The organism is Rosistilla ulvae (assembly GCF_007741475.1).
Lineage (GTDB): Bacteria > Planctomycetota > Planctomycetia > Pirellulales > Pirellulaceae > Rosistilla > Rosistilla ulvae.
The window spans coordinates 5,248,630-5,363,972 of record NZ_CP036261.1 but is presented as its reverse complement, the minus strand read 5'-3'; the positions used below and the strand labels follow the sequence as shown (position 1 = coordinate 5,363,972).

Genomic DNA, 115,343 nt, shown 5'->3' with positions numbered 1-115,343 from the left:
CCATTCGTAGGGACGCTGGTGGTGCAGCCCGCCGACGATGTGCATTTCGGTGCAGCCGTTGTCGGTAGCTTCCTGCCCGCGAGCGATGACTTGTTCATCATCCATCGCGTAGCCTTTGGGATCGCGGAGATCGGCGCGGAAGGCACAGAAACGGCAGCGGTAGACGCAGACATTGGTCGGATTCAGATGCGTGTTGATGTTGTAATACGCAACGTTCCCGTTCATCCGCTGGCGAACCAGATCGGCCAATTCGCCGACTTCATGCAGTGGCACGTCGGGTTGATACAAGAACAATCCATCATCCATCGTCAATCGCTCTTGCGATTCAACCTTGTCGCGGATCGTTCGAAGCCGGGCGTTGATTTCCGTTGCAATCATCTGATTTGTGTTGGGGTTAACTTTGAATGTTATTGACTTGCGACCGTGCGATGGCGGCTCGTTCGTGTTGAGCACCGATTCCATCGACGGCAATCACAGGCCAGCGAGGATTGTACTTCGACTTCGCAATTGCGTGAACCTGAAGCAAACGCGGTTCGCCCGCCAGTTCATGTCCCACGGTAAGGCCAATCCTTCGGCCCTCTTCCTTCCCTCATCCCATCCAGCAATCGATCCCCGCGGCGACTAATAGGCCTACGCTGACGATCGAGTTGACTTGGAAGAAGGCTTGGTTGATTCGGTCCAGGTCGTCGGGACGGACCAAACAGTGTTCGTAAATCAGCAGCGCGGCGATGCTTCCGATCGCGGCGTAATAGATCCAGCCAAGCCCTAGCGCGGGCGCGACGCTTGGCAGCACCAACAACACCAAAACCATACCGGCATGGCAAGCGGCGGCGATCCGAAACGCTCCCTTGGCACCAAATCGAGCGGGCACGCTCTGCAGCCCCTCGCTGCGATCAAAGGCTTCATCTTGGCAGGCATAAATAATGTCGAACCCCGTCACCCACAGCGCTACCGCGGCGGCCAGAATCACTGCCGGCAGCAGGTCGCTCGGATCGGCCAGGACCGCCGAACCGCGGAGTGCCGCCCAAACGCAGATCGGCGCCAGGCTGAGCGCTACGCCCAGCCACAGATGGGCCGCAGCTGTAAATCGTTTTGCCAAGCTGTAGCCGCACAGGAACATCAGCACCGGAATCGACGCCGCCAGCGGCAGCCAATTGGGCAGGAATAATGCACAGCCGACAAGGAAGCCGACGGCGCAGAGGATCGCAAAAATCGTCACCTCATGCCGGCCCAGCAGGCCCGCCGGCAGATGCCGCCCGGCGGTTCGCGGGTTCCCCGCATCGATCGCTTGATCAGCCAAGCGGTTGAATGCCATCGCAACGCTGCGGGCGGCGACCATGCAGATCAAGATCGCGACCAAATCGAGTGGGCGGACGCGTGCGGCGGTCCCATCCGGCAGCGGCAACTTGATCGCCATCACCGTCGCCAAAGCGGCGAACGGCAGCGCGAAGATCGTGTGGCTGAAGCGAATCATCTCCAGCATCATGCGCAGCTTGCTCGGCTGCACCATGGTGTCGCTCATGCTTCACCCCAACGTTGCATCAAGTGGTTTTCGACTCCCAATTGGTCCAGGATCCGGGCGACGATAAAGTCGACGAGATCGTCCAGGCCACGCACGCCGTGGTACCAACCCGGCATTGCGGGCAACAGCGTCGCCCCCGCTTTTGCGGCCAGCGTCATGTTCTCCAGTGCGATCACCGACAGCGGAGTCTCTCGCGTCACAAGGACCAACGATCGGCGTTCTTTCAGATGCACCTCGGCCGCGCGATGGACCAGATTACTGCTCGCCGCCCGAGCGATGCTGCTCAACGTGCTGCCACTGCAAGGACAAACGACCATCCCGTCGGTTAAGAACGACCCGCTGGCGATGGGCGAAAAATAATCGTCGATCGCGGCGTACGTCAAACGCTCGCGCCAGTCGTCGGGCAACTCGGGAACCGATTCGCTCCACGGCGATCGATACGTCACCAACGGCTCGGCATCGAAGCCGGCGGCCGAGAGATTTAATTCAAGGTTCAATTCTTGCCGGATCACATCGGCACCGCTGCGGCTGAGCATCAGAAAGACCTCGCGTCCGCCGGCCAGCAATACTTGCAGCAACCGAACCGCGTAGACCGCTCCGCTGCCACCGGTAATCGCAACCACCAAGGGACGCGTCATTTGATCCCCTCGTAGATCGTGGCAACGCCAAACGTCAGCGGAGTGAACTTCACATCGTGCAGCCCGTTTTGCTTCATCCGATCAGCCAACGCTTGGCCACAGGGGAAGCTGCCGACCGATTCGGGCAGGTATTGGTAGGCACTCTTATCGTTGCGAGCCAGCATCTGGCCGATCCGCGGCAACGCATGTTTGAAATAAAACTGATAGGCCTGTTTCAGTCCCGGCGCGGTTGGCTGCGAGAACTCCAGCACAACAACTTGTCCTCCCGGACGGCAAACACGAACCATCTCCTGCAGACCGCGATCCGTATCGGCGACATTCCGCAACCCGAAAGCGACCGTGACAACTTGGAACTGGTTGTCGTCGAAGGGGAGATGCTGCGCGTCGGCTTCCAAAAAATTGACGTTTGCCTCGGGCTGTTGTTGGCGTTTCTGATCGCCAATCGCCAGCATCGCGTGGCAGAAATCGGAACCGACGACGGGCGTGTCCGATCCGGCGCGGCGGCTGATCGCCAACGCCAGGTCTCCCGTTCCGGTGCAGACATCCAAAATCGGCGTATTTCCTTCGATCCGCAGCCGGCTCACCGTCTGGTTGCGCCAACGCTTGTCGATGTTCAACGACAGCAGATGGTTCATCAGATCGTAGCGGGGCGCAATCTGGCGAAACATCTCCCGCACCCGCGCGTTCGATTTGTCCAATTCCTTCGTGTTGGTTGCGTCCACAGTCGCCATCAGAGTTGTTTCACATAAAATAAAGGCATGAATCTCGTACCTTTATGACCGCAAGGGAGCCCCCTGCACAACCGGGCTGTGAATAACCGGCGTATGGTATGTTACAAGCAGCCTCGAATTTGCGGTTTGAATGCCGTCACGCCCTCGTTTTTACTGAGTTTTTCCTGTGTTTAAGTCGCCCGATCTCGCCGATCCCGATTCGCGACCCGATGCCGATGTCGTCATCTTCGATGGCCACTGCAATTTTTGCCGCGGCGGGGTGGAGCGGTTGAACTGGCTGGATCGGCGAAACCGCTTGGCGTTCATCTCCCTGCACGACGAACGAGTTGCCGAGCGCTATCCCGATCTGTCGCACGACGACCTGATGCAGGAGATGTTTGTTGTCGACAGTCAGGGGAAACGGCATGGCGGCAGCGACGCGGTCCGTTATCTCAGCCGACGGTTGCCCCTACTTTGGCCGATCATGCCGGTGCTGCACCTGCCCGGATCGGCGGGGCTGTGGCGATGGATGTACAAGCAAGTCGCTAAGCGTCGCTATCGCCTGGCAGGAAAAAACTGCGATTCGGGCAGCTGCAAGATCCATCTGAATTCCTAGATCCCCGTCTGCCGCGTGCCGGCGGCTATCCACTCGCCGAAGGTAGGGCCCAATTCCGCCAGCTGCCTGTTCAGGGGGAATGCGAGTTCTGGGCAAACAATCGGCGGTCAAGAGTTCCTATAAAGAAACTGTCGGCGTACTTGACAAGCACAAGGTTGGCATATTAAGGATTTTGCCGAGGGTCTTATGCCATCAATCTTCCGATCGCAGACATTATTGCTGCCTGTCGCTTAGGTTGGGTCATATATAACGTAGACCGTTCGTAAACTCCGCCCCCGTCGAGATGTGACGAAACCGCATGGCTAAACGCTCCGCTAAGAAATACGCATTTGATCCGAAAGAGGTCACCGGGAAACACCTGGTGATTGTCGAATCGCCGACCAAGGCGAAGACGATCAATAAATACTTGGGCAACGATTATTTCGTGATGGCCTCGGTGGGCCATGTCCGCGATCTGCCCAAGAGTGCTCCCAAGGGAGCCAAGCGGAAGGACCATCCCGTTCCAGGGGTCGATCTGCAGAACAACTTCTCGCCGACCTACGAGGTGATGCCCGATAAGAAGCCGACGGTCACCAATCTGCAAAAAGCTGCCAAACAGGCCCAAGACGTCTGGTTCGCGACCGACCTCGACCGCGAGGGAGAGGCGATCGCTTGGCATCTTGCCGAAGCGTTAGGCGTCCCCACCGCGCAAGCTAAACGCGTTGTCTTCAACGCGATCACCAAGGGCGATATCGCCCGAGCGTTCCAGAACCCGCGAACGATCGCGACCAACGTCGTCAATGCGCAACAAGCCCGCCGGATCGTCGATCGGATCGTCGGCTACCAAGTCTCGCCGCTGCTGTGGCGGAAGGTCGCGGGCGGGCTGAGCGCCGGCCGCGTCCAATCGGTCGCCGTCCGTTTGGTCGTCGAACGCGAACGGGAGATCGAAGCCTTCATTCCCGACGAGTTCTGGAAGATCAACGCGCTGTTTGCCACCGACCTGGCGAAAACCGGGGAGATCGCTGGCAAATGGAGCAGCTGGAGCGGCGAGGAAGAGCGAACGCTGAAGCAGCAAAACGAATGGCTCAGCCAACAGAAGTGTCTCCGCGCCGAACTGGTCCGTTTCGGCGGCTCCAAGTTTGAACCAAGCGACCGCGCCGTCGCACTCGATGCAGCCCAACAGCTTGGTTTCTCGCTCGACGAAGCGATCGAAACCGAAGATCCCAAAGGCAAGGGCCCGGCGAAGAACCGCGTCACTTTTGTCGGCCAAGTCGGCGATGCCCCCGAATACAAGATCACGTCGATCGAAACGCGGCGAACGACCAGCCGCCCCTCGCCGCCGTTTATCACTTCGACGATGCAGCAGGCTGCGGCCAACCGGCTCGGTTTCCAACTGCAGCGAACGATGCGGACGGCGCAACAGCTGTATGAAGGTATCGATCTGAAGGGGACTCGCGGTCAGACCGGTCTGATCACCTACATGCGTACCGATTCGACTCACTTGTCGGGCGAAGCGCTCGACATGTCGCGGACGTTCATCGAGCAGAACTACGGCAAGGACTACCTGCCCGAAAAACCGAACTTCTACAAATCGTCGAACAAAGACGCGCAGGAAGCTCACGAAGCGATCCGGCCGACCGACGCCACGTTGACTCCCGCGATCGTCAAATCGCACGTCAGCGACGAGCAGTACAAACTGTACAAACTGATTTGGGAACGGTTCATCTCGTGCCAGATGTTGCCAGCTCAATGGGATTCGACATCGATCGAGATCCAGCCAACCGGCGTCGATGCGACTCTTAAGGCGAGCGGCCGAACGCTTGTCTTCGACGGCTTCTACCGCGCGTCGGGCGTTCCAACCAGCGACGACATTGTGTTGCCAAAGTTGAACGAAGGGGAACAACTGGGGCCGATGGAAATCGATCCACAACAGAAGTTCACCAGCCCACCGCCACGCTTCACCGAAGCCAGCTTGCAGAAGCGGCTCGAGGAAGAAGGGATCGGCCGGCCGTCGACTTACGCGGCGATCATCAGCACGATTCAGGACCGCAAATACGTCGAACCTGTCGCCCAACGCGATCGCCGTCTGAAGGCGACCGATATCGGCAAAGTCGTCACCGACAAGCTTGTCGAAGCGTTCCCCGAGATCATGGATGTCGGTTACACGCGGCGGATGGAAGCCGGACTCGACGAGATCGAAACTGGCCAGGAAGAGTGGCAGAAATTGCTGCACCGCTTCTACGATCCGTTCAAAGACGCCTTGGAACAGGCGATGGAGAACACCAGCCACGCGAAGGCGGAGTTCGAACCGGCACCGGATCATCTGAAGTGCCCCAAATGCGGCGCCCCAACCTGCTACCGATTTGGCCGCAACGGACGCTTCCTCGGCTGCACCAAGTTCATGGTCGAACCGGTCGAAGTGCAAGCCGAAGGGCACGACGGAACCTATCTGTTGCAGAAGGCCCGCGGAAAAGCGCGGCCACAATTGCTGCACAAGGAAACGTCGGCCAAGTTGGGTTGGATGAAGTTGACCAAAGACGACAAGGCGAAGTTCCAAAAGATCTCCGACGAGATGCCCGAGCGATGCGATTACGCCGCGCCGATCGACAGCGAAGGCAACCCGATGCTGCCCGAGGAGACCGACGTGTTGTGCCCCGAAGATGGCACGCCGTTGATCAAACGGACCGGTCGTTTTGGGCCCTTCCTGGCTAGCCAAAACTACCCCGAGGTGAAGTTCATCTTGAAGCTGGATCCGAAGAAGGGAACCGTCGTCCTGCCGAAGACCGAACCGATGGTCAGCGAATTGACGTGCCCCAAATGCGAAGAGCATCCGCTGTACATCCGCGACAGCAAACGTGGGCTGTGGCTCTCCTGTTCCAGTTTTCCCAAGTGCCGTGGCCGCGTCGCCTATTCGTCGCTGGAAGAGGAACAACAGAAGAAGATCGAAGCCGATTGGGCCGCGTGGGTCGAAGCCCATCCGCTGCCAGTGATCAAGACGATCGAAGGCCAAGTCGTCGAAGATGGCTACGAGCCGAAGCTGCACACGATCGCACCAGCCTAAGCGAACTGGGCGAACCAGAATTTGAGGCACCAGCCGGCACGTGCTAGGCCGGATATTGCATCCACCCATCGCTAAATAAGTCTTTTTGATTGGCTATGGGCGAGCGAGCAGAAGAGTTGCTCTTTTGATCGGTCGGGTTTGCGTGAGCACGTAGGGTCCTTCTTTCCCTGGTCAGACTGCTGTCGCTGGGAACGATGCTGGCCGGTGCGATTGGGGAAGGCCAGTCGCTGCGGCACAGCCGGATCATGCCTTAGGCGGTCGTGATCGTTGGCATCTTCGTAGCCAGCGGCGATCCCGATGATGCGACTGGTGAGGTTTTCAGTTTGCGGATGGACCGTGTAGACGGGATCTCGAGGATCTGGGATCGCCTGGTCGATTCGACGAATCAAATCCAGCCGCTGGTCGGCCTCACGCAGAAGTAACAAGCCGCCATCGGAAGTCCAAGCACCGCCATCAAAATCGACTTCTACGGCTTGGCGACGGAGGCGTTTCAGAGCGGGGGGCGTCTACTCTTTGCCACAGCGAAGCCTTGGCCTGTGTGGACTTTGAAGTGTGGTAACTCCAATGCCTCCCAGGACTAAGGCTTTCGCACTAGGGACGCAAACCAATCAGCGGGTGCAGTCTCCGGGGTAGCGCGTGCCAGCGGATACCTCAAATTGAAGCCGTGATTTGCCTTGCCTCCACGCTCGACTGAATTGACAAATCAGGCGCGACAGGGAATTATGAGTCGCACTGGATTGGGACGCTGCAGTGGCGACTCGGCCACTCGCCCTGCAAAGCAAACGACGCGATCGTGAACCGAAACATCATGAGGAAGAGGATGGGAATTGCGATCGGAGCGATTGTCCTGCTGGTCACCGGGTGGGTCTTTTGGCAAGTCGACGACTGGAGCCGCGATTTCACGACGAATCACGCACAGCTCGATCCGGCGGCGGACGATCCGCTATTGCGGCCGGTTTTGGCAGCCGAATCGGTGGGCCAGCTGGCCGCCCGCGTTCTGTCGTTTGTAGAAACGACACCCCACTGGCAAGTGGAACGACAGCGTGGCGGCCCCGACGGAACCGAACTGCACCTGACGCGCACGACCTCGCTGTTCCGCTACGTCGATGACATTCAGGTCCGCATTTCGCCGGTCGACGGCGGGGCGCAGCTGGATGCCGAGAGCCAATCGCGGCTGGGCAAAGGGGATCTCGGCCAGAACCCGCGGAACCTGAAAGAGCTGGTTCGGGGCATCGACGGCTTTCCAAGTCTGCAGGAGCCGCGATAATCGGGGGATCATCAAACCGCACCAATGATTGAAAAGGATGTTCCATTGTCCCGCCTCGACCAACTCAATCCCGCTGCCGACGCTTTTCTGAAATCCGCCATCGAGACCCCCAGCCCCTCGGGTTACGAAGAACGGATCCAAGCCCTGGTCCGCGAATACATTCAGCCCGCTGCCGATGAAGTGCGCACCGACGTCCACGGCAACGTGATGGCGATCGTCAACCCCGACGCCGACACGCGACTGATGTTTGCCGGGCACTGCGACCAGATCGGGATGCTTGTCACGTATATTGATGAGTTAGGTTTTCTGTACGCCCAGACGATTGGCGGCTGGGATCCGCAACAATTGATCGGCCAGCGGATGATCGTCTGGACGAAAACCGGCCCGATCCCCGGATCGATCGCCCGGAAACCGATCCATCTGCTGAACGATGCCGAGCGGAAGAAGGTTGTGAATCTGAACGAGCTGTGGATCGATATCGGTGCCAAGGACCAACAATCGGCGTCGGAATTGGTTCGCATCGGCGATCCGGTCACGCTCAAACTGGAAATGACTCAACTGCAGGAAGGCTTGATCTCGGGTCCCGGAATGGACAATAAGACCGGCATGTGGGTCGTCATCGAAGCGCTCCGCCGCGCCGCTGGAATGGCTCCCACCTGCGGCATCTACAGTGTCTCGACCGTTCAAGAAGAGATCGGTTTGCGTGGTGCCACGACAGCCGCCGCTAGCATCAAGCCGCACGTCGGGATCGCCGTCGACGTCACTCACGCGACCGATTGCCCCACGATCGACAAGACCCAGCAGGGAGACATCAAGCTTGGTGGCGGACCGGTAATTTTCCGCGGCCCCAACATGAATCCGAAAGTCGTGCAGCGGTTGGTGCAGATCGCCGACGAACTGCGGATCCCGTATCAGATGGCTGCGGCGGGGCGAGCGACGCCCAACGATGCCAACGCGTTGCAGATCAGCAGCGGTGGCGTGGCGACCGGCTTGGTCGCGATTCCTAACCGCTACATGCACAGCGCCGTCGAAACGGTTTCGATGAACGACCTCGACAGCGCGGCCGAACTGTTGGCCAACTTCGCAGCTCGACTGACCGCCGAAGACGACTTCACCCCCAGCGTTTGATCTTTTCGCTTTTCATAAGACTGCCGGTCCAAGCGATCCCTTGGGCCGGCCCACCGCCTCCATCACAAACGCTCAACATGTCACAACAACACACGCTCACGATCCGCGTCAACTATCACGAAACCGATGGCCAGGGACGCGTTCATCACGCCAACTATCTCAATTATTTCGAGCGTGGCCGCGTCGAATTGCTCCGCAGTTTGGGCTCCAGCTACAAACAGTTCGAAGCCGACGGGCGGATGCTGGTCGTCGCCGAGATGAACGTCAAATACCACCAGATGGCGGAATTCGACGACGAGCTGACGCTGACGACAACGGTCTTGGAAGCTCACGGTGCGAGGATCCGCCATCGGTACGAGATCTTCCGTGACGACCAGTTGCTGGTATTCGCCGAATCGGTGATCGCATGCGTTCGCTCCGATGGAAGAGCCACTCGACTGCCGGCGGAACTTCAGCAGGGGCGACGCCGATCCTAGCCTCTCTCCTATAATGAAAGCAGGCCGTCGAGCAGGCTCAGCCGGTCGGCTCCTATCGTCTGCCCGCCCCAGTCAATAAACTGACAGTGGTGGGAACGATCTCTCGCCGACCGCCCTTTGACCCCGCGGATCACTCGCCTAACCGAACCTCTACAGCCGCCACCATGTCGAATTCTTATGGAGCGATCGATCAGACGTTGATCGATCATTTTGAGGATCCCTACCACCGTGGCGATTGCGAAGCGGCGACGCACGTGGCCGAGGGAGAAAATTCGTTGTGCGGCGACACGATGCAGGTGCAACTGAGAATCAGCCCCAGCGATGGCCAGATCGAAGAGGCGTGGTTCGACGGCGACGGGTGTGTGGTCAGCCAAGCCGCTGCATCGATGTTGATGGAGACGATCGAAGCGATGACGCCCGACGCGATCCGCGACTTCGACACCCGGGCGATGTTGGAACTGTTAGGTCCTTCGATCGCGGTCAGCCAACAAAAGTGTGGCCTGTTGGCCTGGCGGGTGCTGCAATTGGCGCTGCAATCGCCGCTGGATGAATTCGGCGACGGACCGACCTTTGGCGGCCCACATCTCGGCGAGGAAAACTGACAACCATCATTGGAACCAAATTGAATACGACAGAACGCTCTCCGCTGGCGATCGATGCTGCGGCCTATCGCCAAGACTTTCCTATCCTCTCGCGCCAGCTGCGCGAGGGCGTGCCGTTGGTCTATCTCGACAACGCCGCCAGCACCCAGCGGCCGCAAGCGGTCATCGATGCGATGGATGCCTGTTACGAGGGCTATTATGCAAACGTCCATCGCGGCATCCATACGCTCAGCGAAGAATCGACGCAGCAATACGAAGACGCTCGGCTGCGAGTCGCCCGGTTCCTATCGGTTGTAAACGAGTGCGAACTGATCTTCACACCTGGCACAACCGCCGCGATCAATCTCGTCGCTCGCAGCTGGGGCGATGCAAACATCAAATCGGGCGATGTGATCCTAACGACGATGATGGAACATCACGCCAACATCGTCCCCTGGCAACAGCTTGCCCAGCGGACCGGTTGCCGCGTCGAATTCGCTCCGCTGACCGAAGACGGCCGGCTGTGCATCGAATCGTTCGACAGGCGGCTGGCCGACCTGCAACCGAAGTTGGTCGCCGTAACCGCCGCCAGCAACGTGTTGGGGACGATCAATCCTGTCGCCGAATTGGTCGCCAAAGCCCGCGATGCCGGAGCGGTGACGCTGGTCGATGCGGCCCAAGCGGTCCCGCACGCGAAGGTCGATGTGAATCGATGGAACGCCGATTTCGTGACCTTCAGTGGACACAAGGTCTGTGGGCCAACAGGGATCGGCGTCTTGCATGGCAAGCAACAACTGCTCGACGCGATGCCTCCGTTCCTCGGCGGCGGAGCGATGATCCACCGCGTGACCACATCCGGTTTTGAACCGGCCGGTTTGCCCGAGAAGTTCGAAGCCGGAACGCCAGCGATTGCCGAAGCAATCGGCCTGGCCGCGGCGATCGATTACGTCGATGCCGTCGGTCTCGATCGGATTCACGCCTACGAGCTGCAACTGTGCACCATCGCACACGAAGCACTCCAAGAAATCGAAGGGGTGCACATCCTGGGTCCCGCCCCAAAACACAAAGCGGGGATCGTCAGTTTTGCGATCGACGGAGTTCATCCGCACGACATCTCGCAATGGCTCGATCGACGCGGAATCGCCGTCCGCGCGGGGCACCACTGTGCCATGCCACTACACGAATTGCTGCAGATCTCGGCTTCGACTCGGGCCAGTTTCTACTTCTATAACACTCCCGAAGAAGTGCTCCAGTTTGCCGACGCGGTGCGCAGTGCGCGGGACAAATTCAACCGTCCGCGGAAACGGACGTAGGCTCACGACGGGGATTGCCGCACGCCGTTGCCTCCACCACCGGCGCGCTACGCAGTGGAAACACTGCGTTTTGCGCCAGGTAGAAGATCGACGCCGATCAATACTTCAGCGTCGCCGCCATCTTCGCTCGGACCGGCATATCGCTAGCCGGTGCTGCGTGGATCCGGCCGCCATGGATGATCGTCTGCACCATCGCCGACTCGATCAAATCGCGACACTCCTCGCTCGGCCGCCCCTGCGGTGGTTGACCACTTTCCTGCAACACATTTCGCTCCCGGTGGAAGCTTCCGTAGAGCGTCGCGTCGCGATCGAAGAATAGTGTGTCAATTCGTCCCACCTGTGCGGCACACAATATCTCCCGTGCATCAAGCGTGACTGGGCGTTTCCGCTCACGGAACTCGCGGGCGTCGGAATCACGCTGCAGTTGCAGTTGATCGACGGCCAACGGCAACGCTTCGCGAAGCAGCTTTTCGGGGGAATATTGATCGATATTGCCCGTCATCACCTTCCCAACACGTTGCGAACAGACACTGTGTTCGCGATAGAGTGCTGTGTCCGCTTCGGATCCGGCAAGGATCAAGAAACCGGAACGATCGTGCAGATATGCACACACCGCTTCATCGACTTGTTGGATATATTCGATAAACGCAGGGGCAAGAGGGTCGACTTGGTCCTCGAGTTCATCGAAAGCCGCCTCCGGCGAACGTTGCAAAGCTTCCATTCCGGTGTGCACTAACATCGGTTCGCCTACAACCGTGCGAAGCGCAGCCTCGAAATTGACCGGGAGTCCAGCAGTATGGATCTGGGTAATCTCGGACAACGTGGCGCGATAAAATGCTAATTGTTGTTTGCTGATCGTCAGCAGATAAAAGTCGGCGAATTGGTTCTCCGCCAACAGCATCGGGCGGAGACAAAACGTGCCGGCAACGACGGCTCGAGAGTCGGGTTGGTCGTAGCCTGGAACAACTTCAAAAGTGTCGCCCGACAAGTAAATTGCAACACCTCCGCTCTGCGCCTCCCGGAAAGTAGGGTCCTCTTGAAGATCGCACAGCGGCCGCAAGAAATCGTGGGCATCTGTCGCCGACATCCAAAACTGGGCCAACTGTTGATGCGACTTTTCGATCAATTGACTCAAACCGATGTTGCCATCGGATGCCAACGCGCTGTCGGGGGATGCAGGCAAAAAGAGTGTGACGTGGGGCGTGCCTTGCAATCCGGCAAGACGCTTCACTTGGTCGCGATTGATTGAGTGAATCATTTATTCCTCCATGAGTAAAAGATATTCCGCAGACTGGACATCGAAGGTGCTCCGCAAAGTTTGTTCCGAACGTCAGTAAATGTTCAAAAATCGAACGAATTCGTTTAATGCCAGCATCCGATGCGTTATGCTTCTTGTGCTCGCGTCCTACCGCGCCACTGCAGCATCTCTCCTTTACTCGTGCCGGATCGCGGTGAGCAGTCCACCGCTGAAATCCAAACGCTAAAATTGCGTCTTACGGCAACGCGAATTTAGGCAATTTGGCCCGCACACAACATCTGGATTAACAAGTACCCAAGTTCGCGCGCTTGCTCCGTTCACAGGCACTTCGATCAGGTCCACACCCGATGGCGACTCCCAAACCAATCGCTCCCGAACAGCTTTGCCGCTGGCGTTTGATCCTCGGAGCAAGCTCGCAGGATCTGCTGAACCAGTACGGCGGCGGCGACCTTTCCCTCGACGCCGATCAGCAATTGATGGACGAAGCCTTGGCGGCGATCTACGACCAGACGCAGGAAGGTTCCGAATCGGGCGGCAAGCGTTCAGCCGGTTCGGGCGGATCCTCACCTCGGTTGGCAAAATGGCTCGGCGACATCCGCACCTACTTTTCCGAAGACGTCGTCGCCGTGATCCAACAGGATGCGATCGACCGCAAAGGGATGCGGGGTTTGTTGCTGGAACCGGAACTACTCAAAAACGTTCAGCCCAACGTGCAACTGGTCGGGACGCTGTTGAGTCTTGGTGGTCAGATTCCCGAGCGAACCAAAGAGACGGCGCGGATGGTCGTCCGAGCGGTCGCCGACAAGATCAAACTCACGCTGGAACAACGGATCCGGCAAGCGGTCCAAGGGGCGCTCAATCGGAACGAACACTCTCCGATCCCGCACGCCAACAGCATCGATTGGAAGTGGACGATCGGGCGGAATCTGAAAAACTACAACGCCCAATTGGGACGCTTGATTCCCGAACGGGTCTATTTCTATTCGCGGGCCCAACGGACGAACAACTGGACCGTGATCGTCGATATGGATCAGAGCGGTTCGATGGCCGATTCGGTTGTCTACGGCGCGGTCACCGGTTCGATCTTCGCCAGCCTCCCCGCCCTGAAGACACACGTCGTCGCCTTTGACACCGAAGTCGTCGACCTAACCGAGACCTGCGGCGACGATCCGGTCGACATGCTTTTTGGCGTTCAATTGGGCGGCGGCACCGACATCAACAAATCGGTCGCCTACTGTGAACAATTTATCACCGAACCGAGCGAGACGCTGTTCATCCTGCTGACCGATCTGTTCGAAGGGGGCAACCAATCGCAATTGGTCCGTCGATTGGGCGAGATGGTCGAATCGGGAGTCCGCGTTCTGTGCCTGTTGGCCCTCTCCGACAGCGGCACGCCCTGTTTTGACGAAGCCCTCGCCCGGCGACTGTCCGCTCTGGGCATCCCCTGTTTCGCCTGCACTCCCGATCGTTTACCCGAATTGGTCGAAGGGGCACTTCGCGGTCAAGACTTGCAATCGCTGGCAACTCGAATTAAGTCTGGGGACTCGCATTAACATGCCAGTCGACATCACCAAGCTTCGCGACTGGCACCGGCAATCATATTCAGGGCAGGTTTATCATGCAGGTCTTCATTGGTGAATACACAATCGGCGGTGGTCTCGTTTCAACTCCCTTGGCCTCGCTTCCGCAGAGCTTGCTGGCCGAAGGAACCGCCATGCATCACGCGATCTGCGACGACGCAAACCGATGTGCCCGCGTGGTCACGACGATCGACTCCCGTTTGCCCCATCGCATCGACGAGTCGATCCAAACGATCCCGGTCGATAGCTCCGCCGACCTGATCTCGCAATGGTTGGCCGCGTCGGCCGACTGCGACGCCGCGATCCTGATCGCACCGGAATCCGATCGGCTGCTCTATAAATTAGTCGCCGCGTTTCGAGGCTTCGGCCGCAACGTGATCGCAGGGAATGCCAACTTCCTCGCTTCGGCAACCGACAAATTACAACTGAGCCAACGTTTACGGGAAGCGAAGATTCCTCATCCGATCTCCTTTGGCCCACGGCAAGCTCCGCAGAAGACAAGGGACAAGGGATGGATCATGAAACCAAACGACGGCTGCGGAGCGATCGAGATTCAGCGTTTTGGCTCCTTCACCCACGCCGACAACCAACGCCGACGCCGCACCGGTGACTGGATTATCCAAGCCTATCACCCTGGGCAAGCGGTCAGCATCGCCGCGATCGTGACTCCCGTCGGGATCCATTGGTTGCCAGCCTGTTTGCAGAAAATCGAGTCCCCCTGTTTCACTTATCACGGTGGCAAATGCCCGCTCCCCGCCGCGATCGTCGACCGTGCCGAATCGTTAGCAGCCGCTGCGCTCGATGCCCTGATCGACCGATCGTCGCTCTGCGCCGATGCCGCCAGCCCGGTCGGCTACGTTGGCGTCGATCTAGTTCTCGCCGACGACCCGCGCAACGATGTCGTGATCGAGATCAATCCTCGATTGACGACCTCTTATGTTGGCGTTCGCCATTTGATGAAAAGCAATCTTGCTGCAACAATGTTCGGCCTCGACGCGGCACCGCCGGTTCTTGATGGCTCGGTTTCCGCAGTCCGTTGGGACGGGGCGGGGCGTGTCGACATATCGCCGACCGGCTCCGGCCCCTGCCGCCGCAACCCATCCAAAATTCCGCAATCGCAATGAACGACGCCATGTTGGCCCAAGCAGCCGCCTCGAAATCCGAACCGCCCGACATGCGTTGGATCGGAATCGACGTCGGCGGTGCCAACATCAAAGCCGCCGATACCTCGGGCTGGACGTCCGCCGAATCCTTTGCGTTGTGGAAGTATCCCGAACGTCTAGCGGATCAACTGAGACAGTTGCTGCCAACTCCAACCGCAGCAACGCGATACGCCCTGACGATGACCGGCGAACTGGCCGACTGTTTCCTCGATCGCTCGCAAGGTGTTCGCCAGATCGTCGACGCCGTCGTTGAAGCCACGCAATTGAAAGCGTCCGCCGGCGTCGATCCACTGTGCATCTACAGCTTGGATGGCCAATGGCTGCGAGCCGATGAGGCGAAGTCGTCACCAGACGACGTCGCGGCGGCGAACTGGCACGCGACGGCCAGCTACGCCGCACGATATCTCGGTGACAATGAAACCGGATTGATGATCGACATCGGGTCGACGACAACCGATCTGATCGCAATCGATTCCCGCGGCGTGCAAACGCGTTCGCGGACCGACGTCGACCGTCTGGAACGTTCCGAATTACTCTACCTTGGCGTCGGGCGAACTCCACTGTGCGGTCTGACTTCGTCCCTGCCGTTTCGGGGACGCGACATTCCTGTGATGGCGGAGTTCTTCGCAACGACCGACGATTGTTTTTTGGTCCTGGGTCGAACCGCAGCGATGCCCGAGAATTGTGATTCGGCCGATGGAAAGCCGCGAACTGTCGAGAACAGCGTCAATCGGATCGCCCGCATGTTTGGCCTGGATCACCGCAGCTTCACTTTTGACGACGCGGTCCTCGCATCCAATCAGATTGAAGCGATTTTGAAAGATCGCATCGCCACGGGAATCGCCAAAGTTGCAAGCGATTCATCCGCGTGGGTCATCGCCGGGCATGGCGAATGGTTGTTGCCCAAGTCGGTGGCGCGGCAGATTTCGCTGACTCAAGAGCTAGGGGCCGAGCGGTCCCGTGTCGGTCCGGCTTACGCGCTCGCCTGCCTCGCCGAGGCGACTTTCGCATGACCGACAAAAAGCCTCCCATCCGAGTCGTCAAGCTCGGCGGCAGTCTATTGATCAACGCCGACCTCGAGGTGGCGGTTCGGCGATGGTTGACGGCTCAGACACAGCGGAAGACAGCGATCATCGTAGGCGGCGGAGAACTGATCGACGTGATGCGAGCGATGGATCGACGCTTTGAACTCGATCTCGCCGCGATGCATTGGCGTTGCATTCGGCTGTTGCGACACACCTTCGAGATCGTGGCGGAGCTGATGCCCGAGCTTGTCCCGATCGGCGACGCGACAACCCTGAATCGATGGAGCCACGATTCCAGAGACCGATCTGCGGCGTTGGTCGCTGTCGATGCGTTTTACGGTCCAAACTCGCGCGGTCCGATCAGTCTGCCAACGAACTGGGCGACGACCACCGATTCGATCGCAGCCCTGCTGGCTCAACAGTTAGAAGCGACGGATCTAGTGCTTTTAAAGAGCTGCTCCGTCGCAAAGGAGATCGATTGGCCGGAGGCCGCGCGACGCGAGATCGTCGACGCCGCCTTTCCGCAATTCATCGAAGGCATCCCCGAGGTGCGAATGGTGAATCTAAAGGATCACCTGCCAGGGACGACTCTGCAACGAGAGGACTAACCCATCGTCATCGCCGATTGGCCAGCGTAAGCCTCGTAATTGCATTCGCTGACCTGTGCGTTAAGTGTCCACATGTCGTATAGATATCCAAACATGAATAGTCCGCCGGTACAGAGCCACAACAGGCCGGTCAGCCACTTGCCCATGTAGAAGCGGTGGATTCCAAACACCCCAAGAAACGTCAGCAGAATCCAAGCGACGTTGAAGTCAAACGGACCGCTGTTGTAACGTAGGTTCGCCGTGCGGCTCATGCTTGGGATCAGGAACAGATCGATGATCCAACCGATCAAGAAGAAGCCGAGGGTAAACGCCCAGATCGTGCCACTGATCGGGCGACCGAAGTAGAATCGGTGGGCTCCAAAAAATCCGAAGATCCAACAGATGTAGCCGATCGTGGTCGAGTGCGTTTGCGGTTGATAGGTATTCATATTGGTTCACCTTGGCAGCTTGCGAGCGTTGATTCGGAAAGGAATTCGTTCCAGGTTGTCGATCTTGGCGTAATTCGCCGCGTTGTTTTGCATTGTCGCAAAACTCATGCCAAGAATCGACGGACGTTTTGGGTGTACGCGGACTCGGTTCCCATCGATAATAGCCGCTGGAGTGGAGGCTTTAGCCGATCGATGCTCCGATTCATCGCAGAAGAGTTCGCCTGAAGGCTCGACTCCAACGGCCAATCCGTCTTCAAATTCTCTCCGTCCTTTAGCCCCATTTTTTCAAAGTAACCGATGTCGCACGCAGGCTCGCAAACCGCAGTTTTCCGAGCTGTCGACGTCGCGAAGATCTATCGCATGGGAGAAGTCCAGGTGCACGCGCTGCGAGGCGTTTCGTTGGACCTGTTCGACGGCGAGTTCATCGTTTTGCTGGGCGCCTCGGGCAGCGGCAAGTCGACGTTATTAAACATCCTCGGCGGGCTCGATACGCCGACCTCCGGAACGGTTCATTATTTGGACCGCGAGCTGACAGCAAGCGACGATGCCGAACTCACCCAATACCGGCGGCAGAGCGTCGGATTTGTCTTCCAGTTCTACAATCTGATCCCCAGCCTGACAGCTCGAGAAAATGTCGAACTGATCACCGAGATCGCCAGTTCGCCGATGGATCCGTTGGAAGCCTTGGAACTGGTGCAATTGCGTGACCGAGCAAATCACTTTCCCGCTCAATTGTCCGGCGGCGAACAACAGCGAGTGGCGATCGCGCGGGCGATCGCTAAGAAACCGAAGGTCTTGTTGTGCGATGAACCAACCGGCGCGTTAGACGTTCACACCGGGATCGTCGTCTTGGAAGCGATCGCCAGGATCAATCGCGAACTGGGAACCACGACTGCCGTGATCACGCACAATGCCGTGATCGCGCAGATGGCCGATCGCGTGATCTCGCTGTCCGATGGGCAGATCGCGGGCGTGCAGACCAACACCGACAAACGATCGGCTCAGGCGTTGCAATGGTGATCCCAAGCGACGCCCGTCGGCGTGAGCTACCCGATACGAATCGGCGGCCTGAATGTTAAAGCTCGATCGCAAATTGATTCGCGACCTGATGCAGATGAAAGGCCAAGTGGTCGCGATCGTGCTGGTGATCGCTGCCGGAGTGGCGACGTTTGTGATGTCGATGTGTTCCTACGCATCGCTGGCGACGAGCAAAGATTCGTTTTATCGCGAGTTCCGATTTGCGGATGTTTTTTCGTCGGCCCGCCGCGTCCCCGACACGATGCTGCCGCGGATCGCACAGATCTCGGGCGTCGCGTCGGTCGAAGCTCGGATCGTCGACGACGTGCTGCTGGACGTTCCGGAGATGGCCGATCCCGCAACCGCTCGGCTGATCTCGGTCCCAGAATACGGCGACGCGGTGCTGAATAAGCTGTACATCGCTCGCGGCCGCATGCTCGAAGCGGGCCGAACCGGAGAGGTCGTCGTTTCCGAAGTTTTTGCCGATGCCCACGGCTTTGTCGCCGGCGACACCGTCGATGCGATCATCAATGGCCGGCGTCAAACGCTGAAAATCGTCGGCGTCGCCCTCTCGCCCGAATACGTGCTTCAGGTGCAACCGGGCAGCATCATGCCCGACAACAAGCGGTTTGGCGTCTTCTGGATCAACCAACGCGATCTCGAAGCGGCACTGGACATGACCGGTGCGTTTAACAGTGTCACGCTGAAGCTCGCCTACGACAGCAACGTCGACGAGGTGATCGACCAGTTAGATCGATTGCTCAAACCGTTTGGCAGCGTCGGCGCGTACGATCGCGATCAACAGATCTCGCATCAATTCCTGTCCGACGAAATGGCGCAACTGCGTTCGACGGCAATCATGGCTCCCGCGATCTTCCTCTCGGTCGCTGCGTTTCTGCTGAACATCGTGATCTCGCGGATCATCGCTCAACAGCGAGAACAGATCGCCGCGTTAAAGGCGTTTGGATACACGCACGTCGAAGTCGGCCTGCATTATCTGCACATGGTGTTGGTGATCTCGTTGACCGGCACGGTGATCGGGGCCGGGCTGGGCTTTTGGATGGCGGCGAATATCGTTCATCTGTACGAAGAGTTCTACAAATTCCCGCAGCTCGAATTTCAAGTCGATTGGTTGGCGATCGCACTGGCGTTTCTGTTGACGACCGCCGCGGCATTGATCGGCACTTGGTTGAGTGTTCGCGAAGTGATCGCGCTGCCGCCGGCCGAAGCGATGCGTCCTGCGCCGCCGGCCAATTATCGCCCCACGCTGATCGAACGGATCGTCCCGGCCGGATCGCTACCATCGGAGGTTCGGATGGTGATTCGTAACGTGGCCCGCAAGCCTTTGAAAGCGAGCCTCTCGATCCTCGGAATAGCAATGGCGGTTGCGGTGATGATCGTCGGTAACTTCTCGCTCGATTCGATCAACTACATGATGGACTTTCAATTCCGGCTGGCACAGCGGCAGGATATCTCGGTGAGTTTTGTAGAACCGGCGACCGCCTCGGTCGTCTACGAAGTTTCCCGTTTGCCCGGGGTGCAGGAGAGCGAAACGATGCGCTCGGTCGCGGCGGAGGTGAAGTTCCAGAACCGCTCGCGGCGGGTAGGGATCTTGGGACTGCAACACGATCCTCAGTTGTATCGCTTGCTAGACAGTCGCGAACAGGTGGTCCAGGTTCCCGATTTCGGGATCATGCTCAACAGCAAGCTCGCCGATCTGCTTGGCGCCCAGCGAGGAGATCTTGTCACGCTGGAGATTCTGGAGGACAAACGCCCGACGGTGGAGATCGAAGTCACGGCGATCGTCGAGGAATACACAGGCGTCAACGCCTATATGAACAAACAACAGTTGCACAAGTTGTTGAAAGAATCGGAGGTTGCGTCGGGGGCCTATCTGAAGGTGGATTCGAGCCGATTGCAGGATGTCTTTCGCGAATTGGAGCAGCGCTCAGGGGTCGGTAGCGTTGCGATTAAGTTGGCAGTGTTGGAGAGTTTCAACGAGACGATCGCCAAAAACTTGCTAGTGATGCGTTCGTTTATCATTTTGTTTGCCGCAGTGATCGCGATCGGCGTGGTCTACAATAGCGCACGGATTTCGTTGTCCGAACGCAGCCGCGACTTGGCGACGATGCGCGTCGTCGGATTCACCCGCCGCGAAGTCTCAATCGTCCTGTTGGGTGAGATCGGGCTGTTTACTGTGTGTGCGATTCCGATAGGCTGTTTATTAGGATACGGCCTGGCGGGCGTGATGGCAGAGGGACTCGACACCGACAACTACCGAATCCCGTTGGTCGTCAGCCGCGAGACCTTCGCATTGGCCGCGATGGTCGTTGTCGTCGCGACCTTCCTGTCGGGTTTGATCGTGCAGCGGCGGATCATCGAACTGGATCTTGTCGCCGTGTTGAAGATGCGTGAGTAACTCTCAATAGATATTTCCCGATCATGAAGTTCTCACTCAAAACATTCATCTGGTTGACGATGTTCGTTGCCCTGGCATTGGCCAGCGCATTCACATTGATCCCCAAACCGGTCGCCGTCGAATTTGCGACCGCCACGGTCGGCCCGCTACGTGTAACGGTGCAAGAGGACGGCAAGACGCGGATCCGCGAAAAGTACATCGTTTCGGCTCCCGTCTCGGGGCGGATCTCTCGAATCGAACTGGACGCCGGCGACCACTGCGATGAAAAAACGCTTCTGGCAGTGATCCTGCCGAGCGATCCGGCGATCCTCGACTCGCGGGCGCGAGCCGAAGCGAACGCAAGAGTCTTGGCATCCGAAGCCGCTCTGCAGCGAGCCAACTCCAACGCCGAACAGGCTCGGATCAACCATGAACTGAGCCAATCGAAGCTGGAACGCGCCGAGACGCTGCTGGGCAGCCGAGCGATCTCGGAAGAACAATACGACGTCGTCAGGGCCGAGCAATTGGCGGCGGCTCAAGCGATCAAGACCGCCAGTTTTGATACCGAGATCGCTCGCTTTGAATTAGAGATGGCCGAAGCCGCCGTCGATCAATTCTCCGATAAACAGAAGGAATCGTCGGCGGAGCCGTTTGAAATCTATGCGCCGATCTCGGGTCGCGTGTTGCGAGTTTTTGAAGAGAGTTCCACGGTCGTCGCTGTCGGCACGCCGCTGTTGGAATTAGGCGATCCTCATAATTTGGAGATCGAAATCGACGTCCTCTCCACCGACGCGGTCCGGATCAAACCGGGAGCCGAATTGATGGTCGAGCACTGGGGGGGCGATACGCCGTTGGCGGGCAACGTCCGCGTGATCGAACCGGGTGCGTTCACAAAGATCTCATCGCTGGGAGTCGAAGAGCAACGCGTCAACATCATCGCCGACTTCAACGAACCGGTGGAAAGGATCTCTGCTCTGGGGGACGGTTATCGAATCGAAGCTCGAATCACGATCAAGGAACTCAGCAAAGCCCTGCAAATTCCCAACAGTGCTTTATTTCGTCACCAGCGGAAATGGCATGTGTTGTCCATCGTCGATGGGAAAGCCAACCTGCAACCTGTGCAGATCGGTTTGCAGAGCGAATCGGAGACACAGATTATCGACGGGCTGAGCCCAGGTGATCGCGTGATCGTTTACCCCAGCGACGCCATCACGCCCGGCACCGCAGTCAAACCGGTCCCACGCGTCCCGTGATCGCCCTATACCAGTACGACGCGTGCTTTCGCGGAGCGAAAGACGGCACTCGCAGCGTTGGTCGCCTTTCGCTCCGCGAAAGTGCGTTCGGCACGGTCTACTAGCACGACGCGCAAGCGAGTGATTCGATTAGGTTCGATTCGTGCGGGATCACTCGCTTGCGCTTCGTGCAAGTATGCTCGATCGTTTAACCGCGGTGGCAACGCCCCGCGCGGCCACGTTCCCGCGCGTGAGCGCGCGGCCCGCTGGGCACGCGGTTAAACGAAGCGTTACGTCCCGGCTTCCAGTTTGCGCGGGCCGAGGGCGGCGACGATCTCGTCGACTGCTGATTCGGGCAACGTGGGAAGGATCGCTTCGACTTTTGCGATCTCTGATTCGGGAAGGTCGCCCGCTAACTGCGTTATCCAATACAGGCCGTATCCGCTACTCTTGCTGCCGAGTTTTTCGATCGCCGCGATCCAGCTGTCGGTTGCTTCGACGTGACCGACGCGGATCATCACGGCGACGACGTTGCGAAGTTCGTAGACGCGGGCGCTTCGTTTTAAGAGAGCGGCAAACTTCGTCGACAGATATTCGTCCAGCGGCGGTGTCGACGCGATCGCCAGTTCGGTCACCGCTTCGAGATCGTCTTGCGCGATCGCGTCGTCGAGCCAATTGGCATCCCACACCCGCGGTCGAGAGAGCTCGGCTTCGTCACCCTCGCGATCGCGATGCGCCGCGGCGACGCGGGAGTGCATGTACCAGAGCTCGCGATCGCCACCGTAGACGATGAACCGCTGGACCGCTTCGTGCCGCTGTTTCGCTTTGCCCCGAACCTTGCTGCCAACTTGATAATAGGGGGAAAAGACCTCGTAAACTTCTCGCGGCGTCAGCGATTCAACACCCGCTCGCAAACAGTTTACGAAAATGTCATCGGGCAATTCATCGCGACTCTCGACAAGCAATTGATGCATCGATGCCGCGCCGGTGCTGAGCATCACCTGCGTCAACTGCTGCACCACATCGGCTCCGGCGATCGGCGTCCCTTTGAGCCTCGTCAACGCAGCGTGCTGCGAAAACAGCCACTGAAGCAATTCCAAGGTCGGCGGGTCATTGCGTTCTTGCAACGTCAGCAACAACGTGTGTAAACGGACAAGCGACGGGCCCAGCTTGCCACTCGACTTCGCATCGAGCAAATCGGATGCCTGTTGCCGGACGGTTTCGCGTGCGACTTCGGCCAGCGTGGCACTTCTGTTTTGACTGACCGGAATCGCGGCAAGTTCGAGATCCTTCGATTGCAAGGCGGCGGAATAGATCGAGATCGTTTTGTCGTCGTTGAATCGGGCCAGTCGTTCCAGGGCGACACGGCGGACTTCTTTGGACCGCGCCTTCGCCTGGTCATGCAAATGCGGCAGGTCGTCGTCGGAATCGCCAAGGCATCCGAGCGCAGCGATCTTCATATCCTTCGAACCGTTTTCGAATGCCTCCAACACCAACGGGCGAGCGGCTTGCGGATCCAAGCGGTAGAGCGTTCGCAACCGCCGCACGTTCCCGGCGCGTCCCTTGATGTCGATCTCCGCGGCGATCAACGGCACGATCGCGTCGCCGTAGCCGGGCACGATCCGATCGGCGACAAAGTCGGCAAGTTCGGGATAGGTATCGTCCAACGCGGCAACCGCCAAATTGATGATCCGCAAATCGGCAAACGCTCCCTGGTCGAAAGCTTCACGAATCGTTTCCATCCGCCCCGAACCGGTTGAGGTGAGGGCTTCGATCAACGGCTTCATCAACTTGGCCGAAACCTGAGTCGTCTGGGTGCCGAGGCTCGACGTGGCGATCGGTTCCAGTTCGCCCTGGATCGTCGTTTGCCCCTGCGTATAAAGGATGGCCGAGACGAGGGAGCTGAGGTCCAACAGCGCCTGCGCCGATTCGTCGGCCGGCGCATCAACAAGCCGTTGGATCGACGCGGCAACCTGTCCGAATACGGGAGCCTTGGCAGCCGACTTCTCCAACGGATCCACTAGTTTGGTTAAGCGGAAGTCCCCGGCGGCCAGGTTGCTGCCGGCGATCGCGAGTCGACGCGTTTCGTCATAGACTTGAATTAAGACCGCAAGACTCATCGGGGCGTTTCCTGGGAGCGATGGTTTCTCGAAAAGCGTGAGCTAAGTCACATAGGGCATCTGGCCGCAGCGGTACAATTGTAGGCCTGCCCGGTCGCGCCGAGCAACTGTTCTCATCTTCTCTTCTCTCCGCTTGCCGGATCCTGCTCAGGAGCAATCGCATGAAATCCCTCTTCGCCATCGCGATGGTTGCCGTCGCCGCTGCGACCGCCGCCCGCGCCGACGATTCCCTTACCGCGGCTGCCGACGATTTGGTCCCCCGCTATTTTTTGGCGATGGTGCATGCTCCTGAAGTCCACGCCGAACTGGAGCTCTCCGAAGCGCAGATCGCTGATTTGGAAAACGTCTTCCAAAGTGTCGATTCAGCTTGGTTTCAATCGCGTCTGCTGCCTGCCGACCAACAGAACAAGATCATCGATCGGACCGAGCTACCGGTTCGCAAGTGGTTCGCCGACAACACATCTGCGAAACAACAGCAACGACTGAAGCAACTGGAATGTTATTCGCAAGGCGTGCGGATGCTGTTGACCGATGAGGTGGCGACGCAGTTGGATATCGATCGCGGCCAACAAACCAAACTGATCGCGTTGGCAAAGACCTGCCGCGATTTGGAGCAACGTCTTCAGAAGGCTGTCGCCGCCAAACAGCCGACCGACGACCTGACCGAGAAATTGCAAAAGGCAGTCGCAGTGGAACGCGAGGGCTACAAACAGGTGCTTAAGACCCAGCAGATCCAAAAACTGGGGCAGGTTTTGGGAGAGCCCTTCGACACCGGCCAGCTGAAGCGGACCTATCCAATGGCTCCCGAATTCGTCGCCGTCGAACACTGGCTCAATTCGCCTCCGCTGCAGATCCGCGAGCTGAAAGGGAAGGTGGTGCTGGTGCATTTTTATGCTTTCCAATGCCACAACTGCCACGCCAACTTTGCTCATTACCAACGCTGGCACCGCGAACTGCGCGACAAGGGCGTCGTCGTGGTCGGTATCCAGACGCCGGAGACCTCGCGGGAACGCGATCCAAAAGCGGTGCTGGCGGCGGCGGTCGACCGCCAGTTGGAGTTTCCGATCCTTGTCGACCTCGGCTCGCAAAACTGGCGTGCCTGGGGAAACACGATGTGGCCAACCGTTTACGTCGTCGACAAACAGGGGTACATCCGGCACTGGTGGCAAGGCGAATTGAATTGGCAGGGTGCGACGGGGGACAAGACGATCGAGGACCTGGTCGAACAATTGCTCCAAGAAGGCTAAGCCGCCCCGATCGGCTGGTGACTCTGCAGAAATCGGCTCCACCGACGGTTGCCGGTTGGTGCCCGCGGTCGCTTTGTGCGACAATATGACCTCGGATCTTTCGATTTGACGTCGGTCAGCGAGCCACAGTTTTGTCCCAATCCACCACTCAATTTCTGCTCGATCGGGCCCGCGAAGGGGATGCCGACGCCTTTGGCGAGCTGCTGGAACAGTATCGCAGCTATCTGTGGATTTTGGCCCACCGCTATCTCGACGATCGGTTGCGGCAACGGATCGATCCGGCCGATCTGGTTCAGATCACGTTCATGGAAGCCCAACGCGACCTTCCCGCGTTTCGAGGCCAGGAACCGGCGGCGTTTGTCGTTTGGATCCGCAACATCCTGCGGAACAACCTCGCGTCGGCGGTGGCTCGGCACGTGATCACTCAGAAACGCTCGGTCGCTCACGAAGTTCGGCTGGCCAACGATTCGTCGCGTGGGCCGGGACTGGCGGGGCAATTGGCGGGCAGCACGACCAGCCCCAGCCAACAGATCATGCGGGCGGAGACTTCACAGGCGCTGCTGGACGCGCTGGATCAATTGCCCGAGATGCAGGCGGCGGCGATCAAGCTGCGGTACATGGAAGGGCTGAACATGAAAGAGATCAGCGAAGCGGTCGGCAAGACGGAGATGGCGGTTGGCGGGCTGTTGAAGCGGGGGCTGAAGCGGCTGCGGGAAATTCTGTTGGACGAGAGCCAATAGTCTGGTCCACAATACGAACACGTGAATGAATCAATTCGTGAATTGAGAGCGGTAAAACGGGGATGCCTGATCAAACAAGTTCCAACGAGCCGGAGGAGTCCGATCTCCCCGATCCGATCGACGAGGCATTTGTTGCGTATTTGAAAGCACGCGATGCGGGCGGGTCGGACAGTCGAGCCGACTTTATCGAGCGATTTCCCGATCTGAAATCGCAGCTCTCCGAACTGTTGGATGCCGCCGATCTGATCGAACAGTTGGCCGGGTCCAATGTCGCCAGCGAAAACGCCGATCCGGCAGCCGATACGCGAGCGGGAGTGCGGATCGACAGCATCGGCGACGATCTCGAAGCCACGCTGGCGATCACGCCGGTTCCAGGGGAAGGTGCCGGTCCGCAGTTGCCCTTTGAAATGGGGGACTACGTTCTCGAGAGCGTGCTCGGACGCGGCGGGATGGGAGTCGTCTACCTTGGTCATCAGAAGAATCTCGATCGTCCGGTTGCCGTGAAGATGATTCGGTCGGGCGTGCTGGCCGGCCGCGATGAGATCAAGCGTTTCTGCTCCGAAGCCAAAGCGGCGGCAAAGCTGAAGCATCCCAATATCGTCACCGTGCATCATTTTGGTCTCGAATCGGGGCATTACTATTTTTCGATGGACTACGTCGAGGGCTTCGATCTGTCGAAGAAGGTCGACGACGGGCCGCAGGACTGTCGCGAGGCGGCGCGGTACGTTCGCGATGTCGCCGCGGCGATCCATCATGCCCATCAACGTGGGCTGCTACATCGCGATCTGAAACCGGGCAACGTCTTGATCGATGCTTACGATCAAGTGCACGTGACCGATTTTGGATTGGCGAAACACGTCGATGCCGAGAGCAGTCTGACGAACAGCGGCGCGGCGATCGGGACGCCCAACTACATGGCTCCCGAACAGGCAAGCGGCGACCACGAAGCGACCTGCCCGCAATCGGACGTCTACTCTCTCGGCGCGATCCTGTTTGCATTGATCACCGGTCGGCCGCCGTTTGTTACCGATTCGGTGATGCAGACGTTGATGCAGGTGATCCATCGGCCGGCGCCAGCGCTCCGTTCGCTGTGCGATGCCCCGGAGGATCTCGATACGATCATCGAGAAGTGTTTGCAAAAAGAACCCCAGCAGCGTTACGCGTCGGCCGAAGCGTTGGCCGAAGATCTCGACCGCTTCTTGAACGATCAACCGATCAAGGCTCGGCCTCGCACTTCGCTGCAACGCGGGCTCGATTGGCTGTCCGAAGTGCCGATCTTCGCCGCGTTGATCGGTCGGCGGTTGATGCATACATCCGACAGCCATCGACGCTTTCAATCGACGATGCTGCTGTTTGTGTTGTCGCTGCCGATGCTCCTGGCCGCCGGATTGTTTGGTGCTCGGATGCTGCACGACCGCTTGCCATCGGAGCCGAAGATCGCCGGCGGTCCGGCGGGAGACGTCTACGCAGAGGTTGCTGGCGAACTGGCGGATCGACTGCATCAAGCTGTCGATCGCCCGGTCGTTGCGATTCAAACCCAAGGATCGGTCGAAAACCTGGAACACCTGCTTGCCGGCGATGTCGACCTCGCGATCCTGCAAGCTAGCGCGGTCCGTGGGGAACAGGTAAGCGTGATCGCACCGCTGTATTATGAAGCTGTCCATCTGCTTGCTCGCCGCGATGCCGCAATCGATCGGTTCGCCGAAGTTGCTGGTCACCGCGTTGCGATCGGCGGGCAGGGAAGTGGATCTCAACTGGCGGCGCACATGTTATTCGATTCGCTAGGTCTAGCCGAAAGCGATATCGAGATCGTCTACCAACCGTTTCAGCAATCGCAAGGCGACGCGACGATTCCGTTGTCGATCGCTTGCGTCGCTCGCGGCAGTAAGATCATGGCCGCTGCATTGCAGAGCCAACAATTCCAGTTGCTTGCTGTCGAAGATCCTTTAAATATCTCGTTGGATCATCCGACACTGCGACCGCTGCAGATCTTGCCGGCCGATTATCCAGCGGCCGACTTGCCGGCCGACGGGATCGCGACCGTTGGCACGACTGCGTTCCTGGCGACGCGTCGCAACTCGCCAGCGGTGCTGGTGACCGCAACGCTCGAAGCACTCTACCGGAGCGAAATCTCCGTGCCGCGAATGATCACACGTCAACAAGCCGCAGAATGGCAAGGCTTGGCCCTACATCCTGCGGCTCGCGCGTTTTACGAATCCGAGTGAGATTCGTCTTAGATTCGCAAGATGGCGTCGATTCCCAGCATGAACTGGTTGTCGTCGTTGCCATCGTCAAACGGTTGGCGGACGGCAGTGCCATCGAACCAATCGGCGCGCAGTTCGGGGCGAATCGTCAGGCTCTTGGAAACGGCCAGATTCAAACCGGCCGACAGGCTGTAGAAATCGCCCACAAATGGCGGATTGTTGGGGTTGCTGGATCGGTTCAAACCGACGCGTGTTCCCTCTTCGTCGCGGAACCATTCGAACCGCAACGCACCCTTCACACAGTCGCTGAAGCTGTAGGTTAGGTATTGGTCGATGCCGTACCAATCGGCGCGACCGCCGTCGGGGGCGCCTTCCTCTTGGAAGCCCAACCAGTGATGGAAGACGTAGTCCAAGCGTTTGGTTACTGGCAACGCCACCAACCAGCTGTAGCGGGTGCGATTGGTGAAGTCGGGATTCAGCGCGACGCCCGCCAAGTCGTTGTTTGAATCGCCCGTCGTGATGGCAAACGAAGTCCACGCCTTGCTCGACTGCGAATCGTAGCGGACCTTCCCAATGAAGCCAGGTTTGTCGCTTTCGCGGTCCAACGAATCCCAGCCGTTGTGAATACCCAGGTTAAAGCTCAACGCGTCGGTTGGACGGACGTTCAGCTGGGCCCCCCAGTGAGTGAACGGGCCAGCGAATTGGTAGCTGTAGGATTTGCTGTAGAAGAAGTTATCGGGGGCCATGACTCCTTCATAACCGACGACCGAATAGAAGTGACCGACCTGCAGCGAGACGTCCTCGTTTCCCATCGAGACATAGGCTTGTGGCAATGCCAGGCCATAATATTCGCCGTTCCAGCGCGCCGATCCATCGTCGCGGCGTTCCAAACCGTTGGACTGAGCCAACAGGTAATCTTCGCCGTAGAGAATATCAACGCGGCCGCCGATGCCAGCGCCGTAACGGGGCAGGCGTTTCTCGACGATCATGTACAGCTGGTTCAACATCCCTTCGTTGCTACGGTCGACAGCGTTGTAGGGCCCGTTGAACTTGCTGTCAGGGCTCGACGTGTTTCCGATGAAGCCGGCATCGACCCAACCCGAAATGTTCCAACCGCTGTGATTTCCTCCCAGCAATCCCAGCCCGAACAGGCCGTCGGCACAGCAACTGTCGCCGCCAGCACTGTCGCAAAACAGTCCGCCCATGCCGCAACCGGAACCACATCCATCACAGCCGGCACCGAGGCCACCGTTGCAACCGGAACCACATCCATCGCAACCTGCACCGAGGCCACCATTGCAGCCGGCACCGCATCCGTCGCAACCTGCGCTTTGGCTGCCGTTGCAACCATCACCACAAATCATTCCGGCATCGCAACCGGAACCAGACCAGCTGGCGGGGTTGTCAGCTAACAAGGCGCTGTGTTGTGTGGCAATCGCCAGGGCGATCGACAGCGCACCCAAAATACTTTTCCGCATCGTTATAGTTTCCCATCCTTGGAAGAACGTACGTGAAACAGTGAACACCTTTGTTATCTACAAAAGCGTATGTCTCGGAATCGTCTCGGGCCGCTCCACGGGAACACGCAATGCCTAGGCTTGGCGTTGAAATTGTTAAAACGCGATCTCCCATTGCGACAATTCGGAATCAATTGCCAAGTCTCCTTAATCCCACCCACCCACGCAGCCCGTTGCCCAGAGCCAGCGAGTCGAATGGCGTGCACCGCTTACCTATCCTGCCCAGTAGCGATCCCATCGCTCTGAAAAGCAACGCCCCAAAAATGAATTTAATGAGAATCAGTATCATTACTGTCTTGCGTGGGATGTGATTTTTCACAACAATGGCAGCGTAAATGATTTTTGTAGCCACCCGCAGCAGTGCGGTTGCAACGGTTTCCAAGAATCGAGACTTCCCGCCGTCAATCGGACCCTACGCAATGGACTCGCCTACCGATCCCGTCGACCTCGCCAATCTCGGCGGAGCGGCGATCCTGCCCAAAGTATTTGAGTTTTCCACGCTATCGGGTGATCGGCAGGAGGTTTGGATCGAGCTGGACGGGATCACATACCGCTTGCGCAAGACCCGCCAAGGCAAACTAATCCTTACGAAATGAGATCCTGTCGATGGCCAAAGAACTCTGCAAACTAAAAAAATCATTGCGTGGTGAGATCGGGATGTACGTACGTTTGATCGATCAACCGACGCACGTCTGCCTGAAATGTGGTCGCGCGGCGAACGATAAAAAGCTGCTCTGCAAACCGCAAAGCATCGCCTCGGCAATGCAAAAGTCCTGAACGGCTTGCGCTATTCGCACGCGGTGGATCGCTGGCCGCGAAGTCGAAATTTTCATTCTCTCAACCGCAGCAAGCTCTCCCACTGCCGCCGGTTTGCGTTGGACAGGTGCCGCTAGTCGGCCTCAAGCGTTATAAACAAACCTCTCCGGACACCCGTTCGGCGGTCGCCCGGTTTGTTGCGCTCGCGATGATCGCCCACCCGCGAACCGGCTTTCTTCGCATCCTTTCAACCCAAACAAATGACAATGAAGTACGACGTATACGGCGTTGGAAACGCCTTGGTAGATATTCAAGCCCGCGTCAGCGACCAAGTCTTGGCCGCGACAGGATTTGACAAAGGGATCATGACGCTAGTCGACGACATCCAACAGCAAAGCGTGCTGTCGAGTTTGGGCGACGTTTCGTTGAACCGCTGTGCCGGCGGATCGGCAGCAAACACGATCGTCGGAATCGCCGACTTTGGCGGCAAGGTCGCCTACGCGGGAAAGGTCAGCGGCGATGAGGTCGGCGACTTCTTTTTGAAGGACATGCGTGATCTGGGAATTTCGATCGAAGTTGCCCCTGCGGCATCGGGACCGACCGGAACCTGTGCGGTCTTGATCAGCGAAGACGCACAGCGAACGATGCTGACCAATCTCGGCGTCTCGATCACGCTCAGCGAAGCTGATATCGATGAAGCCGAAATCGCACAGGCCAAGTACCTGTACGTCGAAGGTTATCTATTGACCGGCGAATCGACCAAGGCGGCTGCTTACAAGGCGATCGATTGTGCCAAGCGGAACAACGTCAAAGTTGCCTTCACCGCATCGGATCCTTTTTTGGTAAACACGATGCGAGACGAGATCTGGAGCCTGATCGAAGGTCCCGTCGACCTGTTCTTCTGCAACGAAGAAGAAGCGAAGAGCCTGACCAAGCTAACCGATCCAATCGCCTGTGCCGCAGAGATTCACAAGCACTGCGAAAACGTTGCGATGACCTTAGGGGCCAACGGATCGATCATCATGCACGGCGGTGAATCGTTCCCGATCGAAGGTGTCGCGACCGAGGCGATCGACACCACGGGAGCTGGCGACATGTATGCCGGCGGCGTGTTGTACGGCATCACCAACGGCATGTCGTGGAAACAAGCCGGCCACTTGGGGTCGCATGCGGCCAGCCGAATCGTGTCGCAGTTGGGCGCCCGCATGGAAAAGAAGTTCAGCCCCGAAGAGATCAAGCAACTGATGGCCTAATCGCCACGCTGTTGCCCAACCAATGCTCTGGCAGGCGAATCCCTGCCAGAGTCGATGGTGGCGTGTCTGCCGTCGCCTAATACGGCGGGCCGACGGCCTTTCTTATTGGAAGCGTTCCAGCAGCTTCTTGGTCAATCGAATACCTTCGTATTCATCCGGCGTTCCGCCTTCCCATTCGATTCCGACCCATCCGTCGTAACCGGTGTCCAAGACGATCTTCATCAAGCGAGCGTAGTCCAGATTGGCTTCGTTCCCCTGGTCGTCGAACTTGTGTGCCTTGGCGCTGACAGCCTTTGCGAAAGGCATCAACTCCTCGGTCCCAAGGTAGTTGTCGTATTTTTCGCCGGTTCCGCGATTGATATAGAAGTTGCCGAAGTCGGGCAGGGTGCCGCAGTTATCCAAGCCGACCATCTCGATCGTGCCCGCGAGCCATTTGCCGTTGGACGACAGGCCACCGTGGTTTTCCACGATCACGTTCAAGCCGTGCGGCTTGGCAAATTCGCTCAAACGGCGAAGACCATCGGATGCCAATTTCTGCTGTTCTTTGTATTCGCCCGAACTGCCGGCGTTGACGCGAACGCTGTGGCAGCCGAGTTCCTTGGCAGCTTCGACCCACTTGTAATGGTTCTCGACAGCTTGCGTTCGCTTCTTTTCGTCGGGATCGCCCAATCGGCCTTCGCCGTCGATCATGATCAACAGTTGCGTGACGCCATTGTCCGCCGCTCGCTTGTTCAATTCGGCAAGATACGCCGCGTCTTTCGCTTTGTCCTTGAAGAACTGGTTTACATATTCGATCCCCTCGATGCCAAATTCGTTTTTGGCAGTCTCAGCGAATTGCAAGTTGTCCAGCTTGCCGCCGCGGATCGTGCGATGCAGCGACCATTCGGCCAGCGAGATCTTAAACTTAGGCTTCGTCGCCGCCTGGGCCAAAGCTGTCCGCCCGAGGCTGCCCAGCGAAAGCGCTGCAGCGCCAGCGGCGATACCGGTGCGCAGAAATCCGCGTCGATCTTGTGCTTGAATCATGGAAGGAGGGTTCCTAGAGAGAAAATGGGAATGGTCTGGTCCGCGTATTCTAGGGGCGCAGGTTCGATCGAAGATCAATTTCCTGCGCGTCCTGGGGTTTCAGGTAGTGTAGTCAAAAACGAGACGATCGTGTTGACCTTGCCAATACGAAGAAAGACAATGTAAGGCATCCCGCCCGCGACCTCTGTTCAGGAACTCCCCATGCCTTCGATCGTCGATCCAGGATTCTCGCGCGACACCCGCTCCCGCGCGACTAAATCGCAGCTGTGCACGCTGATGTCTTGCAAGAGTCTGTTGGCCGCAGTGGCGATGCTGTGGGTGACGACTTCGCTTGCCGCAGCCGATTCGCCAACGCCACCGAACGTTGTCTTTATCCTTGCCGACGACCTCGGCTATCGCGAACTCGGCAGCTTTGGGCAGCAATTAATCAAGACGCCGCATCTGGACAAACTCGCGAAGCAAGGGATGCGACTGACTCAGCACTACTCGGGCAACGCCGTCTGCGCCCCGTCGCGATGCGTGTTGATGACCGGAAAACATCCCGGCCATGCCGTGGTGCGGAGCAACAAATCGACGCCGCCCGAAGGGCAATGGCCGATCCCCGACAGCGACATCACGCTCGCTGAATTGCTTTCGGGCGAAGGCTACGCCACCGGAGCGTTTGGGAAATGGGGACTCGGCGGTCCCGATTCCTCTGGAGAGCCGCTGCGTCAGGGAGTTCAACGCTTCTTCGGATACAACTGCCAATCGCACGCCCACAGTTACTATCCGTCTTACCTTTGGGACGACGACCAACATGTCAAACTGAACAACCATCCTCCGGTCTCCGGCCACATCGGGTTTGCCGATGGCGACGACCCCAGCGATCCGGCCAGCTACGCTCGTTTCAAGGGACAGGATTACGCGCCCGACCGCATCAACGCGCAGGCGTTACAGTTTGTGAAGGACAACAAAGATAAACCGTTCTTCTTGTATTACCCGACAGTGATTCCGCACGTCGCGTTGCACGTTCCCGATGAAGAGCTGAAACAGTATCACGATTTGGGCTGGCAGGATCCGCCGTTTGTCCGCGATGGCGGATATGGGTACACGCCTCACTTCACGCCGCGAGCGGCATATGCGGCGATGATCACTCGGATGGATCGCTACATCGGCAACATCTTGAACCTGTTGGACGAACTGCAGCTGAGCGACAACACGATCGTCATCTTCAGCAGCGACAACGGCACGACACATCTGGGCAAAGAGGTCGATTACACGTTCTTCCGCAGCGTTGGTGAACTGCGCGGCTTGAAGGGCTCGCTGTACGAAGGAGGCGTTCGCGTGCCGACGCTTGTCCGTTGGCCCGGCAAGATCCCGGCGGGATCGCAGAGCGATTATGTCAGCGGATTCGAAGACTGGATCCCGACGCTGATGGAGCTGATCGGCAAACCGGAAGACGTTCCAGAGGGCTTGGATGGGATCAGCATCGCCCCGACGCTGTTGGGAAAATCGCAGGAAGAACGTCCCTATTTGTATCGCGAATTCCCTAGCTATGGCGGCCAGCAGACGATCCGCGTCGGCGACTTTAAAGCGGTTCGGCAGAACATGAGTAAAGGGAATTTGGAGATCGAGCTGTACAATATTCGCGAGGACAGCGGCGAACAGAACAACATCGCCGCGGAGCATCCCGAATTGGTTGCCCAATTAGCGCAGCAGATGGAAGCGGTCCGAACGCCTTCGAAGATCTTCCCCTTGATCCCGTTGGACGCCCCTGCACGGAAAGCGAAGAAGCGTTAGAATTCAGCCCCACTTGGGCTCCCAACGACTGCTTCGCCTCCACAACCCGCGTTCCATCCATGGTCACGATCCTTTCGTTTTTGTTCTTCACTGGACTTGTCGGTCTGATCACTTGGTGGATCACGCACAAAGATGACCACGCCACCAGCAGCGGCTACTTTTTAGGTGGCCGCTCGCTGACGTTCCCCTTGATCGCCGGTTCGTTGCTGCTGACCAACCTGTCGACCGAGCAGATGGTGGGACTCAATGGAGCCGCTTTTAACGACGGCTTGTGCGTGATGGTTTGGGAAGTCGTCTGCGTGGTGGCACTTGTCTTCATGGCTTGGTTTTTCCTGCCTCGCTTTTTGAAGAGCGGCGTCGCCACGGTGCCGCAGTACCTCGAGATCCGCTTCGACCACACGACCCAGGTGATCACGAACCTGATCTTCTTGGTCGCTTACGTCGGGATCTTGTTGCCGATCATTTTGTACAGCGGAGCGACTGGGATGATTGGGATCCTGGACGTTCCGTCGATGTTAGGCGATCTGCCCGAGCGGGTCGGGATGTCGACCGATTCGTTTGCGTTGTGGTTGATCGTTTGGGCAGTCGGAATCATCGGTTCGATCTACGCACTGTTCGGCGGGCTGCGAACCGTCGCGGTCTCCGACACGATCAACGGCATCGGATTGCTGGTCGGCGGTTTTATGATCACCGGATACGCGTTGGCTCAGATCGGCGATGGCGATGGGATCGCCAAAGGGGCGGAATTGCTGATGGATCAACAGCGCGAGCGTTTCAATTCGGTCGGCGGCCCCGAATCCTCGGTCCCCTTCAGCACGATCTTCTCGGGGATCTTCCTGCTGAATCTGTTCTACTGGACCACCAACCAACAGATCATCCAGCGAACGTTTGGTGCCAGCAGCCTCGCCGAAGGACAAAAAGGTGTGCTGTTGACCGGTGCCCTGAAGTTGCTCGGCCCGCTCTATTTGGTCATCCCCGGCATGATCGCCTACCACATTTTCAGCGGCGAGGACATCAAAGCCGACCAAGCGTACGGGATGTTGGTCAACCGCGTGTTGCCCGCGCACCTGACCGGATTTTTTGCTGCGGCGATGATCGGCGCGATCTTGTCGAGCTTTAATTCGGCGCTCAACAGTTCCTGCACGCTGTTCAGCCTGGGACTTTACAAGAGCGTGCTTCGCAAGGATGCCACCGAAGCCCAGGTCGTTCGTTCGGGCAAGATCTTCGGCTGGATCGTGGCTGTGATTGCGATGGCGATCGCACCGCTGTTGGCTCAAACGGACAGCATCTTCGGCTTCCTCCAGAAGATGAACGGGATGTATTTCATTCCGATCTTTGCCGTCGTGTTGGTGGGAATGCTCTCCCGCCGCGTCCCCGCGTCGGCCGCGAAGATCGCTCTGCTGGCGGGCTTCGGCATCATCGCGGTCGGCTACTTTGTCGAACCGTTCGACAAGATCGTCGCGTCGATGCACGAGTTCCATTTCCTGGGATGCGTCTTCGCTTGGTTGGTGATCCTGATGCTGGTGATCGGCGAAATCTGGCCGCGTGAAACGGAGTTTGTGCAAGAGGATGTGGGGGCCGTCGACATGACCCCATGGCGTTTTGCGGTCCCCGCCGGCTTGGTGCTGATCGCGATCGTGCTGCTGATCTATCAACGCTTCGCCGACTTCTCGGTGCTTGTACCTTAGAAAGAGACCGGTGGAGCGACGATGGACGTTATCTGGGAAGACAATTACGCGCTGGTGGTGAACAAGCCCAATGGGCTGCTGACGACCGCCGCTCGAGGCGTCGAATCGCTGGAGATCCAGCTGCTGGAGTTTTTCAAACAGCGGAGCGGCGAAGAATCGCCTTACGTGGGGATGCCTCATCGCATCGACCGCCCGGTCAGCGGAGCGGTCCTGATCGGCAAGACGCGATCGGCGACGAAGCAGTTCTGCGCTCAATTCCAATCGCGGAAGATCGAAAAGACCTACGTCGCGATCGTCTCCGGAACGCCCACCGAACCGACGGGGACTTGGCGCGACTGGATGCGGAAAATTTCGGACCGCGCCGAGGCGGAGATCGTCGACGCGGAGCACCCCGAGGCGAAGCAAGCGATCTTAAATTATGAGCTGCTGGCCAGCGTGGGCGAACTCTCCTGCTTGCGGATCGGGCTGGAAACCGGTCGCACCCACCAGATTCGACTGCAGGCGGCGCACCGTGGATTTCCGATCGTCGGCGATAGCCTGTATGGCAGTCAAATCGATTTTGGGCCACAATCAACGGAGCCACGCAAACGCCCGATCGCTTTGCATGCCCGCCGAATCGTCTTCCGCCACCCCAAGAATGGCAAAGCCACGTCGGTGCTGGTCGACGTTCCCGAAGTCTGGCGGACGCTCGGCTTCCACGAGGTGTTAAAGGAAGGCGAGCTGTGCGGTTAATGTGACGTCGGGCTGGAGCATTGCAGCGGCTTGCGGCCGCGCGATCCGCCGCCGTCACGATCCCATCCCCACGCTTGCCTTACCCAAAACTGACGCTTCCATGGACAAACTTCGCATCGGTGCGGTCTCTTATCTGAACACCAAGCCGTTGGTCTATGGAATCCAGCAGCGGTTGCCGGGAGCGGAGGTTGTCTTCGATCTTCCCAGCCGATTGGCCGATCAATTGCACGCCGGACAATTGGATGTCGCCCTGATTCCTTCGGTCGAATATTTCCGTCACGCCGACGATTACGAAATCGTTTCGGACGCCTGCATCGCCTGTCGCGGACCGGTTTGGAGCGTGCGACTGTTGAGCCGCGTGCCGGTCCCCGAGATCAAGACGCTCGCGTTGGATGAAGGGAGCCGCACCAGTGCGGCGCTGGTCCAAGTGCTGCTGAAGCAACAGTACGGTCTGACCCCCGAACTGCATCCGCTGCCGATCGATGCCAGCCCCGATACCCTTTCGACCGACGCCGTGTTATTGATCGGCGATCGGGCGATGCACCCGACGACGGGACTGTATCAAGAGATCTGGGACCTTGGGGATCGCTGGTGCAGTTGGAGCAAGCTGCCGTTTGTGTTTGCGATGTGGATCGGCCGCCGCGGCGTCGACCATCGCGAACTCGCCGACGCGTTGCAGCACTGCCGCGACGCGGGGATGGAGCACTTGCAACAACTGGCGACCGAACACGCGGGGACGCATGGGCTGACAGTCAGCGACTGTTTCGCGTATCTTTCCCGTTATCTCCACTTCACCCTCGGCGACGAAGAACGCCAAGGGCTGGAACTGTACCGCAGCGAAGCGACCAAACTGGGGCTGATCGCTTCTTAGACGATCGTCCAGCCGATGGCTCGGCCGAAATGAACGATTCCCTTCATAAAAATCCATCTCCTTCAACGCAACGACCAACGCAGAAGAAAGGTTCCCATGTCCAGCGGATCGACGACGCAACCTCAAACCAATACGCAAGCGATACTCGACAAAGCGGTCGCGGGCGAGCGGATCAGTTTCGAGGAAGGATTGCATCTGTTGCAGACCGACGACCTGTCGCTGGCCAAATTGGGTGCGGCGGCCGACGCGATCACGCGGCGTCTGCATCCCGAGCCGTATCGAACCTACAACATCGATCGCAACATCAACTACACAAACGTCTGCACCGCGGTCTGCGATTTCTGCGCGTTCTATCGGGGACCGAAGAGCGACGAAGGCTATGTCTTGCCGCGTGAGGAACTGCTGCAAAAAGTGGCCGAGACGGTGCAACTGGGCGGTAATCAGATTCTGATGCAAGGCGGCCTGCACCCGAAGTACAAGCTCGATTGGTACGAGGAACTGCTGCAGGACATCGTCTCGAACTACCCCAGCATCAACGTCCACGGCTTCAGCCCTCCCGAGATCCATCACTTCACGAAGATCAACAACCTGTCGTTGCGAGAGGTCTTGAGTCGCCTGAAGGCAGCCGGTTTGGGAAGCTTGCCCGGCGGCGGTGCCGAGATTCTTGTCGACCGCGTGCGGTCGGAGATCACGCGTGGCAAAGTGATGACCGACGACTGGTTGAACGTGATGCGAGTGTGGCACGAACTGGGCGGTATCAGTTCGGCCACGATGATGTTTGGGCATGTCGAAACGCTCGCCGAACGGATCGAACACCTCGACCGCTTGCGTCAGCTGCAGGATGAAACCGGCGGCTTCACAGCCTTCATCTGCTGGACTTTCCAACCCGAACATACCGAGATGGATCACGTCGCGCCGGCGGGATCGTTTGAATATCTGAAGATGCAAGCTGTCGCGCGGCTGTTCTTAGACAACATTCCCAACATTCAAAGCAGCTGGGTGACGCAGGGCTCAAAGATCGGCCAGCTGGCGTTGCTGTACGGCGCCAACGACATGGGCAGCTTGATGATCGAAGAGAATGTTGTCGCCGAAGCGGGGACGGTTCACTACCAATCGCTGCGTCGGATTCGCGAATCGATCGAAGAGATTGGGTACCAGGCACGCCAACGCGATGTGCACTACAATCTTGTCGATCCAGAGTTGGAACGCCGGGCTATTGAGGCCAATGGCGACCTTGGCCCGAAGGAACTGGTTCAATTGAACGCATTGCAGTGAAGCGATGCGGGAACGTCGCCGCCAGCGAACTGATCGCCCGGCGCGCGATGTCGGCCGATCGCAGCAAGACCGCTGCGACCGCGACCGCCGATTGATCGGGCGTTATATCCTATTCAACCCCCGATCTCTCGATGATGTTCTCTTGCCCGAAATCGATCATGCTGCCTGGCGGCGTGATCGTTGCGGCTCTGGTGGGTGCCGGCTGTTCTTTTGCCGGTCTTGAAGCCCCGGCATGCTGGTGTGCCGCGACGGCAACGCTGTGCGCTATGTGGTGGATCTTTGAAGTCCTGCCGATCGCCGCGACAGCACTGCTGCCGTTTATCGTCTTTCCTATGACCGGCGTTCTAGACCATCGGACCGTCGCGACAGCGTATGGGCATACGATGATCCTGTTGCTGATGGGCGGGTTTCTGCTGTCGGCGGCGATGGAACGCAGCGGAGCTCACCGGCGGCTGGCGATGATTATGGTCCGCGCGGTGGGAGGCCGCGGCGAGCGGCGGATCGTGCTGGGCTTCATGCTGGCCACGGCGATGCTGTCGATGTGGATCAGCAACACCGCCACGACGCTGATGATGCTGCCAATCGCGATGGCGGTGCTGGAACGTCACGCCTGCAACGGTTTGCGAGTTCCCCTGCTGTTGGGAATCGCTTATTCCGCATCGGTCGGCGGCATGGGAACGCCCGTCGGGACTCCGCCCAACGCGATGTTCATGGGCTTCTATGAAGAGAAGCTCGGCCGCTCGCTGGCCTTTGTTGACTGGATGGTCATCGCGGTGCCGATCGTCGCGATTTTGTTGCCGATCATCTGGCTGTGGCTGACCCGCAATCTGAAGTCCGACGCCATCTTCGAGATGCCCGACGTCGGCGCTTGGCGAAGTGCGGAGGTCCGCGTCCTGATCGTCTTCGGCCTGACCGCCTTGGCTTGGATCACGCGGACGACGCCGTTTGACGGTTGGTCGTATTGGATCGGAGCGACGACGCCCAACGACGCCGGTGGAATCACATCGCTGGTCGGCGATTCGACCGTCGCATTGGCGGCGACGCTCGCTCTGTTCATCATCCCTTCAGGCGGCGAGGTGAAGGGCCCGCTGTTGGATTGGGAGACGGCGGAGCGGATCCCTTGGGGCATCCTGCTGTTGTTCGGCGGCGGGCTTGCGTTGGCCAAAGGCTTCGACGCCTCGGGACTTTCCACAGTGATCGGCGACTCGCTGGCGGTACTCGCCTCGATGCCACCGATCCTGGTGATCGGCGGCGTCTGTTTGTTGGTCACCTTCCTAACCGAGATCACCAGCGGCACGGCAACGACCGCATTGCTGTTACCGATCCTCGCGAGCACGGCGATCGCCGCCGATGTGCCAGCGGAAATGATCATGATCCCGGGAACGATTAGCGCCAGTTGCGCCTTCATGCTGCCGGTCGCAACCGCTCCCAATACGATCGTCTACGGTGCCGGTGGGCTTTCGACTGGCGTGATGGCTCGCACGGGATTGGTGCTGAACTTGATCGCCGTCTGTGTCATCACAACCTTTTGTTGGTTGATGCTGTCGTAAGAGCGATCGGCGTCAGTGGCTGGAGGCGAAAATCCGCAAGACGGCTTCGCAGCTGAGCACCTGCACGCCAGGAAAATTGCTCTCTCGCGGACCGGCGATATTCAGCGTCAGAGGTTGATACTGGTACAGCCAACGGTGGAGGCTTTCGACCGACCATTCGTCGTCGATTGCGACCGCTAGCTGCGGCTTGCCCGCATCGACTGCGTACCGCTGCGTCAATCGCGTGCCACCGCGCAGCGTGTCGCAGTAGAGGATCAGAGTGGCATCGCTGTCGAGGACGTTCTGCAGCGTGCGGTCTTTGTAACGCGGGGACGCGTGTTCGGTCAGATCGTAGCGAGCGGGGATCTGGCCGTCCTCTGACAACCGGCCGCGCGGACACCATCCGCCATGCGGGATTCCGAGCGCGATCGCCGCATCCAACGCTCCGCGGTCCACTCCCGTTTGGCCTCCCGAAACGATGCGTTGCGGAACGTGGGAGAAGACGGCTTGGGTCATGCTTGGTACGCGGGGAAATCGAGGAAGACCTTCATCGCTCCCTCGCGTCGCGTGGCAAACATGTCGTACGCTTCTTGGATCTGATCGATCGGCATCCGATGCGATACCAACGGTTCGACATCGATCGTCCGCTCGGCGACCATTTTCATCGCCAGCGAGAAATCGATCTCAAAGCTGGGGCCGACGCTGGTGTACATCCGCAGATTCTTCCAGAACATCTCCTTCAGCTTGATCCCGTTCGCTTCGATCGGCGGCACGCCAAAAAACAGGATCTCCCCTTCGGGGCGGCATGCGGCGATACATTCGTTGAGTACTTGTTGACGATGCCCAACCGCTTCGATCACCAGATCGGGACCGCCACCGGGCATCGAGGCAGCTTCGGCAGCCGCTTGGGCCGCGGTGCCATGGATCACCTGAGTCGCACCGCCGGCCAACGCGAGATCCAAGCGATCGCGTACCGGATCGACAACGATGATCTCCGCGGCACCAAACAACTTCAAAACGCGAATGAACAACTGGCCCATCGGTCCGGCGCCAAACAGCATCACGCGGCGCGCGAGCACCGACGGAATCCGGCGGAGCGCAAACAGAACCGTTCCCAACGGCTGAGCCAGCACGGCAGCGGCATCGCTGCAACGCGGATCGACGGCAACCGCGCGGGCTTGATCGACCCAGTAGCGGCCATAGAAACCGTAGTGTTCGATCGGCACAGCGAGCACCCGATCGCCGACGGCAAACTTGTCGCCCGTCGTCTCGACAACGCGGCCGATCATCTCGTGCAGCGATTGGCCGACGTGAGGCATGTAGCCGGGATTGTCGGCCTCGTAATACAGAAGGTCGCTGCCACACAGGCAGGCCAACTGAGGCTCAAACAGAATTTGACCCGCTGGGACATCCGAAGCTGTCGCGGCAGCGGGCACATCGATCAAACGAATCGAATTGGGTTGGTAGATTTCACCGGCGAGCATGCTGAGTTCCGATAGCGTTAGCGTTACCACGTTGGTAATTCAGAACGACCAGCTCGCGCGATCGAAAGCTGTCGCAATGGAAGCTCCAGCCGATCTACGGAACCAAGCGGTCAGACGGTGCTGACCACCCAACCCCAAGCAAATATTGGAGCGTTGCCCAGGTACTAGGAGACCAGGCTCAAACGTTCGATCAAAATTTCGGCACCAGGTGTCAGGCGACGCAGTTTGCGAGCGATTTCCAGCTTTTCAGCGGGGCCCGACTTTCCAGCCTTAACCGTCAGCTTGGCAACTTGCTTTCTGCGATGGCGACGACGACGCAGTTCGCGTCTTCTTTCGGATCCTGACATTCTCGGAAATCCCTGGTACACAAAATGTGGTTGGTGGTTAAAAACAATGCCGTAGCGTACCGAGAAGTCGGAATTGGGTCAACAACGCCCCTTTCCGAACAGGGCAAATCGAGAATTCCATTCGGTGGATCGTTCCGAATGCGCGGGCCTCCAAGTCGCGGCGGCAGAAGGAACGTGAGCAGAAGCCAAAGCGACTCGATCAAAGCCTCTCTTCAGGCCTAGCTTCACACAACCACGGATTGCCCGCGGCGTCCTGTTACTTTGCTGGCCAACATTTGAGATACTGGGATTTGCGATGGCTGGGTGCTGCGCCACGGTGATCCGGATCGCCGTTGGGCCCGGGGCCTCACCGACTGGCCGCAGCCGCATCGCGTTTTCTCGAACCCCACAAAACGATCTGATGTCGCTGTTTGATGAAGCCGAAGCGGACCACTTGGAAGCCAATAAACCGCTTGCGGCGCGGATGCGTCCGCGTCAGCTGACCGAATTCGCTGGCCAGGAGCAGTTGCTTGGAGAAGGTAAGTTGCTGCGTCGGATGATCGACGCGCGGCAGCTCGGTTCGATCTTGTTCTTTGGCCCGCCGGGTACGGGGAAGACGACGCTTGCCGAACTGTTGGCTCACGAAACCGGTGGTCGCTTCCATTCGTTGAGCGCTGTTTTGTCGGGTGTGAAAGAGCTCCGCGAGGTCCTGTCGCAGGCTCGCGACGACGTATCGGCAGGTGCGCCGCGGCCGATTCTGTTTATCGATGAGATCCATCGCTTCAATAAATCGCAGCAGGACGCGCTGTTGCCCGACGTCGAGGCGGGGATTGTGACGCTGGTTGGGGCGACGACCAGTAATCCCTATTTTGCGATCAACGCGGCGTTGATCAGCCGTTCGCAAGTCTTCCAGTTCGAACCGTTAAGCAATGCGGAGATCGTCGATCTGCTGCAGCGGGCGATCCGAACGCCACAGCGGGGCCTAGGGGATATTCCGATCGAGGCGGACGACGAGGCGTTGCAATATATCGCCACGATGGTCGAAGGGGACGCTCGGAAAGCGCTGGGGGCTTTGGAGATCGGGGTGCTGAGCAGTGCCGATCGGCCGGTCCGGTTCGATCTGAAGTTGGCGAGCGAATCGCTGCAACAGAAATCGATTCGGTACGATGGCACCGGAGACGAGCACTACGATATGGCGAGCGCGCTGATCAAAAGCCTCCGTGGCAGCGATCCCAATGCGTCGCTGTATTGGTTGGCTCGGATGCTCGAAGGGGGCGAAGACGTTCGCTTTTTATGCCGGCGGTTGGTCATCTTGGCCAGCGAAGACATCGGCAATGCCGATCCGCAGGCGCTGCCGCTTGCGGTCGCTGCGATGCAGGCGTGCGAATTCATCGGGCTGCCCGAGTGTCAACTAACGCTCAGCCAAACCGTGATCTATCTCGCGTTGGCTCCCAAGAGTAACTCGGCAACCACGGCGATCGGCAACGCTCGAACCGAGGTTCGGCAGGGAGACTTGGTTCCCGTCCCGGTTGCGCTGCGCGACAAACACTACCAGGGAGCAAAAGATTTGGGGCATGGCGAGGGCTATTTGTACGCCCATAATCATGACGATGGTGTTGCCGCGATGGACTATTTGGGGATCGATCGCGAATTTTATGAACCCTCGGGGCGAGGATTTGAGCAGGAATTGGCTGAGCGGTTGGTGAAGATTCGCGAAAAGCTGAAACAGGCAAAATAGATCCTGAATCGTGGCGATGAAATAGGCAGTTGAGACGACTTGGCGGGGCAACGTTTCGCACTGCAGGGGGTAGAAACGGGTTACAGCCCGCAGAAACTGCGCCTCGCTGCCGATAAATGGTGTATCTTTAGGTGGTTCGTGTCGGTCGATTTTTGCCGACCGAACGAATCTCCCCATACGGCAACTGCGGTGCGTTGGCACCCCCAAACGTGCTGCCACGCGAATTGAATTGAATTCACTGCCCTCCCGTGGTTTTGGATTGCGAGACATAATTGTCATTATCCCAAAACACGACCCCTTTTTACGCAGCACAGCCCCACGCGTCTGAGACGTTAATTTGCTGACCTCGAGGTCAGCACGCGGCTGCTCCCAATGAACATCAAAGCGTAACGGAATCCTGCACTGTGAATCTGGAAAGCTTTTTCGCCCCCTACAATCCGCCCCGTTCGAATTTTGTCGAGATCCTTCGCTATTGGACCGAGCAGCAACCCGATGCGCCGGCCTTCTATTACACCGACGGTGAAGATGACGATGCGATGTTGACCTATGCCCAGTTGTGGGAGCGGGTCCGCGCGCTGGCCGGTCACCTGCAACAGCGAGGTGCGACGGGTGGCCGCGTGCTGCTGTTGTATCCTCCTGGGCTGGAATTTGTCGTCGGATTTTTCGCCTGCCACGCAGCCGGTGCGACCGCGGTTCCCGCCTATCCGCCGCGTCGCAACCGCAAGGCGACGCGAATCCATTCGATCTCCAAAGATTCTGGAGCCGGGTTTGCGCTATCGATAGCTTCGGTGATCGAACAGATCTACAGCAACAAAGATCAAGCCGCCGACCTTTCGGCGATCGAGATGATCGCCAGCGACGATCCTTCCAATGCCGCCATCGATGCTTGGAAGATGCCGACGATCGCGGCAAACGACATCGCGATGCTGCAATACACATCGGGGTCGACCGGTGATCCCAAGGGTGTGATGCTGACGCATGGCAACCTGATCGCCAACTGCGAATACATCGTTCACGCCTTCACCCCGACCCGCGCCGGATCGGGTGCATCGTGGCTGCCGACCTATCACGACATGGGCTTGGTCGGCGGCGTGCTGAAGCCGCTGTTCTACGGTCGCCCGAACGTCTTGATGAGCCCGATGGCGTTCCTGCAAAAACCAGTTCGCTGGTTGCAGATGATCAGCAAATACAAGGTCTCCATCTCGGGCGGCCCCAACTTTGCCTATCAGTTGTGCGTTGAAAAAGTGACGCCCGAAGAGATCGCCACCTTGGATCTGTCGGGTTGGGAAGTCGCCTTCAACGGTGCCGAACCAGTCCGTCCGACCACGATCGATGCGTTTGCAGAGAAGTTTGCCAGCGCTGGCTTCCGCCGCGATGCGTTTCTGCCCTGTTATGGAATGGCCGAAACGACGTTGATCGTCACCGGAGGCCCGAAGGGGCAGCCGGTCGTCAGCCATTTCTCGGCCGATGGATTGAACAACTTACAAGTCAAGCAGGTCACTGCCGAGGATGACGACGCGCGAGCGCTGGTCGGATGCGGCGAGGTGATCCCAGGGGAACGCGTCGAGATCGTCGATCCCGATTCCTTCCAACTTCTGGAACCGGCGAAAATTGGCGAGGTCTGGGTGCAGAGCCCCAGTGTGGGCAAAGGTTATTGGAACGACGACGCCAAGACGCGAGCTGTCTTCGGTGCCTCGACCGCTGATGGGCAGGGGCCCTTCCTGCGAACGGGCGATCTCGGTTTCATGCACGAAGGCCAACTGTATGTCACCGGCCGGCTGAAAGACATGATCATCGTGCGAGGCGTCAATCGCTACCCGCAAGATATCGAACTGACCTGCGAGCAGGCATCGGATGTCGTGCAGAGCGGTGCGGTTGCGGCGATGGCGATGGACTTCATGGGCCGCGAGCAGTTGATGATCGTTGCCGAAACCGTGCGGATCCGAAACCACGATTGGAACGCCGAGATCGATCGCATCCGCAAAGCGGTTACGGCCGAACACGAGTTGCCGCCGGACGCGATCTATATGGTCCGCGCCGGTTCGGTTCCCAAGACCAGTAGCGGCAAGATCCAGCGACACGCATGTCTCGACATGATCCGGGCGAACGAACTGAAGATCGTCGGCAGTTGGTCGCGATGGGAATCGCACGAACCGCTGCAAGGTAGCACGAGCCACGCTCAGCCCAAGCGTCCACGATTGGCTAGCGAACAGGTTTCGCCAGAGATCGTCTCGGTTGTGATTCGCGAAGTCAAAGCGATCGCGCGAGAGCGAGCGGGCGAGCTGTCCGAAGATACCAACATCGCGATCGATCTGGGACTCGATAGCCTCGAACGGCTCGAGATCGCGCATTCGCTGGAGAAGATTTTCGGCGGGCGTTTCCCCGACGAAGCGCTCCAGGAAATGGAGACGATTGCCGAGGTGGCTCTTGCGATTCGCGAGCACCTGGATTGCAATCCGATCGACATCCTCGCGGCGGCTTCGGAGCAAGCCGATCTTCCGTTGCGGGAGGTCAAACCCGAAGACTACACGTTTGCTCTGTTCCCCGAATACAAACGGTTGAAGCAGACCGAGCAGACGTTGATGATCACAGGGTTGCCCAACCCGTATTTCACCGTCCACGAAGGGCTGACTCGCGATACGACGCGAATCGACGGTCGCGATCTGATCAGCTTCGCCAGTTACAACTATCTGGGCATGTCGGGCGATCCTGAGGTCACGCGGGCATCGACTGAGGCGGTGGAGCGGTTCGGAACCAGCGTCAGCGCCAGCCGACTGGTTTCGGGAAACAAGACGATCCACGGCGAACTGGAACGCGAAATTGCCGACTGGGTTGGCGTCGAAGCTTCGGTCGTTTTTGTCGGCGGTCATAGCACTAACGAGACGACGATCGGACACCTGGTCGGGCCGGGCGATCTGATTTTGCACGACGCTCTGTCGCACAACAGTATCATCCAGGGAGCGCTCCTGTCGGGAGCCCGCCGGCGTCCGTTTGAGCACAATGATTTCGAAGCGCTCGATCGAGCACTGACCGAGGTCCGCGGCCAATATCGCCGCGTGTTGGTGGTCATCGAGGGCGTCTACAGCATGGACGGCGACTTCCCCGACCTGCCCAAGTTTGTCGAAATCAAACAGCGACATAAGTGTCTGTTGATGGTCGACGAAGCGCACAGTATCGGCACGATGGGAGCGACCGGTCGCGGGATGGCTGAACATTTTGGTGTCGATCCAAAATCGGTCGACATCTGGATGGGAACGCTCAGCAAATCGTTTGGCAGCTGCGGCGGCTACATCGCCGGCTGTGCTGAATTGGTCGAATACCTGCAGTACACAGCTCCCGGTTTTGTCTACAGCGTCGGTCTGCCACCGGCATCGACAGCGGCGGCGCTGGCTTCGCTGCGAGTGCTGAAAGCCGAACCGCAGCGGGTTGCAAGGCTGAAGGAACGCAGCAACCAGTTCGTCCGCGAGGCTCAGGCTCATGGATTGAACACCGGTCAAAGCTGTGGCACGCCAGTCGTCCCGGTGATCACCGGCAATTCGCTGTTGGCACTCAAGCTGTCGCACGCGTTGTTCGAAGCGGGGATCAATGTGCAACCGATTCTCTATCCTGCGGTCGAAGAAGCTGCGGCGCGGCTGCGATTCTTCATCACGTCGGAGCACACCGAGCAACAGATCCACGACACGGTCGAAGAGGTGGCCAAGCAATATGTCGCTGTCGGCGGCCAGTTGTTGCAGCCAGCTCACGCTCCTCAAGCTTAGCAAAGCGGCAGTCCTGCCCGCCGCTGCGATAGCAAATCGGGATGGCAGCCCAAGCGATTCCTTGGGCTGGGAAAAAATCGCGGCCGGGGGGAACTCTTTGCCCGCCGCGACCATCCAAAGACAGGCTAACGTCTTTTAGCCAGCACGTGGCATGGTCGATATCATCCCTCGTGGCGTTGATCCTTCACGATTTTCACTCTCGGGCACATCGATATGGGCAGCGCTCCGTGGAGCGACGAAGAAGGCTATTGTGGCTCGGGCCCAACGCCAAGCCGCCCGACGGGGCCATTCCACCGTATTCGTAAGGTTCGCGAGCAGCAAAACGTTACGATCCGGACCATCTCGCGACGCAGCGGAGTTCCGATGCGCGATCTCCGCGAACAGGAGAAGCCATCGACCGACGTGCCGATGTCGGTGCTGATGTGTTGGCGCGACGCGTTGGAGGTGCCGCTGGCCGAACTGCTGATCGAGCCCGATATGCGGCTCAGCCAGTCGATCGCTCATCGGGCCAAGCTGGTCCGAATGATGAAGACGATTCTGACGTTGTGCGAGCACGGCGGTGACCTGCGGACGCAGCGGCTGGTCACGATGCTCCGCGAGCAAATGCTGGAACTGATGCCCGAGCTGACCGAAGTCACCGGTTGGCCGAGCATGGGCAGCCGTCGCTCTCAAGATGAACTTGGCCGGATCGGTCAGCAACCGATCTCGCTCGATGGCGTTAGCAGCGATGCCCTCGCCGACTGAATCTGTGAGCTCACGCGGCAGCCGACTTCGGCGCCAAGTCTCGATTCCGAACGGGACGACTAAATTTGGTAGTTCAGTTCGGGGGCCATGTCGTCGGGCATCTCGGCTCGCACCCGTAGCTTCGGTTTTTCGAGCACGACCGTGCTGCGAGGAGCAACGCTGCTGGTCACCCAGACGCTCGAACCGATCACGGTATCGTGACCAATCACCGTCTTGCCACCTAAGATCGTCGCGTTGGCATAAACGACAACGCGATCCTCGATCGTTGGGTGGCGTTTCTGGCCGCGAATCAGATGGCCATCTGCGTCGGTCGGGAAGCTTAATGCACCCAGCGTCACGCCCTGGTACAGCTTTACATGATTGCCGATGTTGCAGGTCTCGCCAATCACCACGCCGGTGCCGTGGTCGATGAAAAAGTGATCGCCGATCGTTGCACCCGGATGGATGTCGATACCGGTGTTCATGTGAGCCTGTTCGGTCATCATCCGTGGGATGAATGGAACGCCCAATTGCAGCAACTGGTTCGCAATGCGAAAGACCGACACCGCTTCGAGCCCTGGATAGCAGAAGATGATCTCGTCGGTGGTTTGGCAAGCCGGATCGCCATCGAAGGCGGCTTGGGCATCGGTAGCGAGAATCCTTCGCAGGTCGGGAATGCGTTTCAGCATCTCCACCGCCATCGCTTGTCCTTTGGCTTCGTAATCGACTTGCGATTCGCAATCGCCGTGGTTGTGCCGCACGCGATCTTCGTGCTGCAGTGCGCGACCGATCTGAGTGGTCATCGTGTCGTGCAAACGGTCGACAAGGCTGCCGACGTGATACCCGATGTTGCCGCGGTGTAGCCCGGTGCGGCGACGGTAGCCCGGATAGATGATCTCTTTAATGTCTTCGACGATCGAGAGGACCGCGTCATAGCTGGGCAGCGGGCAGTGTCCCAGATGATTGATTTTGTCGTCGGCGGTGTAAGTCGCGACGATCTGATCGGTCAGTTCGGGCAGTTGTTCTTTGAGGCGAAAGTCAGAAGCCATCGAGATCTTCCTGTTCAGATCAGCGGACTGCGAAATCCGCGTTCGGGGCATCCGCCTTGCGGCGAGATGCGTTTCGCGGCAATGACAGCGGAACCCTTATTGTATCGGGGTTCGGGCTTTTTAGGGAACATAGGGAGATGTTTGAGCAAACGGCTCCCCTTTGTTCCATGCGATCGGCGCGATAGCCGAGCGTTTGATTAGTACCCGATCGACGGCGGATTGGCGTTCAGGAAGTCACGCGGGCCGCGAGTCGTGTAGTACGGGTAAGCAGTCGAAGCAGCCGGTGGTCCCGGGTTCTGCTGCATCTGGCCATTCTTCACTTGGGGGTAAGTCAGGTTGTGACCGTAATCGGTTCCCCCCTGCTGCCAAGAGAGGTTAGCGGGACGGCAGCCGGTGCTGACTCCGCCGCGGCAGCAAGATCCCATTCCGCGGGCTCCGTTGCCACATTGGCCACTGGAGCATTGTCCCTGGCCCTGGCAACTTTGGCATCCGCCATTGTTACATTGTCCTTGTCCACATTCGCAGGAGGCCGAACTGCAGCCACCGCGAGTCCACGCTTTCGCGCATCCGCCGGTACTCGACAACAAGCATAACAAACCGGCAACGACCAATAGCTGTTTCATCGCGAATCCTTCCCTGATCAAACGCAGACGGTTATTCAGCAAACCGTATTCCTTGCTCTCAGGGATCGACCCGCGTTAGCGATGAGATTGAAAGAATCGTCAAAACCGAACCAAGACGGAGAACTCCTCCGATGAATATCTCGCCTGGTTTACGCAGCTTATGCTATCGGCGGCTGGGAAAGCTCAACCCATACGTTGTGGCCGCGGTCAGCCCCCAGAATTGCTTCTGCTCCGCGGCGGTCAGGCCGCTCGCTAATTCGGCGACCATGTCGACCCATTGGCGATAGGAGATTTTCAGCAGGCAGACGGGCCAATCGCTGCCAAACATCAGTCGATTGGGGCCAAACGCTTCCAACGCGGCCTCCCAGTACGGGCGAATCGTCTCGATCGCCGCTCCCTCGTCGCTGACTTCGGTCGCGACGCCGGAGAACTTGCAGACGACGTTCCGGCGTCGCCCCAGTTCTCGCAACTGCGTCGCCCAGTCTTTATCGAACTGCTCGCCGCGGATCGTCGGCTTGGCGATATGGTCCAGCACAAACGGCTGGCTCGGATGCCGGTCGACAAACTCGATCGTCGGTCCCAGGTGTTTGCCGTAGATCAAGATGTCGTAGACCAGCCCAAATCCCTGCAGCTTTGCCACGCCACGGTTGAAGGCATCGCCGAGGATAAAATCGTCCTGCGGTTCGTCTTGGACGACGTGGCGGATTCCCTTGAGCACCTCGTGCTGATGCAAGCGATCCAGTTCGCTATCGACCCGGTCGTCGGCCAGCGGCACCCAACCGACAACTCCCACGATCGATCGATTCTGTTCGGCTTGTTCGATCAGCCATTGCGTTTCGGCAACCGTCTGCTGCGCTTGAACGGCGACGGCTGCATCGATCCCCGCCCCGGTCAGTTCGGTCTGCAAATTGGCGGGCGTGAAATCGCGTCGCAGGACCGACATATGCTCGCTGATCCAACCGTATTGTGCGGGATCGTAGTTCCACAGGTGGTGGTGGCTGTCAATTTTCATCGTTTGCTCTCCTAGTGGTTTGTCAAACTTTGATTTTAGGACTGATGGTAGTGGACGAGGTTACGAGTCCCCTACTAATCTTTGGCGCGACTGGACTCGTGACCTCGTCCACCACCCTAAAGTCAAATGTGGATGAAGCACTAGGTACGGATCAGCATCCCGTTCTGCTTCAGATAGTTCACGATCTCGTCGGCCAGTGCTTCGGGAGACTTGTCGGCTGTCTGCAGATGGATTTCGGGCGAGGGGGGCGCTTCGTAGGGATCGCTGATTCCGGTGAAGTTCTGGATCTCACCGGCGCGGGCCTTTTTGTAGAGTCCCTTGGGATCGCGTTGTTCACACGTTTCCAGCGGCGTGTCGACGAAGACCTCGACAAAGTCGCCGCCGCGGCCGACCGATTCGATCAGCTGACGAACCCTTTGCCGGTCGCGTGCGTAGGGACTGACAAACGCGGTCAGCGTGATGATTCCCGTCGATGCGAACAGCTCGGCAACGGCGCCGATTCGGCGAATGTTTTCCTCGCGATCGATCGCTCCAAACCCCAGTCCGAAGCGTTCGGCAAACTCGGGGCCATGTTCCGCGGTCAAGCGATCCGGACCTGCGCACAGATGATGTCGGATGTTATCGCCATCCAACAGCGTCGTGACCGCCCCCAGTTCGCTTAACTTGCGGTCGACGGCGTTGGCGATCGTGCTTTTGCCGCAACCACTCAACCCCGTAAACCAGACGACACAACCACGCTGTGCCAGCTGGCGTTCGCGATCTTCACGGCTGACCGATTGGTCGTGCCAGACGACTTCGGGACGTTGATTGGAGGACGATTCGTTCATGAAGGATACCAAAGCCTTGTTGGCGGATGCTGTTTTGTTGAGGCGTTCGGGCAGATAACGCACCCCACTGCGGGGTTTGTATTTGGATGAGTTTTAACATGGCGTCCCCGTCGTCGGGCAATCGCGGTACAATTAACGATAGTTTTCCCCGTTCAGAACCCATTCGCGATTTCTATGGTGGCGTATCTCAAAGTTTGTTCTGGTCCCGATACCGGACGCCGATTTCGACTCGATCCGCTGCATACATTGCACGTCGGACGCGATGCTAATTGCGAAATCATGTTAACCGATCCGGTCAGTTCGCGGTATCACGCGGTGCTGTTTCACGAGGATTCGCACTGGCAGGTCCGCGACACCAACAGCCGCAACGGTCTGTTGGTTAATGGGCAAAAGACCGACCATGCCACTCTGCAAGACAGCAACACGATTCTGGTTGGAACGTCGGAACTGCAGTTCTTTGATGGCAACGGCGAATCGGGGGATGCCAACAACCGCGAGCAGACGATTGTGCTGGATCGGCCGATCTCAGGCGGTCTATCGTCGAGCAATTTTGGGCCGTTGGATCCGCTCCGCAAAATCGCCGACGTCGGCTACCTGGTCGATCTTTATCAATTGAGTCTACAGTTGATCGGCAGCGGCGATCCCGAATCGATCATCCAGATCGCCACCGAACTATTGAAGGATCGCACGCAAGCCGATGTGATTGGTTTCATGTGGTTGGGCGAAGATGGCAAGCTGCAACCCGAATACGTCTTCCCGTCCGAAGCTGCTGAAAAGATCAAGCTGAGCGCCGACCTGACCCGCCGCGTCACCAACGATGGCGAAGCGTTTTGGTTCAAGGAAGAATCGACCTCGCCGGGACAGAAGACCCAGTGGACCGATGCGATCTGTGTCCCGTTGCAGCATGGCGAAGACGTGGCTGGCGTGCTGCATCTGTATCGCAACGACCATCGCTTCACCGAACGACACTTCGAATTGGCTCTGAACTCGGGGCAGTTGTTGGGCGTCGCGTTGGCGAGCGCTCGACGAACGGCGGCGTTGCAAGTCGAACGCGACCGATTGTTCTCGCGGAATGCGGAGACAAACGACCTGATCGGTGAGAGTCCACCGATGATGCGTTTGAAATCGAAGATCGAACGTGTCGGCAGAGCAAATGGTTGCGTGCTGATCCGTGGCGAGAGCGGTGCCGGAAAAGAGCTGGTCGCTCGCGATGTCCACTTCCACAGCGGGCGGCGGGAACGACCGCTGTTGAGCGTCAACTGCGCGGCGATCCCTCGCGACTTGATCGAGAGCCAGTTGTTTGGTCACAAGAAGGGCTCGTTCACCGGAGCCGATCGCGATCACATCGGTTGGTTCCAACAGGCCCACACCGGAACGCTGTTCCTCGACGAGATCGGCGAACTGACACTCGAAGGCCAAGCCAAGCTGTTGCGGATCATGGAAGGACATCCCTTCCTACCGGTCGGCGGTGTCGATGAAATCCGCGTCGATGTGCGGATCATCGCCGCGACCAATCGCGATCTCGCCGAATTTGTCCGCGAGAAACGCTTCCGCGAAGATCTTTATTACCGCCTGAGCGTTTTTGAATTACACGTTCCGCCACTACGCGACCGCGGCAAAGATATCGAACTGTTGATGGATCACTTCCTGGAACACTTTTCCCGGCAGCATGCTCGTCCCTCGATCCAGTTCTCCGAAGCGGCCAGAAAACGGATGCTCTCGTATGCTTGGCCCGGCAACGTGCGGCAGCTGAGAAACGTGATCGACAGCGCGATCGTGATGTTCGATGGCAACACGATCGAAGCGGATGACCTCGGTTTGCGTGACGCTGGTGTCGAGGTGACCGATACGCTGCGGTTGGATGTCTGGGAAGAGAAACTGATCCGCGAAGCGTTGGACCGCTGCGGCGGCAACATTCCCGAAGCGGCTAAGCGGTTGGGGATCAGCCGAGCGACAGCCTATCGCAAGATTGCCGACTTCGATATCGAAAAGTAACGCTCGGCAAACGCCGGATCGATCTGATCGGTTTCGTTTACGCTGCCCGACTCGCTGCGCCGCGTTGTGCGTCGGCGATCCACTGGGCGACGTCTTCGGCATCGGGACGCGAACTGCTTCGCAAAATCCGCTCTCCCGCTTTGGTGTCGCAGTAGTCGGAGATTCGGCTCGCTAGCGCAGCTGCCTCTTGAGCAGCCAGTTGATCGACCGATCGGCAATCGACGGCGACCAACAATTGCGATTTGTATCCGCACAGCGACGCGACGCCGCAGACCAAACGGGCCTGAGCCTGCCAGTCGGACAGCAGATCGGCGTTGATCCAACGCGTCTCCAGTTTGACCGCCAGCACTTCGGGCTGAGCCGCCAGGAATTGACCGATCGTATCGATCCCGATCTTGGTAAACCGCTGAGCTGTCTTGGGTCCGATCGATGGAGCGTCGACCAAATCGCTCTGCTCCGAAACGCTTGGCTCCCTTTCCGTATACCTCGAATCGGCGACACGACCGCTCGTAAATGGAACCGACTCGACCGCCGATTGTTGGTCTGCTATTGCGGCTGGCTCGAATGAATCGACAGGTTCTTGGGCGACCGGTTCGGTGACACTCGCTGCCGCTGGCAACCAAGCTGGTGCCGACGGTTCGCTTGACGGTGTTGGTGTGGCAGGCTGTGGTTGCGTTTCTTGTGATGTCGCAATCGGCGTTGGGGCCCAAGCGGGCGCCGCGGTTGCGTTGCTTGAGACCGGACGTGGTGCTGGCGTGGGCGATACGGGAGGATTGATCGGCGTGTTTCGATTGACGGTCATCGCCATCTCGGTTCGCACGCTGCGCACCTCCGGCGGCAAATTGACTCGCACGGTGCCGGTCGTTTTGTATTCGTTGAAGATCGCCGCGACCGCCGACTTCTCTTTTGCCGAGGAGATCTTTTTCAAGATCCATGTGACCGGCATGTCGATCGCCGCGACCAGTGTTGCCGCTGTCAGACCGGCGTTGGGCATCTTGCAGATCGATTGTTCGGCGACCCGTTCCAAGATCCTCGCCCAGCCGGTGATCGCGATCCCAAACATTTCGGCCAGGATATCCCGCGACTCTCCGTTGAGTCCCTCGGGCGGTCGCTTGACGCCTCGTTCCAGATCGTAGATCTCGATGATCCGATGGTAATAGGCGTGGGAACGTTCGGCCCCCGCCGTGACCGCTTGCGTGATCCAGTTATTCCCATCGGGCAGCTGAAACGTGACTCGCACTTTGCCGCGGGCCCAGCGTTCGTAGATCTCTTCGTAACTCTGGCAGACGCTCCATTCCAGCGGCCGGTGCACGATCCCTTCGGGATCGCTCGACGCGGTATGCAGCGGCATGATCGGATCGGTGAAGTAATGGCTCAGCACGCCCAGGTCGTACGCGGCGTATTCCCATTCCTCGCTATCGAGATGATTGATGGCGGTCTTCAACCACTTTTCGCACGCGCGCGGCGCACCGCCCCAGTTGCCATCGCCGACGTGTAGCACGTGATTCTGGAAGTCGCGGAACTTGCTGTCGGGATCTTTGGCCCCTTTGAGATATTGGTCGTAGTGCTTCAGCAGCAGGTCGGCCAAGCGGCCACCACGTTCGGTGTTGATGCACCGCAATGCATCGAGTGCGAAATAATGGTGCGTGCTACGACAGTGTGCAGCTCGCAGGATCGTCATAATCTGCGACATGCGTCTCTCCGTGATTTTGTTGTTTGCGGCTCGACCAAAGTGCTTGGGCGACGATCGTCGTCAGCCGCACAGCGCGAGCCAGGTTTGCGACTAGCGAGACAATGTCCCGTGCGATGTCGTTTGCAGATCCGAGGAGCCGCCAGATTGAGACGTCGCGAGATGCGAGAACTGATGGTCTTGAGCCGCTGTGATCCAAGTCGACACGCGATCGATTGACGGGAAATCGATCCGTCGCATCAGCGCTCGGCCGCGACTGGACAATGCGAACCGCTCGAGATCGCGGAACAGATGCCTGGGCGAATCGGAGGCAACGTCTTCGGGACTGCGACGATGGATCGCGATCAACAGGTAGGCGTCGCGCGGATGCATCACTCGCAGTGACATCGCCATCCGAATTGCTCGCCGAACGGTCCGTAATTGACTCTGATGCGATTTGCTTAATCCTCGCTCCGACGCCCACTCGGTCAGGTTCAAGTTCAGTAGATCTTTGACGCTGACCAAGCCGTGGGATTCCAGTTGCCGCACCAGCGATGGCGGCAGCAAACGCAGCGACGCAAGCGAAGCCTCCATCCGGCGCTGCCGCGCGGTTCGCGGTTTGGAGCGTTGGATCGGTGCAGCCTCGGCTCGCTGCGGAGCAACGGATTGATCGGGCTTTCGAAACCATTTGGCAATGAAGTTGCGCATCGACGTTCGCTCCCAACAGATTAGAAATTATGAAGTGCTAAGCGCCTGAGCGATCACCTGCTTGAAGGCATCCGGTTCGGCAAAGCCGTTCTGCGAAGCAAGGATCTGTTCGTCGGGCGAGATGAAAACGATGTGTGGATATCCGGTGTTCTTCAGCTTCCGTTTGACTGCCGACTCTTGATCGCCATCGACAAGGACCAAAACAAAGTTCTGTTCCAGAAGCGTGCGGATCTCGGGATCTTGCAGACACGTGGCCGACATCCGTTTACACCACTTGCACCATGTCGTCGTCAAGAAAACCATCGCCGGTCGCCCTTCCGCCTTGGCCTTCGCCAAGCCTTCGTCGTATCCGAAAACGAACGGCAGCCCGACCGTATGTTCGTCCCAGACTTCGGGGCTGGCTTGCACCTCAGCTTTGCCAAACGAATCCATCAGATTCGACAACTGAGGCTTTGAATTGCAACCGCTCAGCGAGAATAGTAATGCGGTGGTTGCGGCGAGAGCCAGCGCGGGGCGGGATCGATTGGCGGACATGAGAGCTTCCTTGCTCGGTTGGTAATGCGGCACTCCCTTCCTGGTAGCACCACAAGTCTTGTCTTTATTGCCCGCCGACCTGTCGGATCGGAGATTGGCGATAACGTTGATTCGATTTGTAGTTCGCCACCCGCGCCTCGAATCCACTCCGCTCCGACGCGGGGACCAGGTTCAGCCCTGTCTGGGCAACACGGGTCGCTTTTTCGAACTGCCCCGTTTCGGCCAACGCCGCAGCGTAGGTATCGATATAACGGAACTCTTCGTTGGCGGGAATATCGCGCAGCCCCTGGGTGATCTCAAGGGCCTGCTGTCCGTCGCGTAGGCTGCCATCGGGACATGTCGCCAATAACCAGGCGAGGTTCAATTGGGTGCGAAGATTCTGAGCGTCCAACTGCAACGCGTTTCGGTAGTTTTCCGCAGCCGCTCGCCACTGGCCCGCGTTCTGCAATGCGTCGGCTAGATCGATCGCGCGGGTGGCGTTCGCTTTGTCCAACTGGAACGCGCGGCGATAGTCATCGATCGCGGGTCCTACATCGCCATGTTGGAACCGAGCGTGGGCACGGCCCGTGTAAAAGTCGGCTTCGCTTGGCTGAAGCGCGATCGCGCGATCGTAGTCGGAAATCGCTGCCGGCAATTTTCCCATCTCGTAACGGAGCTCACCGCGATTGAAATAGGCGTTGGCGTGATCGGGTTTGGTTTGGATCACATCGTCGAACAGCGCCTCAGCCTCTTTCATCTGACCGCGCGTGGCGTAGACAAACGCCATGTTCTGCTTCGCGCGCCAGCGCTTGGGATCTAGACGCAACGATTCACGGAAGTCTTCGATCGCCGCCATTGCAACTTCGTCATCGGGATCCTGCATCCGGTCCCAGCGCATTTCGCCACGTCGGTTCAGCGCCCAGGCGAGCAACTGGTTTCCGTAGTCTCGAACCTCTTGATCCGCCGCAGCCAGATCGGACTGTTGAATCTGATCGATGATCTGCGTGTAGTCGGACTCGGACGTGGCGTTTTTGGAGATCGAATAGGCGGTCTTTAGAGACGCCGCTGTCGAGGTTTGCTGAGCCACAGCTGTGCCTGCCCAGCCCAAAATGCAGGTCGCGATTAGCAGGTGCTGCCGGTGCATTGACTTCAGTCCGAAGGGGGCGTGAATCGAATTACGAAATCGATTCCCCTAGCGTATCGAAGTTCCCCAGGTATTGGGAAGAGCGATTTCGAGGACGATCATCAGAAAAGGTCGCCTTTTCACCTTTTCCCAAGCCAACGATCTCATCGGAATCGCTGGCCTTCCCCGAAATACGAAGCCCCCAAACATCCCGATAGACGAGAGGGGGGGCTCGATCCAAGCGATCGCCCACGCGGGGCGATGTCCACTAGAACAGAGGAACAGCTTAGATTTGGACGTCGCCCAATTGGTCCAACAAGCGTCGTGCTTCGCTCAATCCACCCGCGGTCCGGGCAAATTCAGCTGCCGAGGCCAGTTCGCCACCCGCGACGGCTGGCTTCTTCGCCGTGCTCTTCTTCGCGGCGGTCGACTTGGCAGCAGCTGGCTTGCGGCCAGCCTTCTTGCGTCCCGAGCTTGGCAAAACGCCTTCCTTACGCAGCTTCGACTTCTGGTTGCTGAAGTAGCTCTCGCTGATCCCCTTAGGTTCCAGCGTAGCCGCTGCATCCTTCCAAGTGATCTCTGGATTCTCTACCAAATATTCGGTGATGGTGCTGGCCATCGAATTCGCTCGTTTTGCCACTGTTCAATTCCTCTCAAGTTTTAATGTAACGCCCGGCCACATTCTAGCTAGTTTACGCAATTCAGAAAGCCTGCAATGTGATAAATAGGCCACTAGAGAACTCTTTCTTCTCCGTAAAATCTTATCACTGCTAGGCGACTGACTGTAGAGTGCATCGGTCCAATCAGTTGATTTCCACCTCGATGCGTTTTCTATACTTATACACCACCAATCGCGACGTGTGAGTATAGAAAACGGTCAAGTCCCAACATGGGGGGCTGCTGAGTGGCGGTTAGGAAGCTTAAGTCGGTCGCATCCCCCCCGTTTACGAATCACGAGGAACCGCGAATCGGATAACCGACACGCGGCGAGAGCATGGAAGCAGAGCGATGGCGATGAGTGATGCGTCATGTTAGAGAGAAAGTTCCGGCCGATCGAACGATCGCCGGCCGGAGCAACATGATGAAGAGGTGTCGCCACGCTGTGGAGATTCGCGGGAGCTAACCGCGAATCGAGCCATCGACACTATTGGGCGCAACCGCCAAACAACTTCCGGAAGGTTCGCATCCAATTGCCGTGGAAGATTGCGTTGAGATCATCATCGCTGTAGCCGCGGCGCGAGAGGATTCCATCCAATCGCTGCATGTCGGCGATGGAATTCAAATCGCCGGGCGTCTGTTCGGTTCCAAATCCGCCGTCCAGATCGCTGCCGATCGCGCTATGTTTTGTATTGCCTGCCATCTGACATACGTAGTCGATGTGGTCGGCCGCCGCTTCGATACTCACCACGTTGGGATCGGTTTCACCACGCGCCCAACCGGGGTACATCATCCAAGCATCAAACGCCACGCCGACCACTCCGTCGTGCTCGATGACGCTTTTCATCTGTTGGTCCGACAATTGACGCTGCCCCGGAACCAACGTTCGTGAATTGTGATGACTCGCCCACAGGACTCCTGTGAATCGATCGAACGCTTGTTCCATCGCCTGGTCGGCCAGGTGTGTTACATCCAACCCCATGCCGAGTTTCGCCATCGCGTCTAACAGCTGTTCTCCCTTTTCGGTCAGTCCACCTTCGACAGCAGTTCCCGCCGCATATTGGCCGTGTCCATAGTGAGACAATCCGATCGCCCGCAGGCCAGCGCCGAACCAGTAGGGCAATTCATCGGGATCCGAAATCGGATCGGCACCTTCCATCGATAGAATCATTCCCAGCGGCGGTTCGGATTCACCGTTGCACTTGGTCCAATGATCCTCCAGATCCGCCAGCGTCCGGATCCACCGGATCGCTCCCTGTTGTTCCCATAAGTGATAACAAGCCAGTTGCGCATGCGCGGCAGCATAGGCGCCGATATGATGTGCAAAATCGAGGTCGGTCCGCGCATATCCTGTTTGTCGATCGGTCGCGGGTCCGCTGCGAGCCAGCAGGGTTGCGATACAGACTTGGATCTTGCCGGCTTGGAGTTCGGGAAAGCAGGTGGTGCCGCGCGTTCGCGACTTCAGATCGGTCATCAACTGCTCACGCGTCCGGATCTCATCCTGGGAGAGTCGTAGATCGCGATCAAAAGAAGTTGCATTCCAGGCCAAGTCGAGATGGCCATCGATTATCGTTCGCATCGGGAAGGACTTTGTCTTGCGAGGTAGGGAGGTGGGAAAAGACGACAATTCGTCGGTTCACCATACTCTCTTGGAAAACCCGCTTTGACAATATCACCAACCGTTTGCCGCGTCACATTTAGGCAACTTCGGATCCCTAAACGCGTTCGAACGGGATCAAGCGAACGAAAGTTTGGTACGCTTTGCCCCTAATTTGGTATGAGGAACGCGGAGGTTCAGTGGATGCCATTCGTGTTGGCCAACGCATCCAGGGCGAGTAGATCGAGTGTCGAATCGAATGGATCGTCGTCCTCCTCGTCGATGTCGACAGCAAATGACTCGCTACTCTGCTGCATTCCGAACTGAGCGTTCAACAGCCCAAAGTCTCCCAAATCGATGCTGCCGTCGAGGTTCGGGTCGTGGTTTTCACTGTACATTCCGTCGCCGCGCGTTTGTCCAAACACGCTGTCCAACAGTACGACGTCGGCGATATTCACGCGACCATCGAGATTCAGATCGGCAGCATACGTTGTTTCCGCTGTAGCGCTGATCGCATAGCGGCCGCGGTTGCCAGCGTTGCTGACGACAACGATCCCTTCGGATTCGTTAACGCTTCCCGCCTGTGTTGCGGTGAACTCCACGGCGATCCGCTGCGACTGGCCCGGTGCTACAGTAAACCCATCGGCCAGTGCCAAATCGCTGGCGGCGATCGACAGCCCTGCGACTCCGAACTGAATCTCATAGACTTCCAGTACCGTTTCACCGACATTGGCAATCTCGATGTACTGCAATGAATCGACGCTCCCCGGACGCAGCAGCGTCGATTGAACGCCGTTGTTCCCCGGCGCAACAAACTCCAAACCGCCGCCGGTTCCCGACGTGGAAATTTGGATCAACGGAGGCAATGCCGCGGTGGCGATTTCTACATTTGTTTCGGCATCCGCGACGTCGATCGGTGCGCCCGAGGTGTCGCCGACCAGACCGACGCCGCCATCTCCCAAGGAGACAGTAATCGCAGAACCGTCGGTCGGCTTAAGAGCGACAAAAGTCAACGTGACAAACGTCTCGGCGACTCCATCGCCGATCGCCCGCCCGATCCCCGCCGATTCAAACGACGCACCGGTCAGTTCATCGATAAAACCAGCCACCGTGTCGATGCTTCCGCCCTGAAAGCCAGGAAAGTTCTCGGTGATCGCGTCGGTAATCGAACCCGAATTCACCAACTGCAACTCACTAGGATCCCAGTCGACATCGATCGAAATCCCACCGACACCCGCGGCATCGGGATCGGATTCCGAAACCTGGACGTCGATCGTGATCAAATCACCAATCTGCACATCTCCGTTCGCGACGGAAACTAGCGACAGCGTGACATCGGAGGTCCCATTCGTTGACGCTGCGACATCGTCCGTCGTGTTCGACTCCTCAGTGGTCGGGAACGTTATCTCGTCGGTAGCTTCAATCGTTGGCGATGGATCTGCCACGTCCGGCTTCGTCGGTTCATTCGTCTCCGGCGATGCAACTTCAACGTCGGGCAACGCATTCGAAGTATCGGTGCCCTGTTCGGGCAGCGTCGTCTGCGAATCTGCAGCAACGATTTCGATCATCTCCACATCGAAATCATGATCTTCGTGGCGCAATCCCAATGGCGGGTACGTTGCTGTTTGTGAAAACCCTTCGAGCAACGAGAATTCCGTATTGGAGGTCGCCGTGACCGCTTCGAAGTGCAGCAACGCAAAATGTTCAAATTCACCATCACTAATTCGTTGCCCGACACCTCCGGCCTCATCGGAATAACCCGAAAGATTGAGAATGCGTCCTAGCTCAGGCTGCAGAGTCCCATCACGGAACATCGGCAAATCAGTCGTGATGGTGTTTAGCAGATCGGCAGGGGAATCAAGCGGCTGGACAAAGGCGGGATCCCACATGATGTCTAACGCAAGCCCCACGAAACCATCGATTTGTTGGCCCCGTTCCATCGCTGTGATTTCAAGGAAAAAGCTGTCGCCCGCCTGGAGCGGGGCGGTCAAAGGTGCCCCCGGTTGCCCCTCAACATCATCGAGGATTTGCATATCGAATGCCACGAGTGCCATCAGATTGCGGGGCTCCAGTCGTTCGGTCCGAAGCCGTCTGCGTCGCGTGTTTCCTAGCATTTCTTCTGTCATCCAATGACGTCGTAAAGAATCCGCCGCTGCAGTGAAGGAACGTTCCGTCGTTCCCTTGCGCTCGTCGCTGCAGGAATCTGCGCGGCCAGCGGAGTGTCAGAAATCCAAGCGGAGCGCGTCAAGTCCATGACTTGAGCCAAACCAGAAAAATACCTGCAGGTTTTCCATTGCTAGCACGATCAGCCTGCTATCACAGCGTTTGCCGCTGCGACGCGAGCAAAGTGTCGACAAACAAACTGTTACGAAGACGACAAGGCAGGACGTTAAGGAGTTGGTAAAACCAATACTTTGCCCGTGACAATCGTGGACCGGTAGGCTTCGCTCGAATCGATAAACTCCAAAGCGGGGTTGTCTTCGATGACAGCCGTAATCGAAACCGACAATTGTCGCACGACATCAGACGCAGCGGTGCTAAACTGCAATTGCCGCAAAATATTTTGGGCAGCGCCGGTAGTTAGATTGTTGAATGTCAACAATTGGCCCGTGTTGCTGCCGGAAGTCAGTGTGTCACTTGCTTCAGTCGGTCCAACGATCTGAATCGTCAGCGATTGCAGCGGAAGGTTATCGGGAGTTACAAGCACCGCGTTGCCCGCAAGATTGATTGCATCGCCTGTAAATACGACTTGGTTCCCCGTCCCCAGGCCATTTTGGTTTACATCGGGCTGCAGATCCATCCAGATCGGTCGCACATATCTGAACTCGACGTTTAATGGGCCATAATCGCCCAACGCAAGCTCACGCGTGGGAGTCCCCGCCACGCTCCAAGTGCATGTGTTGATCGTTTGCTCTGCTCCGTTGGGACAACGTGTATTGATGTCCGATGTGAAGTCGAAGATTGGATCTTCCGGCGTCGATTGCGCGGCCTCTGCCTGCGCCTGTTGAAATCTAGCGAAATCATCACCACTGACAGTCCCCGAATGAAAAATATCGCTGTCGAAGGTCGATCCACCCACCAATCGGACGCGGAACAGATCGGTCCCGGAAGAACTCAACGCGATCTCGGCATCGGCGGCGAAATCGTGAGTTGGGGTTTGATTTCCCGCCAACCAATCGGGCGACTGTTGGGTGACCTGCGCACCGTCGGATACTCGTACTGCTGGATCATAAAAGGCGATGTAATATTTCGTTTCGCCGACTGAAAGCTGTTCGCTGCTACCGGAGAGAAACGCGGGAAGGACGGGAAGTCCGTCGATATCGCGCAGTAGGTTTCCGCTGGCATCGGCTTCATAGAGAACCACTGTGATGCCAGGATCGATCCCCGAGACATTCAACCCATCGAGAGTCATCGTGGCGTCGGTGGTATTGGTAACGCCAAAATGTTGCCAAGGCTGAACCGCGGCGACCATCCGATCTGCGTTAGCGGAGCCCGCCAATTGGGGATTGGTTGCCCAGGCGGTCAAATGGCCCGCAAGATCATCGGCGGGACGCAGATAGGGGACATATTCAAAGCTACCAAAATTCGGCGACTCCGTCGTTTGTTCCGTACCCGCTACCGAAACGCCTCCACTGATTTCGACTTCATGGAAATCGGAAGCTTCCGGGAACGACGCGATCTCAAGCGTCCCTTCGGAACGCGAGGCGGCCAAGCGTCGGACAATATATGTCCCATCGCTCAACAACGTTCCGTCCGCCAACTCCGTAAACGTATATCGACCGTCGGCATCGGTGACCGCCAATGGTTCATTCGCTTCGGGATCGAGAACACCGTTGCCATTGAGATCCAGAAAAATCCCAAATCCGCTGACGCCCGGTTCCTGGGCATCCCAGATGCCATCGCTATTGAGATCGTTCCACTGGAATCCGCTGATCGTCGGCCCCGCATTGGCAACCGGCGGAATGTGCGTCAGCGTTCCCTCGCGTAGCGTTCCGATCGGCAAAATAAACTGCACCAAGGCGGCGACATCGAGGGTCGCCTTGCCTTCCGGGTTGGTGTCGTCGTTGTTTGTTGGATCGGGATCGCGTTGATCCGAAGTGCCCGTGGCAACGTTTTCGATTTGCGTCGATCCGACGTCGCTCCCTACGCGAACAGCAAATTGCATCGTCGCCGATTCGCCAGGGGCGAGATCGAAGCCGCTCCAGGTGACCGTCGAGTTTACGGCATCCGGCGGGATCGTTGCGTTGCCAATGCTTGTCGATGGCTGAACGATCGCGCCAGTGCTATCGCGGACTGGCTCGAGCCCATCGGGCAATTGATCGGTCACCACAATTCCGGACGCCGTCGCGTAATCGTCGGGGTTGGCCCCTTCTGGAACCACGTTCTCCGCGGTGACTTCAAAGATCACAAAGTCCCCTTCGGTGACCATCGTCTCCAACGCGGTCTTCGTGATCTTTAGATCAGCGACCTGGGTGTTGCCAAAATTGGCGACCGCCGCAACGCCCGCATCGCTGATCACGCGGATTCCCGCGGGCGGATCGATCGTGACCACATGTCCTGGGGCTACCGAATCGATTGGCACGGGATAGGTCTGTTGCCAGCCGTCGCGATCGACTTCTCGCACCGTGTATTCGCCCGGCTCAAGGCCGCTGAAATAATAGACGCCATCTTGGCCGCGATAGTTGGTCGTCACAAAGCTTGGTTCGGGGGTCGGACCGTCGGGATCGAAGTCGCCGTCATTATTAAGGTCCAGATAAATCGTCCAGCCGTTGAGCCCCGATTCATCATCGTCCCAAACGCCATCGCCATCGACGTCGTTCCATTTATGCCCCAAGATGTCGATCTGGCTATTGCCAAAATTGGGAATTTCTTCTTCACCAAAACGGCCGATGATCTGTGCGTTTGGATCGGACGAGATCGTGATCTCATGGCCCCAATCGGTCGCGACGCCGGGATAGGTTTGCAGCGAATTGCTCGGCAGCACTTCGCGCAACATGTATTGGCCGGGCCCCAGTCCATCCAACCAGAACGCGCCGTCATGCTCGCCATCGTTTTGCGTTGTGAACCGAGGTTCATCGGCGTTCAATAAACCGTCGTTGTTGTGATCGACGTAGATTATCCAGTCGTTGAGTCCTGGTTCGTTGTCGTCCCAAACGCCGTCGCCATCGATGTCGTCCCACTTGTATCCGATCACCTGCGGTCGCCAATTTCCGAAGTTCGCCGACTCGGCAACTTCAAAACGACTGACATGTCGCAGGCCATTGGGCGGATCGATCGGGACGACGTGTTGAAAATTGAATGCCGCACCGGGGTAGCGCTGCTTCCAACCCTCGGGGACGATTTCGCGAATTGTATAGGTTCCCGCAGCCAAGCCGGTGAAGCTGTACGCGCCATCATGCGTTCCATCAAACGCCGTTGTCGTTTTTTGGTCGACGCCCTGATCAAAATCTCCGTCGTTATTGAGATCGAGATAGATTTCCCAACCGTTGAGCCCGAGTTCGCCCGTATCCCAGACACCATCAAAATTGGTGTCATTCCATTTGTAGCCCGAGATGTCGGTCTGATAGTTGCCAAAATTGGGCTGCTGTTCTTCGCCAAACGCGCCGTTGACACAAATTCCCCCGGCCGGATCGATCGTCACCAAATGTTGGTAGTTCTTTGAGGTGCCGGGAAAACTCTGCTTCCATCCCTCGGGCACAAGCTCACGAACGATGTAGGTTCCCGCATCCAAATCGTCGAACCAATAGGCGCCATCATGCGTGCCGTCGTTGCGGGTTTCGAACAGCTTTTCCGTGCCCACGTCGTAGCGACCGTTGGCGTTGGCATCCAGATAGATCTGCCAACCGTTGAGCCCCGGTTCGTTGTCGTCCCAGATGCCATCGGCGTTCAGATCGTTCCATTTGTATCCGGAGAGCGCGGGCGGCGGCGTGTTGATGATTTCGATGTCGTCGACGTACCAACCCTCGGGATCGATCTTAGGAATCTCACCTGTGTCGAACAGAAACTCGATCTGAATCTCTTGGCCGTTGAATTGACTGATGTCATGCGTCGCAGACAACCATTGATTGACAGGCGTCTCGGGCAACGAGCCGTCTTGTCGCGACAGGATCTGCGTCGCCACGCCATCGACAAGAATCGAGACGCTGACGAAATCGGTGTCTAATTCGGGGCGGGTGTCCAACAGATACGAGAAGCTAACGATCGTCGTCCCTTTGCCGGGAAGCGAGATCAGCGGCGAGGTGATCGTGCCGCGGTGCGACTCGGTCAAAACATAATGGCCGTCGCCAAAAGCGGTTTCAAACGCGCCGTAGTAGAAGGATTGAATCGGCGTGTGGTTCAACAAGCCATCGAAGCGTCGCCCGGGGGATCGATGCCATAGCCCGTCGATCGTACGGCCGGTGTTGTCGATCGTGAAATCACCATCGTCGAGATTGAAGTTTTCACTATAGACCTGATCGATCACACGCTTCTGAGGTGAAAAGGCAAGATCGCCCAACACCCCGTGAACCGGATCTTGCAGCGAAACGGGCGTCAGCGCACCGGTTGTCGATTCGATTTGGAACAGCTTGCCGTTTGCCGCATCGCTGCCAACCAGAACGCCATCGTCGCGATAGCCGAGGCCGGCAAAGTCGCCAGAAAATTCTGCGGCGGCGCCGAGAGTTGTCGACGCCAGGATGCTGCCATCGCTCGGGTCGATCTCCAGCAGGATCGCTGCTCCCGTCGTCGCGTTTCTTGCGGAAACAAAGGCTTTGCCCGACGCGTCGATGGCCAGTCCGCCGGGCATGAAAGCATCCACGTGTCCAGCAAGTGTGATCGCTCCGCTGGTAATATCGACGCTATACAGCGACATTTGACTGGCGATCGCTCCTCCGCTGCTGCCCAGTGCATAAATCGTGTCGCTAGTCAGATCGGTCGCGAGGTCGTCGATGCGGATCGCCAAATCGATCGGCGTTCCGATCGCGGTTCCTCCCCGTGGATCGATCTGTTGCAACGCGGAAAGGCCACCGGCGGCATCGTTGATCGCGACAAACAGGCGTCCGTCGGCTGTAAACGCCGCTCCACTGATACCGCTGTCGTTGGTCAGGTTGTCGTTGTGCAGCGGTGCGGCGATCGCAGCGGAAGTGTCCAGGGCGAGGATCAGACCGCTATTGGTATCGCTGATCGAAGCGTCGGCGACGCCGCCGTAGGCGACGCCGATATCCGCAGCCAACAGTTGGCGTTGTTCGAGTCGTTCGATCTGTCGCCGCAAACCGTTGCGGCGACGGCGATTTGCATCGCATTTGCGTTTCCGACGCGAACTCTGCCCGGACAGTTCGCTCTGCCCCGCTGGAGCGGTTTTTGGATGGGAACGAAAAAGCTGAGAACCAAACACGCGTGAAGCTCCTGACCTTGCCTGGGCTCCCTGCCGTGAAGATTACACCGTGCCAACGCCCCGGTTGGACCAACATGCTACCGCCTGGAAATACGTTGCAATCAGTGGATCTACTATATTCCGACCCTCACGCGTGTTCTAGCCAAGATTCTCGTGTTCGTCACACGAATTGTTTGGTTGAGGGTGGGAAACGGCAAACTTTGCCGATTGACAAGAGCTTCGCGGTGGCTGCGAGTTTACCGGACACTTAATCTGTGCCGCCTCGATATCAAATACTTAGTTAAAGATTTGTGCATTCGAAAACGATTTGCTTGTCGCTAATCGGTACCGTGAGTATAAGTGAGATAAGTGGCACGAACCTGTCAAACCGTGGCATTGGAAGAATCCTTTCAATCGCCAAAATTAGGCGCGGTCGGTGCGGCACCCGATCTAGGTGGATTGGCGTGCGGCCAGGGATGGCAAAGTCTCTTTCTTTAATTCCAAGTTGCCATCAAGTGCTACTTACGGGGAGATCTAGAATGTTGTCGCTATTTCGAAAGTCGAAAAAGCCTGCTCCAGCGCTGCGTCGAAAACAGCAGGCGCGTCGGCGTCTGAGGGCTGAATGTTTGGAAGACCGTCGCTTGTTGGCCGGTGTCGTCAACGTCGACACGACGGTCGTCGGCGATCTAACGCTCGATGGCGATGTTTCGAGCAATCGGATCGCAGTGCATGGGACCGCGGTTCCCGGGCAGTTTGTTATTGAGGGCGAAAGTGGCACCCTGCTGACGCTCGATGGCGGACTTCAGACATTTGCCTCGCTGACCGTCAATGGGATCACCGACGATATCATCGTCGAGCTTGGTCATGGCGATGACATCTTTACCCTGGGTGACAACTCCAACCCGACCGAGATTGGCGAAAATCTGATCATCGCCAATCGCGACGACGACACCAATATCCTCACGAGCGTGGATATCGGTGAAGATCTCTTAATTTCGCGTCCCGATATCGCCTACAGCGAACTGCAGATCGACGGTTCGATCATCCGTCACAACGTCGATATCGACAACAATGACGGTGACACCAAGACTGAGATCAGCAACAGCGAGATCGAAGGGACGTTGTTTATTTCCAATGGCGACGGTGATGATGTCGTGGTTGTCGATGCGACTTCGATAGGTGCCGAACAGTTCTTCCGTCCCGGCGGGCCTGGTGCGCCAGCTGATCCCGTTGTCAGCATCACCAACGGCGATGGCAGCAGTTTGACATCGTTCACCTCGGCTAACGATCCCGATACAACGGGCTTCTTGCCGACGGGAACACTCGCGCGGCCAACGATTTTCGGCGGCATTAACATCGTCAATGGCGATCAACTGCCACCCGGACTGATCGTCGCTCCGCCAACCGCTGGCGGTTCGACTCCAACGAGTCTGAGTGTGGCTGTCGATATCGTCGTCTTCAATCAGGCGGATGTCTTGGGCCACTTGGACATCGAAAACTTCGATGGTCACACCGAAACCGTAATCGTCGATAGCAACATCGGAACCGACACCAAAGCCCGCGACACCGTTGTTCCGACCGATGGTGGTTACGGCGATGCTGTTGAAATCGCCAACGGCGATGGCTTCGACCTCTTCCTGTCGCAGAATTCGACGATGCAATACGGCTTGAGCGTCGACAACGGAACGGGCAGCTGGGGTAGCCACACCGACATTCGCGACAGCGAGATCGGCGGACGCGACACCGGATCGTTGGGCCCCGATGTGGCGATCATCTTTATCGGCGACGATGGCGACAACGTGTTTAACGTCAGCGATGCCGGCGGGGGATCGGCATTCGACGGAATGGTAATGCTAGCCTTTGGCAGTGGAGAGGACTCCGTTCAGTTCATGGGAGCCACCAGCCAAATCGAAATCGACATGCTCGACATCGATTTTGACGGCGGCGATGACATGCTGTTTATGGAGAACGCTGAAGTCAAATCGATGGTCAACGTCCTCTTCGGGACAGGCGTCGATACGCTGGAACTGCGCACCGACGTCGACTTCCCTGGTGGGCTGCTCGGCACGATCCTTTTGGACGGCGGTGCCGGTGCCGACTTCTATCATGTCGACAACGTGTTGATCCCATTCATCAACTTCGACATCTTCATTCCGTAGTGACCAAGCAGTTGCCCCTTCGAACGATTTGCAAAGCGTGTGGCGTCTCGTCACACGCTTTTTTGTTGGCGAGCAAATTGAGCGGATGCGTGCTAAAAAAGGAATGAAACATCGTCTCGCGAAATCACCCGAGGCAATCGGGGTGCGCGCGGTGCTGCTGCCTCGAAGGTTACAATTTCAGCAGTGCAATCGGCACAATCGTGACATTCGTTGGCACTGCTGCAACACAAACCGAACCGGCTGCTGAATAAATTGCGGAATTTTTTGGCCCCAAGTAGTATCCAACGGTCCGTCGCTGCGTCTTCCAACGCTTCCATGCCCCCTCTCATTACCCGCGCCAGATTTGATGCGAACCCCACTTTCCCTGCGAAATCTGTTACGAAAATCGACATCTTCGCGGCGGCGCGCGCTGCGGAGGCGGGTATTGCAGTCCGAACGGCTCGAGCAGCGGCAACTGCTTGCCGGTGACGTGCAGTTGCGGTTTGAGTTCGTCGATGCGGCGCAGAGTGCCGTGACGTCGCTATCGGTGGGGGAGGACTACACGCTGCGCGCGTATGTCCGCGACGTGCAGGCGGAAGATCCCGACGGGATCTTCCGCGCCTACCTCGACGTAAACTACAACAGCAGCTTGGCCACGGCATCGGGATCGATCACCCACGGCCCCGGCTACACCATGTCGACCGACGGCAACACGAACACCGCGGGCGTGATCGATGAGGTCGGGGGAAGCGACTCCGATTCGGCTCCTCCATCGAACGACACGCAGCGAACGGCCGAATACCTGTTGTTCTCGACGACGATCACCCCGTCGGCTCCCGGCACATTAAACCTTTCGATCGACGACGCCGACGGACCAACGCGTTCCATTCAGATGTGGGATCTGCGGCAGATACCCGCGTCGGAAGTGTCGGTCGTTGGCGGTTCGATCGAAATCGCTTCGAACATCATCATCACGCCGACCACCGGACTGCAGACGAGTGAAGCGGGCGGCAGTTCCAGCTTTTCGGTTCGACTGAGCGAACAGCCCGAGGGCAGCGTGTCGTTTAATCTGTCCTCCAGCGACCCAACCGAAGGGACGATCGACAAGAGCAGCTTGAGCTTCACGTCGGCAAACTGGAATACGCCGCAAACCGTCACCGTGACCGGCGTCAACGACAGCATCGCCGACGGGAACATTCCGTTTCAAATCATCACCGCTGCGCTTACCAGCAGCGACGACCGGTTCAATGGCGTCGATCCGCCGGACGTTTCGGTCACCAATCTCGACGATAGCGATACCGCTGGGATCACGATCCTCGATGCGACCGGTTTGACAACGCGTGAATCGGGAACGCGTTCCGATACGTTCCGCGTCGTGCTGAACAGCCAGTCGACCGGGACGGTGACGATCCCATTGTCCAGCAACAACGCGTTGGAGGGGACGGTTTCGCCGAGCCAGTTGGTCTTCACGACTAGCAACTGGAACGTCCCACAGACTGTCACAGTCACAGGACAGAACGACGATGTCGAGGATGGCGATCAATCTTACAAGATCATCTTGGCCAAGCCGACGGGAGCCGACCCGGCCTACACAGCGCTCAGCGCCAACGAGGTCACGGTAACCAACGTCGACGACGACACTGCGGGCGTTGTCGTTACGCCGACAAGTGGGCTCGTCACCGGCGAGGATGGCCGCACCGCAACCTTTACCGTCCGATTGCAATCGCGGCCGTTGGGCAATGTGACTGTCGGTTTGGTGTCGTCCGACACGACCGAAGGAACGTTGTCGACATCGTCGCTCAGCTTCAACGTCACCAATTGGAACACGCCCCAAACCGTGACCGTTACCGGCCTGAACGACAACGTTGACGATGGCGACATCGTTTACAGCGTGATCACGACGGCAACGTCTTCGGCCGATCCAAATTATCAACTGAGTGCCAGCGAAGTCCCCAACGTCTCGCTCACCAACGCCGACGATGCCGATACGGCAGGTTTTACGATTTCGCCAGCAACGGGACTGACGACTGCGGAGAGTGGAGCCCAACAGAATACGAGCTTCACGATTCGGTTGAGCAGCCAGCCGACAGCGACGGTCGTCGTCTCGTTTGCTTCGTCCGATTCGAGCGAAGGGACGGTATCACCCGCGAGCCAGACCTTTACGACCAGTAACTGGAACTCGCCGCGAACGATCACGATCAGCGGCGTCAACGATGCGCTCTCCGATGGCAACATCGACTACGCAGTCCAGGTTTCATCGACATCGACCGATCCCAAGTACGTGCTGAACCAAAGCCTTCCCGTCACGAATGTCGATGACGATCCGGCCGGGGTGACGATCAGCCGCACCTCGGGGCTGCGAACGACCGAAGGCGGCGGGACCGACAGCTTTAATATCCGTTTGGATTCGCAACCGACCGGCAATGTGGTCGTCAGCTTCACATCGAGCGACACCACCGAGGGAACCGTCGCGCCGAGCCCGATTACGTTTTCGACAACCAACTGGAATGTCGCCCAGACCGTGACGCTCACCGGCGTCGACGATCCGGTCCAGGACGGCGATATCGGTTACACGATCAGCCTCTCGCTCGCGTCGAACGATCCCGCTTACGATGGCCTGCAAGCTCCATCGATCTCGGCGACCAATGCCGATAACGAAGTCAACGTTTCGATCCAACCGGTCGGCGACGCGATCACCGACGAAACGGGACGACAGGCGACCTTCAGCGTCAGCATCGACAAAGAACCGACCTCCAACGTGACGATCGCACTCTCGTCGAGCGATCTCACCGAGGGAACGGTATCGCCCGCGTCGGTCGTCTTCACGCCACAGAACTGGAACCAGCCGAAGACCTTCACGGTGACCGGTGTCGACGACAACATCGACGACGGCGACGTCAGCTACACGATCATTACGTCGGCGATTCAAAGCAGCGATCCAAACTACAGTGGCGTCAACCCTGCCGATGTGACCGTTGTCAACCAAAGTGCCGGCGATCAAGCCGCCGTTGTCGTTAACGCCGATCCCAACTTAACCACGACCGAAGCGGGAGGCACCGCGACCTTTACCGTCGCGTTGGCGACACAGCCCGTCGCACCGGTGACGATCGATCTGACATCCAGCAACACCGCCGAGGGAACGGTCAGTCCAATTCAGTTGACGTTTACGACAAGCAACTGGAATACGCCTCGGACCGTCACGGTGACCGGAGTCGATGATCTCGTCGATGATGGCGACGCATCGTATTCGATCCGGTTTGACGTGCTGAGCGCCGACGGAAAATACAACGATCTGCCAGTCAGCGATCAAGCGATACGGAATACCAACAACGATGTTGCCGGGCTGACCCTAACGCCTGCCACGGGGCTTGTCACCAGCGAAGACGCAGCGGTGGCAACCTTCACCGTTCAATTGACTTCTCAACCGTTACAAAACGTGACCGTCACTCCACAATCCGGCGACAGCAGCGAAGGGCTCGTCACGTCTCAACCGCTGACATTCACATCGACCAATTGGAACCAACCGCAAACCGTCACCGTCGTCGGCCAGAACGACGACGTGAAAGATGGCAGCGTCGACTATACCGTTGGCTTCGCGCTGACCTCGACCGATCCCAAATACAACGACTTGGCAGTCGGAACCGTCCAAATCACCAACGAAGACAATGAGATCCCCGTCACGATCTCCGCACCGTCGTCGAGTGCGACCAGCGAGGACGGAACCAGCGTCACGTTCACCGTCGTCTTGGATCAACAACCGGCCGACAACGTCACGATCGACCTCTCGTCGAACGACCTTGGCGAAGCGACGATCGACCTGACTTCGTTAACTTTCACGAGCCAAAATTGGGACACTCTGCAAACGGTCACCGTTACGGGAGTCGACGATTTCATCGACGATGGCAACGTCGACTACCGCATCATCACTTCGCCTGTCGTCAGCAACGACCCCGATTTTTCAGGGCTCAAGCCGGCCGATGTGTTACTGACCAACAACGACAACGGCGACGTTGCGGGGATCAACGTCAGCCCACGCGTCGACGTTACCACCAGCGAAACGGCGGCCGACGGTTCGACAGAGGTTACCGTCACGCTGAACTCTGAACCGACAGCGTCGGTGATTATCGAGCTGATCTCGAGCGATACCGGCGAAGGAACCGTTGCTCCGACTCAATTGATCTTCGACGCCAGCAACTGGGACACACCACAGACCGTCACGCTGACGGGAGTCGATGATTTCATCGACGACGGTCCGGTCGATTATTCGATCCGTTTTAATGCCCTGAGTGCCGATCCGAAATACAACGCGATCGAGACTGCAGACCTTGTCGTTTCGAATTTGGACGACGATGTCGCCGGCGTTCGTATCGAATCCGATGGCCCGTTGTCGACAAGCGAAGATGGCGGCGTGGCGATCTTCACGGTGCAGTTGGATTCGCAACCGACAGCCGACGTCACGATCGCCCTTGCGTCGGACAACACCGCCGAGGGAACTGTCGCTCCGCAAACGTTAACCTTCACCGCGTTGAACTGGAACGTGCCGCAAACGGTCACCGCCACGGGCGTCGACGATGCGGAAAAGGATGGCGACGTCGACTACTCGATTCAACTGACCGCCACGTCGACCGATTCGGTCTATAACGCGATCCCGATCGCATCGGTTACTGTCACCAATCAGGATGACGAAGTCCCGATCACGATCTCAGCGCCGTCGGCGTCCGCCACCAGCGAGACCGGCACCGAGGTGACATTTACGATTGTCTTGGACGAACAGCCGAGCAGCGATGTCACGATCGGACTATCCTCCAGCGACACGACCGAAGCGACGATCGACATCGATTCGGTCCTCTTCACTTCGGCCAATTGGAACGTTCCGCAAACGATCACCGTTCGCGGCGTCGACGACGACATCGACGATGGCGATGTCGATTTCCGAGTGATCACGTCGGTCGTGCAAAGCGACGATCCGCTATTCTCCGGATTCGATCCCCGCGACATTTTGTTGACCAACCAAGACGATGGCGATACCGCCGGGATCACGTTCACGCCATCGACGACTACGCAGACGAGCGAAGCGGGGACCGGAACGGCTGCGACGATGCAATTCGTTCTCGATAGCCAACCGACATCGGACGTCACGATCGCGATCACATCGACCGACACGACCGAAGGCACCGTCTCCGCGAGTTCGTTGGTTTTCACCGCCAACAATTGGAATGTGGCTCAGAGTGTCACCGTCAGCGGAGTGAACGACGACATCGACGACGGCGACATCGATTACCAGATTCAGTTCAGTGTCAGCAGCGACGATGCAAAATATGCGGCTCTCGCTTTACCGGCTCAATCGTTTCAAAACCTCAACGACGACACCGCGGGCGTCACGGTCACGCCTCCTGGGAATCTAACGACCGGCGAGGACGGGACCTCCGACCAATTTGTCGTCGTTTTAAACAGCGAACCGACCAGCAACGTGACGGTGACGCTTGTCTCGTCCGACACTTCCGAGGGAACGGTCGATCCGCAAACGTTGACCTTCACTCCCGCCAATTGGAACATCGCACAAACGGTCACGGTCAGCGGCGTCGACGACAGCTTGGAAGATGACCAAGTCGACTATACCGTCGACGCAACGATCAGCAGCGACGACGCGAAATATGCGGCCGTTGTGATTCCGGCGATCACCGCATCGAACATCGACGACGAAGTGGGCGTTCGTTTCACGCCCGCCGGCGATTTGGAAACTTCCGAAAACGGGACGCCTACCTTTTTTGACGCCGTCCTGACTAAGCAACCAACGGGCGAGGTTCGCTTCGATCTGGCGACCAACGACAGCGGCGAAGTCACGATTTCGCACACCCAGCTGGTCTTCACTCCCGATAACTGGGACGTTCCCCAACGGGTGACGGCCATCGGCGTCGACGACGCAAGTGTCGACGGCGACATCGCGACCACGATCGTCACGTCGCCAGTTGTCAGCGATGACGTTCGCTTCAGTGGCTTCAACCCACGCGACCTAACGATCATCAATCGCGACAATGATACGGCGAGGTTGCGGGTAACCGCGGTTTCGGCGTCTCAGGACGAAGGGACCGTGGGCGGCACCACCGCGTTCACGTTTGATCTCGCCCTGACCGGCAATGTCACTGGCGGTTTTGATATCGACTACACAACCAACGATGGAACAGCGACAGCGGCCAGCGGCGATTACGTCGACAACGACGGTTCGCTGTCGTTTGTCGGCACCGATGGGGAAACGCATCAGGTGACCGTGTTGGTCAATCATGACAACATCGTCGAACTGAACGAACAGTTTCAGTTCGCGTTGGGCGCGTTGACCGCCACGACCGATTCGATTCGCGAGCGGATCACGACCAACGGCAGCCCGATCACGCTGACGATCGTAAACGACGATACCGCAACCGTCACGCTCACGGGACAGACAAGCCGCAACGAGGGAACGGCCAGCGGAGACGACACGATCGACTATACGGTCACGCTCTCCAACCCCGTTCAAGATGGACTCTCTCTCGACTACGCAACTTCCAACGGCACCGCGACCGCCGGGGACGACTATGTCGCCAATTCGGGAACGTTGACTTTTTCCGAGACCGAGCTGACAAAAACGATCAGCGTGCAGATCACACGCGACAATAAGGTCGAAACCGATGAGACCTTCCAGTTGGCGATCGGTCCGATCACCGACGTGTCCGCCGAGATCTTGAGCCAGTTGACGCTGGTCGATCCGTCGATCACGACCACCTTGGTTAACGACGATTCGGCGACGCTGCGTTTGATTCCGCCGGCAGCGACCGACGAAGGATCCTCGCAGACGACCACGCCGTTCGATTTCACTGTCGAATTATCCGCGCCAGTCCAAGGCGAATTACGGATCCCATTTAGCACAGTCGATGGGACGGCAACCGTTGCCGACGACGATTACGTCGCCCGAACCGGTACGCTCGTCTTTTTCGACGGCTCGACGACGCCCAAGGTGATCACGATCGATGTGAACCAGGACGATCGCGTCGAAGCGTCGGAGACCTTCTCCGTTTCGCTGGGGACGCCGACGGGGCCCGCGGCTTCGATACTCACCGACCTCAACATCGAGGGATCGCCCGCCACAGCAACGATTCAGAACGATGACTTCCCGCGGCTGATCCTTTCGCCTCTGGCCCCCAGCGAGACCGAAGGAACCGGCGACGACGCGACGGTCCTCTCGTTCATGGTCCAGTTGACCGATGCCGTTCCCGGCGGTTTTGTGTTGCCCTACACGACGGATGATGGGACTGCGTTCGCCGGAAGCGACTACATCGACAACGATGGAACGCTCACGTTTAACGGCGACGCGGGTGAGACACAGGTGATCACCGTCTCGATCGTCAAGGACAGCCGCGTCGAAGGGGACGAGACGTTCGAATTGAACCTGGGCCAGTTGCAGCAGCTCGCTTCGGGCCAACGCGTCGACATTCCGGACAGCCGCGCGATCGTGACGATCGTCGACGACGATACGACCACGCTTTCGATCGATCAAACCAATGTCACGCACAACGAAGGGACCTCGGCCACCGGCACCGAATTCCTTTATACCGTGACGCTATCGAATCCGATTCAAACGCCGTTCAGCTTGCCTTACGCAACCGTGGATGGCACCGCGCGAGCGGCCGACGGTGACTTCACGGCAGTCGATTCGACGCTCGACTTCGTCGGCACCGCTGGCGAAACGCAGAACGTCCGGATCGTCGTTGCAGCGGACAACATCGTCGAAGCGAACGAGTCGTTTTCGGTCGCGTTTGGCAATCTGATCGGCGTTCCCAACGAATTGGCCGATCGTGTGACCGTCGACTTTACCTCCGTCACAGCGTCGATCGTCGACGACGACACCGCAACGATCACGGTCGCCGATGTCAGCGGTTCCGAATCGGCCGGCGCGTTGACCTTTAATGTGACAGCCAGTGCGATCGTGCAAGGGGGATTCTCGATCGGATATTCGTTGTCCGATGGCACCGCAACCCTTGCCGACAACGACTACGTCAACACCAACGGAACGCTCACGTTTGATGGCGTCACCCAACGCAGCGTCGTCGTGCAAATCGGCAGTGATGCTAAAGTCGAACGCAATGAGACGTTCCAGTTGATACTCGACGCGCTCGCGGGGCTGCCGGCCGGAATCGGCGATCGCGTGACGCTTGCCGACACTTCCGCCACGGCGACGATCACCAACGACGATACCGCTCAGTTTGCTTTCACCTCCGCCACCAGCACGGTCCAGGAAGCTGCCGGTTCGCATTCGTTCAACGTCCGCTTGGATGCGGGGGCTGGCGGATCGATCGGCGAAGCGGTCACGGTGAATATCACTGCAACCGGAACGGGGACGGCATCAAGCGCCGACTACACGCTGACGACAACCTCGATCACCTTCCCCGCCGGAAGCACAACGGGCACGACGTTGCCGGTGCAGTTGCAATTGACCGACGACAATCTCCAAGAGCCTTTTGAAACCGCGGTCTTCCAGATCGCCGTTGCCGGTGATGCTGTCGATGGCGCGGTCAGCATCGGTTCGCCCAGCACGCACACCGTCGAGATTCAAGACGATCCCCGGTCCGCCGTGATTTCCGGCAGCGTGTGGGTCGATGCGAACCAGAACACGTCTGCCGACGCGGGTGAGATGATGCTCCACGGGATCACTGTCCGACTGTCGGGAACCGATCTCCAAGGACAAGCGATCACCGCCGCGACCGCTACCGATGCTTTGGGACGTTATCAATTCACCAACCTACCGGCGGGAACCTACACCGTCACGCAACAGCAACCGACCGATTACCACGACGGCAACGCGGTTGCTGGCAGCACGGGCGGGACGGTTTTGGAGAACCAAATCGCCGGTATCGTTCTGGAACCGGCTGGCGTTTCGCAAAACAACAGCTTCATGGAAGCGGGAAAGAAAGCCCAATACGTCAACTCGGGACGTATCCTCTCGCGACCGATCCAGCGCGACACCGTCTCGAGCTCGGAAGTCCAAGGCGTTCAGTTGCAGCGATCCGGTGCGACCTTGACCATTCTGGGAAGCGACGATCGCGACATCATCGAGGTCACGCCAGCGTCGAGCGCATCGGGGCAGCACATCCTGACGATCAATGGAGCAACGCAATCGATCAATGCGAGCGATGTCAGCGTGATCCGGATCGAAGGTGGCGGTGGGGACGATGACGTGATCTTCCGCGATACCGCCGGCAACGATCGACTTTCCGCCGCGGCGGATCAAGCGATCTTGGAGACGGCAAACTTACGGATCGAATCGATCGCGAACGAGTTTGTCGAAGCGATCTCCAGCGGCGGAAGCGACCAAGCCGATCGCCAAGCACTCGACTTCATTTTACGTCTGTCGGGTGATTGGCAATAAGCGAATTCAGGCAGCCGTCCAATCTGCGAATCGCAGGCTCGGGACCCGAACAAAATCGACGGTGTTGCGAGTCAGCAGAGTCAAATCGTTGGCGATCGCGATCGATGCGATTCGCAGGTCCATCGTTCCAATGCGAATCTTTTGGGACCGATATGAGGCAAAGACATTCGCTGCTGCGTCGTCAAAATCGGCCAGTTGCACGTCGGAGAATTCGTGCAACGTTTCTCTCAATTGCTGATACGCAAAGACGACGCTCGCATCTGACTTTGCTTTTGCAATTAAGCCGGTCCAACCGCGAAAGCGTTCGTGAAATGTAACGATTGAGAGAAAGAGATCCTCTTCTGGCACGCTTTGAAGGCGGCGTATCAGTTGCTCGAACGAGTGACCTGTGGCACGCTGCAAGACACTCACATGATCGGTGTCCAGAAGAAACACTACTCTTCGTACTCCATCTGTTCAGCTTGCCGAGCCTCACGCCCCAAGCGATCCATTTCATCAAAAGCAGCATCGTTCTTGTGCGAGCCAACCAGCCTCTTCATCCAACCCGCTCGCGGTTGCTTGCGATCAATAATCTCGCGGAGCTGAACCATTTCTTGCTCAAGCTTGGCAATCCGCTCTTCGACCGTTGTTAACGTCTGTCCCATTGTTCGTCATCCTACCAGCGTTTCCGAATTGGTGTCTAAGCTGAGAGCACGGATTTTTCTAGTTTAACCGCGTGGGCATCGCCCCGCGTTTTTGAGGGCTGCGCGGCCCGTTGGGCTCGCGGTTAACCGAGAAAATGCAATACGACCTACTTAGAGACCTCTTCTATCATACCACGTGACGGTAGATATCGTGCAGCAGCAATTTGCACGTGCAATTCTATCAGGCGATACCTTGCAACGAAAAAAGCACGGCGGAGTCCTTGGTGGGACAACGGCCGTGCTCTGTTCGACACTTGGTTGGTGGCCGGCGGCTATTGCTGCTGCAGCCAACGTTCTTCGCCCGGCACGTAGGGCTGGATTGCCGTCAGTTCGGCGCCGGTATGTTCTTCGGCAAACTGATAACCAAGCTTCGCGATCTTGTCAGCCGCCTCGTTCAGCGCGTCGGCATTGTTGATACTCAGTGGCACTGCCATGTAGGTTTCGATGATCTCTCGCAGCAGAGGAATCTGCGTCTTCTTGTAGACCGAGGCGAGGCGTTTGGCGACCGCCGAGGCACGCTTTGCAACCGTGTAACCGTAGGTGCTCTTGGAGGTCGCGTTGCTTGTCGCTCGCAGGCTGAATTCGAGATCGGCAATCATCCCGCTAACAAACAACAGATTCAATTCCTCAGCGGTGTGTGGAGCATTGTGGGCTCCACCGCCGGCCAAGAAGCGATGGCGAACCATCCCTTCGGACCACGATACCATTTCAAAATCGAGGCTGCCGCTGCTGTGTCCGCCGACGTTGACCAATTCCTCGTCCGGAACTGTGTGGCACTTCATGCAGCTTTGGGCCATCGTGTAGATGTTGTGCGGATTCCGCATCCCGGCGGCAATGCTGTCAGCGATCCGCTTCTCGCGATGCTCTTTGGATTCACTTTCGCGAGTGATCCCCGCACCGCCATAATCGTAATGCAAGTCGATCCAGTTCTTTGCCGGACCGTGGCACGATTCGCAAGAGATCCCAGAAATCGCCGAGACCTCGCCGTTTTCCGTTTTCTGTGTGTAGTGACACGAAATGCAACGGCCATCGTATTTTATCGATGTAACGCCCAGCTTCTGCGCGATCTGCTTCGCCTCGGGACGACGATGCAGTTCTTCGAACGTTGCGTAGTGAGGAGTTCCCTTCCAAACCTCGATCTCGTTTGGATGGCACTTCGCACACGTGGAGTATCCGATCACCAGCGTCGGATCCATCGGAGTGATCGCTGGGGGAACGTGTCCGGTTTGATCGCCGCGTGTTGTGCCAAAGACAGCTCCGACAACAACAAACAACACGATCAATCCAACAAACGCAACTCGCTTTTGGCACAAACTGGCAAGCAACACGACCGACTCCCGCAACGACGCCCAGTGATTGGGTTCACATAAGATGGCACAACGCCAAGGAACCCTACGTTACACGCGTCGGGGGAACAAACCGAGCCGCTAAAAATTCAGTGGAAACTGCGGTCTCCCTCCCGACAAATTCAGTCGACGACAAGATGATCGCAACGCTTTCCCCGCCGATTGTGACGTTCATTCCGACGGTCCGGTTCGTGACGGCGACCGCATTTCGAAAAGTCGCCCATGCGCATCGCGAGCCATCCCTGTGGCGGTCCCGTCGCTGCTCCTTCTTTTCGAATCGATCGAACGGGCCTAACATGGGCCAAAAGACGCGGGGCGACGCAGCCCGTCGCCCCTCTCCCCTCGAACCGAATGCAACCACGGCCAACGATCGTAGGCGTCCAACAGCGCCGCATCGTTAAACACACACAGGAACATCACTCATGACAGACTGGATCGAAGCAGGCCAGAAGGCACCCGCGTTTTATTTGGCGAGCGACGAAGGGGACAAAGTCCGTTTGTCCAGCTTGAAGGGCAGCCCCGTTGTCCTCTACTTCTACCCCAAAGACGATACGCCCGGCTGCACCAAAGAAGCATGCGCCTTCCGCGATCGCAGCGAAGAGATCAAAGCATTGGGAGCGACCGTGTTGGGCGTGAGCCCCGACGACACCGCGTCACACGCCAAGTTCCGCAGCAAATACGAACTGAACTTCCCGCTGCTAGCCGATCCCGACCACAAGGTCGCCGAAGCGTATGGAGCATGGCGTGAGAAGAACATGTACGGCAAGAAGAGCATGGGGATCCAGCGTTCGACTTTCGTGATCGATGCCGAAGGCAAAGTCGCCAAAGTTTGGAAGCGAGTCAAAGTCGACGGTCACGATCAGCACGTGATCGACGCGATCAAAGCGTTGACCGAAGCCTAGCCGTCAACGCGAGCTGAGCTTGCCGATTGTTTTACGCCAATCGTCTGGATTGTTAACGTCGAAACAAAAACTCTTTAGCGTTCAGCAGCGCCCAGGTGAGGTCTTCGACGGCGGTACGACGATCACTGGCGCTATCGATCAACTGCGCCGCCCGTTGGCGTTCGGCGTCGCTCGGTGGACGCGTCAGCGCGGCCCAGTAGAGCTGATCGGCGATCTCCGCTCCGCTGAGGTCCGATGCCGCCAGGCGTGCGATTCGGTTGCTGCGTGACGCCAGGCGTTGGTTGAGTCCTTCGCCGATCAACATGAAGACTTGTTTGAGTGTCGTTTCATTCGATCGCTCGCAATCACAGGCCAAGATCCGCTCCGGTTTGCCAAACGTCTTCAAGAACCGATCACCCAACTGAAGCCTCGCGTCCCGCTTGCGTCGCTTCTGGACTCCCGGAATCTGAGTCGCACGGATTCCTTTGGGATACCCATCAAACGCGGCCGGATCGTCCAACACATCGCTCTGCAAATCGAGCAACACCTCCGCCGGCAAGCGTCTCACGATCGCGTGGGAGTAGCTTGTTTGATCGTGCGAGTTGGTCGCGTTGGGGAGCGCCGACAGCTGATATGTCTGCGAGTTCATTATCTCGCGGACCACCGCGCGGAGATCAAATTTCTGTTGCACGAAGTGATCGGCAAGATACCGCATCAACGGCGGGTTGCTGGCTGGATTGGTCAATCGGAAATCGTCGATCGGATCGACAAGTCCGATCCCCATCAAGTGATACCAGATGAAATTGACCTGGGATTGAGCGAACAGCTGGTTGTCTTCGGTGGTCAACCAATCCGCGACCGATTGCAAACGATTGGCGCGGGCCTTTTCATCTAAGGTCGGGCCGCCCAAGAACTTCGGCGCCGCGATCTTCCCGGTCGTCGGATTCTTGACTTCCGCCTGCTTCGAGATCAGCACGACCTGTTCGCCGACGAACTCGTTTTTGTCCAGCTTGTCTTTGCGTTTGTTGTCGCCCAGTTCGTAATCGAGCTGCGAAAACAGACTCGACCACCGGTAATAATCGCTCTGCGTCCAGTGATCAAACGGATGATTGTGGCACTTGGCACATTGCAACCGCGTCCCAAGGAACAACCTCGCCGTCGTCTCGCCACGAGTTGCGGGATCGCGATTGGCTCGGTAGTAGTTCGCTGCGGGCTGGTCGTACGTGCTGCCGACTCCCGTCACTAGGTCGCTGACAAATTCAGTCCACGGACGTCCCGAAGCGATCGCGTCGCGGATCCAGCCGTGGAAAATTTCGACACCGTTGACATCGAGCACCTTCTCTTCGGTCCGCAAGACGTCGGCCCATTTCAGTGCCCAGTAGTCCGCGAACTCGGTCCGCGACAAAAGTTCGTCGATCAGACGCTGGCGTTTATCCAAACGCGTGTCGCTTGCAAACTGTTGCGCTTCGGTCGCCGTTGGAGCTCGTCCGATCGCATCCAAAAAGGCCCGGCGGATGAAGACGTTGTCGTCGCACTGTGGCGACGGATTGATACGCAGTCGCTTCAGTTTGTCCCAGACCAAGCGATCGATCGGGTTGCTGCTGGCTGGCGCGTCCCAGACGAATTCGGGACGGGCATCGATGAACGCGATCGATACCGGAACTTGCATGTTCAAATAGCGAACGATCAACGTGGTTTCGCCTTGGGCGAGTCGAGTGACTCGGCCGCCGGGGCTGATCTCCGCGATCAAGTTCGACAATTCGTAACAAGCGCGATCGGTGACATCGCGCGAAGTGCCGTCGGACAGCTGAGCGATGACCTTCAATTGCAGATCGGTCTGCGGCGCGGCGACGACAGCTTCCGGTGGCGTCACATCCAACTGGATCACATGCGCGGCATCGGGCGATGGTGCCGGAGCTCCCTGTTGCAACCACTCTTTGATCACGCGGTACTCTTGCGAATCGGCGTCGAAGCGAATCCCGCCGCGATGCGCGGCAGCCCCCGTCGCCTTCTGCAGGATCAAGCTGGCATCGGGAGCCAACACGTTGACGCGCCGACCGCGCGCTTCTTCGACCAAGGTGCGGAAATCATCGCGTGGATTCTGGCCCCGCAGCGACAACTTCAGGCCGCCTTTGCCATTGAGATTTCCGTGACAGGTCCCCAGATTGCAGCCCGCTTTGGAGAGCACCGACATCACGTCGACTGCAAATTCTGGCGACTGAGCAGGCAGCGAGCCGGAAGCAACGATCAGCAACAGGGCAACGGGAAGGCGAAACATAATGAGAACGCTGGCAGGATGGAGGTGGGGAGCGTACGGAGGCACCGATAGGGTGGATCTATCATAACGCCTCGCCAAGCTCGGTTCTACTTGGAATTCGCTCGGGCAGCGTAGGGCATTGATCATTTGTGTTTGAGCGAATTGCCGGTGCAAGCTAGCGCGGCGGTATCCAGACGAACCGGACGCTAACGGGTGCCGGATGATACCTCTTAAAACGTCAGACGGAAGACTTGGCTGGCGGTCACGATACTCAGCGGTTTGACTCGCAGAGTGCGGGCTTGCAGGTCGTGATGGAAGCGGCCGATCAAGGTCTGGTTTTGGAACATCTCCGGCGGCAGCAACTGCAACAAATGACAGCTGGCCGGCTCTTCGGCCTGTCCCGTTTCAGTGAAAACGATCCGCGTCTTGGCGGCATCTTCGACAACCAGATCGTCTCCCACTTTGCCGATCTGGGCATAGTTCAGCGCCACGATGGGGCGCCGGTCGGCCAACGGCGACTTCAAATGCGTCTTAATCGTCTTCAGGATCTCCGCGAAATTGCTGTGGGCGTGCTGGCGGACGGCTTGCAAATCGGAAGCCTCGACCGGGCGTGGCGCGATCGCGTCCCAGCGGATCCGCGGATTGATGTCCCCCGGATATAGGCAGAGTTCGGGAACTTGAGCGATCCGAAAAAAGCTGTCCTCCGCTTTGACATACTTCAAGGCTTTGTAAGGACGAAAATTTTGAGTCAGCCCGATCCGGCCGTCCCCTAGATTCATCCAGATCCCGGTGTCGACAAGTTCCCGCCGCGCGATGTCGTCGTAGGAATTGAAGGCGAGCTGAATCAATTCGGCATTCTCTTGAACCAGCCCCGCCTCTTTCAATTCACGCAATTGCCACGCGTGCCCCAGCCAAGCAGCGATCGTCGACTGGGTGTCCGTAGCGAGTTCGGGATCGGCCAAACGATCGTTCAAATAGCTGCGGCCGTTTTTGATCAGCGCGTTCAATTGAGTCAATTGGTCAAGCGCCTGGCTGTAGATCGCTTCCCGCTGCTGCGGTGCGACCGCGGAATCAAAGTCGCCGTCGTCGGCCGTGAACAGCTTCGTGTAAGAGTGCAACGCGGACTGGGCTCCGGGCAGGTAGGCGTTCCCCAGTTGTTTGGCTTGTTGTTCGATGTTCTTTGCGGTCTTCGCGTTGGTGTTCCCCATCCCGGTCCGAATCAGCTCGTGAGTCAATTGCTCCAGCAGCGTCAGACCGTCCAATTGGGCCTGGATCTTCTTTTTTAGAGCCGACTTGTTGACCTTCCGCGGTTTGGTTGCGTCCGTCTTCTTTTTCTCTACCCGCTGTTCCAACTTCTCCCGCTTGGCGGCAAGGTCTTCGGGAACCGAAGCCACAGTGAATGGGTTGCCGTCGGTAAAGGCATACATCAGCCCGATGCAATGCTTACACGGAAACTGGCGGCTGGGACAGGAGCAGCGGTAGGTAACTTTGCCCGGCGTGATGAAGTCGCACGAGCAGTGATAGTTCGTCCGCCCGCTGCCGCTACACTCGCCAAACAGGATCGTATCGTCGTCGCTCTTGTGCAGCGCGACGAATTTTCCTTTGACCAACAGCCCGCGTCCGTTGCTGATCGCATTGCTGTTGGGAGCCTCCGAATCCACAAACGCTTGGTCGATTGAAATCATTGGGGGCGATCCTTCGGGAAGCAGAGTAGGGAAAAGGGGGACGAAGCAGCCAGCACGAATTTTTCCAGTTTAACCGCGTGGGCATCGCCCCGCGCGTCGTGCCAGGGCCAGTCTGTGTTTCAAGCTGATTCGCCTAAACTCCAACACTGCTAAGCCCAGGCGGGCGTGCATCACAACCCGTGGTCCGCAGGGCAAGTAATCCAGTTTGTGGCTGTCTCCAAATCCCCACACTCAGCATCGCAATACACACGACTCGACACCGAGTGCTCTGGTCGCCAAACGTCCCGCAGCAGGTCCTTCGTCATCCGTACTGCCGCCAGCAAGCTTGCGCAGCCAACCATGTCAAAGTTTGGCTGTCGTCAAAACGGTTTCGTACTCAGCTATCAGGTGCTATATTGACGCGGCAAAGTCCCGGCCAGGAGCAGGAAATCTTGAAGGTTGACTCCTGCAGCCATGCCGCCACCGTCATCAACAATATGGTCAATTCTAGGCGGATTTTGACTGCAATGGGGCACTTCTTACAGTCCGAGGTTGTGGCTCAATCGAACGCCTGAACGGAAAATTCGACACGAACAAGTTGAAATATGAGCCTTGTCAATGGGTCGTACTGTTTTGACGCCACACGAGGGCAGACTTCGTGGCAGGGATTCTGTTGCACCGACGACGCGTCGCTTTCGGATTTCCTTAAAGGTCCTGTGACCGAACGCCTCCATGACTCTACGGCGACTTTGGACTTCCGGGACGATCTGCGAGCACTAGCTACTACTCAATTCGCCAGTGATAGCCTTGAACTTGTTCTTCAGGCCGACGTGCCCGAGGAACGAGATTGGGCGATTGGTGAGTCATTTGCGGAGGCTTATCTCGAGGCCGAGCATGCGGTCTCGTGGCCTTGGAATCACGAACGAGACAAACGCAATCCCTTCGCTAGCTTGCCGGGCGCAGATCTTGTTGGCTTCGTAGACGAGGGTGGGGCAACACGATTGGCACTGGGTGAAGTAAAGGCATCGACAGACGCGAACAATCCACCGGGTGTTATGAACGGTCGTAGTGGAATGCGGCATCAGCTTGAGCAATTGGTCACGAACTTGGGGACGTTGTGCCAACTTCTAAAGTGGCTTCATTCAAGATGCAAGGGGACTGAGAACGAACAGGCATTCAAGGACGCCGTTCGCCTACTAATTGATTCGGGTAATCAGGCCATCTCTCTATACGGTGTATTGATTCGAGACACTCCTCCGACGGTACTCGACCTTGAAGCGCGTGGCGACGCCCTATCGAAGAACGTTGTTAGCCCAACGTCCTGTCGATTAGTTGCAATCTATTTGCCGTTCAGCATCGCGGAACTACCTTCGCGAGTTGGAGGTGCAGCATGAGTCACTGGATTCTCGACAATCACGACAAGCTAAGAAAAGAAGCGACTCAGATTGCAAGTCGTATCCAGCTTCAAACTGAACTAATGCAACACGCTGCCGTACCAGACGGCGACTGTCTTGAGCGTGCGTTGATGATGCTAGAGCTTGCAATCCACGATCTTTTGACTGACTCGTTAGAGGAAAGTGGAGACACTCCGCATCAACTTCGAGAACTAGCTGCCGAGGCCTTCACGCTGGCTCGAGTTATAAAGCGTCCATCAAATGCGATGGACGAAGGCCTGTTCGTTCTTCGCGCTTGCTGCTTTGGCGTATTGGGCGACAAAGGAGCTGACGCATCACGATGGCTTAAGCTTAGAGGAATTCCTGATCTTCCTCTCCGGTCTGATGATTGGGTTGAGCAAACATGGGCAAATATTCTCGATGTTTGGCTTCTAATCTTTCGTAAGGACGGTTGGGAAGACAGAGACCAAGTTTTGAGCCGCATCGCAATTCTCAGGGATGCACAAAAAGAGTTCGAGGAACGCTATCTACTTCGGCAAGATCCAGCCGACGCGAGAACCAAGGCAATTGAACTAATCGGTCTATACCATTTTGCGAAAGCGGCTGAGATATTCGCACTATTCATGACTGATGGTGTCGTTGATGGAAATTTCCAAGTTCAGCAGTTGCTCGATTCACACTTCGACCGAGTTCAAAGTGTCTGCAAACACTTTAGGTTTGAGCAGCTAGAACCCGTCTGCCGCTTGTTGTCCCGCAGCGCCTCGCAAATGATCGAGAACTCAATTTGGACGGTGACGAGGGCAGTTAATTCACGTGTAACACGCTTCGTGGAGAATTTAGTTGAACGTGGTCGGGGCGACAAAGCAATTTTTGATGTGTTGCCGCCACAACGGCGAGCGTTGGCAGAACGCGGGCTTTTGGGTTCCAGTCGCCGCGCAGTCGTTGTCAGCTTGCCAACATCAAGTGGAAAGACACTGATTGCTGAGTTTCGTATTCTTCAAGCTTTGAACCAGTTTGAAACCGAGCAAGGTTGGGTTGCCTATCTTGCACCGACGCGAACGCTAGTAAACCAAATTGCTCGTCAATTGCGGCGTGACTTTTCGCCACTAGGTATCTCCGTTGAGCAGGTAAGTCCTGCGTTGGAAATCGATAGCATTGAAGCCGAAATGCTGAATGATGCTACACAGAGCAGTCGCTTCCGTGTTCTTGTGACAACGCCCGAGAAACTCGATTTAATGCTACGTCAGGATTGGGAAGCCAAAATAGGAAGACCGTTAACTCTTGTTGTAGTCGATGAGGCTCACAACATTCAAGATTCCACTCGAGGCTTGAAGCTGGAGCTTCTGCTGGCGACCATCAACAAGGAGTGTCAACGCGCACAATTCCTTCTTTTAACGCCCTTTATTGACAATGCTCGCGAAGTTGCTCGCTGGCTAGGTGGACAAAACTCCGACGACATCAGCCTTTCTATGGATTGGCAGCCAAATGATCGCGTGATTGGAGTAGTTCAGTCGTTAAAAGGTGAGGCAATCAATAAGCGAAGTTTTGATTACAGCCTTCGCATGAAAACACTTCACACGACGCGAAAGACTATTGCCGTTGATGAGTTACTTCATCTCCCAAGTTCTCCAGCAATTGCGAAGACCTTTCGCAAGGTTTCAAACCAAAGTGCGCTGGCCGCGGCCACAGCTCAAACCCTGCAACGTCGCGGACCTGTCATATTGATGCACTCACGGATAGATTGGGTTTGGTCGTTAGCTGATCGACTGAAGGTGGAAGAGAATTTGAGGCCTGAGAGTCCAAAACGAAAGCTTGTTAAAGACTTCTTGCGACTTGAATTCGGAGACGATTTCCCGTTAGTTGATCTGATGGATTATGGCGTAGGAGTCCACCATGCTGGACTCTCAGATGATGTGCGTGGTTTGATGGAATGGCTGTTTGAGGAAGAAGAGCTGAGTTTTCTTGTTGCTACTACTACTATTGCACAAGGTGTAAATTTCCCTGTCTCCGCAGTGGTGATGGCCTCGCACCAATACCCAACAAATACTAATGAGCGTTGGGTGGATATGTCTCCTGAGGACTTTTGGAATATCGCAGGCCGAGCCGGTCGCGTCTCGCAAGGGCAACTTGGTGTGGTGGCGTTAGTTGCTAAGGACGATAGTAAGGCCCAAGATTTAGCAAAATTCATTAACCGACAGTCTGGTGCGCTGAACTCTGCTCTGGTGTCACTCGCCTTTTCAGCGGGAGACGAAATGAGTGATCTTGGCGCGATTGTATATCGGCATCCTGAATGGTCAACATTCGTGCAATATTTAGCGCATACTTATCGAGAAATGGGGAAGCCAGAAACGTTCGCTGCGGAGGTCGAGCAAGTCCTGCGGAATACGTTTGGTTTTGACAAACTGCGCGCGCAATATCCAGAGTTGGCAGAGAAGTTACTAGGAGGAGTCAATGAGTACACGAAGTACCTCGGCACGCCCGGTAGACCACTCAAGCTCGTTGACAGCACTGGATTCTCGTTGCAGAGTATCGTTACCGTACTTAAAGCAGTCGGCGAACAGAAAATGACCTCCGATGTGTGGGACGGCACTACGTTGTTTAGTGTGGGTAACTCGAATCTTCAGGCAATGATGGGCATTCTGTTGAAAGTTCCCGAGTTGCGTGAAAATCTTGAAGCTGTAACAGGTGGTGATGTTCCTGACGGCGATAGTCTTGCCAACATACTGAAAGACTGGGTTAATGGGGATTCCGTCAAGTCCATCGCAAAACGCTACTTCCTTGAAGATGAAGGAGATTTGGTGGATGCGATGACAAAGTGCGGGCGGAATTTGTTTGGCCGATTGACGCAAACTGCAGCGTGGGGAATGGGCGCATTGCTCTCAATCACAGGAAGCTCGCTCCCTGAAGAACGGCAAACCGAACTTCGGAACCTCGCTTCTCGAGTTTTCTACGGGGTAAATTCCGACGCGGCAATCGTTTATCGTCTACTAGGTGTTCCCCGAACTGCGGCCATGCATTTCGCGTCGTCTAGAACAGCTGATATAGATAAACCAATTGATGTGAAACGTTCTGCTTTGCGTGAAATGTCAGTTGAAGATTGGCAAAGAGTCGTCGGCACACAAACAGGGATGACCTATCGCAACGTCTGGCGAGTGCTTGAAGGGCTCGACCAGTAGCGATACTTGTGCGTTGGCAATCCATGTAGATTTGATTCTCGCTTTAGTTTTTTTCGCGAATCCATCAAGCAGATGAAGTCCGGCAGGGGGCCTCCACAAAATGCTTGCCGTCGCAAGGGACGCTACCCTCGAATGACGTAGATACGGCGCAGCGAGAAACTCTGGCGTCGCGGTACATTCTTTTGCTTTCGGTTGAAAAGGGCAAAAGATGGCAAAAGAGGGGAGGAGGCAAAAGGACACGCATGTTCCTTTCGTGCTGAGTAATTCTGGCGGGTGTTTGGGGTTCCTGCTGGAGGGTTGCGGGGTGGGGGCGTGTCGTAGTTGGGAGGGGCGGTTTTGGTGGGGTGTGGCGTTGCTCTTTGTGTGGTCTGGGCTGGTTGGTGGATGGGATTTGTGGGGGCCTTGCCTAGCGGTAGCGCTGTGACGTCGAATGTTGCAGTTGGGGTAGCCCGACGGAGGGGGGCTAGTCGGGTGGCTGCGGCGATAGGTTGCGGAAGTGGTGGCCGGTTGCGGTTTTGACTGCGGCGACGGTCTCGTTGTTGGTGGCAAAAAAGCTGCCGCGGAGACTTTTGCTGTGGAGCATCTTGTCGGTCTTAGCTTGCCAATCTCTTTGCGTCGATGACAGTCGCTCGAAAACTTCTTTCATTCCGGCTTCCATGTTTGCTTTGCCATCGCGATACATGCGGCCGGTAGCGTCTAGTAATAGCAGATAGCTGCCCAGCGGAAACGATTCCAACATCCCCTCGCGGCAACTCGACTCGCCCCGCCCCGCGCGCTGTGCGGCTCGCCGGTCTTCGAACGGGACGAGCCAATGATCTTGCTCCATTGCGCCGGCGGCAACGCTCGCGGCGACACTTCCCCGGCGGGCCGGCTTTAACCGCTCGATTTCTTTTTCGCACTTCTGGCAAACATGCTCGACACGTTGGTGTATCGATGTGTACAAACCCTGCTCTGGAGTTGACGTGAGTCCCGCCGCCAGCGGGTTGAGATCGATGTAGGTACTCGTGGCCAGCAGCGCGTCGTCATCCAAGATCGCGATGCTCTTGTAACGCGATTCCCAAAAGGTGCCACGGCAGCCATCGGCTTTGTTGGCCAGCCTTGCCAGCGGTTCTTTGAGCGACTTCATGAACCAACCGAGGTTTTTGAGCCGATCGCGCAGCAGAGCCACTCGGCGCTCGTCCCTTGCCAGGTTCTCGACCCATTGCCGGACAACCTTTTCGTCATCCGACTTGAGCTTTTTGGGCGGGTAGACTGCGATCCATCGCCGCATGACTTCTTGGGGACTCCAGCGATCCGCATCCTCGGGATCGAGCCTGCAGAGCACGTGCAGATGATTGTCCATGACCGAAAATCCACCCACAGAAATGGCGAAGTTCGTATCGAGCAATTGCAGCCGATCCTCGATCCACTGTCGCCAGTCAGGTCGATCGGGTTGCTCTTTGTCGTGGAATAGAAACGCTTGCCGCACGCAGCGGGAGATGCAGTGATACCACCGCGTCACCTCTGGATCGACGAGATACTTGCGAGCCTTAGTCATCGGAAAAGCCCTCCGCAATTCGCCCCGTCTGAAAAGCTCCGCCCCCAATAAAGCAATCGTATTTGCAATGCAGCCTGTGGGCAATGAAAGATGCCTGTCCTAAACAGGTCTGGTTCACCGGATGCCAGACCACATCAAAGAACGTAAGGTTAACGGCCAATGCGTCGCCTGGGTCGAGAACCCAATCAATCCGTCAGAGAACTTTGCCGACCGCTGGCAGGCCGAAGACTACCCCGATCGTGAAACTAATTTTCGCGATTGGCTTAAGCAAGTTGGTGTTGAGTTGGAGGAAGCGCTCAAGGGCGGCGGGATTCATCGGGTGCTCGACCTTCTCGGGGAATCCTTGGGCCGAAAGGTTGTCGAAGCATCGGCGAAGTCACTCGGCTATGACGTTCAACGGGCTTCGTCGTCCGGAAAACTTGCGGTGACGTCTTCCACAGCAACGCTCATCACCGGCACGGCACCGATGCTGAACACGACCCCCGTTCGAGGACACACGTTCTATGGCGACTCTAAACGCAACAAATAACGTCACGGCAGTGACCCAGTGGGGCGCGCTGAAGCGTCAATTCCCTGATGGAGTCGGCAGCGTCAAGCGGAACCGGCTTCGTTGGGATATGCAAATTCAACCGACAACACTGAGTGATGTTTACGACATTCGATTGCACTACTCGCTGGAGCGAGTTCCAAAGGTATTTGTACGATCACCTGATTTGATTCAACCCGCCGACGATCCAATTCCCCACCGGTACGGCGACGGTTCGTTGTGCCTCTACTTGCCAGGAACCGGTGAGTGGGACCGTGGAATGCTCATGGCTGACACGATCATCCCGTGGGCAAGTGAATGGCTCTACTTTTACGAAACTTGGCTTGGGACCGGTGAATGGTGCGGTAGTGGCCATGGATCGCCCAAACCGGACGAGGCCGAATGCGAACGTACACGAAGCAAGGCGTGTGCTCTGTATCCAAGATGAAGCCTTTTCCTTCTGTTTTTAGCCATCGAGTTGCATTATGAATCTTCTGACATCAAACCTGTGGCCCATCTGGGTCTTGTTTTCGATTGCCGGTTGCGGTGGGCTCTACCGTTTGACGAAAGGCGAGTCGCCCCGTAATTGGTTCGCTTTCGCTACATTTTTGGGTGGGCTGTTGCTGGTCGCAGGAGCGATCGTCGCTAACTCGACACCAGGTGGGATCGACGTCATCGACGACGATCCGTGGGACATTGATCCCGTGCCGCCCGTCATCGCCGACTCCGATGTTGAGAAACTGCGGCAGTGGTGGGACAGCGAAGGGACAGCCAATTGGCCAGCTTCCGAAGTCCTGGCGGAGATCAGCGACGTCGCCTACGAGACGCCGGTTGATGCGAGTCGATCGCTGCGTGGATTAGGTTTCGATACCGTGGAGACGGTCGAGTCGAACACGATGCTTGGCTACGTGGCCATTCAAGACGATGTTGCCGTCATCGCATTTCGTGGCAGCGAGAACCAAACCGGCGATTGGCTAACCAACATTTCGCGAGCACCAACACGCATCGCCGATGGCGACGTCCACTCCGGATTCTGGTCGCGATACCAAACGCTGAAGCGGCAAATCGAGACGGCACTGAGAGGTCACGACGTGCAGCATTTGTGGGTGACCGGTCACAGCCTCGGCGGTGCTCTTGCCCTTTGCTGCGCCCATGATTTCGATGCAAATGGTCGGCAAGTTGCTGGTGTGATGACTTTCGGGCAACCGATGATCGCACGCCAGTCGCTAGCCGACCACATCGACGATCAACTGATTGGGCGATATGCGAGGTTCGTCAATAACGACGACTTCGTTGCACGGATCCCACCGAGTTACCGCCCCAGCGGTCGTTTGGTTTGGTTCACGCCCGATGGATTGAAGCGATCGCCTCGAAAGCGTGTCGCGTTCGGAGCCCCCAGTGATACCGAAGAGCCAGCCGACATTGCGGAGATCACTCCGGCGAGCGACGTCGAGCTACAGCAATGGGTGACGGATCAACAGCAACCCGCCCCGCAAGTAAACGACCGCGGCGAAGTGCTATTGCAAGGCAGTTCACCCTACATCGCCGACCATTCGATGGTTTTCTATATCGAACAGGTCTTGGGGCTCTTGAAAAAATGAAAACAACATTGCATAGGCGTGTTCAGGCTTCTCGCAATCAAAGCCCGATTCCGCTTCTCAAAACTACTTGACCAACAGCAATCCAAATGACACGAGAAATCACGCCGACATCGCAGGCCGACATCGTCAAGTTTCTTGAAAAGGATTCCTCGTTTGCCTTCGAGATGCAAGTACGTAAGCTCTTTGCCGCTAAACGACTTCGCTACCGCCATGGTGGAACGTACGACGACCCAATCGAGCGCAAGCCACGTCAGTTTGACTTAACCGCCGATCTTAACCTTGTCGATGGCTACCTTCCTGTCAGGCTTCGCATGGCGATTGAGTGCAAGTGCCTGAGTGAGTTCGCGCCCATGCTGGTTTACCGTTCGCCACGGTCCGCGTATGAAGCCGGACACTGTGTTGTCGCTAGAACTTGCGGTGATCGAAACGTCGTCCGGGAAGCAATCCAGCATGAACAAGCATTGCCAATTCTCTCGAGCGAGACAGGTCAGTTTCCTAAGGCTTGCACGTTGGAATTTCAGCCGAGCCGCAGCATGTATTCGTCTGGAGAATTTGTGGGCAAGTCGGCCGAGTGCATTACCAAGGACCGCAACGGAAACATCAGAGGCGGAGACAAGGAAATTTATCCGCGTTGGACACAGGCTTTGCAGTCCGCAACCGCAATGCTGCCCGAAGTAGTGAACGGCTACTCCGATGAAAAAGCGATCGTCATCAATTGGATCGTCCCGATCTTGGTGGTTCCGGACGATCGGCTCTTCGTCGTCGACTTCGATGACAGCGGTGTTCAGACGCAACCTCCGGCGCCAGTGGATCGAACGTCGTTTTTCGTCGACTACACACCATCCGGCATTTCAATCGCTGGTCCCGAATTCCGATTCGGCCACTTGGAGATTATGACCTTTTCGCACCTGAAATCGTTCGTTGGCAGAGCAACACATGAGGACATGCGTTTCTTTGTCGACGAACACCTCAACGAACACGAGTGTTTCAATCAGCTTTCCCGGTTCTAGCTTTGTCGCAGAGACAAATTGATTGAATTGAAATTTGTGATTTTGGGCACAGGCAAATTTGGGAAGTCCCGAAGGGGACAACCACAAAATGATTGCCGTTGCAGGGGCGGATGCCCTGAATTACATAAATACGGCACTGCGAGAAACGCCTACGTCGCGGTATCTTCTTTTGCTTTCGGTTGACCACTGGAGGGCTTTGTGATGGCTCGGCAATTGCGGGGTGAGGTGATCGATCCGGAACAGGTGCAGATCCGGAAGGGGACATCCAAAAAATGATGGGCAAAGTGTGGCTATCCCTGAATCGTCTGATCCCAAATCGGATAACGCGAATCAAGCAGGTCAGCGACGCGACGACGCGAATTCTTGAAGAGCCGATTCCCGTCGTGCGAACCTGCGGATCGAACCTGTTCCCATTAAGGCGACGGAATACTCGGTGCCGGAGAGAGCGATCTAGCCGTCGAAACGCGCGGCGGGATTTTGGCGATAGTACTGCGAGAAGATCTCGTACAGTTCCGGATGTCGGGCGCGGAACGATAGCGGGCGTTCGAAGAAGGTTTCGGTGGCGACGGCGAAGAATTCGCTTATATGTTCGGCGCCGTAGCTGTCGAACACGTGAGAGCGTCCGTATTGGCAATCGGATACCAATTGTTCGTACTCGCGGTCGATGATCGCTTGCCAACGGTCGAACTGAGCTTGTGTTTCCAGTGGCGGCGTTCCATCGACGACGCGTCCGTTGAGCATATCCAGTTGATGTGCAAATTCATGCAGCACCAGATTGTTGCCATCGTTGTCGCGGACGCCATCCTCCATCACATCGGCCCAGGAAAGGATGACTGGACCGCGATACCAAGCCTCTCCCTCGCGATGCGAGACGCCTTCCATCAAGACTCCCGATCCGAGCGACGTGTGACTCTTGCCCGTATAGACGTCGGGATAGACGAGGATCGATTGAACCATGTCGAAGAATTGATCGTTGAAGCCGAGGCACAGCAGGCTGATCTGGGCTGCGATCGTGACGCGGATCTCATCGCTGATGGTAAGGCCCTGACAGCCTTCCCAGTTCTTTTCGGCGATGAAAACAAGAGCGTCCGATTCGAGCTTGGCTCGCTCGTCGCGGTTCAACCGATGCACATAAGCTACGTTGCGATCGATGATCTGCGACCAATCGCTGCGCATCGGTTGCCGACGAATGCGGTCGCGCCGCCGCCGTGCAATCCAGCTGAAAATCATCGCAGCGTCGCCTACTCAGCCGAACCGGGAGGAATCAGTTCGCCCAAGCCTTCGACGATCAAGCGGTTGTCGACTTTCGACACGCCCGGTTCCAGACGCATCAGCATCTCTGCCATGCGACGATCTTTCTCCGTCTTGACGCTTCCCGATAGCACGGCGGTGCGGTCGTTCATTTTCAAACGGACCTCGGTCATGCGAGCAGCGACGGGCAGATTGACCAAGCGATTTTGAATCGTCGATTGCCGCGAGGCCACACTCGGCCGGGTAACTTCGATGTCGCCGCGGAGACGCGTGCGAAAGGTTTTCTGGTTCGCTTGCGACTGACCTTGAGCCCCGGCGCCGAACAATTGATTGAACGCCCCGCCAAAGGCTCCTCCCATCGCACCGCCACCCAACGCGGTCGATCGCGCTCCGGTGCTGCCGGCAGCCGCTTGGCCCTGAGTGCTGAACGCCGGGACGGTACTTCCGGAGGCACCGATCGTGCCATCGCGCTGCACGCCCCCGGCAAACGCCGTGTCGACGTCGATCGTCGCCAATTCGCCGTTGGCGGCTTGCCCCGTGGTGGCCGCGTTTCCTCCTGAATTGGCGGTGTTCCCTTGAGCGTGGACGCTCGCCACCAATCCAGGTGCTGTCAGCAGGATGCTGATGGTGATCAGATGCTTCATCGGGTTGGCTCGAAATGCGGTTTGAAACTTATACAACCATCGTACTCATGATTTCGGCTGTAGCGAACATGCCGCACAAACTTGCGACCTCAGTAACCGATTGTATCGATTATCGCAAAGATGCCAAAAATTATTCTTGTGTCGGCCAAGTGCGGCAATAAACCCACGAATACAATGGATTCACGCGAGCACTCCCCCCAAATTGAGTCCGCTCGACCCGGTAACTCAAATCTTCCAACAGGTGGCCTACGAATGCTTTTCTCCATCCGCTGCGGAATATCCGCATGCCTGCTATCGCTATTGACCGTATCGGTTTCGCTCGGCCAGTCCGAACCGCGGCCGACCGCCCCACGGTTGCTGCCGAGCGATTCTCTGGCCTATTTCCGGATCGACGATACCGCCGCTTACCGCCAGATCTTGCGAGAATCATCCGCCGGGCGAATGGCTGCCGATCCGCAGGTCCGTCCGTTGGTATCCCAAGTCTATACAGGGGCTCAGGATTTGTTCGCCAATCTGAGCGAGCAGCTTGGCGTGACGTTGGACGAATTGCTCGCGATCTCCCAGGGAGAGCTTTCGGTCGCGTTGGTGCCGAGCGATGCCGAGGCGCGGATTCAGCGGATGAAACAGACGCCGGCCGACGGCGATGCGACGGAAACCAAGCCTGGGGCCGACGATGAGTCGCCCGAAGCGATCCGCGAGCGTTTGCAGCAAAAAAGCCGGGAACAGCGGCTGACGACGCGACTCGCCTTTGGCGTCGTTGCGATCATCGAATCGGGAGACCAAACGCCCGTGCTGCGTCGATTGTTGGAGACCGCTGAAGGGCAGATGACAAAAAATGGATTCCGCCGGACCGTGGCAACCGAACAGGACGTCGAGATCGTTTCGCTGCAGCGCGGCAATCGCCCGCAATCGATGCACTACTTAATCCACGAGGACACTTTGGTCATCGGCAGCGATCTCGATTCGGTCCGCGACATATTGATGCGTTGGAAGGGATCGCTCAACGACGAACGCCTATCGGGCAACTCGAACTTTACGACTGTGATGAGCCACTGCGTAGGAACGGAAGAGACGCGTCCTCAGCTGACCTTCTACGCCGATCCGTATGGAATCCTCGACAAAGCGACGGCTGCCGGCGGCGGGGCGGGTATGGTCCTGTTCATCATCCAGAACCTGGGGCTCGAGGGAATCAAGGGGATCGGCGGCAGTATTTTCACCGGGGGAAAACGCTTCGAAACGATCTCGCACGTGCATCTGTTGTTGGATCCGCGACGCGGCGGAGTGCTGTCGGTCGTACGGCCGCAACAGGGCCCCGTCGGACCGCCTAGCTTTGTCCCCGCCGATGCTACTGGATTCATGGCGCTCAACTGGGAAGTCGAAAAGTCACTCGATGGTGCGCGACGTGTCTACGATCAGATCCGTGGTGCAGGCAGCTTTAACGAAGATATCTTTGGGAAAGCGAACCGCCAGCTGAAAGTCGATCTGCAGACCGACCTGATCACTCAATTGACCGGACGCTTCACCACGTCGCGATGGATTGAAACGCCAGCCCGATTTGGAAGCCAAGTCAACTTGTTTGGCGCTCAATTGAAAGATCCTGTCGCCGCAGAGGAGACGCTCGGCAAAGCGATGGCCAATCTGCCCGACTGGAATGAGGAGAAGTTTGCCGGAGTGACGCTGTATGCTGGACGCGAGGCGAAGATTCCCGAGGCGATGCAAGAATACATGCGTAGCGGGCAGCCGCACATTGCGATCGTGGGAGATCATTTGGTTTACACCGACAGTCGCCAGTTCCTGGAACAGGCGATCAAAACTGAAACGGGGAACGGACCGGGCGCGATCTCGAATCTGATCGAATACGATTTGATCGCCGGGGAACTGTCGGGTCAATTGGACGGTCGCCCGCCGTTCATGTTCTCTTTCACCCGTCCCGAAGAATCGTTCCGGGCTGTTTACGAAATGCTGAAGGCACCGCCGATGCGTGAGGGGCTGCGTCGACTGGCCGAAAACAATCCGGTCGCCAAGATGTTCCACCAAGCATTGGAGGACAACGACCTGCCGCCGCTTTCGGTTTTCACTCAATATATGGCCCCGGCCGGTTCGTTCGCCTACGACGATACCAGCGGTCTACACATGGCCAGCTTTGGGCTGAAGAGCGAATAGAGCGAGCGTTGCGGGGTGATTGGGGCTGCGATCCTGGGCTGATCCGATCTGTTCAGCCGCACCCCAATCCGGTACGTTGAATTCGTCGGCTAATTTACGTTTACGCCCATTCACCTCCCATTCGGCAACTGCCATGAAAGCTTTCTCTGTCGCATTGATCGGTCTCGCTGTTTTGCTTACCGGTTGCGATGACCAGTCGTCGCAAAAGTCGGAGAAATCCGATGGCATCGATATCAAATGGCCTGGAGGTGGTTTCTCTTACGATGCGGAGAACGGCGTTCAGGTCGATGCGCCGGGCGTCGATGTCAACGTGAAACCGGGGCAGCGTGTCGACGTAAAAGCCGGTGACGTCGAAGTCAATCACGAATCGGGACGCGGCGTCGATGTGAAGACGCCTAACGTGAAGGTCAAAGCGAATCACGATGGCGACGTCGAAGTCGACACGCCGAGGGTGCGAGTCGACCGCGGTTCGGATGGTTCTCTGGATGTCTCGACTCCCGAATCTCGCCACCAAACCGACCTGTAGCACCTGCGTTTGGCGAAGCTTGAAGTCGGTTAGGGAGAACACGACGGATGCGAATCTGGGCGCGATTGACTGTCGGTCAGCCGATCCTCTTCTTGTGCATCGTGCTGGCGGTGACCGTCGGCTGTGGCATGGGCCTGCTGCGACTTCGCTTCGACACCTCGCCCAACGCTGTCTTTTCGTCCAACGACCGCTCCAGTCATCAGCTGAGCGATCTGCACGAGGTCTTCGGTCCCGATGACAACGATCTGTTGTTGATGATCGAAGGGGATCGTCTGTTAGAACCGCGATCGATCGATCGCTTGCGCGGCCTTCGCGATCAATTGCAATCGCTTGAAGATGTCGCCGGAGTCGCAAGCGTCTTCGATTTGCGCCGCGGCAGCGCGATGTTGCCGGTGCTGCCCGAAGCGATTCCGCCGGGCTGGGACGCGGAAAAGATTCGCCACGACCTGACATCGCATCCGTCGGCCGCGGGTCAATTGATCAGCGACAGCGGCGAACTGATGGTCTTCTGGGTGCTGTTAAAAGGAAGCGATCTAACGCAGTCGCAGATCGGATCGGCGATCGCACCGATCGACACCGTGATCGAAGGCTTTGAAACCGACAGCGGTCTGCGCGTTTGGAAAGCGGGGCATCCGGCGATTCGCGACGGCGTGTTGTCTTCGATCCAAGGATCGCTGTTTTACGGATCGGCCTTTGCCATGATCGCCGGCATGACCGCGTCGCTGCTGCTGTTCCGTGGCCTGGCTCCGGTTGGCGTCTGCATGTTGGGGCCGACGCTCGGATCGATCTGGACGTTTGGCTTGATGGGCTGGTGCGGAGTCGCCGTTGGCGGTCTGACAAGTTCGCTCCCTTCGCTGATCTTCGTGATCGGCCTGACCGACGCGATCCATCTGCTGTTGGCAGCGAATCGACGCTTGGCGGCCGGGCATACGCGACGCCGCGCGATCTATGCGTCGTTGTTGCGAGTCGGCCCGGCGTGTCTATTGACTTCGCTGACGACGATGATCGGTTTTGGTTCGCTGCGATTGTCGCGGTTGGATGCGGTCGCTGAGTTTGGTTTATGGGCCGGGATCGGCGCAGCGGCGGCCTTGATCGCCGATCTTTGCGTGCTGCCGTTGGCGATTCGCTTCCTGCCCGAATCGCATTTGCACAGCCGCCGCGGGAGCAGCGTCCCGTGGATGGAAGGGATGATGGCGGGAGTTTCGCGGATGCCGCTGCGGGTTCCGATCCGCGTTTCGCTGCTGGGAATCGTTGCCTTTTTTGCGATGTTGCCGTTTGCCATCGATCAGAAAGTCGACATCCGCTGGACCGAAGCGATCCCCGAGGCGGATGAGACTAACGAGGCGCTGCGGCTTGCCGATGCGGAGCTTGGCGGCGCCCTGCCGGTTCTGATCATCATCCGCTGGCCCGAGACGTTGTCGTTCCCGGCGTCGGAGATCAACGTCGTTGCCGGGCGGGTTTCCAAAGCCGTGAAGACCACGGCGGGCTTCGCCCCGCCAGCGTCGATCTACAACACGTTGGCCGGATTCCCGGGGCGCTCATGGGAGGAGAAGTATCAATTCATCGAAGGACGTCGTGGCGCTGTCGATCGAATTTTTAACCCGGTTCAGCGGCAGATGTTAGTCAGCACGCGGGTTCCCAACGATGGAGCGATCGCGTTGGAGGAGCGTCTGTTGCGGTTGGATGCCGAACTGCAACCGATCATGGCAACACATCCCGATTTCGAAATCGAAGTCACCGGCACCGTCGTCGCTGCGGCGCAAAACATGCGAGCTGTAATCGGCGACTTGGCTCGCAGCCTATCGGCGGCCAGCGTCTTGATCTTCGCAGTGATGTCGATCCAGTTTCGATCGCTGTTGATTGGACTGATCAGCTTCATCCCCAACATGTTGCCGCTGTTGATCACCGCCGCCGGATTATCGATCTTGGGCTATCCGCTGCAGATCACTTCGGCGCTGACCTTTTCGCTGTGCCTTGGCCTGGCGGTCGACGACACGATCCATGTGATCACGCACTTTCAACAGGATCGCAGACCGACACGATCGGTCGCCGAATCGGTTCGCATCACGATGCTCCGCGTCGGGCCAGCGCTGCTGCTGACGACTGGGATCTTGGTCGCTGGATTTGGATCGATGCTGTTGAATCCAATGCCCGCGATCAAGTTGTTCTCAGCCCTCTGTTGCATCACGATGATCGCCGCGTTGATCGGCGATCTGATTCTGTTGCCTGCGCTGCTGATGGTTGCATTTCGCAAGCGGGCTCCGCTTCGCTGGCCTCGCCGCGCGATGGTGCCAACGCGTTAGATCGGTTCGCCGTTCCAGCGCGTGAAGGCTTCCAACGCGTAATATTCTGGCAGCCCACATTGGTTGTAAGCGTCGGCGGTGCCGCGGTTGCGGTCCTCGGCACGCTGCCAGAATTCGCGTGGATCGCTGCCGGGGAACAAGGCTTCGTCCTTCTGGCTCTCGTGCATGAAGATCGCTTTGCGCTTCAGCTCCAAATCGTCGGGACTCAACGGTACCGCGATCTCGATCTCGTGCAACGCGTATTCCTGCCAAGCCCCGCGGTACAGCAGCACTTCGGGAACCGGTTGATTCTTTTCCTTCAATCGTCCCAACGCCAGGAAGATCGCTTCGGCGCAAACGCGGTGCGTGCCGTGAGGGTCGGCCAGATCGCCAGCGACAAAGACGACGTGTGGTTTCACTTTCAGCAACAGATCGTAAATGATCTGCACGTCGTCTTCGCCGACCGGATTTTTGGTGACCGTTCCGGTGCGGTAGAAGGGGAGGTCCAAGAAGTGCAAGTTCTCTTCTTGGCAGCCCGCTTTGACAGCCGCCGCACGAGCTTCGCTCCACCGGATCAGGCCTTTGATTCGCTGGATCTCCTCGCAATCGGGCTGCCCCGGTTGCTTGGAATCGAGACCGCGGCGGACCTGTTTTTCAACTTCCGCCGACCGATCAAGATCGATGTTGAACAGCCGGTTGTATTCGGTCACCAGATCGGCGACGCGGAGCGCGTCGTGATCGAAGACGGCGATGTTGCCGCTGGTCATATAAGCGACATGCGTCTGATGGCCGTCTTCGACCAAGCGGATCAAAGTGCCGCCCATGCTGATCACGTCGTCGTCGGGATGGGGGCTGAAGCACAAGCAGACCTGATCGTCGCGACCTGCCGGATGGTAATCGATCGTGTCCATCATCATCCGAAAGACGCGATGAGCCAATCGTTCGGCGGGACCGTAGTGACGCAGCAGTTGATGCAGGTCGTTGACGCGGAAATCGTTGTCGTCCAGTTTTAGCAGCGCCTTGCCGGCGACTTCGCTGAGCCACAGGACCGCCCGTTTGATCATCGGTTCGTCCCACGACATATTGCCCAACAACCACGGGGTCGCGATGCCGGTCAGCATCCCCGCGGCGGGTTGGTCCAGCAACAGTTCGAGGTTGGGATGTTCTTGCAGGAAGCTGGCGGGAACGCGATCGGTGATTCCCCCTTCAAACGCTTCGCGGACCAGCCCGGCCTTGTGTTCTCCCAACGCCAGGCAAAGGATCTTGCGAGCGTTGAGGATCGTTTCCAAGCCAGCGGTGACGGCGTGGGTCGGAACGTACTCCTCGCCGAAGAAGTCGCTCGCGGCGGCACGGCGGGTGACCGGATCGAGCGTACACATCCGCGTATGGCTGTTGCGAATGCTGAAAGGCTCGTTGAACACGACGTGCCCGTTGCGACCGATGCCACAGACGACGATGTCCAATCCGCCGTCGTCCTGAATCGCTTGTTCGTAAGCGTTGCAGACCGATTCGATCCGGTCGACGCTGACGGTCGTGTCGGGGACCAACACGTTTTCCGCGGGGATGTTAACGTGGTCGGTCAGATAGTGGCGAATCGAAGTCAGATGGCTCTGCGGACTCTCGGGATTCAGCCCGATGTATTCGCCCAACAGATAGATCTTGACGTTGGAGAAGTCGAGCTTTTGCTCGCGGTGCAACCGGATCAATTCGCGGTACGTGCCTGTGGGGGTCGAACCGGTCACCAATCCCAAGACGGTCTGCTTGCCAGCTTGATTGTGCGATTGAATCGATTCAGCGATCGCGGCGGCGGCGTACGCGGCGAGATCGCCACTGCGATCAAAGGCGAGCGTGGTGACGGCGGTTCCGTCGACAAAGCGGCTGTGGTCGGGAGCGGTAGAACTGGAGCTGGATGCGAGCAAGGGATCGGCCTTGGGTGGAAAGGGGACAATCGAGCCGCATCAATTGTGTCAAATTTTCTTTGCTTGCGAATACGTGCCAGCCGAATTTTGGCGATTGTCTTTTTCGTCCGCCATTTCTTCGGCAGCACTCTTACGAAGGTAACGCGGCACCAACGACCAGTAATCGTCCCGCTTGCCTGATTGATACATCTTCCAAGCGAGCCGTCCAAGCGTCGCCGCCATCGGCCGCGGCCAGCCATCAAAGGTCGTCCCATATTCGACCTCGCTGGCGGCGGAAGGTTCCGTTGCCGAAGCGTCCCGATTCGGCAGCGGTTCCGCAACGCGGCGTCCTACCGCGTAAATGTCCATCGCCGCCTGTAAATCATCCCATCGGCTTCGGTCGACAATTTCAGTCGCGGTATCGGCCGGGTCGATTTGTGCGTCCAGGGGCTCGGTGCGGATGAACAACTGGCCACGATAAGCGTTGGTGCAGACGGCGATCCGTCGCGCCGCCGCGGGGAATTGCTCGGGGTTCGCCAGCCAAGCTTCCCGCTGCTGCTGGCAGATGATCGCCAGCGAATCGACGGCGACAAGGTCGGCTTTCAAAGCAAAACAGAGCGTTTTTGCCGCGGTCACTCCGATCCGCAGCCCGGTGAACGATCCCGGTCCCACCGAGACACTGACCAGGCCCAGCGGCGGATCGCCGGCCGGAATCGACTGCAGTAAGGTCTGAATCGCGGGGGCAAAGCTGGCCGTTGTGCGCTGCTCGACCGTCAAATTCAGTTCGCGGACCAGGTGATTGCCTTGTAACAAGGCGATCGAGGCTTCACGCCCGCTTGTTTCAATTGCCAAATGCCAGATCATTGTGGGATTGTGCCCGGAAAAACGTAGAATTTACAATAGCTTGTTTCCCGTAACGAGGGACAAGAGGAATAGCATGTGGTGGAACTCTCTACAACGACGGGCTATAGTTTCCCCTTGAACAAGCGTTCCATCCACGAGGTGCATTAGCGTGAAGCGAGCTCTGATTAGCGATATCCATGGAAATCTGGAAGCCCTGCGCGCTGTCCTTGCCGATATCGATTCGCAAGACATCAGCGAAATTGTCTGTTTAGGGGACATTATCGGCTACGGTCCCAATCCATGCGAATGCCTGGATCTCGTGATGAAACGCTGTGCCATTACGATCCTGGGCAACCACGATCAGGCGGCGCTGTTCGATCCCGATGGCTTCAATCCCGTCGCCCTGCAAGCGATTTATTGGACGCGCGACAAATTGGACAGCGGCCCGGCCAGCGAATCGAATCGCCGCTGGGATTTTCTTGGCACCCTGCCCCGTCTACACAAAGCCGAACCGTTTATGTTCGTCCACGGCAGCAGCCGCGATCCAACCAACGAATACGTCTTCCCCGAATATGTCTACGATCAGCGGAAGATGGAAATCTTGTTCGCTCGTATCGAACATTACAGCTTCCAAGGCCACACCCACCTTCCAGGTGTGTTCACGACGCAGTGTGAGTTCCTGACGCCCGAGGAATGCAATTACGAATACCAGCTGGGTCCCGAGAAGATGATGGTCAACGTGGGCAGCGTTGGACAGCCGCGCGATGAAGATCGCCGCTCCTGCTACGTCGTCTTGGACGACGAATCGATGAAGATCGAGTTTCGGCGGATCGAATACGACGTCGAAAAAACGGCTCAGAAAATTTACGACGAACCCGATCTTGCCAACATGTTGGGTGATCGTATTAAACTGGGGCGGTAAAGACGACACGGCTTGGAACTGCGAGACTCCAGCCGATGCTCGATTTGAATAATCTGCCGGGGCTAGCCCCCTGCTGCAACACCAGCCGCCGTCGCGGCTGATTGAAACTAGGAATACTCCATGCCGCGTCAGGCGATCGTTAGCGACATCCACGGAAACCTTGTCGCGCTTCAAGCCGTGCTCGCCGACATCGCCGAGCAAAACGTCGACTCCATCGCCTGTCTTGGAGATGTGGTGGGCTACGGTCCGCAACCATGTGAGTGCTTGGACGTCGTGGCGGGATTCGAATTCACGATTCTCGGCAATCACGATCTCAGCGCGCTGTTCGATCCCGAAGGTTTCAACGCCGCCGCCGAACAAGCGATCTTCTGGACCCGGCGCCAGCTGGAAAACGGCACCGACAAAGAGGCCAGCCGCCGCCGTTTGGATCTGCTGTGCAATCTGCCGCGGACCTATCGCCGCGGCGGCATGTTATATGTCCACGGTTCGGCGCGGGGACCAACGACCGAATACGTCTTTCCCGAGGACACCTACAATCCTCGCAAGATGGAAAAGATCTTCTCGATGGTTCCCGAGGTCTGCTTCCAGGGGCACACCCACGTCCCGGGGGTCTTCACGCACGAGAATCAATTCGTTCGCCCCGATGAAACCGGTCACGTTTACGAACTGTCGGGGAAGAAGGCGATGGTCAATGTCGGTAGCGTTGGGCAACCGCGAGATGGCGATCCGCGCAGCTGTTACGTGATCGTCGAAGATCATCGGCTGGAATTCCGCCGCGTCGAATACGACATCGAAAAGACGGTTCGGATGATCGAAGCCGAAGCCGACCTCGATAACTTCCTTGGCTATCGGCTCCGCGAGGGCCGTTAAGCATCCTTCGCCGGCGGCCGCATGCCGCTCGTCGCCAGCCCGGCAATGCATCCGATCACAACGATGCTTACCGTTCCCACAACGATCACCAAGAACTGGTGAAACGGGCTCTGTAATTCGGCCAGCTCCTCCGGCCACAGACCGCTTGTCGACAGCACCATCCACGCGATCACAAGCGAACCGCTGCCGACCGCTGTGATCGCGGCTCGACTGTTCGCTCGTTGGCTGATCAGCCCGAGTAAGAACAGTCCCACGATCCCGCTTCCCAAAACGCTCGACAACGTCCACCAGACGTCCAGCGCACTTTCGGTCAACCGAACCAGGGCGATCGCCATCCCCGTCCCCATCAGGCCCCAGACGACGGTCGCGACGTGCAGCACCCGCATCCGTTGCCGATCGGTCGCTTCGGGGCGAAAAAATCGCTGGTAGAAGTCGCTCATCACCAACGTCGCCGAAGAGTTCAGCGAGGTGGAGACGGTGCTCATCGCGGCAGCAAAGACCGCGGCGATCAACAGTCCCGAGAGCCCCTGCGGCAGGTGAGCCGAGATGAAGTGCGGGAAGACGCGGTCACCCAGATCGCGCGGCGTAAGCGAAGCCGCGGTCGTGGATAGCTGTTCCTGATAGCTGGGCGAGTAGATTTCGACGTTGTCGGCCGACAGGGTGAACTCCGGATCGACGCCTTGCTGCATCAATAGCTGGCGAGCGACGATCTGCCGGACTTGGTCGAGGTCGTCGGGATAGCTGGAGTACCAGGCGAACAGAGATGTCCCGATGAAGAAGAACAACGCGCTGACCGGAACGTACAGTCCGGCGCTGATCCATAGACTGCGAGCCGCATCGCGATCGCTCTTCGCCGCGATGTAGCGTTGGATGTAGCTCTGATCGATACCAAAGTTCTTCAAGTTTTCGAACAGTCCAAACAGCAGCACGATCCAAATCGTTGGCTGCGAAACAGTCCAGATCTCGCTGCTGCCAAGGGAGAACTTTTCGGAATCGTTTGCGATTTGAAAGACCTGCCCAGGACCTTCGGGAAGACCGACCAAAATCACCGCCACGGCGATCAACGCTCCGGCCAACAGCACGATCGCCTGGATCGCATCGGCCCAGATCACCGCCACGATCCCGCCGATGAACGCGTAGACGGTCACGACGATTCCGGTGCAGACGATAATCCAACGGATGTCCCAACCGAAGATCACCGCCATCGGCAGCGCCATCAGATACATCACCACGCCGATCCGAGCGATCTGATACAGCAGATAGAACGCGCTGGCATAGACACGCGCCCAGGCGCCGAAGCGACGTTCCAGCAGCGCGTAGGCGGAGACCTCGCCGGTCGAACGGTATAACGGAACGAAGTACCGTACCGCGACCAGCGCAGCGAGCGGCAGGGCTAGCGAGAAGACAAACGGATTCCAATTGTCGACAAACGATTTGCCCGGCAACGCCAGGTAGCTGATGCTGCTCAAAAAGGTCGCGAAGATCGACAGTCCGCACAGCCAACCGGGAAGCGAACGGCCGCCGGTGGTGAAGTTGTCCGACGACCGGCTGTTCCCGGAGAAGTAGAGTCCGATGCCGATCACGCCGACAAAATAGAGGATCAGTACCGACCAATCGATGATCGTGAATTGCGCTTGCATGGTCTAACTTTCGTCGATTGCTTGGAGTGAGGCTTTGAGCCCGCGGCTGATATGCGTCGCCGAGGCAGAGCGTGATTTTTTGACATCGCCCGCTTGGATTGCCGTCAGAATCTGGAGATGGTCGTCGCAGGTGCTGCGCATCGTGGCGACATCGTAGCGGTGGCGGCGGATTCCGAACACGCGAGTCAACACGTGCGAACGGACCGCCGTTCGCGCGAGCGCTTGGTTGCCGGTCGCTTCGATGATCAACATGTGGAAGGCAAAGTCGGCTTTCTCAAACTGGGCGGTCATCCGTTTGTTGGCGAATTCGGAACTGGAATTGGCCAGTTGATCGGTCAACGCGAGCATCCGGTCGACTTGTGCCTTAATCTGATTCAACTGCTTCGTCGCCGCTCGCTCTGCTGCCCGAGCTGCAGCGTACGGTTCGATCGCTTCGCGAACCTCATACAGTTCGATCAATTCATCGCGGTCGATCTTGCGAACGATCGCGCCGAGCTGAGGCACCAGATCGACAAGCCCTTCGTTGACCAATTGCCCAACCGCTTCGCGAACCGGCGTCGCGCTGATCCCTAATTCCTTGCCGATCGGTCCATACAACAGCCGCGTTCCCGGTTCGAATTCCCCCGCCAGCAACTTGCTGCGGAGATGGCGATAGACGCGGCCTGCATTGGTTTCGACTGTCATCGGTAGATTCTCTGGCGACAGAATTAGAGGATGAGTAGAAGACCACAGCGAAGCCATTGCGGAGTATCGATTGCCGCAAGTCTATAGACTAAGCGGAAGACTCTCTCACAGCAAGCGTTGCTACACCGCTCATTTGTCGCGACGCTGCGATTCCCGTTGTGGTATCATATCGCAACCGATGTGCTTTGGGGGCCCCGTATTCTCGATCTCGATAGGCGATGCCGATGCAACCCGAATCCTCCCTGAAACGACGCGATCTGTTGACCTATGCAGCTTTTGGCAGCGCCGCCTGGGCTGTCGCCAGCCGAGCCGATGGAGCGGGATCGACAGCGGTTCAGGGAGAATCGGCCACTCCGCCGCGGCCCCGGTATGCGATGAAGAAGTCGATCAATTTGTGGGCCTTCCCCTATCCCGATAAAATGTCGCTGCGGCAGTGTATGGAACTTGCCAAAGCTGCCGGGTTCGATGGCATCGAACTTAATTACGATCTCGACAGCGAACTGTCACCCAAGTCGGGAACCAAAGAATTCCATGCGATCCGTCGGATGGCCGACGAGATCGGGATTGCGATCAGCGGCGTCTGTTCGTTCCTGTTCTGGCCGTTTCCGCTGACCAGCAACGATCCCGCCGAGCGAGCGCGCGGAATGGAGCTGGCCGGCAAAATGACGCAAGCCGCTCACGATCTGGGGACGGAAAATTTGTTAGTTGTTCCCGGAGCGGTCCACATGCCGTGGCGAGCCGATCACGATCCGACGCCCAACGATGTCTGCGATCGCCGGGCCCGCGAAGCGATCGGGAAACTGTTACCGCAAGCCGAAAAGCTCAACGTTTCGCTGAACATGGAGAACATCTTCTTCAACGGCTTTTTGATGTCGCCGATGGAGATGGCCGACTTTGTCGACAGCTTCTCCAGCGAACATGTGAAAGTCCATTTCGACACCGGCAACATTATGGAGTACCAGTTCCCCGAGCACTGGATTCCGATCTTGGGCAAGCGAATCAAGAACGTTCATTTAAAAGAGTTCACAAAAAAGGGAAGCGACCATTCGCTGGAGGCCTTCCGCCCGCTGTTGGATGGGACGACGAACTGGCCCGCGGTGCTGGCCGCCTTCGACCAGATCGGCTACGACAGCTACCTCACGTTCGAATACTTCCATCCCTACCAACACTTCCCCGAAGCGTTGGTCTACCAGACCGCCGATTCGTTGGACCGGATGTTGGGGATCAAGCAGGGCTGATCCGGCCTACGAGTTCGCCCAGCCTTTGGAGCGTTCGACGGCCGTTTGCCACTTGTGATACCGCGACTCGCGAATTTTGGAATCCATCGCGGGCGTGAACTCGCGATCAAGCGCCCAGTTCTCTTTGACGGCTTTCAGATTTTTCCAATAGCCGACGGCAAGTCCCGCCAGATACGCGGCTCCCAAAGCCGTTGTCTCGCTGACCTTCGGGCGTTGCACCACGGTATCCAAGATGTCGGCTTGGAACTGCATCAACGCGTCGTTGCAGCAAGCCCCGCCATCGACCTTCAGAATTTTAAGCTTAGTCCCGGCGTCCTGCTGCATCGCGTCGAGCACATCGCGGGTCTGAAAGGCCATCGATTCGATCGACGCTCGAGCGATATGAGCCGCCGTGGTGCCGCGTGAGATTCCCAGGATCGCTCCGCGGGCATGAGGGTCCCAGTGCGGTGCTCCCAGCCCAACCAAGGCGGGCACAACGATCACGTCGTCCGCACCGTCGACCTTCGATGCCAGCGCTTCGACGTCGCCCGATTCCGCGATAATTCCCAGCCCATCTCGCAACCACTGCACGATCGCTCCGGCGACAAAAACCGATCCTTCCAGGCAATAGGTCACCTTGCCATCGATTCCCCAGCCGATCGTGGTGAGCAATCGGTTGTCAGAAAGCTCCGGTGTTTCGCCGATATTCATCAACATGAAACATCCGGTGCCGTAGGTGTTCTTGGCGCTTCCCTCTTCGAAGCAACCCTGCCCAAAGGTCGCCGCCTGTTGGTCGCCGGCAACACCTGCGATCGCGATTGGCCCCCCAAAAAACTCATCCTTCGTTTCGCCAAAACTGCCGCTCGATGGGAGCACTTCGGGCAACATCGCGCGCGGAATGTCGAGCGCCGTAAGCAGTTCGTCGTCCCAGTCGAGGTCATGGATGTTGTACAGCAGCGTTCGGCTGGCGTTGCTGTAATCGGTAACATGCTTCCCGCCGGTCAACCGCCACAACAAAAACGAATCGACGGTACCAAACAGGACCTCGCCTCGTTCGGCTCGCGCTCGCAATCCGGTGTGACGATCGAGGATGTACTTTATTTTGGTCCCCGAAAAATAGGGATCGATCAAAAGCCCTGTCTTGTTTCGGAAGGTGTCCGCCATTCCGTCACGCGTCAATTGATCGCAAAGATCGGCGGTGATCCGCGACTGCCAAACGATCGCATTTTGAATCGGCTTGCCCGTCTCGCGGTCCCAGACAACAACCGTTTCGCGTTGGTTGGTGATCCCAATCGCAGCGATGTCGTCGTGCGTTAGTTTCGCTTCCTCCATCACTTGGCGAGCGACTGCCAGTTGGCTGCTCCAGATCTCCTCAGGATCGTGTTCAACGTGCCCCGGTTGCGGCAGGATCTGCCGAAACTCCCGCTGAGCCACTCCACGAATCTGTCCCGAATGATCGAACAGGATCGCTCGACTGGAGGTTGTCCCTTGGTCCAATGCCAAAATGAATTTTGTCTTCTTCAACTCGCCACCTGTTTTCCAAACATCGTTATCAAGCGCTGCTCACACTCAGCAACTTCCTGCCCCACGCTCGCGGCTTCCAAGATTCCGGCCGCCACCATTCGCGATGTCAGTTGGTCTAACGTGGCTCGCGACAGCCGTGGATGATACAGCAACATCAACCGACGCTCCACCAAATCGCCCAAGCGGCGAACGTGTTCGTCGGCGATGATCGCATCGACAACGGCCAGCGGAATCTGGGTGCCGACAAGCATTTCACCATCGTCGGCCGCAGATGACGCTTGGCGGCAATCCTCGTGACCGGGAAATGGACGATCGCGGCCAAGGTCTTGCACCTCAAAACCGACTCGTTCGGCCAACCACTCGGCCGTCTCTTCGGCCAAGCTGCGGCAGGTGGTCAGTTTGCCACCGATAATCGACAGCATCGGCCACGGTTGGTCGGGATGGTCGTGCAGGATATGGTTCCGCGTTACCGAAGCGGCTGACTTGCCGCTCTCGCGATACGGTAGCGGCCGCACGCCACAGTAAAAGCATTCGATATCTTGGCGACTGAATCCCGTTTGCGGAAACAGCGAATTGACGACAGCGACAAGGTAGTCGAGCTCCTCGTCGGAAGCTATCGCTTTGGCGGGGTTTTCGTCGAAGAAGATATCGGTCGTGCCGATCAAGCAGCAGTCGCCGAAGGGGAGCAAAAAGACCGGCCGGCCGTCGTCTGCTTCCGCATAAACGCCACCGCCGGCGAGCAGCTGACGCAGCTGTGGATGGAACGTGATCAGATGACTTCCCTTAGTCCCTCCCATCAATCGCTTCGAATCAACGTCGATCTTCTTCAACGCGCGATCGACATACGATCCCGTCGCGTTCACGACAGCTCGTGGTTGAAGCGTCCTCGTTGCCGCCGGTGGATACGCAAGCTGAGGCTCCAGTCGCAGCGTCGCGTCATCGCGATGTGTCATGTGGTAGGTCAGCAGTTCAAACGTGACGTCGTGTTGTTTTGCCAACGCTTCGCAATCGGCGATCATGCCGACGACAAACCGTTCGGGAAATCGGATCTGGGCGTCGTAGTAGGAGCTGAGCCAACCGTAACGCTTTGGATCGACAGGGGGGACGTCGGGGGCTGTCAATTTGCGGCGGCGATGTTTGGGCAACGTGCTGGCTCGCGCGAACAGATCGTACATCGTCAATCCGACCTGGACCAACCAAGCTCCACGCGGCTTGGGAGTGGAGCGTTTGGCCGGTATCCCAAGGAAGTTCCGCGTCGCCGCGACCGCACCGCCCAACCGCGACTGGCTGGGGATGAACAGTTCCAACGGTTTGACAAACTGCGGCGCCAGCTTCAGCAACCGCGAGCGTTCGTCCAACGATTCGCGGACCAAACTCACTTCGGCGTATTCTAAATATCGCAGCCCGCCGTGGATCAGGCGACTGGAATAGGCAGTCGCCCCCGAAGCGATGTCGGCCGAATCGACCAACACGACCGATTGGCCATTGATCAACAGTTGTCGCGCGATCGCGACGCCGTTGATGCCGCCGCCGAGGATCAGGATCGGGTCATTCATGGTTTGGTTTCAGCAAGGATCTTGGCCATCGAGACCGCCGCGCGAGGCGCCGATGTGGGAGAGCGTTTCAGCAGACCAGCCACATTTGCGATCGTTCGCTGGGCGTAGTCGCGATATTGTGTCGGCGATTCGATGTGCTCGTCGAGATACAAAAGGTTCTCGGCGGCGACGCTGTTCCCCGATGGGATCGCGCTGTCGACGGGATCTTTCGCCCGCGCGATCAACGATTGATGATCCTGCGAGGTGAAATAGAAGCCGTCGCGTTGTTCATCCCAGAACTGGGCGATCTGAATGTCGGTGAGTGTTCTCGCATCGTCGAGCCACTGCGGCTCGCCCGTCGCTTGATGGATCGCGATCAATCCGTCGACGAAAAATGCATAATCGTCGACGTAGGCGTTAAGCTTGGCCTGGCCGGCTGAATAGGTTCGCAGGAGCGTGCCGTCGGGTTGCCGCAACGATTTCAACACAAACGTGGCTGCTCGTTTAGCGACCTCTACGTATTCGAGCTGATCCAGCAGACGACCGGCATCGGCGTAGCCACGGATCATTAAACCGTTCCAGGACGTCAAGATCTTGGTGTCGGTTATCGGAGCGGTTCGTTCCGCGCGATCCGCCAGCATCGTGGCTCGCAATGGCGCAAGCGTCTCTCGCAACGAGGCCGCATCGAGACTCAAAGGTTTCGCAATCGTTGCCAGCGGTTCGTCGGTCTGTGGCACGAAGAATTCGCCTTCAAAATTTGGCTCGCCATCCAGTTGATAAGTCGCCGCAAATCGGGCGTAGTTTGGATCGGCAGAAAACGCTTTCAGATCGTCTTTCGTCCAACGATAGAAAGCTCCCTCTTCCCCTTCGCTGTCGGCATCGATCGCCGAATAGAAGCCTCCTTCGGGCGACAGCATCTCGCGCGACGACCAAGCCAACAGATCCTCGACCACCCAGCGGTATTCGGGATTGCCGGTCAATGCGAACGCTCGAGCGTAGACGCTGGCCAGCTGGCCGTTGTCGTAGAGCATCTTTTCAAAGTGTGGGATATACCAGAATCGATCGACGCTGTAGCGATGGAAACCGCCGCCCAAATGATCCTGGATCCCGCCGGCAGCCATCTTGTCGAGCGTGCGGGTAAGCATCGCAAGGGCTTGGTCGCGAACCGGTTCGTCGAGCGATTCGTCGGTTGCCCGGTGCAGCAGGTAGAAGAGGTTCGAAGGCTCGGGGAACTTCGGGCGATTCGATTGGTTTTCGACAAATCCGAATCCGCCGTGTTCGGCATCATACTCTTCGGCCAGACGCTGCCCGACGCGTGTGACCAGTCCTACCGAAGGCTTTGCGGCGGGAAGGACCGATGCCAGGTCCATCTGCTTCTGCAGCGCATCGGTCATCTGGTCGCCGCTGGCAAGGATCTGTTCCTGGTCCCGTTCCCAAGCCGTCTGGATCGCCTGGATCAACGAGAGAAAGCCGGGGGCTCCTTCGCGATCGCCATCGCGGGCGGGGAAGTAGCTGCCGCCGTAAAATGGTTTTGCGTCGGTTGTCATAAAGACCGACATCGGCCAGCCGCCGCGCTGCGTCAACAGTTGGACCGCTTGCATGTAGATCGCATCGACGTCGGGCCGCTCCTCGCGATCGACCTTGATACAAACGAAGTGCTCGTTCAGGTATTTCGCAATCTCCACATCCTCGAACGATTCGCGTTCCATCACGTGGCACCAGTGACAGCTGCTGTAGCCGACCGACAGAAAAATCGGTTTGTTCTCCGCCTTGGCTTTGGCAAACGCTTCGTCGCCCCACGGGTACCAGTCGACCGGATTGCGAGCGTGCTGCAACAGATAGGG

At 57.8% G+C, this 115,343-nt stretch carries 84 protein-coding genes (2 of these 84 only partly in view); 44 read left to right on the top strand and 40 right to left on the bottom strand.

Translation table 11 applies throughout. From position 1 onward, the window contains the following. The 4 genes from mqnE to ubiE all read right to left on the bottom strand — a co-directional run. A protein-coding gene (gene mqnE / locus EC9_RS18900; protein ID WP_145347674.1) for an aminofutalosine synthase MqnE crosses the window boundary here: on the bottom strand, nucleotides 1-378 show its beginning. The gene continues 768 nt to the left of window position 1, outside the view; only the first 378 of its 1,146 coding nucleotides appear in the window; its start codon is at nucleotides 376-378; its stop codon lies off the left edge, out of view. A 211-nt stretch (nucleotides 379-589) separates the two neighbouring features. After that, nucleotides 590-1,522 carry a UbiA-like polyprenyltransferase gene (locus EC9_RS18895; protein WP_246105768.1) on the bottom strand — a complete coding sequence of 311 codons (933 nt, stop codon included), beginning with the start codon at nucleotides 1,520-1,522 and terminating at the stop codon, nucleotides 590-592. Next, on the bottom strand, nucleotides 1,519-2,160 hold the full coding sequence (locus tag EC9_RS18890) for a UbiX family flavin prenyltransferase (RefSeq protein WP_145347672.1): 642 nt from the start codon (nucleotides 2,158-2,160) through the stop codon (nucleotides 1,519-1,521). The genes EC9_RS18895 and EC9_RS18890 overlap by 4 nt, the downstream gene beginning before the upstream one ends. After that, nucleotides 2,157-2,891: a bifunctional demethylmenaquinone methyltransferase/2-methoxy-6-polyprenyl-1,4-benzoquinol methylase UbiE gene (ubiE, locus tag EC9_RS18885; protein WP_145347670.1), complete on the bottom strand. Its 735-nt coding sequence runs from the start codon at nucleotides 2,889-2,891 to the stop codon at nucleotides 2,157-2,159. The genes EC9_RS18890 and ubiE overlap by 4 nt, the downstream gene beginning before the upstream one ends. Before the next feature lie 166 nt (nucleotides 2,892-3,057). Between ubiE and EC9_RS18880 the strand changes: the two genes are divergently transcribed. Both EC9_RS18880 and topA read left to right on the top strand, forming a co-directional pair. Further along, nucleotides 3,058-3,486, top strand: coding sequence for a thiol-disulfide oxidoreductase DCC family protein (locus EC9_RS18880; RefSeq protein ID WP_145347668.1), 429 nt, complete (start codon nucleotides 3,058-3,060; stop codon nucleotides 3,484-3,486). Between the two features lie 298 nt (nucleotides 3,487-3,784). Next, a complete protein-coding gene (gene topA / locus EC9_RS18875; RefSeq protein ID WP_145347666.1) occupies nucleotides 3,785-6,526 on the top strand; it encodes a type I DNA topoisomerase in 2,742 nt (913 codons plus the stop codon). 71 nt (nucleotides 6,527-6,597) lie between these two features. Here the strand turns inward: topA and EC9_RS18870 are convergent, their stop codons facing one another. Beyond that, complete coding sequence (locus tag EC9_RS18870) at nucleotides 6,598-7,020, bottom strand: transposase (protein WP_145347664.1); 423 nt, start codon at nucleotides 7,018-7,020, stop codon at nucleotides 6,598-6,600. A 326-nt stretch (nucleotides 7,021-7,346) separates the two neighbouring features. Between EC9_RS18870 and EC9_RS18865 the strand changes: the two genes are divergently transcribed. The 5 genes from EC9_RS18865 to EC9_RS18845 all read left to right on the top strand — a co-directional run bounded on the left by EC9_RS18865 (nucleotide 7,347) and on the right by EC9_RS18845 (nucleotide 11,291). After that, nucleotides 7,347-7,793 (top strand): DUF1499 domain-containing protein, encoded by a 447-nt coding sequence (locus EC9_RS18865; RefSeq protein WP_145347662.1) that lies wholly within the window; start codon nucleotides 7,347-7,349, stop codon nucleotides 7,791-7,793. A gap of 45 nt (nucleotides 7,794-7,838) precedes the next feature. Then, nucleotides 7,839-8,921 carry a M42 family metallopeptidase gene (locus EC9_RS18860; protein ID WP_231745751.1) on the top strand — a complete coding sequence of 361 codons (1,083 nt, stop codon included), beginning with the start codon at nucleotides 7,839-7,841 and terminating at the stop codon, nucleotides 8,919-8,921. Between the two features lie 77 nt (nucleotides 8,922-8,998). Then, entirely contained in the window at nucleotides 8,999-9,397 is a 399-nt protein-coding gene (locus EC9_RS18855) for an acyl-CoA thioesterase (protein ID WP_145288299.1), read from the top strand. Between the two features lie 164 nt (nucleotides 9,398-9,561). Further along, nucleotides 9,562-9,999 (top strand): iron-sulfur cluster assembly scaffold protein, encoded by a 438-nt coding sequence (locus EC9_RS18850; protein WP_145347660.1) that lies wholly within the window; start codon nucleotides 9,562-9,564, stop codon nucleotides 9,997-9,999. 20 nt (nucleotides 10,000-10,019) lie between these two features. Beyond that, nucleotides 10,020-11,291: an aminotransferase class V-fold PLP-dependent enzyme gene (locus EC9_RS18845; protein WP_145347658.1), complete on the top strand. Its 1,272-nt coding sequence runs from the start codon at nucleotides 10,020-10,022 to the stop codon at nucleotides 11,289-11,291. A gap of 97 nt (nucleotides 11,292-11,388) precedes the next feature. On the opposite strand, the gene EC9_RS18840 is transcribed toward EC9_RS18845, so the two are convergent. Further along, nucleotides 11,389-12,549, bottom strand: a complete 1,161-nt coding sequence (locus EC9_RS18840) for a baeRF3 domain-containing protein (protein ID WP_145347656.1) — start codon at nucleotides 12,547-12,549, stop codon at nucleotides 11,389-11,391. 347 nt (nucleotides 12,550-12,896) lie between these two features. Here EC9_RS18840 and EC9_RS18835 point away from each other — a divergent pair, with 347 nt between their 5' ends. The 4 genes from EC9_RS18835 (at nucleotide 12,897) to EC9_RS18820 (ending at nucleotide 16,925) form a co-directional block, all read left to right on the top strand. Beyond that, complete coding sequence (locus EC9_RS18835) at nucleotides 12,897-14,102, top strand: VWA domain-containing protein (protein WP_145347654.1); 1,206 nt, start codon at nucleotides 12,897-12,899, stop codon at nucleotides 14,100-14,102. A 65-nt stretch (nucleotides 14,103-14,167) separates the two neighbouring features. Further along, entirely contained in the window at nucleotides 14,168-15,253 is a 1,086-nt protein-coding gene (locus EC9_RS18830) for an ATP-grasp domain-containing protein (RefSeq protein ID WP_145347652.1), read from the top strand. Continuing rightward, a complete protein-coding gene (locus tag EC9_RS18825; RefSeq protein WP_145347650.1) occupies nucleotides 15,250-16,305 on the top strand; it encodes a hydantoinase/oxoprolinase family protein in 1,056 nt (351 codons plus the stop codon). The genes EC9_RS18830 and EC9_RS18825 overlap by 4 nt, the downstream gene beginning before the upstream one ends. Continuing rightward, entirely contained in the window at nucleotides 16,302-16,925 is a 624-nt protein-coding gene (locus EC9_RS18820) for an amino acid kinase family protein (RefSeq protein WP_145347647.1), read from the top strand. Before EC9_RS18825 ends, EC9_RS18820 begins: the two co-directional genes overlap by 4 nt. Here EC9_RS18820 and EC9_RS18815 read toward each other — a convergent pair. Continuing rightward, entirely contained in the window at nucleotides 16,922-17,353 is a 432-nt protein-coding gene (locus EC9_RS18815) for a TM2 domain-containing protein (RefSeq protein WP_145347645.1), read from the bottom strand. The genes EC9_RS18820 and EC9_RS18815 overlap by 4 nt on opposite strands. A gap of 297 nt (nucleotides 17,354-17,650) precedes the next feature. Between EC9_RS18815 and EC9_RS18810 the strand changes: the two genes are divergently transcribed. Genes EC9_RS18810 through EC9_RS18800 form a run of 3 tightly spaced genes read left to right on the top strand, consistent with a single transcriptional unit; the run spans nucleotide 17,651 to nucleotide 22,021 of the window. Further along, complete coding sequence (locus EC9_RS18810) at nucleotides 17,651-18,373, top strand: ABC transporter ATP-binding protein (protein ID WP_145099195.1); 723 nt, start codon at nucleotides 17,651-17,653, stop codon at nucleotides 18,371-18,373. Between the two features lie 52 nt (nucleotides 18,374-18,425). Then, a complete protein-coding gene (locus EC9_RS18805) occupies nucleotides 18,426-20,789 on the top strand; it encodes an ABC transporter permease (RefSeq protein ID WP_145347643.1) in 2,364 nt (787 codons plus the stop codon). A gap of 23 nt (nucleotides 20,790-20,812) precedes the next feature. Continuing rightward, nucleotides 20,813-22,021 carry an efflux RND transporter periplasmic adaptor subunit gene (locus EC9_RS18800; RefSeq protein WP_145347641.1) on the top strand — a complete coding sequence of 403 codons (1,209 nt, stop codon included), beginning with the start codon at nucleotides 20,813-20,815 and terminating at the stop codon, nucleotides 22,019-22,021. A 269-nt stretch (nucleotides 22,022-22,290) separates the two neighbouring features. Here EC9_RS18800 and EC9_RS18795 read toward each other — a convergent pair whose 3' ends face one another. Beyond that, nucleotides 22,291-24,120, bottom strand: a complete 1,830-nt coding sequence (locus tag EC9_RS18795) for a hypothetical protein (protein ID WP_145347639.1) — start codon at nucleotides 24,118-24,120, stop codon at nucleotides 22,291-22,293. A gap of 161 nt (nucleotides 24,121-24,281) precedes the next feature. On the opposite strand from EC9_RS18795, the gene EC9_RS18790 reads away from it, so the two are divergent. The 3 genes from EC9_RS18790 (at nucleotide 24,282) to EC9_RS18780 (ending at nucleotide 28,332) form a co-directional block, all read left to right on the top strand. After that, entirely contained in the window at nucleotides 24,282-25,367 is a 1,086-nt protein-coding gene (locus EC9_RS18790) for a redoxin domain-containing protein (RefSeq protein WP_145347638.1), read from the top strand. Nucleotides 25,368-25,498: 131 nt separating this feature from the next. Then, complete coding sequence (locus EC9_RS18785) at nucleotides 25,499-26,107, top strand: sigma-70 family RNA polymerase sigma factor (protein WP_145099210.1); 609 nt, start codon at nucleotides 25,499-25,501, stop codon at nucleotides 26,105-26,107. A 62-nt stretch (nucleotides 26,108-26,169) separates the two neighbouring features. Beyond that, nucleotides 26,170-28,332 carry a serine/threonine-protein kinase gene (locus EC9_RS18780; protein WP_145347636.1) on the top strand — a complete coding sequence of 721 codons (2,163 nt, stop codon included), beginning with the start codon at nucleotides 26,170-26,172 and terminating at the stop codon, nucleotides 28,330-28,332. Nucleotides 28,333-28,340: 8 nt separating this feature from the next. On the opposite strand, the gene EC9_RS18775 is transcribed toward EC9_RS18780, so the two are convergent. Next, nucleotides 28,341-29,789, bottom strand: a complete 1,449-nt coding sequence (locus tag EC9_RS18775) for an outer membrane beta-barrel protein (RefSeq protein ID WP_145347634.1) — start codon at nucleotides 29,787-29,789, stop codon at nucleotides 28,341-28,343. Between the two features lie 458 nt (nucleotides 29,790-30,247). Between EC9_RS18775 and hemP the strand changes: the two genes are divergently transcribed. From hemP to EC9_RS18765, 3 genes are all read left to right on the top strand, one after another. Next, nucleotides 30,248-30,424, top strand: a complete 177-nt coding sequence (hemP, locus tag EC9_RS18770) for a hemin uptake protein HemP (RefSeq protein ID WP_145347632.1) — start codon at nucleotides 30,248-30,250, stop codon at nucleotides 30,422-30,424. A gap of 10 nt (nucleotides 30,425-30,434) precedes the next feature. After that, nucleotides 30,435-30,605: a hypothetical protein gene (locus EC9_RS26620; RefSeq protein WP_218934255.1), complete on the top strand. Its 171-nt coding sequence runs from the start codon at nucleotides 30,435-30,437 to the stop codon at nucleotides 30,603-30,605. Between the two features lie 245 nt (nucleotides 30,606-30,850). Then, a complete protein-coding gene (locus EC9_RS18765) occupies nucleotides 30,851-31,837 on the top strand; it encodes an adenosine kinase (RefSeq protein WP_145347630.1) in 987 nt (328 codons plus the stop codon). A gap of 102 nt (nucleotides 31,838-31,939) precedes the next feature. Here EC9_RS18765 and EC9_RS18760 read toward each other — a convergent pair whose 3' ends face one another. Further along, on the bottom strand, nucleotides 31,940-32,860 hold the full coding sequence (locus tag EC9_RS18760; protein WP_145347628.1) for a sugar phosphate isomerase/epimerase family protein: 921 nt from the start codon (nucleotides 32,858-32,860) through the stop codon (nucleotides 31,940-31,942). Between the two features lie 201 nt (nucleotides 32,861-33,061). On the opposite strand from EC9_RS18760, the gene EC9_RS18755 reads away from it, so the two are divergent. From EC9_RS18755 to EC9_RS18730, 6 genes are all read left to right on the top strand, one after another. Beyond that, nucleotides 33,062-34,639: an arylsulfatase gene (locus EC9_RS18755; RefSeq protein WP_246105766.1), complete on the top strand. Its 1,578-nt coding sequence runs from the start codon at nucleotides 33,062-33,064 to the stop codon at nucleotides 34,637-34,639. 59 nt (nucleotides 34,640-34,698) lie between these two features. After that, nucleotides 34,699-36,327 carry a solute:sodium symporter family transporter gene (locus EC9_RS18750; protein WP_145347626.1) on the top strand — a complete coding sequence of 543 codons (1,629 nt, stop codon included), beginning with the start codon at nucleotides 34,699-34,701 and terminating at the stop codon, nucleotides 36,325-36,327. 21 nt (nucleotides 36,328-36,348) lie between these two features. Beyond that, complete coding sequence (locus EC9_RS18745) at nucleotides 36,349-37,059, top strand: RluA family pseudouridine synthase (protein ID WP_145347624.1); 711 nt, start codon at nucleotides 36,349-36,351, stop codon at nucleotides 37,057-37,059. Between the two features lie 100 nt (nucleotides 37,060-37,159). Then, on the top strand, nucleotides 37,160-37,930 hold the full coding sequence (locus EC9_RS18740) for a menaquinone biosynthetic enzyme MqnA/MqnD family protein (protein ID WP_145347622.1): 771 nt from the start codon (nucleotides 37,160-37,162) through the stop codon (nucleotides 37,928-37,930). A gap of 96 nt (nucleotides 37,931-38,026) precedes the next feature. Beyond that, nucleotides 38,027-39,205 (top strand): cyclic dehypoxanthinyl futalosine synthase, encoded by a 1,179-nt coding sequence (gene mqnC / locus EC9_RS18735; protein WP_145347620.1) that lies wholly within the window; start codon nucleotides 38,027-38,029, stop codon nucleotides 39,203-39,205. A gap of 131 nt (nucleotides 39,206-39,336) precedes the next feature. Beyond that, nucleotides 39,337-40,755: an SLC13 family permease gene (locus EC9_RS18730; protein ID WP_246105765.1), complete on the top strand. Its 1,419-nt coding sequence runs from the start codon at nucleotides 39,337-39,339 to the stop codon at nucleotides 40,753-40,755. 12 nt (nucleotides 40,756-40,767) lie between these two features. On the opposite strand, the gene EC9_RS18725 is transcribed toward EC9_RS18730, so the two are convergent. The 3 genes from EC9_RS18725 to EC9_RS18715 all read right to left on the bottom strand — a co-directional run bounded on the left by EC9_RS18725 (nucleotide 40,768) and on the right by EC9_RS18715 (nucleotide 42,565). Beyond that, the gene (locus EC9_RS18725) at nucleotides 40,768-41,250 is read right to left on the bottom strand and encodes a putative molybdenum carrier protein (RefSeq protein WP_145347618.1); all 483 of its coding nucleotides are present in this window, start codon (nucleotides 41,248-41,250) and stop codon (nucleotides 40,768-40,770) included. Continuing rightward, a complete protein-coding gene (locus tag EC9_RS18720) occupies nucleotides 41,247-42,248 on the bottom strand; it encodes a zinc-dependent alcohol dehydrogenase (protein WP_145347617.1) in 1,002 nt (333 codons plus the stop codon). Before EC9_RS18720 ends, EC9_RS18725 begins: the two co-directional genes overlap by 4 nt. Before the next feature lie 134 nt (nucleotides 42,249-42,382). Next, the gene (locus EC9_RS18715; protein ID WP_145347615.1) at nucleotides 42,383-42,565 is read right to left on the bottom strand and encodes a DUF6800 family protein; all 183 of its coding nucleotides are present in this window, start codon (nucleotides 42,563-42,565) and stop codon (nucleotides 42,383-42,385) included. Between the two features lie 400 nt (nucleotides 42,566-42,965). On the opposite strand from EC9_RS18715, the gene EC9_RS18710 reads away from it, so the two are divergent. From EC9_RS18710 to EC9_RS18700, 3 genes are all read left to right on the top strand, one after another. Next, nucleotides 42,966-44,282, top strand: a complete 1,317-nt coding sequence (locus EC9_RS18710; RefSeq protein ID WP_145347613.1) for a replication-associated recombination protein A — start codon at nucleotides 42,966-42,968, stop codon at nucleotides 44,280-44,282. A gap of 404 nt (nucleotides 44,283-44,686) precedes the next feature. Continuing rightward, nucleotides 44,687-48,040: an aminotransferase class I/II-fold pyridoxal phosphate-dependent enzyme gene (locus EC9_RS18705; RefSeq protein WP_145347611.1), complete on the top strand. Its 3,354-nt coding sequence runs from the start codon at nucleotides 44,687-44,689 to the stop codon at nucleotides 48,038-48,040. Between the two features lie 363 nt (nucleotides 48,041-48,403). After that, nucleotides 48,404-48,784 (top strand): hypothetical protein, encoded by a 381-nt coding sequence (locus EC9_RS18700; protein ID WP_145347609.1) that lies wholly within the window; start codon nucleotides 48,404-48,406, stop codon nucleotides 48,782-48,784. 59 nt (nucleotides 48,785-48,843) lie between these two features. On the opposite strand, the gene EC9_RS18695 is transcribed toward EC9_RS18700, so the two are convergent. From EC9_RS18695 to cysC, 4 genes are all read right to left on the bottom strand, one after another. Next, nucleotides 48,844-49,812, bottom strand: coding sequence for a serine O-acetyltransferase (locus EC9_RS18695; protein ID WP_145287255.1), 969 nt, complete (start codon nucleotides 49,810-49,812; stop codon nucleotides 48,844-48,846). Nucleotides 49,813-50,009: 197 nt separating this feature from the next. Further along, nucleotides 50,010-50,435, bottom strand: a complete 426-nt coding sequence (locus EC9_RS27045; protein ID WP_246105764.1) for a hypothetical protein — start codon at nucleotides 50,433-50,435, stop codon at nucleotides 50,010-50,012. Between the two features lie 163 nt (nucleotides 50,436-50,598). After that, the gene (locus tag EC9_RS18685; RefSeq protein ID WP_145347607.1) at nucleotides 50,599-51,447 is read right to left on the bottom strand and encodes an amidohydrolase family protein; all 849 of its coding nucleotides are present in this window, start codon (nucleotides 51,445-51,447) and stop codon (nucleotides 50,599-50,601) included. A 140-nt stretch (nucleotides 51,448-51,587) separates the two neighbouring features. After that, nucleotides 51,588-52,274, bottom strand: coding sequence for an adenylyl-sulfate kinase (gene cysC / locus EC9_RS18680; protein ID WP_145347605.1), 687 nt, complete (start codon nucleotides 52,272-52,274; stop codon nucleotides 51,588-51,590). A gap of 174 nt (nucleotides 52,275-52,448) precedes the next feature. Between cysC and EC9_RS18675 the strand changes: the two genes are divergently transcribed. Next, nucleotides 52,449-54,269, top strand: a complete 1,821-nt coding sequence (locus EC9_RS18675) for a sigma 54-interacting transcriptional regulator (RefSeq protein WP_145122877.1) — start codon at nucleotides 52,449-52,451, stop codon at nucleotides 54,267-54,269. A gap of 37 nt (nucleotides 54,270-54,306) precedes the next feature. Here EC9_RS18675 and EC9_RS18670 read toward each other — a convergent pair whose 3' ends face one another. From EC9_RS18670 to EC9_RS18635, 8 genes are all read right to left on the bottom strand, one after another. Next, nucleotides 54,307-55,962 carry a DUF4332 domain-containing protein gene (locus EC9_RS18670; protein ID WP_145347603.1) on the bottom strand — a complete coding sequence of 552 codons (1,656 nt, stop codon included), beginning with the start codon at nucleotides 55,960-55,962 and terminating at the stop codon, nucleotides 54,307-54,309. Between the two features lie 90 nt (nucleotides 55,963-56,052). Continuing rightward, complete coding sequence (locus EC9_RS18665) at nucleotides 56,053-56,646, bottom strand: DUF4332 domain-containing protein (RefSeq protein ID WP_145347601.1); 594 nt, start codon at nucleotides 56,644-56,646, stop codon at nucleotides 56,053-56,055. Nucleotides 56,647-56,673: 27 nt separating this feature from the next. Beyond that, the gene (locus tag EC9_RS18660) at nucleotides 56,674-57,180 is read right to left on the bottom strand and encodes a thioredoxin family protein (protein WP_145347599.1); all 507 of its coding nucleotides are present in this window, start codon (nucleotides 57,178-57,180) and stop codon (nucleotides 56,674-56,676) included. Nucleotides 57,181-57,244: 64 nt separating this feature from the next. Continuing rightward, nucleotides 57,245-58,246 carry a tetratricopeptide repeat protein gene (locus EC9_RS18655; protein ID WP_218934254.1) on the bottom strand — a complete coding sequence of 334 codons (1,002 nt, stop codon included), beginning with the start codon at nucleotides 58,244-58,246 and terminating at the stop codon, nucleotides 57,245-57,247. A 322-nt stretch (nucleotides 58,247-58,568) separates the two neighbouring features. Continuing rightward, nucleotides 58,569-58,922, bottom strand: coding sequence for a hypothetical protein (locus EC9_RS18650; protein ID WP_145347595.1), 354 nt, complete (start codon nucleotides 58,920-58,922; stop codon nucleotides 58,569-58,571). A gap of 504 nt (nucleotides 58,923-59,426) precedes the next feature. Further along, nucleotides 59,427-60,518 (bottom strand): dipeptidase, encoded by a 1,092-nt coding sequence (locus EC9_RS18645; protein WP_145347593.1) that lies wholly within the window; start codon nucleotides 60,516-60,518, stop codon nucleotides 59,427-59,429. A 215-nt stretch (nucleotides 60,519-60,733) separates the two neighbouring features. Beyond that, nucleotides 60,734-62,569, bottom strand: coding sequence for a dockerin type I domain-containing protein (locus EC9_RS18640; RefSeq protein WP_145347591.1), 1,836 nt, complete (start codon nucleotides 62,567-62,569; stop codon nucleotides 60,734-60,736). Nucleotides 62,570-62,925: 356 nt separating this feature from the next. After that, nucleotides 62,926-67,908, bottom strand: a complete 4,983-nt coding sequence (locus tag EC9_RS18635; protein ID WP_145347589.1) for a DUF11 domain-containing protein — start codon at nucleotides 67,906-67,908, stop codon at nucleotides 62,926-62,928. A 518-nt stretch (nucleotides 67,909-68,426) separates the two neighbouring features. On the opposite strand from EC9_RS18635, the gene EC9_RS18630 reads away from it, so the two are divergent. Next, nucleotides 68,427-70,046, top strand: a complete 1,620-nt coding sequence (locus EC9_RS18630) for a hypothetical protein (protein WP_145347587.1) — start codon at nucleotides 68,427-68,429, stop codon at nucleotides 70,044-70,046. Nucleotides 70,047-70,470: 424 nt separating this feature from the next. Continuing rightward, entirely contained in the window at nucleotides 70,471-79,425 is an 8,955-nt protein-coding gene (locus EC9_RS18625) for a beta strand repeat-containing protein (protein WP_218934253.1), read from the top strand. A gap of 6 nt (nucleotides 79,426-79,431) precedes the next feature. Here the strand turns inward: EC9_RS18625 and EC9_RS18620 are convergent, their stop codons facing one another. The 3 genes from EC9_RS18620 to EC9_RS18610 form a co-directional block, all read right to left on the bottom strand. Continuing rightward, nucleotides 79,432-79,644, bottom strand: a complete 213-nt coding sequence (locus EC9_RS18620; RefSeq protein WP_145347583.1) for a type II toxin-antitoxin system VapC family toxin — start codon at nucleotides 79,642-79,644, stop codon at nucleotides 79,432-79,434. A 215-nt stretch (nucleotides 79,645-79,859) separates the two neighbouring features. Then, nucleotides 79,860-80,069 (bottom strand): hypothetical protein, encoded by a 210-nt coding sequence (locus tag EC9_RS18615; RefSeq protein WP_145347581.1) that lies wholly within the window; start codon nucleotides 80,067-80,069, stop codon nucleotides 79,860-79,862. A gap of 311 nt (nucleotides 80,070-80,380) precedes the next feature. After that, nucleotides 80,381-81,436, bottom strand: coding sequence for a cytochrome c family protein (locus tag EC9_RS18610; protein ID WP_145347579.1), 1,056 nt, complete (start codon nucleotides 81,434-81,436; stop codon nucleotides 80,381-80,383). Between the two features lie 440 nt (nucleotides 81,437-81,876). Between EC9_RS18610 and bcp the strand changes: the two genes are divergently transcribed. Further along, entirely contained in the window at nucleotides 81,877-82,356 is a 480-nt protein-coding gene (gene bcp / locus EC9_RS18605; protein ID WP_145347577.1) for a thioredoxin-dependent thiol peroxidase, read from the top strand. Between the two features lie 52 nt (nucleotides 82,357-82,408). On the opposite strand, the gene EC9_RS18600 is transcribed toward bcp, so the two are convergent. Together EC9_RS18600 and EC9_RS18595 are read right to left on the bottom strand one after the other, a co-directional pair. Beyond that, a complete protein-coding gene (locus EC9_RS18600) occupies nucleotides 82,409-84,613 on the bottom strand; it encodes a DUF1549 and DUF1553 domain-containing protein (protein ID WP_218934252.1) in 2,205 nt (734 codons plus the stop codon). Nucleotides 84,614-84,822: 209 nt separating this feature from the next. Continuing rightward, nucleotides 84,823-86,277, bottom strand: coding sequence for an SWIM zinc finger family protein (locus tag EC9_RS18595; protein WP_246105763.1), 1,455 nt, complete (start codon nucleotides 86,275-86,277; stop codon nucleotides 84,823-84,825). 1,369 nt (nucleotides 86,278-87,646) lie between these two features. Here EC9_RS18595 and EC9_RS18585 point away from each other — a divergent pair. Then, nucleotides 87,647-90,826 carry a DEAD/DEAH box helicase gene (locus tag EC9_RS18585; protein ID WP_145347571.1) on the top strand — a complete coding sequence of 1,060 codons (3,180 nt, stop codon included), beginning with the start codon at nucleotides 87,647-87,649 and terminating at the stop codon, nucleotides 90,824-90,826. 463 nt (nucleotides 90,827-91,289) lie between these two features. On the opposite strand, the gene EC9_RS18580 is transcribed toward EC9_RS18585, so the two are convergent. After that, nucleotides 91,290-92,363: a transposase gene (locus EC9_RS18580; protein WP_145347569.1), complete on the bottom strand. Its 1,074-nt coding sequence runs from the start codon at nucleotides 92,361-92,363 to the stop codon at nucleotides 91,290-91,292. 121 nt (nucleotides 92,364-92,484) lie between these two features. Here EC9_RS18580 and EC9_RS18575 point away from each other — a divergent pair, with 121 nt between their 5' ends. The 4 genes from EC9_RS18575 to EC9_RS18565 all read left to right on the top strand — a co-directional run bounded on the left by EC9_RS18575 (nucleotide 92,485) and on the right by EC9_RS18565 (nucleotide 95,500). Continuing rightward, a complete protein-coding gene (locus EC9_RS18575; protein ID WP_145347567.1) occupies nucleotides 92,485-92,892 on the top strand; it encodes a hypothetical protein in 408 nt (135 codons plus the stop codon). Beyond that, nucleotides 92,867-93,337: a hypothetical protein gene (locus tag EC9_RS26615; RefSeq protein WP_218934251.1), complete on the top strand. Its 471-nt coding sequence runs from the start codon at nucleotides 92,867-92,869 to the stop codon at nucleotides 93,335-93,337. Before EC9_RS18575 ends, EC9_RS26615 begins: the two co-directional genes overlap by 26 nt. Before the next feature lie 37 nt (nucleotides 93,338-93,374). Then, nucleotides 93,375-94,490 (top strand): lipase family protein, encoded by a 1,116-nt coding sequence (locus EC9_RS18570; protein ID WP_145347565.1) that lies wholly within the window; start codon nucleotides 93,375-93,377, stop codon nucleotides 94,488-94,490. Between the two features lie 86 nt (nucleotides 94,491-94,576). Next, nucleotides 94,577-95,500, top strand: a complete 924-nt coding sequence (locus tag EC9_RS18565) for a hypothetical protein (RefSeq protein WP_145347563.1) — start codon at nucleotides 94,577-94,579, stop codon at nucleotides 95,498-95,500. 450 nt (nucleotides 95,501-95,950) lie between these two features. Here EC9_RS18565 and EC9_RS18560 read toward each other — a convergent pair whose 3' ends face one another. Beyond that, complete coding sequence (locus EC9_RS18560; protein WP_145347562.1) at nucleotides 95,951-96,730, bottom strand: M90 family metallopeptidase; 780 nt, start codon at nucleotides 96,728-96,730, stop codon at nucleotides 95,951-95,953. 11 nt (nucleotides 96,731-96,741) lie between these two features. After that, nucleotides 96,742-97,395 carry a BON domain-containing protein gene (locus EC9_RS18555; RefSeq protein WP_145347560.1) on the bottom strand — a complete coding sequence of 218 codons (654 nt, stop codon included), beginning with the start codon at nucleotides 97,393-97,395 and terminating at the stop codon, nucleotides 96,742-96,744. A 252-nt stretch (nucleotides 97,396-97,647) separates the two neighbouring features. Between EC9_RS18555 and EC9_RS18550 the strand changes: the two genes are divergently transcribed. From EC9_RS18550 to EC9_RS18540, 3 genes are all read left to right on the top strand, one after another. Then, entirely contained in the window at nucleotides 97,648-99,558 is a 1,911-nt protein-coding gene (locus EC9_RS18550; protein ID WP_145347558.1) for a hypothetical protein, read from the top strand. Between the two features lie 133 nt (nucleotides 99,559-99,691). Beyond that, nucleotides 99,692-100,084 carry a hypothetical protein gene (locus EC9_RS18545; protein WP_145347556.1) on the top strand — a complete coding sequence of 131 codons (393 nt, stop codon included), beginning with the start codon at nucleotides 99,692-99,694 and terminating at the stop codon, nucleotides 100,082-100,084. Between the two features lie 47 nt (nucleotides 100,085-100,131). Then, complete coding sequence (locus EC9_RS18540; protein ID WP_145347554.1) at nucleotides 100,132-102,387, top strand: efflux RND transporter permease subunit; 2,256 nt, start codon at nucleotides 100,132-100,134, stop codon at nucleotides 102,385-102,387. Here EC9_RS18540 and EC9_RS18535 read toward each other — a convergent pair. Beyond that, nucleotides 102,384-104,285, bottom strand: a complete 1,902-nt coding sequence (locus EC9_RS18535) for a 6-phosphogluconolactonase (protein WP_145347552.1) — start codon at nucleotides 104,283-104,285, stop codon at nucleotides 102,384-102,386. The two genes, EC9_RS18540 and EC9_RS18535, sit on opposite strands and share 4 nt — an antisense overlap. Nucleotides 104,286-104,333: 48 nt before the next feature. Then, the gene (gene tsaB / locus EC9_RS18530; RefSeq protein ID WP_218934250.1) at nucleotides 104,334-105,116 is read right to left on the bottom strand and encodes a tRNA (adenosine(37)-N6)-threonylcarbamoyltransferase complex dimerization subunit type 1 TsaB; all 783 of its coding nucleotides are present in this window, start codon (nucleotides 105,114-105,116) and stop codon (nucleotides 104,334-104,336) included. Between the two features lie 160 nt (nucleotides 105,117-105,276). Between tsaB and EC9_RS18525 the strand changes: the two genes are divergently transcribed. Both EC9_RS18525 and EC9_RS18520 read left to right on the top strand, forming a co-directional pair. Beyond that, the gene (locus tag EC9_RS18525; RefSeq protein ID WP_145122845.1) at nucleotides 105,277-106,029 is read left to right on the top strand and encodes a metallophosphoesterase family protein; all 753 of its coding nucleotides are present in this window, start codon (nucleotides 105,277-105,279) and stop codon (nucleotides 106,027-106,029) included. A 120-nt stretch (nucleotides 106,030-106,149) separates the two neighbouring features. Then, nucleotides 106,150-106,899, top strand: a complete 750-nt coding sequence (locus tag EC9_RS18520; RefSeq protein ID WP_145347548.1) for a metallophosphoesterase family protein — start codon at nucleotides 106,150-106,152, stop codon at nucleotides 106,897-106,899. On the opposite strand, the gene EC9_RS18515 is transcribed toward EC9_RS18520, so the two are convergent. Together EC9_RS18515 and EC9_RS18510 are read right to left on the bottom strand one after the other, a co-directional pair. Beyond that, the gene (locus EC9_RS18515; RefSeq protein ID WP_145347546.1) at nucleotides 106,896-108,539 is read right to left on the bottom strand and encodes a sodium:solute symporter; all 1,644 of its coding nucleotides are present in this window, start codon (nucleotides 108,537-108,539) and stop codon (nucleotides 106,896-106,898) included. The two genes, EC9_RS18520 and EC9_RS18515, sit on opposite strands and share 4 nt — an antisense overlap. Before the next feature lie 3 nt (nucleotides 108,540-108,542). Further along, nucleotides 108,543-109,223: a GntR family transcriptional regulator gene (locus tag EC9_RS18510; protein ID WP_145347544.1), complete on the bottom strand. Its 681-nt coding sequence runs from the start codon at nucleotides 109,221-109,223 to the stop codon at nucleotides 108,543-108,545. A gap of 224 nt (nucleotides 109,224-109,447) precedes the next feature. Between EC9_RS18510 and EC9_RS18505 the strand changes: the two genes are divergently transcribed. Next, nucleotides 109,448-110,461, top strand: a complete 1,014-nt coding sequence (locus EC9_RS18505; protein WP_145347542.1) for a sugar phosphate isomerase/epimerase family protein — start codon at nucleotides 109,448-109,450, stop codon at nucleotides 110,459-110,461. 6 nt (nucleotides 110,462-110,467) lie between these two features. On the opposite strand, the gene glpK is transcribed toward EC9_RS18505, so the two are convergent. The 3 genes in view from glpK to EC9_RS18490 are tightly spaced (each overlapping or abutting the next) and all read right to left on the bottom strand, a layout consistent with a single transcriptional unit that may run on beyond the window. Further along, nucleotides 110,468-111,964: a glycerol kinase GlpK gene (gene glpK / locus EC9_RS18500; protein WP_145347540.1), complete on the bottom strand. Its 1,497-nt coding sequence runs from the start codon at nucleotides 111,962-111,964 to the stop codon at nucleotides 110,468-110,470. Further along, a complete protein-coding gene (locus EC9_RS18495; RefSeq protein ID WP_145347538.1) occupies nucleotides 111,961-113,520 on the bottom strand; it encodes a glycerol-3-phosphate dehydrogenase/oxidase in 1,560 nt (519 codons plus the stop codon). The genes glpK and EC9_RS18495 overlap by 4 nt, the downstream gene beginning before the upstream one ends. After that, on the bottom strand, nucleotides 113,517-115,343 hold the 3' portion of the coding sequence (locus EC9_RS18490; protein ID WP_145347536.1) for a thioredoxin domain-containing protein. Its footprint extends 165 nt past the window's final position; 1,827 of the gene's 1,992 nt are visible here — the last part of the coding sequence; its start codon lies off the right edge, out of view; the stop codon is at nucleotides 113,517-113,519. The genes EC9_RS18495 and EC9_RS18490 overlap by 4 nt, the downstream gene beginning before the upstream one ends.

Excerpts from the sequence above, each read along its gene's own strand:
- EC9_RS18640 (WP_145347591.1), bottom strand. The coding sequence starts at position 62,569 with ATGCAAATCCTCGATGATGTTGAGGGGCAACCGGGGGCACCTTTGACC.
- ubiE (WP_145347670.1), bottom strand. The coding sequence starts at position 2,891 with ATGGCGACTGTGGACGCAACCAACACGAAGGAATTGGACAAATCGAAC.
- EC9_RS18840 (WP_145347656.1), bottom strand. The coding sequence starts at position 12,549 with ATGATTCACTCAATCAATCGCGACCAAGTGAAGCGTCTTGCCGGATTG.
- EC9_RS18725 (WP_145347618.1), bottom strand. The coding sequence starts at position 41,250 with ATGACCCAAGCCGTCTTCTCCCACGTTCCGCAACGCATCGTTTCGGGA.
- EC9_RS18565 (WP_145347563.1), top strand. The coding sequence starts at position 94,577 with ATGACACGAGAAATCACGCCGACATCGCAGGCCGACATCGTCAAGTTT.
- hemP (WP_145347632.1), top strand. The coding sequence starts at position 30,248 with ATGGACTCGCCTACCGATCCCGTCGACCTCGCCAATCTCGGCGGAGCG.
- EC9_RS26620 (WP_218934255.1), top strand. The coding sequence starts at position 30,435 with ATGGCCAAAGAACTCTGCAAACTAAAAAAATCATTGCGTGGTGAGATC.
- EC9_RS18575 (WP_145347567.1), top strand. The coding sequence starts at position 92,485 with ATGCCAGACCACATCAAAGAACGTAAGGTTAACGGCCAATGCGTCGCC.
- EC9_RS18835 (WP_145347654.1), top strand. The coding sequence starts at position 12,897 with ATGGCGACTCCCAAACCAATCGCTCCCGAACAGCTTTGCCGCTGGCGT.
- EC9_RS18685 (WP_145347607.1), bottom strand. The coding sequence starts at position 51,447 with ATGAAAATTGACAGCCACCACCACCTGTGGAACTACGATCCCGCACAA.
- topA (WP_145347666.1), top strand. The coding sequence starts at position 3,785 with ATGGCTAAACGCTCCGCTAAGAAATACGCATTTGATCCGAAAGAGGTC.
- EC9_RS26615 (WP_218934251.1), top strand. The coding sequence starts at position 92,867 with ATGGCGACTCTAAACGCAACAAATAACGTCACGGCAGTGACCCAGTGG.
- EC9_RS18850 (WP_145347660.1), top strand. The coding sequence starts at position 9,562 with ATGTCGAATTCTTATGGAGCGATCGATCAGACGTTGATCGATCATTTT.
- EC9_RS18810 (WP_145099195.1), top strand. The coding sequence starts at position 17,651 with ATGTCGCACGCAGGCTCGCAAACCGCAGTTTTCCGAGCTGTCGACGTC.
- EC9_RS18560 (WP_145347562.1), bottom strand. The coding sequence starts at position 96,730 with ATGATTTTCAGCTGGATTGCACGGCGGCGGCGCGACCGCATTCGTCGG.
- EC9_RS18855 (WP_145288299.1), top strand. The coding sequence starts at position 8,999 with ATGTCACAACAACACACGCTCACGATCCGCGTCAACTATCACGAAACC.
- EC9_RS18555 (WP_145347560.1), bottom strand. The coding sequence starts at position 97,395 with ATGAAGCATCTGATCACCATCAGCATCCTGCTGACAGCACCTGGATTG.
- EC9_RS18760 (WP_145347628.1), bottom strand. The coding sequence starts at position 32,860 with ATGATTCAAGCACAAGATCGACGCGGATTTCTGCGCACCGGTATCGCC.
- EC9_RS18495 (WP_145347538.1), bottom strand. The coding sequence starts at position 113,520 with ATGAATGACCCGATCCTGATCCTCGGCGGCGGCATCAACGGCGTCGCG.
- EC9_RS18505 (WP_145347542.1), top strand. The coding sequence starts at position 109,448 with ATGCAACCCGAATCCTCCCTGAAACGACGCGATCTGTTGACCTATGCA.
- EC9_RS18795 (WP_145347639.1), bottom strand. The coding sequence starts at position 24,120 with ATGAGTCTTGCGGTCTTAATTCAAGTCTATGACGAAACGCGTCGACTC.
- EC9_RS18700 (WP_145347609.1), top strand. The coding sequence starts at position 48,404 with ATGCGCGATCTCCGCGAACAGGAGAAGCCATCGACCGACGTGCCGATG.
- EC9_RS18715 (WP_145347615.1), bottom strand. The coding sequence starts at position 42,565 with ATGTCAGGATCCGAAAGAAGACGCGAACTGCGTCGTCGTCGCCATCGC.
- EC9_RS18890 (WP_145347672.1), bottom strand. The coding sequence starts at position 2,160 with ATGACGCGTCCCTTGGTGGTTGCGATTACCGGTGGCAGCGGAGCGGTC.
- EC9_RS18800 (WP_145347641.1), top strand. The coding sequence starts at position 20,813 with ATGAAGTTCTCACTCAAAACATTCATCTGGTTGACGATGTTCGTTGCC.
- EC9_RS18820 (WP_145347647.1), top strand. The coding sequence starts at position 16,302 with ATGACCGACAAAAAGCCTCCCATCCGAGTCGTCAAGCTCGGCGGCAGT.
- EC9_RS18580 (WP_145347569.1), bottom strand. The coding sequence starts at position 92,363 with ATGACTAAGGCTCGCAAGTATCTCGTCGATCCAGAGGTGACGCGGTGG.
- EC9_RS18630 (WP_145347587.1), top strand. The coding sequence starts at position 68,427 with ATGTTGTCGCTATTTCGAAAGTCGAAAAAGCCTGCTCCAGCGCTGCGT.
- EC9_RS18595 (WP_246105763.1), bottom strand. The coding sequence starts at position 86,277 with ATGATTTCAATCGACCAAGCGTTTGTGGATTCGGAGGCTCCCAACAGC.
- EC9_RS18660 (WP_145347599.1), bottom strand. The coding sequence starts at position 57,180 with ATGTCCGCCAATCGATCCCGCCCCGCGCTGGCTCTCGCCGCAACCACC.
- EC9_RS18755 (WP_246105766.1), top strand. The coding sequence starts at position 33,062 with ATGCCTTCGATCGTCGATCCAGGATTCTCGCGCGACACCCGCTCCCGC.
- EC9_RS18865 (WP_145347662.1), top strand. The coding sequence starts at position 7,347 with ATGGGAATTGCGATCGGAGCGATTGTCCTGCTGGTCACCGGGTGGGTC.
- EC9_RS18675 (WP_145122877.1), top strand. The coding sequence starts at position 52,449 with ATGGTGGCGTATCTCAAAGTTTGTTCTGGTCCCGATACCGGACGCCGA.
- EC9_RS18815 (WP_145347645.1), bottom strand. The coding sequence starts at position 17,353 with ATGAATACCTATCAACCGCAAACGCACTCGACCACGATCGGCTACATC.
- EC9_RS18805 (WP_145347643.1), top strand. The coding sequence starts at position 18,426 with ATGTTAAAGCTCGATCGCAAATTGATTCGCGACCTGATGCAGATGAAA.
- mqnC (WP_145347620.1), top strand. The coding sequence starts at position 38,027 with ATGTCCAGCGGATCGACGACGCAACCTCAAACCAATACGCAAGCGATA.
- EC9_RS18515 (WP_145347546.1), bottom strand. The coding sequence starts at position 108,539 with ATGCAAGCGCAATTCACGATCATCGATTGGTCGGTACTGATCCTCTAT.
- EC9_RS18585 (WP_145347571.1), top strand. The coding sequence starts at position 87,647 with ATGAGTCACTGGATTCTCGACAATCACGACAAGCTAAGAAAAGAAGCG.
- EC9_RS18895 (WP_246105768.1), bottom strand. The coding sequence starts at position 1,522 with ATGAGCGACACCATGGTGCAGCCGAGCAAGCTGCGCATGATGCTGGAG.
- EC9_RS18765 (WP_145347630.1), top strand. The coding sequence starts at position 30,851 with ATGAAGTACGACGTATACGGCGTTGGAAACGCCTTGGTAGATATTCAA.
- EC9_RS18540 (WP_145347554.1), top strand. The coding sequence starts at position 100,132 with ATGCGAATCTGGGCGCGATTGACTGTCGGTCAGCCGATCCTCTTCTTG.
- EC9_RS18825 (WP_145347650.1), top strand. The coding sequence starts at position 15,250 with ATGAACGACGCCATGTTGGCCCAAGCAGCCGCCTCGAAATCCGAACCG.
- EC9_RS18730 (WP_246105765.1), top strand. The coding sequence starts at position 39,337 with ATGATGTTCTCTTGCCCGAAATCGATCATGCTGCCTGGCGGCGTGATC.
- EC9_RS18830 (WP_145347652.1), top strand. The coding sequence starts at position 14,168 with ATGCAGGTCTTCATTGGTGAATACACAATCGGCGGTGGTCTCGTTTCA.
- EC9_RS18600 (WP_218934252.1), bottom strand. The coding sequence starts at position 84,613 with ATGTTTCGCCTTCCCGTTGCCCTGTTGCTGATCGTTGCTTCCGGCTCG.
- EC9_RS18665 (WP_145347601.1), bottom strand. The coding sequence starts at position 56,646 with ATGCGCAACTTCATTGCCAAATGGTTTCGAAAGCCCGATCAATCCGTT.
- EC9_RS18790 (WP_145347638.1), top strand. The coding sequence starts at position 24,282 with ATGAAATCCCTCTTCGCCATCGCGATGGTTGCCGTCGCCGCTGCGACC.
- EC9_RS18745 (WP_145347624.1), top strand. The coding sequence starts at position 36,349 with ATGGACGTTATCTGGGAAGACAATTACGCGCTGGTGGTGAACAAGCCC.
- EC9_RS18670 (WP_145347603.1), bottom strand. The coding sequence starts at position 55,962 with ATGTCGCAGATTATGACGATCCTGCGAGCTGCACACTGTCGTAGCACG.
- EC9_RS18750 (WP_145347626.1), top strand. The coding sequence starts at position 34,699 with ATGGTCACGATCCTTTCGTTTTTGTTCTTCACTGGACTTGTCGGTCTG.
- EC9_RS18545 (WP_145347556.1), top strand. The coding sequence starts at position 99,692 with ATGAAAGCTTTCTCTGTCGCATTGATCGGTCTCGCTGTTTTGCTTACC.
- EC9_RS18520 (WP_145347548.1), top strand. The coding sequence starts at position 106,150 with ATGCCGCGTCAGGCGATCGTTAGCGACATCCACGGAAACCTTGTCGCG.
- EC9_RS18710 (WP_145347613.1), top strand. The coding sequence starts at position 42,966 with ATGTCGCTGTTTGATGAAGCCGAAGCGGACCACTTGGAAGCCAATAAA.
- EC9_RS18550 (WP_145347558.1), top strand. The coding sequence starts at position 97,648 with ATGCTTTTCTCCATCCGCTGCGGAATATCCGCATGCCTGCTATCGCTA.
- EC9_RS27045 (WP_246105764.1), bottom strand. The coding sequence starts at position 50,435 with ATGAAACAGCTATTGGTCGTTGCCGGTTTGTTATGCTTGTTGTCGAGT.
- EC9_RS18775 (WP_145347634.1), bottom strand. The coding sequence starts at position 29,789 with ATGCGGAAAAGTATTTTGGGTGCGCTGTCGATCGCCCTGGCGATTGCC.
- EC9_RS18615 (WP_145347581.1), bottom strand. The coding sequence starts at position 80,069 with ATGGGACAGACGTTAACAACGGTCGAAGAGCGGATTGCCAAGCTTGAG.
- EC9_RS18570 (WP_145347565.1), top strand. The coding sequence starts at position 93,375 with ATGAATCTTCTGACATCAAACCTGTGGCCCATCTGGGTCTTGTTTTCG.
- EC9_RS18510 (WP_145347544.1), bottom strand. The coding sequence starts at position 109,223 with ATGACAGTCGAAACCAATGCAGGCCGCGTCTATCGCCATCTCCGCAGC.
- EC9_RS18645 (WP_145347593.1), bottom strand. The coding sequence starts at position 60,518 with ATGCGAACGATAATCGATGGCCATCTCGACTTGGCCTGGAATGCAACT.
- EC9_RS18780 (WP_145347636.1), top strand. The coding sequence starts at position 26,170 with ATGCCTGATCAAACAAGTTCCAACGAGCCGGAGGAGTCCGATCTCCCC.
- EC9_RS18740 (WP_145347622.1), top strand. The coding sequence starts at position 37,160 with ATGGACAAACTTCGCATCGGTGCGGTCTCTTATCTGAACACCAAGCCG.
- cysC (WP_145347605.1), bottom strand. The coding sequence starts at position 52,274 with ATGAACGAATCGTCCTCCAATCAACGTCCCGAAGTCGTCTGGCACGAC.
- EC9_RS18695 (WP_145287255.1), bottom strand. The coding sequence starts at position 49,812 with ATGGCTTCTGACTTTCGCCTCAAAGAACAACTGCCCGAACTGACCGAT.
- bcp (WP_145347577.1), top strand. The coding sequence starts at position 81,877 with ATGACAGACTGGATCGAAGCAGGCCAGAAGGCACCCGCGTTTTATTTG.